Annotated in this window: 90 protein-coding genes and 1 riboswitch (1 of these 91 running past the window's edge); of the genes, 32 read left to right on the top strand and 58 right to left on the bottom strand. The window is 69.5% G+C overall.

Translation table 11 applies throughout. The features are described 5' to 3' along the window. A partial coding sequence (locus A8G18_RS10955) for an FGGY family carbohydrate kinase (protein ID WP_245207841.1) occupies positions 1-828 on the top strand: 828 nt, incomplete at its 5' end. Between the two features lie 39 nt (positions 829-867). Here A8G18_RS10955 and A8G18_RS10950 read toward each other — a convergent pair. Next, a complete protein-coding gene (locus tag A8G18_RS10950; RefSeq protein WP_064063873.1) occupies positions 868-2,265 on the bottom strand; it encodes an NAD(P)H-quinone dehydrogenase in 1,398 nt (465 codons plus the stop codon). 190 nt (positions 2,266-2,455) lie between these two features. On the opposite strand from A8G18_RS10950, the gene A8G18_RS10945 reads away from it, so the two are divergent. Continuing rightward, complete coding sequence (locus tag A8G18_RS10945; RefSeq protein ID WP_016933249.1) at positions 2,456-2,926, top strand: gamma-glutamylcyclotransferase family protein; 471 nt, start codon at positions 2,456-2,458, stop codon at positions 2,924-2,926. 51 nt (positions 2,927-2,977) lie between these two features. Here the strand turns inward: A8G18_RS10945 and A8G18_RS10940 are convergent, their stop codons facing one another. From A8G18_RS10940 to A8G18_RS10930, 3 genes are all read right to left on the bottom strand, one after another. Beyond that, positions 2,978-4,135, bottom strand: coding sequence for a M20 family metallopeptidase (locus A8G18_RS10940; protein ID WP_016933250.1), 1,158 nt, complete (start codon positions 4,133-4,135; stop codon positions 2,978-2,980). Further along, positions 4,132-5,292, bottom strand: coding sequence for a M20 family metallopeptidase (locus A8G18_RS10935; RefSeq protein ID WP_064063872.1), 1,161 nt, complete (start codon positions 5,290-5,292; stop codon positions 4,132-4,134). The genes A8G18_RS10940 and A8G18_RS10935 overlap by 4 nt, the downstream gene beginning before the upstream one ends. Before the next feature lie 102 nt (positions 5,293-5,394). Beyond that, positions 5,395-6,093, bottom strand: coding sequence for an enoyl-CoA hydratase/isomerase family protein (locus A8G18_RS10930; RefSeq protein WP_064063890.1), 699 nt, complete (start codon positions 6,091-6,093; stop codon positions 5,395-5,397). A gap of 66 nt (positions 6,094-6,159) precedes the next feature. Here A8G18_RS10930 and A8G18_RS10925 point away from each other — a divergent pair, with 66 nt between their 5' ends. Next, positions 6,160-6,972, top strand: a complete 813-nt coding sequence (locus A8G18_RS10925; RefSeq protein ID WP_064063871.1) for a purine-nucleoside phosphorylase — start codon at positions 6,160-6,162, stop codon at positions 6,970-6,972. Then, on the top strand, positions 6,969-8,468 hold the full coding sequence (locus A8G18_RS10920) for a phospho-sugar mutase (protein ID WP_064063870.1): 1,500 nt from the start codon (positions 6,969-6,971) through the stop codon (positions 8,466-8,468). The genes A8G18_RS10925 and A8G18_RS10920 overlap by 4 nt, the downstream gene beginning before the upstream one ends. 21 nt (positions 8,469-8,489) lie before the next feature. Here A8G18_RS10920 and A8G18_RS10915 read toward each other — a convergent pair whose 3' ends face one another. Both A8G18_RS10915 and upp read right to left on the bottom strand, forming a co-directional pair. Then, positions 8,490-9,137 carry an MspA family porin gene (locus A8G18_RS10915; RefSeq protein ID WP_016933795.1) on the bottom strand — a complete coding sequence of 216 codons (648 nt, stop codon included), beginning with the start codon at positions 9,135-9,137 and terminating at the stop codon, positions 8,490-8,492. Between the two features lie 218 nt (positions 9,138-9,355). Next, on the bottom strand, positions 9,356-9,979 hold the full coding sequence (upp, locus tag A8G18_RS10910) for a uracil phosphoribosyltransferase (RefSeq protein ID WP_016933796.1): 624 nt from the start codon (positions 9,977-9,979) through the stop codon (positions 9,356-9,358). 113 nt (positions 9,980-10,092) lie between these two features. On the opposite strand from upp, the gene A8G18_RS10905 reads away from it, so the two are divergent. The 5 genes from A8G18_RS10905 (at position 10,093) to A8G18_RS10885 (ending at position 13,442) form a co-directional block, all read left to right on the top strand. Continuing rightward, positions 10,093-10,428, top strand: a complete 336-nt coding sequence (locus tag A8G18_RS10905; protein ID WP_084421706.1) for a type VII secretion target — start codon at positions 10,093-10,095, stop codon at positions 10,426-10,428. Beyond that, the gene (locus A8G18_RS10900) at positions 10,425-11,423 is read left to right on the top strand and encodes a C40 family peptidase (RefSeq protein WP_064063868.1); all 999 of its coding nucleotides are present in this window, start codon (positions 10,425-10,427) and stop codon (positions 11,421-11,423) included. Before A8G18_RS10905 ends, A8G18_RS10900 begins: the two co-directional genes overlap by 4 nt. A 61-nt stretch (positions 11,424-11,484) precedes the next feature. After that, positions 11,485-11,799 carry a hypothetical protein gene (locus tag A8G18_RS10895; RefSeq protein ID WP_064063867.1) on the top strand — a complete coding sequence of 105 codons (315 nt, stop codon included), beginning with the start codon at positions 11,485-11,487 and terminating at the stop codon, positions 11,797-11,799. Further along, positions 11,796-12,143, top strand: a complete 348-nt coding sequence (locus tag A8G18_RS10890; protein ID WP_064063866.1) for a YbaB/EbfC family nucleoid-associated protein — start codon at positions 11,796-11,798, stop codon at positions 12,141-12,143. The genes A8G18_RS10895 and A8G18_RS10890 overlap by 4 nt, the downstream gene beginning before the upstream one ends. 60 nt (positions 12,144-12,203) lie before the next feature. Continuing rightward, a complete protein-coding gene (locus tag A8G18_RS10885; RefSeq protein WP_064063865.1) occupies positions 12,204-13,442 on the top strand; it encodes a hypothetical protein in 1,239 nt (412 codons plus the stop codon). A 19-nt stretch (positions 13,443-13,461) separates the two neighbouring features. Here the strand turns inward: A8G18_RS10885 and A8G18_RS10880 are convergent, their stop codons facing one another. The 3 genes from A8G18_RS10880 to A8G18_RS10870 are packed head-to-tail and all read right to left on the bottom strand — an operon-like array spanning position 13,462 to position 16,299. Then, on the bottom strand, positions 13,462-14,547 hold the full coding sequence (locus A8G18_RS10880) for an adenosine deaminase (protein WP_064063864.1): 1,086 nt from the start codon (positions 14,545-14,547) through the stop codon (positions 13,462-13,464). Between the two features lie 56 nt (positions 14,548-14,603). Beyond that, a complete protein-coding gene (locus A8G18_RS10875) occupies positions 14,604-15,887 on the bottom strand; it encodes a thymidine phosphorylase (protein WP_064063863.1) in 1,284 nt (427 codons plus the stop codon). Next, positions 15,880-16,299 (bottom strand): cytidine deaminase, encoded by a 420-nt coding sequence (locus A8G18_RS10870; RefSeq protein ID WP_026003522.1) that lies wholly within the window; start codon positions 16,297-16,299, stop codon positions 15,880-15,882. Before A8G18_RS10870 ends, A8G18_RS10875 begins: the two co-directional genes overlap by 8 nt. A 253-nt stretch (positions 16,300-16,552) precedes the next feature. On the opposite strand from A8G18_RS10870, the gene sdhC reads away from it, so the two are divergent. Genes sdhC through A8G18_RS10850 form a run of 4 tightly spaced genes read left to right on the top strand, consistent with a single transcriptional unit; the run spans position 16,553 to position 19,945 of the window. Beyond that, a complete protein-coding gene (gene sdhC, locus A8G18_RS10865) occupies positions 16,553-16,960 on the top strand; it encodes a succinate dehydrogenase, cytochrome b556 subunit (protein ID WP_084421704.1) in 408 nt (135 codons plus the stop codon). 1 nt (position 16,961) lies between these two features. Continuing rightward, entirely contained in the window at positions 16,962-17,402 is a 441-nt protein-coding gene (locus tag A8G18_RS10860; RefSeq protein WP_016935299.1) for a succinate dehydrogenase hydrophobic membrane anchor subunit, read from the top strand. 15 nt (positions 17,403-17,417) lie between these two features. Then, the gene (sdhA, locus tag A8G18_RS10855) at positions 17,418-19,169 is read left to right on the top strand and encodes a succinate dehydrogenase flavoprotein subunit (protein WP_016935300.1); all 1,752 of its coding nucleotides are present in this window, start codon (positions 17,418-17,420) and stop codon (positions 19,167-19,169) included. Further along, entirely contained in the window at positions 19,169-19,945 is a 777-nt protein-coding gene (locus tag A8G18_RS10850; RefSeq protein WP_064063861.1) for a succinate dehydrogenase iron-sulfur subunit, read from the top strand. Before sdhA ends, A8G18_RS10850 begins: the two co-directional genes overlap by 1 nt. 102 nt (positions 19,946-20,047) lie before the next feature. Here the strand turns inward: A8G18_RS10850 and A8G18_RS22805 are convergent, their stop codons facing one another. The 6 genes from A8G18_RS22805 to A8G18_RS10820 form a co-directional block, all read right to left on the bottom strand. After that, positions 20,048-20,233 (bottom strand): LapA family protein, encoded by a 186-nt coding sequence (locus A8G18_RS22805; protein ID WP_242496675.1) that lies wholly within the window; start codon positions 20,231-20,233, stop codon positions 20,048-20,050. 114 nt (positions 20,234-20,347) lie between these two features. Then, entirely contained in the window at positions 20,348-21,376 is a 1,029-nt protein-coding gene (gene yhjD, locus A8G18_RS10840; RefSeq protein WP_064063859.1) for an inner membrane protein YhjD, read from the bottom strand. Positions 21,377-21,392: 16 nt separating this feature from the next. Beyond that, positions 21,393-22,433, bottom strand: a complete 1,041-nt coding sequence (gene trpS, locus A8G18_RS10835; RefSeq protein WP_064063888.1) for a tryptophan--tRNA ligase — start codon at positions 22,431-22,433, stop codon at positions 21,393-21,395. Between the two features lie 75 nt (positions 22,434-22,508). Next, positions 22,509-23,312, bottom strand: coding sequence for an exodeoxyribonuclease III (locus tag A8G18_RS10830; RefSeq protein ID WP_026003076.1), 804 nt, complete (start codon positions 23,310-23,312; stop codon positions 22,509-22,511). Between the two features lie 43 nt (positions 23,313-23,355). After that, positions 23,356-24,633, bottom strand: coding sequence for a hypothetical protein (locus A8G18_RS10825; RefSeq protein ID WP_064063858.1), 1,278 nt, complete (start codon positions 24,631-24,633; stop codon positions 23,356-23,358). Between the two features lie 148 nt (positions 24,634-24,781). Further along, positions 24,782-25,999, bottom strand: a complete 1,218-nt coding sequence (locus A8G18_RS10820) for an NADP-dependent isocitrate dehydrogenase (RefSeq protein WP_016933203.1) — start codon at positions 25,997-25,999, stop codon at positions 24,782-24,784. Between the two features lie 268 nt (positions 26,000-26,267). After that, a riboswitch (SAM riboswitch) is annotated at positions 26,268-26,379 on the top strand. A 134-nt stretch (positions 26,380-26,513) separates the two neighbouring features. On the opposite strand from A8G18_RS10820, the gene metX reads away from it, so the two are divergent. Beyond that, positions 26,514-27,641, top strand: coding sequence for a homoserine O-acetyltransferase MetX (metX, locus tag A8G18_RS10815; RefSeq protein WP_064063857.1), 1,128 nt, complete (start codon positions 26,514-26,516; stop codon positions 27,639-27,641). Here the strand turns inward: metX and A8G18_RS10810 are convergent. Genes A8G18_RS10810 through A8G18_RS10800 form a run of 3 tightly spaced genes read right to left on the bottom strand, consistent with a single transcriptional unit; the run spans position 27,638 to position 30,283 of the window. Further along, positions 27,638-27,922 (bottom strand): DUF3017 domain-containing protein, encoded by a 285-nt coding sequence (locus tag A8G18_RS10810; protein WP_064063856.1) that lies wholly within the window; start codon positions 27,920-27,922, stop codon positions 27,638-27,640. The two genes, metX and A8G18_RS10810, sit on opposite strands and share 4 nt — an antisense overlap. 25 nt (positions 27,923-27,947) lie before the next feature. Then, the gene (locus A8G18_RS10805; RefSeq protein WP_209447020.1) at positions 27,948-28,802 is read right to left on the bottom strand and encodes a bifunctional methylenetetrahydrofolate dehydrogenase/methenyltetrahydrofolate cyclohydrolase; all 855 of its coding nucleotides are present in this window, start codon (positions 28,800-28,802) and stop codon (positions 27,948-27,950) included. 5 nt (positions 28,803-28,807) lie between these two features. After that, positions 28,808-30,283, bottom strand: coding sequence for a wax ester/triacylglycerol synthase domain-containing protein (locus tag A8G18_RS10800; protein ID WP_064063854.1), 1,476 nt, complete (start codon positions 30,281-30,283; stop codon positions 28,808-28,810). 120 nt (positions 30,284-30,403) lie between these two features. On the opposite strand from A8G18_RS10800, the gene A8G18_RS10795 reads away from it, so the two are divergent. Then, complete coding sequence (locus tag A8G18_RS10795; protein ID WP_064063853.1) at positions 30,404-31,618, top strand: glycosyltransferase; 1,215 nt, start codon at positions 30,404-30,406, stop codon at positions 31,616-31,618. Positions 31,619-31,628: 10 nt separating this feature from the next. Here the strand turns inward: A8G18_RS10795 and A8G18_RS10790 are convergent, their stop codons facing one another. Continuing rightward, a complete protein-coding gene (locus tag A8G18_RS10790; RefSeq protein WP_064063852.1) occupies positions 31,629-32,243 on the bottom strand; it encodes a maleylpyruvate isomerase N-terminal domain-containing protein in 615 nt (204 codons plus the stop codon). A gap of 124 nt (positions 32,244-32,367) precedes the next feature. On the opposite strand from A8G18_RS10790, the gene A8G18_RS10785 reads away from it, so the two are divergent. Then, positions 32,368-32,832, top strand: coding sequence for a tRNA (cytidine(34)-2'-O)-methyltransferase (locus A8G18_RS10785; RefSeq protein ID WP_081494076.1), 465 nt, complete (start codon positions 32,368-32,370; stop codon positions 32,830-32,832). Here A8G18_RS10785 and A8G18_RS10780 read toward each other — a convergent pair. From A8G18_RS10780 to A8G18_RS10770, 3 genes are read right to left on the bottom strand one after another with little or no spacing between them, the layout of a single operon-like run. Beyond that, positions 32,829-33,137 carry a rhodanese-like domain-containing protein gene (locus A8G18_RS10780; RefSeq protein ID WP_064063851.1) on the bottom strand — a complete coding sequence of 103 codons (309 nt, stop codon included), beginning with the start codon at positions 33,135-33,137 and terminating at the stop codon, positions 32,829-32,831. The genes A8G18_RS10785 and A8G18_RS10780 overlap by 4 nt on opposite strands. Further along, positions 33,130-33,987: a DUF4349 domain-containing protein gene (locus A8G18_RS10775; RefSeq protein WP_064063850.1), complete on the bottom strand. Its 858-nt coding sequence runs from the start codon at positions 33,985-33,987 to the stop codon at positions 33,130-33,132. Before A8G18_RS10775 ends, A8G18_RS10780 begins: the two co-directional genes overlap by 8 nt. An 11-nt stretch (positions 33,988-33,998) precedes the next feature. Next, complete coding sequence (locus A8G18_RS10770; RefSeq protein WP_064063849.1) at positions 33,999-37,250, bottom strand: error-prone DNA polymerase; 3,252 nt, start codon at positions 37,248-37,250, stop codon at positions 33,999-34,001. A 187-nt stretch (positions 37,251-37,437) separates the two neighbouring features. On the opposite strand from A8G18_RS10770, the gene A8G18_RS10765 reads away from it, so the two are divergent. Together A8G18_RS10765 and A8G18_RS10760 are read left to right on the top strand one after the other, a co-directional pair. After that, positions 37,438-37,896, top strand: a complete 459-nt coding sequence (locus tag A8G18_RS10765; RefSeq protein ID WP_064063848.1) for an SRPBCC domain-containing protein — start codon at positions 37,438-37,440, stop codon at positions 37,894-37,896. Next, positions 37,883-38,215 (top strand): ArsR/SmtB family transcription factor, encoded by a 333-nt coding sequence (locus A8G18_RS10760; RefSeq protein ID WP_006550100.1) that lies wholly within the window; start codon positions 37,883-37,885, stop codon positions 38,213-38,215. Before A8G18_RS10765 ends, A8G18_RS10760 begins: the two co-directional genes overlap by 14 nt. On the opposite strand, the gene A8G18_RS10755 is transcribed toward A8G18_RS10760, so the two are convergent. After that, positions 38,209-39,114 (bottom strand): D-isomer specific 2-hydroxyacid dehydrogenase family protein, encoded by a 906-nt coding sequence (locus A8G18_RS10755; RefSeq protein WP_064063847.1) that lies wholly within the window; start codon positions 39,112-39,114, stop codon positions 38,209-38,211. The genes A8G18_RS10760 and A8G18_RS10755 overlap by 7 nt on opposite strands. Positions 39,115-39,226: 112 nt before the next feature. On the opposite strand from A8G18_RS10755, the gene A8G18_RS10750 reads away from it, so the two are divergent. From A8G18_RS10750 to A8G18_RS10735, 4 genes are all read left to right on the top strand, one after another. After that, on the top strand, positions 39,227-39,634 hold the full coding sequence (locus A8G18_RS10750) for a YciI family protein (RefSeq protein WP_064063887.1): 408 nt from the start codon (positions 39,227-39,229) through the stop codon (positions 39,632-39,634). A gap of 3 nt (positions 39,635-39,637) precedes the next feature. Next, the gene (locus A8G18_RS10745) at positions 39,638-40,777 is read left to right on the top strand and encodes an RNA polymerase sigma factor (protein WP_064063846.1); all 1,140 of its coding nucleotides are present in this window, start codon (positions 39,638-39,640) and stop codon (positions 40,775-40,777) included. Positions 40,778-40,851: 74 nt separating this feature from the next. Beyond that, on the top strand, positions 40,852-42,381 hold the full coding sequence (locus A8G18_RS10740; RefSeq protein ID WP_064063845.1) for a multicopper oxidase family protein: 1,530 nt from the start codon (positions 40,852-40,854) through the stop codon (positions 42,379-42,381). A 286-nt stretch (positions 42,382-42,667) separates the two neighbouring features. Next, complete coding sequence (locus A8G18_RS10735; RefSeq protein ID WP_064063886.1) at positions 42,668-44,791, top strand: MMPL family transporter; 2,124 nt, start codon at positions 42,668-42,670, stop codon at positions 44,789-44,791. A 30-nt stretch (positions 44,792-44,821) separates the two neighbouring features. Here the strand turns inward: A8G18_RS10735 and A8G18_RS10730 are convergent, their stop codons facing one another. Together A8G18_RS10730 and A8G18_RS10725 are read right to left on the bottom strand one after the other, a co-directional pair. Continuing rightward, positions 44,822-45,694, bottom strand: a complete 873-nt coding sequence (locus tag A8G18_RS10730) for a ferredoxin family protein (RefSeq protein ID WP_064063885.1) — start codon at positions 45,692-45,694, stop codon at positions 44,822-44,824. Positions 45,695-45,754: 60 nt separating this feature from the next. Then, positions 45,755-46,279 (bottom strand): hypothetical protein, encoded by a 525-nt coding sequence (locus A8G18_RS10725; RefSeq protein ID WP_064063844.1) that lies wholly within the window; start codon positions 46,277-46,279, stop codon positions 45,755-45,757. Positions 46,280-46,329: 50 nt separating this feature from the next. On the opposite strand from A8G18_RS10725, the gene A8G18_RS10720 reads away from it, so the two are divergent. Next, positions 46,330-47,436 (top strand): alcohol dehydrogenase catalytic domain-containing protein, encoded by a 1,107-nt coding sequence (locus A8G18_RS10720; RefSeq protein ID WP_064063843.1) that lies wholly within the window; start codon positions 46,330-46,332, stop codon positions 47,434-47,436. Positions 47,437-47,457: 21 nt separating this feature from the next. Here the strand turns inward: A8G18_RS10720 and A8G18_RS10715 are convergent, their stop codons facing one another. The 4 genes from A8G18_RS10715 to A8G18_RS10700 are packed head-to-tail and all read right to left on the bottom strand — an operon-like array spanning position 47,458 to position 51,529. Further along, positions 47,458-48,372 (bottom strand): exodeoxyribonuclease III, encoded by a 915-nt coding sequence (locus A8G18_RS10715; protein WP_064063842.1) that lies wholly within the window; start codon positions 48,370-48,372, stop codon positions 47,458-47,460. Between the two features lie 11 nt (positions 48,373-48,383). Further along, on the bottom strand, positions 48,384-49,175 hold the full coding sequence (locus A8G18_RS10710) for an alpha/beta fold hydrolase (RefSeq protein WP_064063841.1): 792 nt from the start codon (positions 49,173-49,175) through the stop codon (positions 48,384-48,386). A 15-nt stretch (positions 49,176-49,190) separates the two neighbouring features. Further along, positions 49,191-50,771 (bottom strand): DNA polymerase Y family protein, encoded by a 1,581-nt coding sequence (locus tag A8G18_RS10705; RefSeq protein ID WP_064063840.1) that lies wholly within the window; start codon positions 50,769-50,771, stop codon positions 49,191-49,193. Next, positions 50,768-51,529, bottom strand: coding sequence for a hypothetical protein (locus A8G18_RS10700; RefSeq protein ID WP_064063839.1), 762 nt, complete (start codon positions 51,527-51,529; stop codon positions 50,768-50,770). Before A8G18_RS10700 ends, A8G18_RS10705 begins: the two co-directional genes overlap by 4 nt. 321 nt (positions 51,530-51,850) lie before the next feature. On the opposite strand from A8G18_RS10700, the gene A8G18_RS10695 reads away from it, so the two are divergent. Beyond that, positions 51,851-52,954 carry a serine/threonine-protein kinase gene (locus A8G18_RS10695; protein ID WP_242496676.1) on the top strand — a complete coding sequence of 368 codons (1,104 nt, stop codon included), beginning with the start codon at positions 51,851-51,853 and terminating at the stop codon, positions 52,952-52,954. A 13-nt stretch (positions 52,955-52,967) separates the two neighbouring features. Here the strand turns inward: A8G18_RS10695 and A8G18_RS10690 are convergent, their stop codons facing one another. Further along, a complete protein-coding gene (locus A8G18_RS10690) occupies positions 52,968-53,654 on the bottom strand; it encodes a response regulator (protein ID WP_016933459.1) in 687 nt (228 codons plus the stop codon). Then, positions 53,651-54,973, bottom strand: coding sequence for an ATP-binding protein (locus A8G18_RS10685; RefSeq protein WP_242496677.1), 1,323 nt, complete (start codon positions 54,971-54,973; stop codon positions 53,651-53,653). Before A8G18_RS10685 ends, A8G18_RS10690 begins: the two co-directional genes overlap by 4 nt. Before the next feature lie 124 nt (positions 54,974-55,097). Between A8G18_RS10685 and A8G18_RS10680 the strand changes: the two genes are divergently transcribed. Together A8G18_RS10680 and A8G18_RS10675 are read left to right on the top strand one after the other, a co-directional pair. Further along, on the top strand, positions 55,098-56,519 hold the full coding sequence (locus tag A8G18_RS10680; RefSeq protein ID WP_084421698.1) for a PspC domain-containing protein: 1,422 nt from the start codon (positions 55,098-55,100) through the stop codon (positions 56,517-56,519). After that, the gene (locus tag A8G18_RS10675) at positions 56,512-56,745 is read left to right on the top strand and encodes a hypothetical protein (protein ID WP_064063836.1); all 234 of its coding nucleotides are present in this window, start codon (positions 56,512-56,514) and stop codon (positions 56,743-56,745) included. Before A8G18_RS10680 ends, A8G18_RS10675 begins: the two co-directional genes overlap by 8 nt. Before the next feature lie 195 nt (positions 56,746-56,940). Here A8G18_RS10675 and guaA read toward each other — a convergent pair whose 3' ends face one another. The 4 genes from guaA to guaB form a co-directional block, all read right to left on the bottom strand. Then, positions 56,941-58,515, bottom strand: coding sequence for a glutamine-hydrolyzing GMP synthase (gene guaA / locus A8G18_RS10670; RefSeq protein WP_064063835.1), 1,575 nt, complete (start codon positions 58,513-58,515; stop codon positions 56,941-56,943). A 68-nt stretch (positions 58,516-58,583) separates the two neighbouring features. Continuing rightward, positions 58,584-60,308 carry an FAD-dependent oxidoreductase gene (locus A8G18_RS10665; protein WP_064063834.1) on the bottom strand — a complete coding sequence of 575 codons (1,725 nt, stop codon included), beginning with the start codon at positions 60,306-60,308 and terminating at the stop codon, positions 58,584-58,586. Positions 60,309-60,494: 186 nt separating this feature from the next. Continuing rightward, on the bottom strand, positions 60,495-61,628 hold the full coding sequence (locus A8G18_RS10660; protein ID WP_064063833.1) for a GuaB3 family IMP dehydrogenase-related protein: 1,134 nt from the start codon (positions 61,626-61,628) through the stop codon (positions 60,495-60,497). Between the two features lie 71 nt (positions 61,629-61,699). Then, positions 61,700-63,223, bottom strand: a complete 1,524-nt coding sequence (gene guaB, locus A8G18_RS10655) for an IMP dehydrogenase (protein WP_064063832.1) — start codon at positions 63,221-63,223, stop codon at positions 61,700-61,702. 260 nt (positions 63,224-63,483) lie between these two features. Here guaB and A8G18_RS10650 point away from each other — a divergent pair, with 260 nt between their 5' ends. Next, positions 63,484-63,894 carry a DUF5319 domain-containing protein gene (locus tag A8G18_RS10650; RefSeq protein ID WP_016934277.1) on the top strand — a complete coding sequence of 137 codons (411 nt, stop codon included), beginning with the start codon at positions 63,484-63,486 and terminating at the stop codon, positions 63,892-63,894. Between the two features lie 96 nt (positions 63,895-63,990). Here the strand turns inward: A8G18_RS10650 and A8G18_RS10645 are convergent, their stop codons facing one another. The 3 genes from A8G18_RS10645 to A8G18_RS10635 all read right to left on the bottom strand — a co-directional run bounded on the left by A8G18_RS10645 (position 63,991) and on the right by A8G18_RS10635 (position 66,684). Further along, on the bottom strand, positions 63,991-65,049 hold the full coding sequence (locus A8G18_RS10645) for an anti-sigma-D factor RsdA (RefSeq protein ID WP_064063831.1): 1,059 nt from the start codon (positions 65,047-65,049) through the stop codon (positions 63,991-63,993). Continuing rightward, positions 65,042-65,620: a sigma-70 family RNA polymerase sigma factor gene (locus A8G18_RS10640; protein ID WP_026003555.1), complete on the bottom strand. Its 579-nt coding sequence runs from the start codon at positions 65,618-65,620 to the stop codon at positions 65,042-65,044. Before A8G18_RS10640 ends, A8G18_RS10645 begins: the two co-directional genes overlap by 8 nt. 128 nt (positions 65,621-65,748) lie before the next feature. Continuing rightward, positions 65,749-66,684, bottom strand: a complete 936-nt coding sequence (locus tag A8G18_RS10635; RefSeq protein WP_064063830.1) for a hypothetical protein — start codon at positions 66,682-66,684, stop codon at positions 65,749-65,751. 521 nt (positions 66,685-67,205) lie between these two features. Between A8G18_RS10635 and A8G18_RS10630 the strand changes: the two genes are divergently transcribed. Next, a complete protein-coding gene (locus A8G18_RS10630; RefSeq protein WP_006550073.1) occupies positions 67,206-67,499 on the top strand; it encodes a WhiB family transcriptional regulator in 294 nt (97 codons plus the stop codon). A 233-nt stretch (positions 67,500-67,732) separates the two neighbouring features. On the opposite strand, the gene groL is transcribed toward A8G18_RS10630, so the two are convergent. Together groL and groES are read right to left on the bottom strand one after the other, a co-directional pair. Continuing rightward, positions 67,733-69,343: a chaperonin GroEL gene (gene groL, locus A8G18_RS10625; RefSeq protein WP_016934255.1), complete on the bottom strand. Its 1,611-nt coding sequence runs from the start codon at positions 69,341-69,343 to the stop codon at positions 67,733-67,735. Between the two features lie 87 nt (positions 69,344-69,430). After that, entirely contained in the window at positions 69,431-69,733 is a 303-nt protein-coding gene (gene groES, locus A8G18_RS10620; protein WP_006550071.1) for a co-chaperone GroES, read from the bottom strand. Positions 69,734-70,045: 312 nt separating this feature from the next. On the opposite strand from groES, the gene A8G18_RS10615 reads away from it, so the two are divergent. Continuing rightward, complete coding sequence (locus tag A8G18_RS10615) at positions 70,046-71,710, top strand: Hsp70 family protein (protein ID WP_064063829.1); 1,665 nt, start codon at positions 70,046-70,048, stop codon at positions 71,708-71,710. A 24-nt stretch (positions 71,711-71,734) separates the two neighbouring features. Here the strand turns inward: A8G18_RS10615 and tsaD are convergent, their stop codons facing one another. The 8 genes from tsaD to glmS all read right to left on the bottom strand — a co-directional run bounded on the left by tsaD (position 71,735) and on the right by glmS (position 80,217). Beyond that, positions 71,735-72,763, bottom strand: a complete 1,029-nt coding sequence (tsaD, locus tag A8G18_RS10610) for a tRNA (adenosine(37)-N6)-threonylcarbamoyltransferase complex transferase subunit TsaD (protein ID WP_064063883.1) — start codon at positions 72,761-72,763, stop codon at positions 71,735-71,737. A 44-nt stretch (positions 72,764-72,807) separates the two neighbouring features. Further along, positions 72,808-73,323 carry a ribosomal protein S18-alanine N-acetyltransferase gene (gene rimI / locus A8G18_RS10605; RefSeq protein ID WP_064063828.1) on the bottom strand — a complete coding sequence of 172 codons (516 nt, stop codon included), beginning with the start codon at positions 73,321-73,323 and terminating at the stop codon, positions 72,808-72,810. Further along, positions 73,320-73,988 carry a tRNA (adenosine(37)-N6)-threonylcarbamoyltransferase complex dimerization subunit type 1 TsaB gene (tsaB, locus tag A8G18_RS10600; RefSeq protein WP_064063827.1) on the bottom strand — a complete coding sequence of 223 codons (669 nt, stop codon included), beginning with the start codon at positions 73,986-73,988 and terminating at the stop codon, positions 73,320-73,322. The genes rimI and tsaB overlap by 4 nt, the downstream gene beginning before the upstream one ends. A gap of 91 nt (positions 73,989-74,079) precedes the next feature. Beyond that, positions 74,080-74,538 (bottom strand): tRNA (adenosine(37)-N6)-threonylcarbamoyltransferase complex ATPase subunit type 1 TsaE, encoded by a 459-nt coding sequence (tsaE, locus tag A8G18_RS10595; RefSeq protein WP_084421696.1) that lies wholly within the window; start codon positions 74,536-74,538, stop codon positions 74,080-74,082. 22 nt (positions 74,539-74,560) lie between these two features. Beyond that, positions 74,561-75,619 (bottom strand): alpha/beta fold hydrolase, encoded by a 1,059-nt coding sequence (locus A8G18_RS10590; RefSeq protein ID WP_064063825.1) that lies wholly within the window; start codon positions 75,617-75,619, stop codon positions 74,561-74,563. Next, positions 75,607-76,797, bottom strand: a complete 1,191-nt coding sequence (gene alr / locus A8G18_RS10585; RefSeq protein WP_064063824.1) for an alanine racemase — start codon at positions 76,795-76,797, stop codon at positions 75,607-75,609. Before alr ends, A8G18_RS10590 begins: the two co-directional genes overlap by 13 nt. A 58-nt stretch (positions 76,798-76,855) precedes the next feature. Then, positions 76,856-78,307, bottom strand: a complete 1,452-nt coding sequence (locus A8G18_RS10580) for an NAD(P)H-hydrate dehydratase (protein ID WP_064063882.1) — start codon at positions 78,305-78,307, stop codon at positions 76,856-76,858. 44 nt (positions 78,308-78,351) lie between these two features. Continuing rightward, on the bottom strand, positions 78,352-80,217 hold the full coding sequence (gene glmS, locus A8G18_RS10575; protein WP_064063823.1) for a glutamine--fructose-6-phosphate transaminase (isomerizing): 1,866 nt from the start codon (positions 80,215-80,217) through the stop codon (positions 78,352-78,354). Between the two features lie 128 nt (positions 80,218-80,345). On the opposite strand from glmS, the gene A8G18_RS10570 reads away from it, so the two are divergent. Beyond that, positions 80,346-81,194, top strand: coding sequence for a dienelactone hydrolase family protein (locus tag A8G18_RS10570; protein ID WP_064063822.1), 849 nt, complete (start codon positions 80,346-80,348; stop codon positions 81,192-81,194). 24 nt (positions 81,195-81,218) lie between these two features. Here A8G18_RS10570 and A8G18_RS10565 read toward each other — a convergent pair whose 3' ends face one another. From A8G18_RS10565 to eccCa, 9 genes are all read right to left on the bottom strand, one after another. Next, positions 81,219-82,202, bottom strand: coding sequence for a WXG100 family type VII secretion target (locus A8G18_RS10565; RefSeq protein ID WP_064063821.1), 984 nt, complete (start codon positions 82,200-82,202; stop codon positions 81,219-81,221). 11 nt (positions 82,203-82,213) lie between these two features. Beyond that, positions 82,214-82,570, bottom strand: a complete 357-nt coding sequence (locus tag A8G18_RS10560) for a hypothetical protein (protein WP_064063820.1) — start codon at positions 82,568-82,570, stop codon at positions 82,214-82,216. Between the two features lie 73 nt (positions 82,571-82,643). Next, positions 82,644-83,984, bottom strand: a complete 1,341-nt coding sequence (glmM, locus tag A8G18_RS10555) for a phosphoglucosamine mutase (RefSeq protein WP_064063881.1) — start codon at positions 83,982-83,984, stop codon at positions 82,644-82,646. Positions 83,985-84,136: 152 nt separating this feature from the next. Next, on the bottom strand, positions 84,137-84,640 hold the full coding sequence (rpsI, locus tag A8G18_RS10550; protein WP_016932689.1) for a 30S ribosomal protein S9: 504 nt from the start codon (positions 84,638-84,640) through the stop codon (positions 84,137-84,139). Continuing rightward, the gene (gene rplM, locus A8G18_RS10545; RefSeq protein WP_006550055.1) at positions 84,637-85,080 is read right to left on the bottom strand and encodes a 50S ribosomal protein L13; all 444 of its coding nucleotides are present in this window, start codon (positions 85,078-85,080) and stop codon (positions 84,637-84,639) included. The genes rpsI and rplM overlap by 4 nt, the downstream gene beginning before the upstream one ends. Positions 85,081-85,372: 292 nt before the next feature. After that, positions 85,373-85,663 (bottom strand): WXG100 family type VII secretion target, encoded by a 291-nt coding sequence (locus A8G18_RS10540; RefSeq protein ID WP_016932690.1) that lies wholly within the window; start codon positions 85,661-85,663, stop codon positions 85,373-85,375. Between the two features lie 45 nt (positions 85,664-85,708). Next, the gene (locus tag A8G18_RS10535; protein WP_245207840.1) at positions 85,709-86,062 is read right to left on the bottom strand and encodes a WXG100 family type VII secretion target; all 354 of its coding nucleotides are present in this window, start codon (positions 86,060-86,062) and stop codon (positions 85,709-85,711) included. Positions 86,063-86,193: 131 nt separating this feature from the next. Further along, complete coding sequence (locus tag A8G18_RS10530; protein ID WP_245207839.1) at positions 86,194-87,696, bottom strand: type VII secretion-associated protein; 1,503 nt, start codon at positions 87,694-87,696, stop codon at positions 86,194-86,196. Continuing rightward, positions 87,696-91,679 (bottom strand): type VII secretion protein EccCa, encoded by a 3,984-nt coding sequence (gene eccCa, locus A8G18_RS10525; RefSeq protein WP_064063879.1) that lies wholly within the window; start codon positions 91,677-91,679, stop codon positions 87,696-87,698. Before eccCa ends, A8G18_RS10530 begins: the two co-directional genes overlap by 1 nt. A 196-nt stretch (positions 91,680-91,875) precedes the next feature. Between eccCa and eccD the strand changes: the two genes are divergently transcribed. Continuing rightward, entirely contained in the window at positions 91,876-93,330 is a 1,455-nt protein-coding gene (gene eccD, locus A8G18_RS10520; protein ID WP_064063818.1) for a type VII secretion integral membrane protein EccD, read from the top strand. A gap of 35 nt (positions 93,331-93,365) precedes the next feature. Next, the gene (mycP, locus tag A8G18_RS10515) at positions 93,366-94,694 is read left to right on the top strand and encodes a type VII secretion-associated serine protease mycosin (protein WP_167352087.1); all 1,329 of its coding nucleotides are present in this window, start codon (positions 93,366-93,368) and stop codon (positions 94,692-94,694) included. On the opposite strand, the gene eccB is transcribed toward mycP, so the two are convergent. Further along, positions 94,683-95,791: the 3' portion of a type VII secretion protein EccB gene (eccB, locus tag A8G18_RS10510; protein ID WP_026003505.1), read on the bottom strand. 361 nt of this gene lie beyond the right edge of the window; the window shows 1,109 of its 1,470 coding nt (coding positions 362-1,470); its start codon lies off the right edge, out of view — the gene reads right to left on this strand; it ends in the stop codon at positions 94,683-94,685. The genes mycP and eccB overlap by 12 nt on opposite strands.

Below are 95,791 nucleotides of genomic sequence, written 5' to 3'. Positions count from 1 at the left end.
GTGTACGGGCGCGCCCGCGAACGCGGACCGCTCGCGGGGGTCCCGATCGCAGGCATCCTCGGCGACCAGCAGGCCGCGACCTTCGGCCAGGGCTGCCTGTCCCCCGGCGAAGCGAAGAACACTTACGGCACCGGCAACTTCCTGCTGCTCAACACCGGCACGACCCCGGTCCGCAGCGAACACGGCCTGCTCACCACCGTGTGCTATCGCATCGGTGACGCCCCCGCGGTCTACGCCCTCGAAGGTTCGGTGGCCGTGACCGGTTCGCTGGTGCAGTGGCTGCGCGACAATCTCGGGCTCATCCGCTCCGCCGGCGAGATCGAAACCCTCGCCGCGAGCGTCCCCGACAACGGCGGAGCGTATTTCGTGCCGGCCTTCTCGGGATTGTTCGCGCCACGTTGGCGTCCCGACGCGCGGGGTGTCATCGCGGGCCTGACACGCTTCGTCGAGAAGGGCCACCTCGCACGCGCGGCCCTCGAGGCGACGGCCTACCAGACCCGGGAGGTCATCGAGGCCATGAACGCCGACTCCGGTGTCGATCTGCGCACCCTCAAGGTCGACGGCGGCATGGTGGCCAACGACCTGCTCATGCAGTTCCAGTCCGACATCCTCGGCGTCCCGGTCGTGCGGCCCACGGTCGCGGAGACCACCGCGCTCGGAGCCGCCTACGCGGCCGGGCTCGCCGTGGGTTTCTGGGAGAACGAGGAGGAGATCCGCCGCAACTGGGCCGCGGACCGCACGTGGGAACCCGCGATGCCCGTCGACGAACGCGAACGCCTGTTCGGCGAATGGAACAAGGCGGTCGAACGCACCTACGACTGGGCCTGACCGGGGCGGGATCCGCACGGATCCCGCCCCGTCCGGCATCTAGTCCAGGTCGTCGTGGCGCATCAACTGACGGGCGGCCTCGGTCACCGATCCACTCAGCGAGGGGTAGACCGAGAAGGTCTGCGCGAGGTCGTTGACCGACAGGTTGTTCTGCACCGCCAGCGCGATGGGCAGGATCAGCTCCGAGGCGGTCGGTGCGACCACCACGCCGCCGATGACCACGCCGGTCGCGGGGCGGCAGAAGATCTTCACGAAACCGCGCCGCAGACCGGACATCTTGGCGCGCGGGTTGGTGTTGAGCGGGAGCATCACGGTGCGTGCGGGTACCTCGCCCTTGTCGATCGTCGCCTGACCGACACCGACAGCGGCGATCTCGGGACGCGTGAACACTGCTGCTGCAACAGTTTTCAGTTTGATCGGGCTCACACCCTCACCGAGCGCGTGATAGATCGCAATGCGGCCCTGCATGGCCGCGACCGACGCGAGCGGCAACAGTCCGGTGCAGTCGCCCGCGGCGTAGATGCCGGGGACGGCGGTGCGGGAGACCCGGTCGACGGGAAGGTAGCCGCCCCGGTCGAGTTCGAGCCCGACCTTGTCGAGACCGAGATCCCGGGTGTTCGGCACCGAGCCGACGGTCATCAGCACGTGACTGCCCTCGACGATCCGGCCGTCGGCGAGAAGCACGCGGACGCCGTCCTCCGTGCGTTCGACCCGGTCGGCGCGGGCGTGCTTGACGAGGGTCACACCGCGCTCGGTGAGGACGTCCTCGAGCACGAGGGCCGCGTCCTCGTCCTCGTGCGGCAGGATCCGGTCGCGGCTCGAGACGACGGTGACCCGCACTCCGACCTCGGTGTAGGCGGAGACGAACTCGGCGCCGGTGACACCCGACCCGACCACGACGAGGTGCTCGGGCAGCTTCTCGAGGTCGTAGAGCTGACGCCAGGTGAGAATCCGCTCACCGTCCGGTTCCGCGCCCGGCAGGATGCGCGGGCGCGCACCGGTCGCGATCAGGACGACGTCGGCGTCGAGCACCTTCTCCTCTCCGGTGAGCAGCTTGGCGCGCACCTGGTGAGCGGCCATGCCGGGCTGCGCGTCGACGAGCTCGCCGTAACCGGAGAACAGGGTGACCCCGGCGGCCTCGAGCTTGGTGCGGATGTCGGCGGACTGCGCGCGGGCCAGGCTCTTCACACGGCCGTGGACCTGCGGCAGCGACACTTCGGCGCGTTCGAGTTCGATGCCCAGGTCGGCGGCGCGGCGCATGTCGGTGCGCACGCCGGTCGAGGCGATGAAGGTCTTGGAGGGAACACAGTCGAAGAGCACGCAGGCGCCGCCGATCCCGTCCGAATCGATCAGTGACACCGTCGCGCCGTACTGGGATGCCACCAGCGCCGCCTCGTATCCTGCGGGGCCGCCGCCGATGATCACGATCCGGGTCATTGTTCTCCTCTGTATCGATTCCGAAGGGTGCCGGGTCGGGCTGCACGTGAGCGCCTGGTGGGCACACACGTCGGCCTCAACGCTATGCCAATGCCCCCGCCTCGCGCACAGGGACCGGTCGACCCGGCACACAACGGCGCTCCACTGCCCCTCCGACGACTCCGGCGGACGACGGGTTAGCCTTATCCTCGTGCCGATCTACGCCGCCTACGGGTCCAACATGCATCCCGAGCAGATGCTGACGCGCTGCCCGCATTCGCCGATGGCGGGAACCGGCTGGTTGCACGGTTGGCGGCTGACCTTCGCCGGCGCCGACATCGGCTGGGAGGGCGCCCTCGCGACCGTCGTCGAGGATTCGGACTCGAAGGTGTTCGTCGTGCTCTACGACGTGCCGGAGGACGACGAGCGCAGTCTCGATCGGTGGGAGGGAGCCGAACTCGGGTTCCACCGCAAGATCCGCGTGCGCGTCGACACCGCCGACGGCCCGGTCCTCGCCTGGCTGTACGTCGTGGACGGATACGAGGGCGGGCTGCCGTCGGCACGCTATCTGGGCGTGATGGCCGATGCGGCCGAGATCGCCGGAGCTCCCTCCGACTACGTACGGGATCTGCGGACCCGCAACAGCCGCAACGTCGGACCGGGACGACCCGACAGCTTCTAGAGGGGACGGGAGATCCCGGCGGTACGCGCCGGGATCATCCGCGACGCGCTCTCACCCTGCGCCCAGCACCAGATTCGTCATCACCCGCACGCCCACGGCGAGTGCCCGCTCGTCGAGATCGAAGGTGGGCTGGTGGATGTCGAGTTCGGGCCCGACCCCCGGCCACACCCCGAGCCGGCCCATCGCGCCGGGGACGTGTTCGAGATACCACGAGAAGTCTTCTCCCCCACCGGATTGCGGGGTATCCGCCAGAGCGTCGGGACCGGTCGCGCGGATCGCGTCCTCGAACATGCGCGCCGACCCCTCGTCGTTGACCACTGGCGGGACACCACGGCGGTAGTTCAGTTCGTAGCTGACACCGGTCGGCGCGAGCAGGCCGTGCACGATTTCGCGGACCATCGGTTCGAGCAGCTGCCAGGTGTCGTGGTCGCCGGTGCGGACGGTGCCCGCCAGCATGCCGGTGCGCGGGATCGCATTGGGGGCCTTTCCGGCGCTGACCGTGCCCCACACCATGACGGTGCCGGTGCGCGGATCGATGCGGCGGCTGAGCATGCCGGGAAGACCGGTGATGACGGCGCCGAGACCGTAGACGAGATCGCCGGTCAGGTGCGGCCGCGAGGTGTGCCCCCCGGGCGAGTCGAGGACGAGTTCGACGGTGTCGGCCGCGGAGGTGATCGCCCCGACCCGCATCCCCACCTTGCCCGCCTCGAGGCGCGGGTCGCAGTGCAGCGCGAAGATGCGTGAGACCCCGTCGAGACCGCCGGCCGCGACGACGTCGATCGCCCCGCCGGGCATGACCTCCTCCGCGGGCTGGAAGATCAGCCGGACACCGACCGGCAGTTCGGGCATCGAGGCGAGAGCCAGCCCCGCACCGAGCACCACCGTCGTGTGGGCGTCGTGCCCGCACGCGTGCGAGACGCCGGGGACGGTCGACTCGAACGGCAGCCCGGTGGTCTCCTGCAGCGGCAGCGCGTCCAGATCGGCGCGCAGAGCGATCCGCGGTCCGTCCGACGGGCCCAGATCACAGATCAGGCCGGTGCCGCGAGGGAGAACCTTCGGTTCCAGTCCTGCCGCGCGCAGGTGCTTCGCGACGAACTCGGTGGTGGCGTACTCCTGCCGGGCGAGCTCGGGATTCGCATGGATGTGACGGCGCCAGAGCGAGAGATCCTCGGTATGACGGGCCAACCACTTCTCCACGTACGGGTTCATCGGCGCCCGACCCGTTCGAGGAGGCGTGCCCGGTGGACCTGATCGGTCGCCGCGCGCACGGCGGTCGCTGCGAGCGCGCGCGCTCCGTCGAGTACTGCCCGATCGGCGGACTCGGTGACACAGGCGGCCGCGAACGCCGCCTGATGTGTCACCGCGCCACCGGAGTCGAGTCCGATGACCGGATGGATTCCCGGCACCACGTTCGTCACGTTTCCCATGTCGGTACTGCCCAGGGGGCGCGCTCCTTCCTCCTCGACGGGCAGCGGCCGGCGCCCGAGACCGATGATCTCCTCACGATATGCCTGCACCAGCCACGGGTCGGGAGTGAGTTCGGCATAGGTCGGCGACACGGTCCGGATCCGGTGGTTGCATCCGGTGGCCAGCGCACCGGCGGCGAAGCAGTTTCGCGAGCGTTCGACGAGGTCGTCGAGGAGTTCGCTCGTGCCCGCTCGCAGGTAATACAGCAGTTCGGTGTGGCTCGGCACGATGTTCGGCGCGGTTCCGCCCTGCGCGACGATCCCGTGGATCTGCTGCCCGGGATGCAGGTGCTGTCGGAGCAGACCGACCGCGACCTGAGCGACGGTCGCCGCGTCGGCGGCGTTGAGCCCGTACTCGGGCGCGGCGGAGGCGTGCGCCTCCCGGCCGTCGTATTCGACGGCGATGTCGGCGAGGGCGAGCGACGTCGCGCCCGTGATGTCGAACGGGCCGGGGTGCACCATCATCGCCGCACCGACGCCGTCGAAGACGCCGCGCTCGAGCATGAGGACCTTGCCGCCACCGGTCTCCTCCGCGGGTGTTCCGATGACGCGCACGGTCACGCCGAGTTCGTCGGCGAGCGCGGCGAGCCCGATCCCGGCACCCACGGCCGACGCCGCGATGATGTTGTGGCCGCACGCGTGCCCGATTCCCGGCAGCGCGTCGTACTCGGCGCAGAATGCGAGGACGAGTTCGCCGCTCCCGAACCGCGCGTCGAAGGCGGTGGGCAGGTCGGCGATGCCGGTCGTCACATCGAAATCGTGGGCGCGCAGCACCTCGACGATCTTCGCGGCGCTCCGGTGTTCCTCGAAGGCGAGTTCCGGTTCGGCGTGGATCGAATGCGACAGGCCGACGAGGGTGTCGGAGGCAGCCTCGATGGCTGTGGCGTATTCGGTCGTCACGGGGACCAGTCTGTCATGCTCACCGCGCCCCGATCGATCGGCGCGTGCGACCGGTTCGGCAGCTTCCCGGCCGTGTCGGTTCGGCAGCGTGCCCGGCCGCGATCAGCCCAGCCGGAAGTTCGACGGGTCGGTCCGGATCTCCAGTGCCGAGATCAGCGGTGCGTGCAGTCCGCGCTTGATACCCGCCAGATTCGGCCCGCGGGTGGCGGTGAGCGCTGCGGCCCGCTCGACTGCGGCGGCGAGCACGCCGTCGCCGCCCACGGCCTGCTCGGCGATGCCCGCGGTCACGGCGTCGTCCCCGCCGTAGCGGCGACCGGTGGTGATGGCCTCCACGGCCGTCTGGATCGGCAGGCGCGAGCGGATCAGGGCGGACATCCCGACGGTGAACGGCATGTTCAGTTGCACTTCCGGCAGGCACCAGTACCCGCGGTCGGCGCGCATCACCCGGAAGTCGTGCACGAGCGCGAGCATCGCACCGGCACCGAAGGCGTGCCCCTGGACGGCCGCGACCGTCGCTGCGGGGAAGGTGAGGAGCCGCACGTAGAGATCGTGGACCGAGTCCAGATAGGTCGGCAGGTCCGGCAGGTTCGCGCCGACCCAGTCGACGTCGAGTCCGTTGCTCCAGAACTTGCCGGTCGCCGCGGTCACGAGGGCCGTGGGACCGTCGTGCGCCTCCACCTCGTCGAGGAGGGGATGGATCGCGGCGAGGCGATCCGGGTGGAACCGGTTCTCGGAGCCGTCCACGTCACGGTCACCGAGATGCAGGACGAAGACGTCGCCGTCACGTTCGAGGTAAGGCATGCACGTCAGCATACCGCGCCTCCTTACCCGCGAGTAACATGCTGTGAGCGATTAGGGTCCGATGCCATGGGAGCACCCGATCACGTCTTCGACCCCGCCGCGGCCGCCGATGCCGCAGCCGCCGCACTCGCCGAACGGACGGGAGTGGCCGAACACCCCGTCGCCGTCGTCCTCGGCTCCGGCTGGCGGGCCGCGGTCGAGAGTTTCGGCATCCCCGTCGCCACGATCCCGATGAGCGAGCTGCCCGGATTCGCGCCGCCGACGGCGGAAGGACATGCCGGGAACATCCACTCGGTGCGCGCCGGCGACAACGCGGTCCTCGTCCTCGCGGGCCGGATCCACGCCTACGAGGGACACGACCTCGCCCGTGTCGTCCATCCCGTGCGCACGGCGGTCGCGGCGGGTGCCCGCACCGTCGTCCTCACCAATGCGGCGGGCGGGATCGACCCCGAGTTCTCCGTCGGTCAGCCCGTTCTCATCTCCGACCATCTCAACCTCACCGGCCGCTCCCCTCTGGTCGGCGCCCAGTTCGTCGATCTCGTCGACGCCTACTCGACGGAGCTGCGCGCCCTCGCCCGGGAGATCGATCCGTCGCTGGCCGAAGGGATCTACGCCGGTCTTCCCGGCCCCCACTACGAGACACCGGCGGAGATCCGGATGTTGCGCACGCTCGGCGCCGACCTCGTCGGCATGTCCACGGTCCACGAGACCATCGCGGCCCGCGCGGCCGGAGCACGGGTGCTCGCGGTCTCGCTGGTGACCAACGCCGCGGCCGGCATCACCGGCGCTCCCCTCGACCACCTCGAGGTGCTCGCCGCGGGCCGTGCGGCCGCGACCCGGATGGGCGATCTCCTGCGCGATCTGGCGGCCCGGCTGTGACGTTGCGCTTCGGCACCGCCGGTCTGCGCGGCCCGGTGGGTGACGGGCCGGACTGTATGAACGTGCCCGTCGTCGTCCGCACCACCGCCGGGCTCGCGGCGTGGCTCGAGGCGAACGGACAGGGCGGCGGCACCGTCGTCGTCGGTCGCGACGCCCGCACGGGCTCCGCGGAATTCCACACCGCCGCCGCAGAAGTCCTCACCGCAGCCGGTTTCGACGTCGTCGCACTCGGGCGGCCGCTCCCCACCCCGGTGACCGCCTTCGCAGTGCGGGCACTGGGCGCCGTTGCAGGAGTGCAGATCACGGCGTCGCACAATCCCGCCGCCGACAACGGCTACAAGGTCTACCTCGCGGACGGGGCGCAGCTGGCCGCACCGGCCGACCGCGAGATCGAAGCGGCGATCGACGCCATCGGTGATGCCGCGACCGTGCCCCGGGTGCCGGTCGCGCCGTCGGGCGACGAACTCGTCGATCGTTATCTCGCCCGGGTCGCGTCGCTCCCCCGCTCTCCGCACCGAGCGGTGCGTATCGCCCTGACGGCCCTGCACGGTGTCGGCGGTGAGACGGCGGTCGCGGCGCTGCGCGCCGCGGGATTCGACGACATCCACGTGGTGCCGTCCCAGTTCGCGCCGGATCCGGCGTTTCCCACCGTCGCCTTTCCCAACCCCGAGGAAGCCGGTGCGACCGACGCTCTCCTCGCGCTGGCAGCGGAGGTCGACGCCGACCTCGCCCTCGCCCTCGATCCCGACGCCGACCGGTGCGCCGTCGGGGTCCCGACCCCGCAGGGGTGGACGATGTTTCGCGGCGACGAGACCGGAGTTCTGCTCGGCGACCGCATCCTCGCGTCGTCACCGCCCGGATCGCTGGTCGCGACCACCGTAGTCTCGTCGACCATGCTGGGCCGGCTCGCGGCCGCGCGCGGCGCGCGGTACGCGCAGACACTCACGGGATTCAAATGGCTGGCCCGCGCCGGCGACGGTCTCGTCTACGCCTACGAGGAAGCGATCGGGCACTGCGTGGACCCGGAGGCGGTGCGCGACAAGGACGGCATCGCGACGGCCGTGGTGACCGCCGACTACGCCGCGGAGCTGAAGCAGGCCGGCCGGACCCTCACCGACGCACTCGACGACCTGCATCGCGAACTCGGAGTCCACGTCGGCGGTCAGGTGTCGATCCGCGTGGACGACCTACGGCACATCGGCACCGTGATGACGCGGTTGAGATCAGCGCCGCCGGCGACTCTTGCGGGTCTACCGGTGACCGCGATCGACCTCGCCGAGAGCCCCGGACCGATGCACACCGACGCTCTCGTCTTCGAGAGTCGCGAGGACGTCGCGGACGGGCCGAGGGTGCGCGTGGTGGTGCGCCCCTCGGGCACCGAACCGAAGCTCAAGGTCTACCTGGAGGTGGTCGCGGAGCGGGACCGCCCGGCCGCGGAGACGATACTCGACGCCCTGCGCGGATGGGCGGCCTCGCTCGGTGACGAGATCCTCTGATCCCCGTCCGGTCCGGCCCGGTCAGACCTGCTGTGGCACACCGTAGGTCACGACGGTGTTCCGGTCTGCGGTGACGGCCTTCAGGTACGGCCGGATCATCACCGGACCGATGGCTCCCGAGACCGAACCGTGCACGCCGGCGATCCGGATGGTCGTCGAGCTGCCGTCGAACCGGAAGTCCTCCACGATCGGGACGGAGGTGATGCCGCCGGGCTCGAGCGGGATCTCGATCTCCTGGGACGGGATGATGTCGCCGCTGAGCGAACCCCCCGACTCCAAGCCGAGATCGAGCGAGGCCCCACCTTCACTGTCGAGCGTGAGGCCGATGGCCGCACCGTTCTCCACGCCCCACGACAGGCTCGGGGTGACGACGGTGACGGTCGCCCCCGGCAGCGCGACCGGGTAGCCGACCTGGAAACCGACCTCCACCGCCGTCCCGGCGAAGTTCGCCGCGTTCGGACCGGTGATCCGAACGGTCGCAACCTCGTCGTGGAAGAACTCGACACTCAGCGGTGAGCTGTCGAGCGGCGGCACCGACTGTGTCGAGGTGTCGGCCTGGATCACTTCGATCGCGTGCCCTCCGTCCAGCGGGAGGATGCGCGAGTTGTCGACGGCGGCCGCAGCCGTACCGTGACTCGTCACCGCGGCGAGGACGGCCACCGCGCCCACCGAAGCGACCCTGGCACTTTCACGAATCAGTGTGCGAGAGAAAAACTTTGCCATTCCGCCGACCCCATCTCTGGCTCTACCTACACAGTGGACTTCACACGGAGCCCACCGAGCGTATGGAACAACCGAGACCGTCGGGTTCTTTTTCGATAACGAGATGACAGCGGTCCGATGTCACATCCGTACCACCAGTCACACCGGCAACGGACGATCCGGCGTCATCGCGGTCCGAACTGCCTGTCCCCCGCATCACCGAGACCCGGCACGATGTATCTGTCCTCGTCGAGACCTTCGTCGACCGACGCCGTGACCAACCGGACCGGATGACCCGACGAGGCGAGAGCCTCCACCCCCTGCGGCGCCGCGACCACACAGATCGCGGTGATATCGGTGGCTCCGCGCTGGGCGAGGATGTCGAGGGTGTGCACCATCGACCCGCCGGTCGCGAGCATCGGATCGAGAACGAAGACCGGAAGACCCGACAGGTCCTCCGGCAGCGACTCCAGATAGGGCACCGGCTCGAAGGTCTTCTCGTCGCGAGCGAGTCCGACGAAACCGACCTGGGCCTGAGGAATGAGGGCGTGGGCCTGCTCGACCATGCCGAGGCCGGCGCGCAGGACCGGGACGAGCAACGGCGGCTGCTGCAGCCGCACTCCGGTCGTCACGGCGACCGGCGTCCTGACCTCGAACGTCGCGATGGGCGCATCGCGCACCGCCTCGTAGACGAGCATCTGGGTGAGTCGGCTCAACGCGTGCCGGAAGGCAGCGTTGTCGCTGCGTTCGTCGCGGAGAACGGTCAGGAGCGAAGCAGCGAGCGGGTGGTCGACGACGAGCGAATCCATGTCCGAAGAATAGAACGACGGAACCGACCGGCCTGCGGGTGCGTCGAACCCGACAGGGACGGAACCCTCCCGGAGGTGCCGAATCCCACAGGAGCGACGCGAGAGGCGACGATATGACCGAGTACTGCGACAGGGACGCGATACGGATCGACACGACCGCTGTCAGGAGGTTCGGTGACGAGGCTGCGGCTCTGGCCGCGCGCCTCCACGACGCCGCCGACAGGACGCGTCACGGCGATCCCTCGACGCTGAGCGCCGTACTGGGACCGATCGGCGCGCCGGTCCTCGCCGCGCTCACCGCGACCCACACGGCCCACGCACGCGATCTCGACCGGCTCGGCGGCCTGCTCGGCGGTATGGGGGACGCCGCGACGGCCTCCGCGGACGCCTACGAACGGACCACCACCGAGACCGCCACCCGGCTGGGCGCCCTCTCGGAGGAGCTGTGATCGCAGGCGACCTGCTCCTCGCGCCGCTGACCGACCTGCTCGGGGCGTTCGGCACCGCGGTGCCGCCCGGGATCGACCCGGGCGAGATGATCCGTATCGGCGCGCAGTGGGCCGAGGAGGTGCACGCGGTCGGTCGCAACGCCGTCGCGGAGCTCGCCTGGAGCTGGTGCGGTCCGGCCGCCTCGCAGGCGATCGCGAGTGCCGAGCAGGTGCTCACCGACGTGCTCGCGGCGGCCGATCGTGGTGTGGCGCTCGCCGGGATCGCGCTCGAGGCCACGGTCACGGCGCTCACCGGTGCGGCCGAACTGGCTCGTCTCGTCGACTCGTTCGTCACCTATGCCGAGCAGGCAGCACCCGCGACCGCTCTCCCGCAGGGACAGCTCGCGCTCCTCGCCGTGGCGATCGATCATCTCGTCGCCGGGCTGGACGTGCTGACGCGGGTGACCGGCACGCTCGCGGAGCTGACCGATCGGGCGACCGCGCTCCTCCCGCCGGCCCCCTCGTCCCCCGGCACCGCACCCGGCGACCCTCGCAGTGCCGATCCATCGGCCGCCGGCGATCCACGGGCGTTGCATACCTTCGGTGGAGGATCCTCCGGCGGCGTCGAGGTCCGGCTTCCGGACGGCAGCATCAGCCGGGCGCCGAACGAGACCGCCGCGGCAGCCGTGCGCCATGCCCTCGCAGAACAGGGCACGCCGTACGTCTGGGGTGGCACGACCCCCGGATCCGGACTCGACTGCAGCGGCCTGACGCAGTACGCCTACGCACAGGCGGGCCTGGAGTTGCCCCGGTTGGCCCAGGAACAGGACGTCGGCACGCGGGTGGATCCTGCAACCGCCCTGCCCGGAGACCTCGTCGTATGGGACGGGCACGTGGCGATGGTGGTGGGCAACGGCATGATGGTCGAGGCCGGCGACCCCGTCGCGGTGACGCCGATACGCACCACGAACGGCGCGATGGCGTTCCAGGGTGTCTACCGGCCCACCTCCGGCTGATGCCGGCAGAGAATCCGCACAACACGGGAACCGGCCGTGCCCGTGCTGCGTCCAACCCGATATGGACAACACGACGACGGAACCGATCACGGCCACCGCCCACAACCGGGCCGGGACGATCTCGGTGCGGACGACGGACAGCGGCCTGCCCGTGGATCTCCGCATCGACCCCCACGAGTTGCGTTACGGAGCACAGCAACTGGCCGATCGGATTCTCGACCTGAACAGGCAGGCCGCCCTCGAGGCAGCGGTGATCCGCGGCGAACGCCTCGCCGCCGAGGGTGTCCCCCGCGAGATCCTCGACCGGATGCGGCTCCCCTCCCGCGCCGACCTGGCAGCCGGGCCGGCCGAGCTGCCGCGAGGGCTCGTCCGATGAGCGAACCGATGGTGGAGGCGATCGTCGACCGGGCCCACCTCCGGCTCGATGCGCTCGAACGCACGGTCGAGCGGCTCGACGCCGTCCGGGGCATCGCCCGCAGTCCCGACGGGCGCGTGACCGCCCGCGTGGACGGGTCGGGAGCGCTCGAAGGGCTCCGGCTGTCCGAACCGATCGGCGGTGCCGATGCCCGGGAACTGGCGGCTGCGATCCTCGCGACCGTGCACGAGGCCGCCAGGGACGCCGCGGCCGCGCGCGTCACCGCGATGGAGGAGCTGCGCGCGTCCCTCACTGTGGGCGACGACACTCCGCTCGCCGCCGGCGACCACCCGCTACAGCGGTGAACCACCGGCGGAGCTGCCCCCGGCTATATTCTCGGCGCCGACATGGCTAGGCTTCGCGCCATGGCTGGAGACATCGTCCCGATCGAGCTCGGTCTCACCGACGGCAACCTCGTGACGCTCTGGGCGCCGCGCTGGCGCGAAGGCGACGACGAGTGGGAGGCATTCCTCGGCCACGGTGATGATCTGTACGCTTTCCCGTCGGTCCCGGAGCTCGTCGCATTCGTGCGGTCGGGAGCCGACAACGATCTCGTCGAGCACGAGGCGTGGCCGATCGTCTCGAAGCTCGCGGCCTCCGAGTTCGAACCCGCCGAGCCGCACACCTACGACCTCGTCGGCGTGCCCGAACTCGTGGCCGACGACCCCGATCCGGTCTCCGTGTCCGAACTGCAGGACACCTTCGACATCGTGAGCATCCTCGGCGACGTCTGCGATATCGACGTCGTGACCAAATTCTTCGAACGCGAAGAGATCGACACCCTGCTGCAGCACGGCGTCTCGGCCTTCCGCACCCGTGAGGGTCTCGACCTGTGGAACCGCATCGGGACGGCGGTCGCGCAGGACTGGGACGCCGTGATCGACGCCCTCGACGCGGTGATGACCACGCCCGACGTCGACGCCGCGGTGGTCGCCGAGATCGAATCCGAATTCGTCGCGGTCGACGAGAACGAGGTCGAGGCCGACGACACAGTCGAAGATGTCGACGCCGACGACGAATACGAGTTCATCGACGGAGACGACGAGGACGACGGGTACGAGTTCTGGGGCAGGGTCGGCATCGACCCCATCCGGATCATCACCACCGACGGCACCTGGTACTCGCTGCGGTGCTACGTGAACGACGACGCCGTCTTCCTGGGTCACGACGGCACGATCGACGTCTTCCCGTCCGAACGCGCGCTGGCCCGCCATCTCGCCGACAACCACGACCACGACCTCGCGACACTCGAGCCGTACACGGAGATCCAGCTCGCGGCCGTCGACGGCTCACTCGACGTGACGGTCACCGACGACAACGTCTACGTGCTCACCGGAATCGCCGACGACATCTCCGAGGGTGTCGAGGCCGTCGACCCCGACCAGCTCGAACTGGCGGTCGAACTGTTCGTCGACGCAGCGAACTTCGCGGACGACGAGTCGACCGACGCCGCTCTCGCCGCGTCCACGGACCTCGGATCGTTCGTCAACCACGCGATCGAGCCCGATTCGGGGCACCCGGTACCGAAGCCGCCGTTCGACGCCGAGGCGCTCGCCTGGCGCGAACTCGAGCGCGAGTTCGAAGCGCGACTGCGCCGGCACTGACGCGGGTTCTGGGCGGGTTCTAGCCGACGAGGACGGCGTATCCCGGCTTGATGACGTCGTCGATCAGCTCGAGCCGCTGATCGAACGGGAGGAATGCCGACTTCATGGCATTGATCGTGAACCGTTCGAGGTCGACCCACCCGTAGCCGAAGGTGTCGACGAGCCGCACCATCTCCTGCGTCATCGTGGTGTCGCTCATCAGCCGGTTGTCGGTGTTGACGGTGACGCGGAAGCGCAGGCGGGCCAGCAGGTCGAAGGGATGCTCCGACAGGGCACGCACCGCGCCGGTCTGCACGTTCGAGGACGGGCACAGTTCGAGCGGGATGCGCTTGTCGCGGATGTAGTTCGCGAGCCGTCCGAGAGTGGCGGTTCCGTCGGCGTGCACTTCGATGTCGTCGACGATCCGCACGCCGTGGCCGAGCCGGTCGGTACCGCAGAAGGCGACGGCCTCGTGAATGGACGGGAGCCCGAACGCCTCCCCGGCATGGATCGTGAAGTGGGCGTTGGCCGCGCGTGTGTACTCGAAGGCATCGAGATGACGGCTGGGCGGGTTGCCCGCCTCGGCGCCGGCGATGTCGAAGCCCGCCACTCCGCGGTCGCGGAAGCGCACGGCGAGCTCGGCGATCTCCAACGACCGCGCCGCGTGCCGCATCGCGGTGAGCAGGCAGCGCACGCGGATGCGCCGGCCGCTCGCCGCCACCTCCGATTCTCCCGCCCGGAACCCTTCGAGGACGTGCTCGACGACCTCGTCGAGCGACAGCCCCTTCTCGAGGTGCTGTTCGGGCGCGAACCGCACCTCGGCGTACACCACGCCGTCGTCGGCGAGGTCGAGGACGCATTCCCGGGCGACACGTTCGAGCCCCGGCGCCGTCTGCATCACGGCGACGGTGTGCTCGAACGTCTCGAGATAGCGCTCGAGCGACCCGCTGTCGGCGGACTCGCGGAACCAGCGCGCGAGGTCCGCCTCGGTGTGCGCCGGCAGCGACCAGCCGCACGCGTCCGCGAGTTCGAGGACCGTCCGCGGACGGAGACCGCCGTCGAGGTGATCGTGGAGGACCACTTTGGGTGCGGTGCGGACGAGTTCGGGAGTCAGCCGGCCGTTCATGATCGGGACGGTAGTCGGCGGCGGGCCGTTCCGCTCGGTCTCCGGCCACCGTGCTTCTACGCCCGGATGCGTTCGATCACGAGCGGCTGCCGGGCGGGTGCCGTATCGGAGATGCGGACACCCTCGCGGAGGGCGGCGAGCGCGTCGGGGATGCGTCCCGGAGTGTCGGTGTGCAGCGTCGCGACGGGTTGTCCCGCACGGATGCGGTCTCCCAGGACCGCGTGCAGTTCGACACCCGCCCCGGGCTGCACGTCCTGCCCCTGCCGTTCGCGGCCGGCCCCGAGGCGCCAGGCCGCGATACCGACCGCGTACGCGTCGAGTTCGGAGAGCACCCCGTCCGCGTCCGCGTGGACGGTCTCGGTGTGCGTCGCGACCGGCAAGGGCGCCGAGGGGTCGCCTCCCTGAGCGGCGATCATCGCGTTCCACCGGTCCATCGCGGTGCCGTCACGGAGCCGGTCGGCGGGATCGACGTCGTCGACACCGGCGGCCTCGAGCATCTCGCGCGCGAGGGCCACGGTCAGCTCGACGACGTCGTCGGGCCCGCCTCCGGCGAGTACCTCGACGGCCTCCCGCACTTCGAGTGCGTTACCCGCGGTCCGCCCGAGCGGGCTGTCCATGCGGGTGAGCAGGGCGGTGGTGTGCAACCCCTCGTCGGCACCGAGCTCGACCATGGTGCGTGCCAGCTCGCGGGCCTCGCCGAGTTCCTTCATGAAGGCACCGCTGCCGACCTTCACGTCGAGGACCAGCGCTCCGGTGCCCTCGGCGATCTTCTTGCTCATGATCGAACTGGCGATGAGCGGGATCGATTCGACGGTTCCGGTGACGTCGCGAAGCGCGTACAACTTGCGGTCGGCGGGAGCGAGGTCGGCACTCGCCGCGCACACGACCGCTCCGACGGCCGGATCGGTGAGGATCTCGGCCATCTCCGCGGTGCTCAGGTCGGCATTCCACCCGGGGATCGCCTCGAGCTTGTCGAGGGTTCCGCCGGTGTGGCCGAGGCCGCGGCCGGACAGTTGCGGGACAGCGACGCCGCATGCCGCGACGAGCGGCGCGAGCGGCAAGGTGATCTTGTCCCCCACTCCCCCGGTCGAATGCTTGTCGACGGTGCGCAGACCGAGTGCGGAGAAATCGAGACGGCGACCGGAGTCGATCATCGCGGTGGTCCACCGCGCCGTCTCCGCCCGGCTCATACCGCGGAACCAGACGGCCATCGCCAGGGCGGACATCTGGGCGTCGGAGACCACGCCGTGGGTGAACGCTTCGATGACCCAATCGATCTCGGTGCCGGAGAGCTCGTGCCCGTCGCGCTTGCGGCGGATGACGGTGACGATGTCAGGCACGGCGGTCCTCGTTCTCCCGCACGGCCGCGAGATCGTCGGGGCCGAACGCGTCGGGGAGCAGATCGGACAGGCGACGGGGGCCGCCGTGGGCGTCCACCTGGAGGTCGGGGCCGCCGTGTTCGAGGAGCACCTGCCGGCATCGCCCGCACGGGGTCAGGACGTGGCCCCGGGAGTCGCAGACGGCGACGGCCCGGAGACGGCCTCCACCCTGCGCGAACAAGTTACCGACAAGTACGCATTCGGCACAGAGACCCAGTCCGTGTGAGACATTTTCCACATTGCACCCGAGGACCGTCCGACCGTCGACGGTGAGGGCGGCAGCCCCCACCGGGAATCCGGAGTAGGGCGCGTAGGCTCGCTCCATCACCTCATGTGCTTTGGCGCGCAACATTTTCCAGTCGATGTCCGGCATGGTTGATCATCCTGTCACGGTGGCGTGGACGACGGTGGACGGCCCCTGCCGCGCCAGATCACAATTGGAAAGGCAAACCTAACTTCGCTTTTGGGGGCTGTACGAATGGGGCGGGAGATTAGTTCCCGAGTTTGGGATGGGTCTAGAGTCGATCCAAGTCGGTTCAGGTTCACGTCGGGCCCGTACTGCGGAATCCCCCACAGGTAGGAGCAGCTCGACGCGTCCACCATTGACGTTGGAGGCACAGCACTCGATGAGCAGCACGACTGAAGCCGCCCCCGCAAAGGCGGGGCGCACACGGTCGCTTTACCGGGGAGACCCCGGCATGTGGTCCTGGGTATTGCACCGGATCACCGGCGTGGCGACATTCTTCTTCCTTTTCGTCCACGTCCTCGACACCGCACTCGTCCGGGTCAACCCCGAGACCTACGACGCGGTGATCGACACCTACAAGAATCCGATCGTCGGCCTCATGGAGCTCGGCCTGGTCGCGATGGTCCTGTACCACGCGCTCAACGGCCTGCGGGTCATGCTCGTCGACTTCTGGTCGAAGGGCCCGAAGTACCAGCGCGTGATGCTCTGGACGATCCTTGCGATCTGGTTCGTGGTGATGATTCCCGCGACCGTTCGCATCCTCTTCAACACTTTTGCGGGGCACTGACATGACCGAAGCGAAGACCCTCGGTAAGGAATACGACCGGCCCGCCGGTCTGGACAACCCACGTTCGCCGCGACGTGCCGCGAAGAACAACTTCGAGCTCTACGCCTGGTTGTTCATGCGCCTGTCCGGCCTCGCCCTGATCATCCTGGTCCTCGGTCACCTGTTCATCATGCTGATGCTCGACGAGGGCGTGCACCGCATCAACTTCGCGTTCGTCGCGGGCCGCTGGTCCAGCCCCTTCTGGCAGATCTGGGACCTGTCGATGCTGTGGCTCGCACAGCTCCACGGCGGTAACGGTCTGCGCACCGTCATCGCCGACTACGCACGTAAGGACTCCACCCGGTTCTGGCTCAACACGATCCTCGTCGTGTCGATGATCCTGATCATGGGCCTGGGCACCTACGTGATCTTCACCTTCGACCCGAACATCACGGCGAGCTAGGGGAGCCGAACCTTCATGCAGGAACATCGTTACGACGTAGTCATCGTCGGCGCCGGCGGCGCCGGCATGCGTGCGGCCATCGAAGCCGGCCCGCGTGCGCGCACCGCAGTGCTCACGAAGCTCTACCCCACCCGCAGCCACACCGGCGCCGCTCAGGGTGGCATGTGCGCCGCCCTCGCGAACGTCGAAGAGGACAACTGGGAGTGGCACACCTTCGACACCGTCAAGGGTGGCGACTACCTGGTCGACCAGGACGCCGCGGAGATCATGGCCAAGGAGGCCATCGACGCCGTTCTCGATCTCGAGAAGATGGGCCTTCCGTTCAACCGGACGCCCGAGGGCAAGATCGACCAGCGCCGCTTCGGTGGTCACACCCGCGACCACGGTAAGGCTCCGGTCCGTCGCGCGTGCTACGCCGCCGACCGCACCGGCCACATGATTCTGCAGACGCTGTACCAGAACTGCGTCAAGCACGACGTGGAGTTCTTCAACGAGTTCTACGCGCTCGACATCACCTTGACCGAGACCGAGAACGGTCCCGTCGCGACGGGTGTCATCGCGTACGAGCTCGCGACCGGCGAGATCCACGTCTTCCACGCCAAGGCGATCGTCTTCGCGACGGGCGGCTCGGGCCGTATGTACAAGACGACGTCGAACGCCCACACCCTCACCGGTGACGGCCTCGGCATCATCTTCCGCAAGGGCCTGCCGCTCGAGGACATGGAGTTCCACCAGTTCCATCCCACGGGTCTGGCCGGTCTCGGCATCCTCATCTCGGAGGCCGTGCGTGGTGAGGGCGGTATCCTCCGCAACGCCGACGGCGAACGGTTCATGGAACGCTACGCCCCCACCATCAAGGACCTCGCACCGCGCGACATCGTCGCCCGGTCGATGGTGCTCGAGGTGCTCGAGGGCCGCGGCGCCGGACCGAACAAGGACTACGTCTACATCGACGTGACCCACCTCGGCGAGGACGTCCTCGAGGAGAAGCTGCCCGACATCACCGAGTTCTCCCGCACCTACCTCGGCGTCGATCCCGTCACCGAGCTCGTGCCCGTGTACCCGACCTGCCACTACGTCATGGGCGGTATCCCGACCAACGTCGACGGCGAGGTCCTGCGCGACAACGAGAACGTCGTGCCCGGCCTGTACGCGGCCGGCGAGTGCGCGTGTGTGTCCGTCCACGGCGCCAACCGTCTCGGCACCAACTCGCTGCTCGACATCAACGTCTTCGGTCGCCGCGCGGGTATCGCCGCTGCGGAGTACGCCAACAGCACGAAGCACGTCGAGATGCCGGAGCAGCCGACGAAGTACGTCGACGACTGGCTCGACCTGATCCTGCATCAGGGTGGTAAGGAGCGGGTCGCCGACATCCGCACCGAGCTGCAGCAGACGATGGACAACAACGCGTCGGTGTTCCGCACCGAGGAGACGTTGACGCAGGCGCTCAACGACATCCACGAGCTGAAGAAGCGCTACAAGGAGATCACCGTCCACGACAAGGGCAAGCGCTACAACAGCGACCTGCTCGAGGCCGTGGAGCTCGGCTTCCTCCTCGAGATGGCCGAGGTGACGGTCGTCGGCGCTCTGAACCGCAAGGAATCGCGTGGCGGCCATGCCCGCGAGGACTACCCGAAGCGCGACGACGAGAACTTCCTCCAGCACACCATGGCGTACAAGGTGGGCGAGGACCTGATCTCCGACATTCGCCTGGACTACAAGCCGGTGGTCCAGACCCGGTACGAGCCCATGGAGCGTAAGTACTGATGACTACCATCGAGAAGACCGACGCGGGCGCTTCGACCCTGCCACCCGTGCCCGAGGGCGCGACGATGGTCACCCTCAAGATCGCTCGGTTCAACCCGGAGGACGACAAGGGTCAGCACTGGGATTCGTTCCAGGTGCCGGCGCTGCCGTCCGACCGTCTGCTCAACCTGCTGGGCTACGTCAAGGGCTACCTCGACGGCACGCTCACCTTCCGCCGCAGCTGCGCCCACGGCGTCTGCGGTTCGGACGCGATGCGTGTCAACGGCGTCAACCGTCTGGCCTGCAAGATCCTCATGAAGGATCTGCTCGACAAGAACGGCAAGGACGTCACGATCACGATCGAGCCGATCCGTGGCCTGCCGGTCGAGAAGGACCTCGTCGTCGACATGGAACCCTTCTTCGACGCCTACCGCGCCGTGAAGCCGTTCCTCATGACCACCGGCAACGAGCCGACCCGTGAGCGTATCCAGTCGCAGGCCGACCGTGCCCGGTTCGACGACACCACCAAGTGCATCCTGTGTGCGTGCTGCACCACGTCGTGCCCGGTGTACTGGAGCGACGGCAGCTACTTCGGTCCCGCCGCGATCGTCAACGCGCACCGGTTCATCTTCGATTCGCGTGACGAGGGTGCTTCGGAGCGTCTGGACATCCTCAACGACAAGGAAGGTGTGTGGCGCTGCCGCACCACCTTCAACTGCACCGACGCGTGCCCCCGTGGCATCCAGGTGACGAAGGCGATCCAGGAGGTCAAGCGCGCGCTCATGTTCGCTCGCTGATCACCTCGCACGTGAGCAGGCCCGTCCCTTCGGGGATGGGCCTGCTCTCGTCTGTGCTCACCGCTCGGATCCGGCGGAGCTGCGCCGTTCGACGGAACGGGTTCAGCGGCCGCGCTCGAACAGGAAGCCGGCCAGCCACCCGACCGCAAAGATGACGACGAGCACCAGCCACAGTGGCGCCTGGAGCGAGATCCAGAAGAGATCGATGCTCGTACTGTTCCGGTTCTGGAGGACGAACAGCGCGGCGAGCAAGACCAGGACGGCCGCGAGCACTCTGCGCGGAGTCACACGGAACGAGCGTCGGGGCGCGGCGGATCGCGTCTGTTTTCCCACGCTTCCATCGTCGTCCGTCCGCAGCAGGATCGGCACCCCGAATCAGGGGTTTTCACCCCGGAAGTTCGCTCATTTCCTCCGGAGTCGCCGTCCGGCCAGGAGACCACCGAGCAAACCGGCACCCAGGAGAGCGGCGCCGCGTCGCGCGTCGAGGCCCTCGTGCACTTCGAGGCGGGGCGTGATGACCGCTCCTGTGGGGGCGGGATGGTGAGCGAGTGCCAGGCTCGCCCGTGACGTCGCAGCGAACGCGGTACAGATGAGCACCAGACGCGCTGTCAGGTTCCCGAACACGAGGATGCCGAGGATAGGGCCGAAGGCGACGCCCGCCGGACCGTTGAGCACGCGTTCGAGGTAGAGCGAACCGGTCTGCTTGAGCAGTTCGAAACCGATCGCGGCGATCACCCCCGCGACGAGCGCACTGCGGAACGGGACCGGCTCGCGCGGCAGGCGCGCGATCACCCAGGTGAACACCAGGCTCGAGGCGGTGATCGCCATGACCAACGCCAGCACCCGTAGCCCCACGCCGATGCCGACGAGGTTCTCCATGTTGAACAGCTCCACGAGCCGGTGCGCCACCGAACCGCTGCTGAGCGCCGACAGGGCCAACGACACCGCCATAGCGAGCCCGAGACTCACCAGAGCCCCGCCGTCCCTCAGCTTGACCACGAAGAAGTTGCCCTTGTCGCGCGGATGTTCCCACATGGCCGTGAGGGCCTCGCGCAGATTCGTGATCCAGCCCAGGCCCGCATACGACGCGGTGAGCAGACCGATGAGACCGACCGCGCCGCGGGATTCGATCGCCGAGTCGATCAGGCTCTGCACGGTGCCGCCGAGCTGGCCCGGGATGTTCTCGGCGATGATCTGCTGGATCTGATCGAGCAGTTCGGGCCGCCCGGCGAGCACGAAGCCCGCCACCGAGAACACCAGCATGATGATCGGGACGACGGCCAGCACCGTGAAGTAGGTCAGACCGGCGGCGTAGTAGTCGCCCTTGTTGTCCTGGTACCGCACACCGGCCCGGAAGATGCGGTCGAGCACCGGATGTGCCGCCCGCTGACGATCGAGAAATCCCGGCTTCTCGTCGGGTTCGCCGGCCATCCGGGTGCTCCTTCGTCTATGTCCGCGGCAGGAAACCCACCTTGTCATAGACCTGCGCCAATGTGCGGGACGCGACCTCACGGGCACGGTCCGCGCCGCCCGCGAGGATGCGGTTCAGCTCGGCGGGATCGGTGAGGTACTCGTCGACCTTCGCGCGGATCGGGGTGACGAATTCGGTGAGCACCTCGGCGGTGTCGGCCTTGAGATCGCCGTAGCCCTTCCCCTCGTAGCCGGCGACGAGTTCGTCGACGCTGCGACCGGACAGCGCCGACTGGATGGTGAGCAGGTTCGACACGCCGGGCTTGTTCTCACGGTCGAAGCGGATCTCGCGCTCGTTGTCGGTGACGGCCGAACGGATCTTCTTCGCCGAGACCTTCGGATCGTCGAGCAGGTTGATCAGACCCGCGTCGGTCGCCGCGGACTTGCTCATCTTCGACGTCGGATCCTGCAGGTCGTAGATCTTCGCGGTCTCCTTCACGATCATCGGTTCGGGGACGACGAAGGTCTTGCCGAAGCGGGAGTTGAAGCGCTGCGCGAGATCTCGCGTGAGTTCGAGGTGCTGACGCTGGTCCTCCCCCACCGGCACGTGGCTGGCACGGTAGAGCAGGATGTCGGCCGCCATGAGGATCGGATAGGTGAACAGGCCGACACCGGCGTGCTCGGTGCCCTGCTTGGCCGCCTTGTCCTTGAACTGCGTCATCCGGCTGGCCTCACCGAAGCCGGTGATGCAGCTCAGGACCCAGGACAGTTCGGCGTGCTCGGGCACCTGGCTCTGCACGAACAGGACGGACCTCTCGGGATCGATACCGATGGCGAGCAACTGCGCCACGGAGACGAGCACGCGCTTGCGCAGCAGTTTCGGCTCGTGTGGAACGGTGATCGCGTGCAGATCGGGGATGAAGTAGAAGGCGTCGTTCTCGTCCTGCGCCGGAACCCACTGCGCCAGCGCCCCGAGGAAGTTCCCGAGATGGAACGAATCCGAGGTGGGCTGGATGCCGGACAGCACACGGGGGCGGGCCTTCGGCTTCGTGGCGTTCTGTTCTGCAGTGCTCGACATGCCGTCGATGATTCCACGCAGCCCGCACCGCCCTGCGAGCGAGGTGGGCACTTCTGCGGCATGCCGCAGAAGTGATCAGCGATCGAAGGTCACCGTCACCGGCGCGTGGTCGGACCAACGCCGGTCGTAGCTCGGCGCGCGTTCGACACCGGCCTCGGTCGCGTGGGCCGCCAGAGCCGGGGTCGCGAGGTGGTAGTCGATACGCCAGCCCGCGTCGGTGTCGAATGCCTTGCCGCGGTAGGACCACCACGAATAGGGGCCTGCGACGTCGCCGTGGAGATCGCGGACCACGTCGCGCCAGCCCGCCTCGAGCAGGTCGCCGACCCAGGCACGTTCCTCCGGCAGAAAGCCGGACTTCTTGACGTTGCCCTTCCAATTCTTGATGTCCCGCTCGGTGGGGGCGATGTTCCAGTCGCCGCACACCACCATGTCGCGACCGGCGGCCGTCACCGCGGCGTACCGCTCGGCGAGGTAGGCCGCAAAGCTCTTCATGAAGTGTTCCTTCTCGTCCTGCTTCGGGGTCCGGGCTTCCCCGGTCGGCAGGTAGAGGCTTCCCACCGTCACGTCGCCGAAGTCGGCCTCCATGTAGCGACCGGCCGACGCGAACTCGTCGACGTCGAACCCGACCCGCACGGCATCCGCGGGTGCGCGCGAGAGGATCGCCACCCCGGCGCGGCCCTTGGCCGAGGACTCCGCGCCGACGCAGTGCCAGCCGGTCTCGATCGCCGGAGCGATGGCGGCGTGGAACTGCTTCTCGGTGGCGCGCACCTCCTGCAGGCACACGATGTCGGCGGCCGACGAGGCGAGCCAGTCGACGAGACCCTTGGCTGCGGCGGCGCGCACGCCGTTGACGTTCACGGTGGTGATGACGAGAGGCACCGGGTCACCGTAACCGACATCGGCGACGTGGCCGGGTTCGCCGTCACCGGATGCGGCGAGGGCGACGTCCGGAACGAACAGTCCCGAATCGGGTGTCCGGCTCGCGCCGGGACGGCTGTCGCGCAGCCGCACGGGCGACGGTGCGCGCCCGCCCGATCAGATGACGAAGCGTCGGGGCGGAACCGCCCGCGCGACCGTTCCTCCGGCCACCGTCGCCGTCGGCGCGCCGTAGCCGGTACCGCTCGCGCAGCAGCGCGGCACGCAGCGTGGCGGTGACACCCGGGAACCGACCCCGCCTGCCGATCCCGATCGTGCCGACGAGGAGAACGGCCGCCGGCAGGAGGATCCAGGCGTACAGGACGGCGGCGGACGCGACCGCTTCGGCGACGGCGTCCTCGTCGAGCGCCGCCCAGACGATTCCCGCTCCGACCACGACGTAGAGGATGCCGCCCAGGGCCGCGGCCAGGACCGCGCCGACGTACCGGCGGAGCAGCCAGCAGCGGACCGTCCACAGCACGAGCAGGACCGCCGTGAACATCGTGAGCGCCGAGGTCACGACCACGAAGACGACGTCGGAGGAGTCCAGCGCCGGCCCAGCGCCCCGTTCCTCGTCGAACACCATGATCATGAGCAGTCCTGTCGCCACCGTGACGACGGCCAGCAGGACGAGTTCGACGGCGAGTGCCGCGAAGGGGTGGACGGATGCCCGTGGGTCGCGCGGTCGGAGTCTCGCCGCCGTGGCGAGCAGCTCGCGTCGGCGCAGCAGCGAGGCCTCTCTCCGCAGCAGACGACGGGCACCGACACCGCGCTGGGTCGCGAGGAACAGGTCCTGGCTGAGCACCACGATCACGAACACGGCGGGGAACAGCAGCAGCGCCGCCAGATCCACGGAGTATGGGAGGCCGTCGAGCAGCGCTGCGACGAAGGTCATCGTCGCTCCCACTCCGAAGACCGACCCGCACAGTTCCAGGTGTTCGAGACGCAGGGCCTCGGTCGCGCGGGGCGCACCGTCGGAGGTGACGGCCGGCCCGAGCGACCAGGCGATGAGATTGAGCGCGATGACGAGGGCGGCGAGGACCCCGAGAACGGCGGCGGCCTCGCCCATCGTGAGGGTGGTGAGCACGCCGCTGCGCACCGGCGTGGACCGGTCGTAGGCCAGTTCGTCGGTTCGGCGGGCGATCGCGTGGATCATGTTCGGGGCGAGGGCGACCGGCAGGTAGGCCAGCGCCGAGCCGAACATCAGCGTCCACACCCGGGTCCAGAAGCGCCGGCGGGCATGCGCCCCGCCGCGACCTTCGGAGTCGGCACCAGTGGTGGTCACGGCCGTCCTCCTCCCGGGCACTACGGCGGTGATGCGACTGACAGTGGTACACGGAACGGTAGCCCGTGCCCGGAGTGCTCGGGAAACACGACACGGGACGCCCGGTGCGGGCGTCCCGTGTTCGTGCTGCCGAGAAACGAGCCGAAGGTCAGGCGCGAGCCTTCTGCAGGTTCTCGTCGAGTGCGCCGAGGAACTCCTCGGTGGTCAGCCAGCCCTGCTCCGGGCCGACGAGCAGTGCGAGGTCCTTGGTCATCTGACCGGCTTCGACGGTCTTGATGACGACGTCCTCGAGCTGCTGCGCGAACTCGATGACCTCGGGGGTGTTGTCCAGCTTGCCGCGGTGCTCGAGGCCGCGGGTCCAGGCGAAGATCGACGCGATCGGGTTGGTCGACGTCGGCTTGCCCTGCTGATGCTGGCGGTAGTGCCGCGTGACGGTGCCGTGTGCGGCCTCCGCCTCGACGGTCTTGCCGTCCGGGGTCATCAGGACGGAGGTCATCAGGCCCAGCGAGCCGTAGCCCTGGGCAACGGTGTCGGACTGGACGTCGCCGTCGTAGTTCTTGCAGGCCCAGACGTAGCCGCCCTCCCACTTGAGGGACGACGCGACCATGTCGTCGATGAGGCGGTGCTCGTAGGTGAGGCCCGCGGCGTCGAACTCCGCCTTGAACTCTTCCTCGTAGATCCGCTGGAACTCGTCCTTGAACATGCCGTCGTAGGCCTTCAGGATCGTGTTCTTGGTCGACAGGTAGACCGGGTAGTTGCGCTGCAGGCCGTACGAGAGCGAGGCGCGCGCGAAGTCCTGGATGGACTTCTTGTAGTTGTACATACCCATGACGACGCCGCCGTCCTCGGGGATCCGGCAGACCTCGTGCTGGATCGGCTCGCTGCCGTCCTCCGGCGTGAAGGTGATGGTGACGGTGCCCGGGCGGTCGACCTTGAAGTCGGTGGCGCGGTACTGGTCGCCGAACGCGTGGCGGCCGACGATGACGGGCTTGGTCCAGCCCGGAACCAGACGCGGCACGTTCGAGATGATGATGGGCGCACGGAAGATGGTGCCGCCGAGGATGTTACGGATGGTGCCGTTGGGCGACCGCCACATCTTCTTCAGACCGAACTCTTCGACACGCGCTTCGTCGGGAGTGATGGTGGCGCACTTGACACCGACGTTGTGCTTCTTGATGGCGTTCGCCGCGTCGATCGTCACCTGATCGTCGGTGGCGTCGCGGTGTTCCACGCCGAGGTCGTAGTACTCGAGATCCACGTCCAGATACGGGTGGATCAGCTTGTCTTTGATGAACTGCCAGATGATGCGGGTCATCTCGTCGCCGTCGAGCTCGACGACCTTACCCTCAACCTTGATCTTGGACATATGCGCTTCGTGTCCTCCTAGGACGTTTCTGTGGTCCCCAATCGACCGCACTTTGTGGGTGCGATCGCCGTCGGCTCGCTGTACGCGAGCATGGCCGTGTCCACGTCCTGAACCCCGGCCAAACATGACAAGCGTACTGCTATTCGTGGCGTCCGCAAAGCGCCCCGCCCCACCCCTGCGCCTTACCGGTCGGTAACTTTCATGCTGGTCAGGCCTGTTCAGAGGGTGCATAAGACCCTGCGGCGGAGAGTCGCTAGACTGCCCGGATAGTCATGAGCGCCAGCGTCAAGCCCCGGCTTGCTGGCCGGCAACCCTCCGACCGGGGTGGGGTGCTCCGGGTGAGGACACGGTCGGCGGGCCCCCGCCGACAAGCCTGCTGTCGGGAGGATGGACATGATGATGTGCTGTCGCACGCAAACCACGATCGACCCTCCCACCACCGCCGGAAGGACACGATGACCGACATCCGCAGCCGGCGCTGCCACCACTGCCCGAGCGTCGAGGCGGTCACCTCTTGACGGCGGGCACCGAGCGTCGTCGTGTCGAACTGCCCCCGGCGGACGGACGCCTCGAGAACATCGACATCGGAGATCTCGTCCTCGAGAGCGGTGAGACACTGCCGAACGTCACGGTCGCCGTGCAGAGATGGGGTGAGCTGTCCCCCGCTCGCGACAACGTCGTGCTCGTCGAACACGCCCTCACCGGCGACTCGCACGTCACCGGCCCCGCCGGGCCGAATCATCCGTCCCCCGGCTGGTGGTCGGGCATGGTCGGCCCCGGTGCGCCCATCGACACCGATCGCTGGTGCGTCGTCTCCACCAACATCCTCGGCGGTTGCCGCGGAACCACCGGCCCCGGCAGCACCGCACCCGACGGCAAGGCGTGGGGTTCCCGCTTTCCCCTGATCACCGTGCGCGATCAGGTAGCCGCCGAAGCGTCCCTGCTCGACAAGCTCGGCATCGACGTTCTCGCGGCCGTGACCGGGGGTTCGATGGGCGGCATGCGCACCCTCGAGTGGATCATCACCCATCCCGAGCGCGTACGGGCGTCGCTCGTCCTCGCCACCGGCGCCCGCGCCACCGCCGACCAGATCGGCACCCAGAGTGCGCAGATCACGGCCATCACGGCCGACCCCGACTGGCAGGGTGGCGACTACTACGACACGGGACGGCGCCCCGAAGCCGGGCTCGCCATTGCCCGGACCATCGCGCACCTCACCTACCGAACCGAGTTCGAACTCGACACCCGCTTCGGGAATCTCCCCCAGGACGGTGAGGATCCGTGGCGAGGCGGCCGGTACGCCGTGCAGAGCTATCTCGAACACCAGGCGCGCAAACTCGTCGCGCGCTTCGATCCCGGTACCTACGTGCTGTTGTCCGACGTGATGAACCGGCACGACGTCGGGCGCGGACGCGGCGGTGTCGAAGCCGCCCTCGGGTCCACCCCGGTTCCGACGATCGTCGCCGGCGTCGATTCCGACCGGCTGTACCCGCTGCGCCTGCAGCAGGAGATCGCCGATCTCCTTCCGGGATCGGGTGAACTGCGAGTACTCGTCTCGCGCGACGGACACGACGGCTTCCTCACCGAGGCCGACGAGGTCGCCAAGCTCCTCGCCGAACTCATGAAGCTCGCCGAAGGTTAGTCGGTTCCCAGCGGGTCGATCGACGCGGCGAGCGCCACCACGATGCCGCCGACGATCATCATCGACGCAACATCGAATCCCTTGCTGCGTACCGCGAGGACACCGACCTTGTCCTCGTCGAGAACCCAGCGGAACAGACCGGCGAGGATCGTCGCGCCGCCGAAGACGAACGCTCCGCGTCGCCATCGGTCGGCGAGCACCAGGATCACCGCTGCCGCGATCACCAGGGTGACCGCGAGCAGCGGCAGGTTCAGACGCGTGAATCGCAGAGCCTGAGCCATCTCGTCTCCCGGGGTTGTCGACCCGTTACCGGGCGGCGAGCTGCTCGGCCCGCTCCACGACGTTGCTCAGCAGGAACGCGCGGGTGAGCGGGCCGACACCGCCGGGGTTCGGGGACAGGAAGCCCGCGACGTCACGCACATCCGCGGCGACGTCGCCGCGCAGTCCGTCCTCGGTGCGGGAGACGCCCACGTCCAGCACCGCAGCGCCGGGCTTGACCATGTCGGCCGTCACGAGGCCGGGAACACCCGCGGCCGCGACGACGATGTCGGCGCGACGCACCTCGGCGGCGAGGTCGCGGGTGCCGGTGTGGCAGAGGGTGACCGTCGCATTCTCCGAACGACGGGTCAGGAGCAGCCCGATCGGGCGACCGACGGTGACGCCACGGCCGACCACCACCACGTGCGCACCGGCGATCTCCACGTCGTAGCGGCGCAGCAGGTGGAGGATGCCGCGCGGCGTGCACGGCAGCGGGGCCTCCTTGCCGAGGACGAGACGGCCGAGGTTGACCGGGTGCAGACCGTCGGCGTCCTTGCCCGGATCCATGCGCTCGAGCGCCGCGTTCTCGTCGAGATGCTTCGGCAGCGGGAGCTGGACGATGTAGCCGGTGCAGGCGGGATCGGCGTTGAGCTCGTCGATCGCCTCGAACAGCTGCTCCTGGGTGATGTCGGCAGGCAGATCCTTGCGGATCGACGTGATGCCGACCTTCGCGCAGTCGTTGTGCTTGCCGCGCACGTAGGCCGCGGATCCCGGATCGTCTCCGACGAGGATCGTCCCGAGGCCGGGCGTGACGCCCTTGTCCTTCAGTGCTTCCACGCGGACCTTCAGGTCCTCGAAGATTTCGTCGCGGGTTTCTTTGCCGTCCAGGATCGTCGCAGTCACATCGCTCATTCTTCCAGGCGCCCGTCCGACGTCGAAGCGCGGCCGGTAGCGGCGGCTGCCCGCCCGTGTGGAGGCAGGCAGTCCCGGGACAGTTCCGCGAAGGCGGCGACGAGATACCGCTCGTACTCCTCCGGGTCGGGCATGCAGGATTCCGATGCCAGAAAGGACAAGGTGAGGACCTCGCCGAGCGACGTCGCGGAATGGACGAGGCCGTAGTTCCGGTTGAGCATCGGAGTACCGATCGCCTCGACGGCCGGACTGTCACCGAATCGGAGTCCCTCGACCGGGCCGCGGGGGACATTCGTCACCGTGGTGTTGGCCAGTGGTACCGCTTCTCCCCTCGGCTTTACCGGTCCGCGGTGTGCACGTCGGATCGACATCACCAGATCGAACGCGGGCGCTGCATCCACTGCAGCAACGGATGCGGCCGACTCCGGACGCCGGATCCGGTGCTTCTCGAGCGCTGCCGACTCGTGGATACGGCGGAGTCGTTCGCGCGGGTCGGTCCGATCGATATGCAGGTCGACATACAGGAGTGTCACCTTGTTCTCCGACTCCGTCCCCACACGGTCGCGGAGCGATCCCGGAACGACCGCCGCCGGCGAGACCGCCGGAATCTCGTCGCAGCAACCGAGGTAGGAGCGCAATCCGCCCGAGACGACGGTCAGGATCACATCGTTCACCGAGGTCTGCGTGGCGCGCGCGACGGCACGCACCTCCGGCAGGGGCATACGGACGACGCCGAGCTGCCGGGGTCCGTTCGTGTCGGTGTCGAAACGCGTGCGGGGGCGGTGTGGTCGGGGCGCGGTGATCGCCCCCGAGGCGGCGAGGTCACCCAGCGTTCGTCGTGCGCGGCGCGCTGCGACCAGAGCCGGGAGCATCCTCGCGTACCGGAAGGGCAGCGAGACCGCCGCGCGGACCGGTCCGGGCACGGCGACGACGCGTCCTCCGGGCGAAGGGGCGGCCGCAGGATCGTCGAACAACGCACGAGCGATATCGACGGCTCCGAGTCCGTCGGTCACCGAATGGTGGAGGAGCAGCGCGACGACGGTGGCGCCGTCGGGGAGGTCGTCGACACCACGGATGTCGGCCAGGACGTGCACTTCCCACGGGGGTGCGGACAGATCGAGACGGCGTTCCTTCATCGAGGCGAGCAGCCGATGCACCTCGCTGCGTGAGGTCGGACCGATCGTCTCGTACCGGACGTGACGGTCCGGATCGACGTCCGTCTCCACCCAGAAGGGAAAGTCGAGGTTCGCCGGCACCCGGTGCAGACGGCGGGTGAGCGCCGGTATGCGGTGCAGGCGCTGTCCGATCCAGGTGACGGCGTCCTCACGGGTGCGGATGGGAGCGTCGCCCGCTCGGGCGTCGAACACGTAGACACTCACCATGGTCGACGGCGGAGCCTCGGGGTCCGTGTCCTCCACGAAGACGTGGAGTGCGTCCCGCGCGGCCAGTCGGATTCCGCGTCGGCGTGTCATCGTGATGGTTCTCTCCCGGGTCGCCCGCTGCTGATGCCCTGTCGATTGAACCAGGTACCGCTCGGGGCCACACCCGATCGGCGATTCGCGAACACGAGCCTCGCGCGGTGTAATTCGGCCATGGCACACCGAGTCGGATCGACGACCGGCAGCACACGAGGCCGGGCCGCGCGTCGCGTCCTGTTCGCGTTCGCAGGCGGCCTCGGCCATCTCGCACCGATGCTCCCGATCGCCGACGTCCTGCGCGGAGCCGGCCATCGTATCGGCGTGTGTGGGGACGCGGACGTCCTCGCAGGCACTCGAGGCTTCGACGCGTACTTCCCCGAGGGAGACACGACATCCGCTTCCGGCCGGTCCATAGGCACGCTCGCTCCTCCGGATCTCGACCACGAGTACTCGGTGATAGGCACCCACTTCGCCGATGTGCTCGCATCGCGACGATTCGACCTGGTCCGCGAGGTCGTCGACCGCTGGCATCCGGATCTGCTGATCTGCGACGAGATGGACTTCGGTGCGATGACGGCGGCCGAGCACGCCGCCGTTCCCCGCGTGGTGGTCGACGTGATCGCCTCCGGAGCGCTCGTCCGGATCGACCGCATCCGTGAGCCACTGCGACGACTACGGGCCGCCCACGACCTCCCTTCCGATCACGAGTGCTCTTTCCTGACACAGAATTTGGTCATCTCACCGTTCCCACCGTCGTTCCGCGATCCTGACGTCCCGTTGCCTGCCACAGCCGTCTCGACAGGGCCGGGCCCATCGCCCGCGTCCCACGGACATCTCGCAGTCGACTGGCTTCGTGGCGGCAAGGAGCCTCACCGCGTGTACGTCACGCTGGGCACCGTCTTCAACACCGAGTCCGGCGATCTCTTCGTCCGTCTCCTCCGGGGGCTGCACCGACTACCTGCGCGCGTGCTCGTCACCGTCGGCCGCGATGTCGACCCGGCCACCCTGCCGTCACCGGGCGGCAACGTCCGCATCGAGCGGTTCGTGCCCCAGTCGGCCGTGCTCCCGCACGTCGATGTCGTCGTCAACCACGGCGGATCGGGCAGCGTCGTCGGTGCGCTCGCCCACGGCGTTCCGGTCGTCGCGCTTCCGATGGGCGCGGACCAGGAACTCAACGCCCGACGGCTGGTCGCGCTGGGCGCAGGGACCACGGTCGATCCCGTCACCGTAACCTCGGCGGAGCTCGGAAGGATCACTCTCGACGCGCTGTCCTCGGGCTCTCTCCGCCGCGGTGCCGAGCGATTGCGCGACGAGATCGCGCGATTGCCTCCCCCGGCATCCGTGCTTGCGCTGCTGGAGGACCGAATGTTCCGGTCCCGGCTGCGCTGAACGTCGCCGCTCACACGACGGAATAGCCGCTCGGCAACTCCATCCGACCGGTCAATGCCCGCAGCACGGTCGTGCCGTCGCCGAGTGCCAGCGCGATTCTCGCCGCCAGCAGGGTGGCCTGCTCGAGAACCTCGGCGGGAGGTTCGTAGGGAACATCCGCGGCGGCGGCGATGTCGAGACCGTGGACGGCGAGTTCGAAGGTGCGTGTCGGGAGGTAGGAATGCAGCCGGATCCCCGATCCTCCGATCACCCGGATCAGACGATCCTCCCCGGTACCGAGCCGCTCGATCACCGCAGCCGACAGGGCACCGACGGTCGCCACCGGATCGTCACCGAGGTCGGCACCGGCACGCCGTCCGCGTTCGACGATGTCGTCCGCGCCGAGGACCGAGGTCGGTTCCTTGACGTGGACGTAGTACTGCTCCGCGCTCGCGAGGTCCTCGGTGTCGGCAGGACTGTCGAGATACGTCGCGACGGTCGTCAACGAGCGTGAGGTGTGTCCGATCAACGATCGGAGGTCCCACTCGCCCAGGCCCGGACCGTCCCACCGGTCCTCCGGCACGGCACGGACAAGCTCCGAGAAGCTGCGTACCGCCGAGACGTACGTCGCTACCGGTGACTCCATGCATCCCCCAGCGGTCGATATGTCGAACCACGACACGAGAATGAAAACACGCGTGCCCTCACTACGCCGAGATCGGCGCTACGCGCGTGCGGGACGCCGACGCGCCTCTGGCAAGCTGGATCGAGTGTTCAGAGTGATGTTCCACGAGCCGCGCATTCCCCCCAACACCGGCAATGCCATACGCATGGTCGCCGCGACCGGCGCGGAACTGCACCTGGTGGAACCCCTCGGTTTCGACCTGTCCGAGCCGAAACTGCGCCGCGCGGGCCTGGACTACCACGACCTCGCGTCGGTCACCGTGCACAGCAGTCTCGCGGCCGCGTGGGCGGCGCTTGCCCCCGAGCGGGTGTTCGCGTTCACCGCGCACGGCACGTCGAGCTACGCGGAGATCGAGTACCGGGCGGGCGACGTGCTGCTGTTCGGACCCGAACCGACCGGGCTGTCGCCCGAGGTGCTCGCCGACCCGCACGTCACCGAGCAGGTCCGCATCCCCATGCTGCCCGGGCGGCGTTCACTGAATCTGTCGAACGCCGCCGCTGTCGCCTGCTACGAGGCGTGGCGGCAGCACGGTTTCCCCGGCGCGGTCTAGGCGTCGCTCTCCACCGGACGACCCGAGCCGGCCCATGCGTCGGTGCCGCCCGCGACGGACACGGCGTCGACACCGCGAGCGGCGAGATACTGCGCGGCCTGCAGGCTGCGGCCACCCACGGCGCAGACGACGTAGACGGTGCCGTCGGTGGGGATCTCGTCGACCCGCGCGACGAACTCGCTGAGCGGGATGTTCGTGACGCCGGGTACACGTACCTGGGCGTATTCGTCGCGTTCCCGCACGTCGATGACGGTGGCTCCGTCGGTGAGTGCGGATTCGAGTGCGGCCAGGTCGACCTCACGCATCGCTGTCGGTCCTCTCGGTGTCGGGCGTCCCGGTGGTTCCGGACGAACGTCCCCGTCGGGTGATGAGCCGGATGACCAGGTAGAGGACACCGGCGCACACGCACAGGAACGCCACCCACGGTAGCGCGGCGCCGATACCGACCACCGCGGCCCCCAATGCGGCCCACAGGCTGTTCCATCCCGCGACCAGCCCGTCCCAGAAGCTGTCCTGCTCCGAGGGAAGGCGATCGGTGGTGATGTCGACGGTGAGCGTGGACAGTTCGATGCTGTCGCCCAGCTGCCGTCGCTGCGCTTCGAGGCTGTCGAGTTCGGCCTGGCGTTCGGCCAGGGCGGTCTCGGCGGCGATCAGCGCTTCGACGTCCGCCGACGATTCGAGCAATGCCCGCAGGCGGTCGACCGAGGCCCGCAGCGCACCCACCCGCGCTTCGAGGTCGGTGTACTGCATCGTCACGTCGTCGCGGGTGGTACTCAGGCTCGTGATGCGACCGAGCGTGCGGATCTCGTCGACGACCTCGTCGAGCCGGCCGGCGGGCACCCGCACGGTCAGCACGCTGCTCGCCTCGGGTTGCTCGGTGAGGGAGTCGACGCGTCCACCGGCCTCCTCGACCACCGCCGCGACCCGGCGGCCCGTCGCCACGGGATCGCCGGCATCCATGTGGAGGTAGCCGGTGACGACCTCCTTGCGGTCGGGCTCCTCGACGGGTTGCGACTCCCGGAGGCCGCCGTCGGTGATCGCGGGTGCCGAGATCGCGGGCGCGGAGGCCGACGAGCCCTCACCTCCCCCGCCCTCGTCGCATCCTGTGACGACCAACGCGAACAGAGCCAACGACATCACCGACAGGCGTTTCACACTCGGGGATGCTAACGAAAATCGCGTGATCTGCTCGGCATCCGCAGATCCATGGGCTCGAGGTGGTCGGCGAGGAGCGTGACCACTCCTTCGGCGTTCTGGAGCCGACCACGGACGAGCAGGGCAGGTGCGGTGTGGGCCACGGTGCGGTAGCGCGCCCACAACCCCACCGAGCACACCACGTTCACCATCCCGGTCTCGTCCTCGAGGTTGAGGAAGGTGACACCGGCGGCGGTTGCAGGTCGCTGCCGGTGGGTCACGGCCCCGCCGACGAGTATGCGCGTCCCGTCGGGGACCTGCGGCAGTTCCGCGGCCGGGATCACCCCGAGTTCGTCGAGCCTCTTCCGCAGGAACTGCGTCGGATAGCTGTCGGGCGAGATTCCCGTGGCCCAGACGTCGGCGGCGGCGAGTTCGAGAGCGCTCATCCCCGGCAGGGCCGGAGCAGGCACCGTCCCGACCCCGGGAAGCCGCCCGGGGCGTTGCGCCGCCGCCGGAGCCGCACCCCAGAGGGCTTCGCGGCGGGTGATGCCGAACGAGGAGAACGCTCCCGCGGTGGCCAGCGCCTCGATCTGCGCCGTGGTGGGACCGACGCGGGCGGCGAGATCGGCGGGTGAGGTGTACGGGCCGTGGTCGCGACGTTCGGCCACGATGCGTTCGGCGAGGTCGTCGCCGATGTTCCGCACCGTGGCCAGGCCGATCCGGACCTCCCGGCCTTCGTTCTCGAGGGTGGCGTGCGCGAGGCTCGCCGCGATGTCGGGGCCGTGGACGACCACACCGTGACGTCGGGCATCGGCGACCAGCGATTGCGGCGAGTAGAAACCCATCGGCTGAGCACGCAGCAGACCCGCGCAGAACGCTGCGGGATGGTACAGCTTGAACCACGCCGAATAGAACACAAGCGAGGCGAAGCTCTGCGAATGACTCTCGGGGAAACCGAAATTCGCGAAGGCGTAGAGTTTCTCGTAGATGCGGTCGGCAACGTCGCCCGTGATGCCGTGCAGGTCCCGCATGCCCTGATAGAGGCGTCCCCGCAGACGCTCCATCTTCTCCGTCGACCGTTTCGATCCCATGGCGCGACGCAACCGGTCGGCCTCCGCCGCGGTGAATCCCGCGGCGTCGACGGCCATCTGCATGAGCTGTTCCTGGAAGAGCGGAACGCCGAGGGTGCGTTCGAGGGCCTTCTCGAGGCACGGATGGTCGTAGGTGACGGGTTCGAGACCGTTGCGCCGCCGGATGTAGGGGTGCACCGAACCGCCCTGGATCGGGCCGGGCCGGATGATGGCCACCTCGATGACCAGATCGTAGAAGCAGCGCGGCTTCAACCGCGGCAGAGTGGCCATCTGCGCCCGCGACTCCACCTGGAAGACACCCACCGAGTCGGCGCGGCACAACATCTCGTAGACCCCCGGCTCGGAGAGGTCGAGGTGCGCGAGATCGACTCGGATGCCTTCGTGTTCGTCGACGAGGTCGATCATGTAGTGCAGCGCGGAGAGCATGCCGAGGCCGAGCAGATCGAACTTCACGAGACCCGCTGCAGCACAGTCGTCCTTGTCCCACTGCAGAACGGTGCGTCCTTCCATTCGCGCCCATTCGACGGGGCACACGTCGGCGACGGGCCGGTCGCAGATCACCATGCCGCCCGAGTGGATGCCGAGATGCCGTGGGAGACCTTCGATCTGTTCGGCGAGATCGAGAACCGTCTCCGGGATCCGTTCGTCGGTCTCTACCCGCACCCCACCCCACCGGCCGATCAGCTTGCTCCACGCGTCCTGCTGTCCCTGCGAGTATCCGAGAGCACGGGCCATGTCGCGGACGGCGGAACGACCGCGGTAGGTGATGACGTTCGCGACCTGCGCCGCATTGATGCGGCCGTACTTGCGGTAGACGTACTGGATCGCCTCCTCGCGCCGGTCGGATTCGATGTCGAGGTCGATGTCGGGTGGGCCGTCGCGTTCGGGCGACAGGAAGCGTTCGAACAGCAGCTTGTTGCCGACGGGGTCGACGTTGGTGATGCCGATCGCGTAGCAGACCGCCGAGTTGGCGGCCGATCCTCGTCCCTGGCAGAGGATGTCGCTCCGCTTGCAGAAGTCGACGATGTCGTGGACGACGAGGAAGTATCCCGGGAATCCCAGCCGGCCGACGACGTCGAGTTCGTGTTCGATCTGCCGATAGGCGTCGGGGCGGCGCTCGACCGGACCGTAGCGGCGACGCGCCCCGTCGTAGGTGAGTTCGCGCAGCCAGGTGAACTCGGTGTGCCCGTCGGGAACATCGAAGGGCGGCAGTTTCGGGGCGACGAGACGCAGATCGAAGGCGCATTCACGACCGAGTTCGGCGGCATGGTGCACGACACCCGGAAAGGCCTCGAACAGCCGCGTCATCTCCTCCCCCGACCGCAGGTGCCCGCCTCCGGTCGGGGGGATCCGGCCGACGGCGTCGTCGAGGCTCTGCCGGTCGGAGATCGCCGCCACGGCCATCGCCAGACGTCGCCGATGGGGATGCGCGAAGTGCGCCGCCGTGCTCGCGATGCACGGAATGCCATGTCGCGCGGCAAGTTCGAAGAGGGCTGCGTTGCGTTCGTGGTCGTCGGGATATCCGTGACGGGTGAGTTCGACGGTCACGCGGTCGGCACCGAACCGGTCGACGAGATCGAGCAATGCTGCTTCGGCGGCGGGGATCCCGCCCGTGGTGAGCGCCTGTCGCAGGTGCCCCCGACGACAACCGGTGAGGATCTGCCAGTGCCCACCGGCGGCGTCGGTGAGCGCGTCGTAGTCGTACCTCGGGTTGTTCTTCTCCCCTCCTGCGAGGTGGGCGTCGGCGATCTGCCGCGACAGGCGTCGATAGCCCTCCTGACCGCGGGCGAGGACGAGCAGGTGCGCATCGTCGAGGCCCAGCTCGGCTCCGAAGACGGTGCGGATGCCGAGTTCGCGTGCGGCTTCGGCGAATCGCACCGCTCCGTACAGTCCGTCGTGGTCGGTCACCGCGAGGGCCTCGAGTCCGAGTCGTGCCGCCTCCTCGGCGAGTTCCTCCGGCGTGGAGGCACCGTCGAGGAAGCTGAACGCGGAGTGGGCGTGCAGTTCGGCGTAGGGCACGACCGGTCCTTCCGGACGTCGGACCCGCGCCTCGTACTCGGTGCGGGTGCGCGACCACGCCGGGCTGTCGCCCCCGTCGCCGGGATGTTCGGCATCGCGGCGGGAAGTGCCGGGTCGTCCCGAGAGCACACGCTCCATCTCCGACCAGGTCGGCGGCCCGTTTCCCCATCCCACTCCGACACCTCCTCGACCGGTTCAGTATCGCACATGCGTTCGAACACGATGCTCGAACACATGCAGTTCTCGTCGCGTCACACCGGGAGTCGGCGACGAGAACTGCACGATCGACTGCAACCAGGGGGTTGCATCATGGGCCAGCAAGTGCAACCCTGGAGTTGCATTCCCATCGAAGGAGGCAATCATGACCGACGAACTCGACCGCATCGAACGCGACATCACCATCGACGCCCCCGTGGACCGGGTGTGGACACTCGTGGCCGAACCCGGCTGGTACATCAACGACAACGAGTGGACCGAGCACCGCCTCGAACACGACGGAGATCTCACCACCGTGCACGATCCGGTCCACGGCGCCTTCGTCTTCCGCACCGTGACCCTCGACGAACCGCACTACGCGGCCTTCCGCTGGCTCGCCGACCACACCGATCCCGACAGCCCGTCGACCCTCGTCGAGTTCCGGCTCACCGCCCTCGACACCGACACGACCGAATTACGCGTCACGGAAACCGGATTCGACTCCCTGCCCGGCGACGCGAACGAACGCCGCACCCGCTTCGAGGAGAACTCCCGGGGCTGGACCACCGAACTGGAGATCGCCAAGCACCATCTCGAGAAGGACGGAAGCGTTGCCCGACGCTGAGTTCTCCGCCGACCTGCATCCCGTCTTCGCGGCCCTGGCCGACGACACCCGGTGGCGCATCCTGCAGCGACTGGGCCGATCCCCGGCGTCGGCGTCCGGGCTCGCGGCCGAGTTCACGGTCTCCCGTCAGGCCATCGCCAAGCATCTGGCGGTGCTCGAACGGTGCGGTCTCGTGACCTCCGAGCGCGCCGGACGGGAGATCCGCTTCTCCGCCGTCGGATCGCGGCTGAGCGCGGTCGGGCGTGCGATCGACGCCGTGGGGGCAGGCTGGGACCGCCGCCTGTCCGCGATCAAGAAGGCGGCCGAACGGCCTCAGTAACCCGCGTTCGGATCGACCCGGGCGATCAACTCCTCACCCGCGGCGAACCGGCGCACGTTCTCCTCGAGGGTCGGCGCGAACGTCTGCGTCAGCCGGCTGCGCGTATTGGCGATGTGCGGTGTGATCACGGCGTTGTCGAGATCCCACAGCGGATGACCGTCGGGCAACGGTTCGGGATCGGTCACGTCGAGGACCGCCCCGGCGATCGCACCGTCCCCGAGCGCCTTCACCAGCGCGTCGGTGTCGACGAGGTTGCCCCGCGCGACGTTCACGAGCCACGCCGACCCGGGCATCGCCGCGAGCGCGGCGGCGTCGACGAGATGATCGGTCTCGGCGGTCGCGGGTGCGGCGACGACGAAGTGATCGGCCATCGACCACACCTCCGACGTGCGGTCGGCCGGCAGCGTGACCTTCGCGCCGTCGACGGGACGGCCCGAACGATTGACCGCGACGACGGACGCGCCGAGGGCATGCAGGCGCGGGATCATCGCCCGGCCGATACCGCCGCATCCGACGATGGCCACGGTCGAGCCGTGGAGGGTCCGCACCCGCGGGTCGAGAACGTCCTTGGTCCACCGCTTCGCGGCAACCGAGGCGTGGAACTGCCGCAACCCCACGAGCAGCGCTCCCACCGCGTACTCGGCCACGTTGTCGGCGTACACACCGGACGCATTCGCCCACAGCCGCCGGTCGTCGATCACGCCCGCCCGGAAGAACGGTTCGATACCCGCGTAGGTGAGCTGCACCCAGCGCACCCGGTCGGGCAGATCCGGGAACTCCTCGGCGCTGCCGTCCCACACCAGGGCATCGGCCTCGTCCAGTTCGGAGAGGGTTCCACCGCCGGAGACGATCGCGGCGGCGAGGTGTTCGTCGTGGCCCGGTCCGAGATGAATACGCATGCCGCGACCCTAACCTCGAATCGTTCGCGGAGGGATGTCGAGAATCCGGAAGCGGCTCCGTCTCCTCCATGAACGCGGCCACAATGGGCCGTACCGCACGGAGGAGAACATCATGGCCAAGTACCTGCTGCTCAAGCATTACCGCGGCGCCCCGGCAGCGGTGAACGACGTCCCCATGGATCAGTGGGAGCCGGACGAGGTGTCGGCCCACATCCGGTACATGCAGGATTTCGCCGCCCGTCTCGAGAGCACCGGCGAGTTCGTCGACGCGCAGGCGCTCTCCCCGGAGGGCACCTTCGTCCGCTACGACGGCGAGGGGCGTCCCCCGGCCACCGACGGGCCGTTCCCGGAGACGAAGGATCTCATCGCCGGGTGGATGGTGATCGACGTCGACAGCTACGACCGGGCACTGGAACTGGCCGGCGAACTGTCGGCCGCGCCGGGAGCCGGCGGGAAGCCGATCCACGAATGGCTCGAGGTGCGACCGTTCATGTCCGAACCGCCGACCGTCACGGAGTGAGATATGGACGAGGCGTTGCTGCGCACGCTCGTCCCCACGGTGATCGGCATCCTCGTCCGCCGCGGAGCGGATTTCGCGTCGGCCGAGGATGCCGTGCAGGACGCGCTCGTCGAAGCCCTGCGGGTGTGGCCGGAGGATCCGCCGCGCGACCCGAAGGGCTGGCTGGTCGCGGTGGCGTGGCGCAGATTCCTCGACACCGTGCGCGCCGACGCGTCCCGTCGACGCCGCGAGATCCTCGTCGACGCCGAGCCCAGGCCCGGTCCGGGCACACCGGTGGACGACACGCTCGCGTTGTACTTCCTGTGTGCCCACCCGTCGCTCACGCCCGGGTCGGCGGTCGCGCTGACCCTGCGTGCCGTCGGCGGGTTGACGACCCGGCAGATCGCACAGGCCTATCTCGTTCCGGAAGCGACGATGGCCCAACGCATCAGCCGGGCCAAGCGCACGATCGCGGACGTCCGGCTGGATCGGCCGGGCGATGTCGCGACGGTGCTGCGGGTGCTCTATCTCGTGTTCAACGAGGGCTATTCGGGTGACGTCGACCTGGCCACCGAGGCCGTCCGGCTCACGCGCCGGCTGGCAGCGGTGATCGACCACCCCGAGGTGTCGGGTCTGCTCGCGCTGATGCTGCTCCATCACGCCCGGCGAGCAGCGCGCATCCGGCCGGAGGGCAGTCTCGTTCCCCTCGCCGAACAGGACCGCAGCCTGTGGGACACGCGCATGATCTCGGAGGGCGTGGACATCCTGCAGGCCGCGCTCGCCCGCGACCGGCTCGGCGAGTTCCAGGCGCAGGCCGCCGTCGCCGCCCTGCATGCCGACGCGCGTACCGCGGAGGAGACCGACTGGGTGCAGATCGTCGAGTGGTACGACGAGCTCCTGCGGTTCACCGACAACCCGGTGGCCCGCCTCAACCGTGCCGTCGCGGTCGGTGAGGCCGACGGACCCCACGCCGGTCTCGCAGCAATGGCCGAGCTCGACCCCACCCTGCCCCGGTACACGGCGGCCGCGGCGTATCTCCACGAACGCGCCGGCGACACCGCGACGGCGGCCCGGCTCTACGCGGAGGCCGCACACCTGGCGACCAGCGTGCCCGAACGCGACCATCTCGTGCGGCAGGCGGCACGTCTGCACAGCGTTTCCTGAGGTTTCGTCAGGGTTCTCCCCCACCACGAAATCCGGTGCCACGCCGGATGTGCCGGCAGTGTGGGAGAACGAGCATGGGTGGCGTGAAAATCCTGGTGCGTCTGCTCGCCATACCCTTCGTGCTCTTCATCGCGTTCGTGGCGATCATCGGCGGCCTGGCCGTCCACGCGTGGACCACGCGTGCGCTCGACACCACCGGAGGCGTCGAGTTCGACACCGCCCTGCGCATCCCTCCCGTCGAGTCGGGCACCGTCGACGCCGACGGCACGCGCGTGTTCGACCTGACCATGCAGCGCGGCACGACCGACCTCGGGCACGGTCCCGACACCCGGACGTGGGGAGTGAACGGCAGCTATCTCGGGCCCACCCTCCGCGCCGTGCGCGGTGAGAACGTGCGCGTGAACGTCACGAACGAACTCGGCGAGACGAGCACGATGCACTGGCACGGCATGCACCTGCCCGCGGCGATGGACGGCGGACCGCACCAGCCGATCGAGCCGGGAACGACATGGTCGCCGTACTGGACCGTCGATCAACCGGCCGCGACACTCTGGTACCACCCGCACCTGCACGGTTCCACCGCCGCGCACGTGTACCGGGGTGTCGCGGGCATGTTCCTGATCGACGAGCCCGGCACGTCGCCGCTCCCCCACGACTACGGGGTCGACGACATCCCCCTCGTCGTCCAGGACCGGAAGTTCGAGGGCGACCAGCTCGACGACAGCAACGCGATCTTCGCCGACGTCGGGACGCTCGGCGACGAGATCCTCGTCAACGGCACACCGCGCCCCTTCCTGGACGTCGGCACCGAGACGGTCCGGCTCCGGGTACTCAACGCGTCGAACGCACGTGTCTACAACTTCTCGTTCGACACCGGGATGCCGTTCCTCGTCGTCGGCAGCGACGGTGGTCTGCTCGAGGAGCCGCAGGCCGTCCGCAGCCTTCAGCTGTCGCCGGGTGAGCGCGCCGAGATCGTCGTCCGGCCGGAGCCAGGTTCGAGGCACGTGCTGCGCAGCACCCCGCCCGAGCTGAAGGCCGGCTTCTTCCAGGACCGCTTCTCCGGTGGTGACGACCGCATGGATGTCCTCGAACTGCGGGCAGCACCCGTCCTCGGGTCGTCGGCCGCGATTCCGGAGAGGTTGACGACCCTCCCGGAGCTCGGGGAGCCGAGCAACACCCGCCGCATCGATCTGACGTCGTCGACGACCATCAACGATCGCGAGATGGACATGGGCCGGATCGACGAGGTGGTCGTCGCCGGCACCACCGAACTGTGGGAGGTGACCAACGCCAGCGGCACGATCCACAACTTCCACATCCACGACGTGCAGTTCGAGATCCTCGGTATGACCGGGGTGAGTCCCGACCATCCGTCCCTGGCGGGGCGCAAGGACACCGTCTTCATCCCGCCTGCGGCGACGGTGCGACTGCTCGTTCCGTTCGGTAGCCACACCGATCCGGCGATGCCGTACATGTACCACTGTCACCTGCTCGAACACGAGGACAGCGGCATGATGGGACAGTTCGTGGTGGTCGGCGCCGACGAGGTGCACGAAGTGACGCAGGCGGGCGGCGCGGCCCACCATGCCCACGACGGCGGGTGAACCCGGTCACGTCCGGCAGGGCGGGGAATGGATCCCCGTCCACCCCTGTTGAGGAGTGTGGATCGGCGCGTCGCGTACGCCCCGGAGCCGATGAGAAACCGCCTTCGTGGAATACCGTCCGGCTGGAGCCACGTTGCGCACCGTGCCGTGAGGCATCCGGCGCGTCGGTCCACCTACTTCTTTCCCTGCACTCCGGCCCCGGTCCGGCCGAGCAGGGTGAAGCCCGCCCGTTCCACGCCAGTACAGTTGCCGATCGTCACAATCGTCAGCGGAACCGGGAGTGGGCATGAGTCGCTGGGCCGAGATCGTCGTCACCAGGAGCCGATGGGTACTGGCGATCGTGCTGCTCGTCGTGCTCTTCGCCGGCGCGTGGGGCGTCGGGATCTTCGGCAAGCTGACCGGCACGGGCTACTACGACCCGAACAGCGAGGCCGTCGAGGTCGAGCAGATCATCTACGAGAACTTCGGGTCGCAGGCCGCGGACATCATCGCGCTGTACACCGCGCCCGAGGGACGCACGATCGACGACATCCGTCCCGACATCGAGAGAACCCTCGCCGGGTTCCAGGACGCGGTCCCCGCCGAGTCGATCCGGACCTACTGGACCGCTCCCCCTCCGATGAACCAGCTGCTGCTGTCGACCGACCAGCGCAGCGTGGGCGCCTCGATCACGCTCGGCGCGAACTCCGGACTGACCGCCGCGACCTTCCCCGACGCACTCGACCTGCTCGAGGTCCCCGGTGTGGAGTCGCAGTTCGCCGGCAACACGGTGGTCGCGATCGAGTTCACCGACACCCTCGAGAGCGACCTCGTCCGATCCGAACTCATCGCGGTACCCATCACGCTGGTGCTGCTGGTGTTCATCTTCGGCGGTGTCATCGCCGCTGCGGTCCCGGTCTTCGTGGGCGTGCTCGCGATCTTCTCGTCCCTCGCCACTCTGCGCCTGCTGTCGAACTTCACCGAGGTGTCGTCGTACGCGCTGAACATCACGTCGCTGATCGGCCTGGGTCTGGCCATCGACTACGGCCTGTTCATCGTCAGCCGCTACCGCGAGGAACTCGCGGCCGGTTCGGACGTCGCGTCGGCGGTCAAACGCACGATGGCCACCGCCGGTCACACCGTGATGTTCTCCGCCGCCCTGCTGGTCTGCGCGTTCGCGGGCATGCTCGTCTTCCCCCAGACGGTGCTGCGGTCGCTCGGTCTCGGCGCCATGGCCGCCGTCCTCGGTGCCGCCGTCCTGTCGCTGACCGCCGTCCCCGCACTGCTGACGATGCTCGGCCACCGCATCAACGCGTGGACCTGGGACCGTGAGACCTCCACACGCGCCGAAGCGCGGGCGCGCCGGTTCTGGGGTGGGGTCGTCCGCAAGGTCGTGCGCCGTCCCGCCCTGATCGCCGTGGTGATCACCGGTGGTCTGCTCGTGCTCGCGTCGCCCGTGGTGGAGGCCCGGTTCGGGGAGATCGAGTACACCGCACTGCCCGAGGACAGCCCGGCCCGGGCGGCCACCCAGACCCTGCTCGACGAGTTCCCGAGCACCGGCAACGGCGCGACACTCGTCCTGCGCGGCGAGAACGGGCAGGCCCCGGACAGCACCGCTGTCCGCACGGTGTCCACCGAGATCGCCAAGATGGACGGCATCTCGCAGACCGTCATCGTCGGACAGGAATCCGACGTGGTGGTTCTCCAGGCGCTCTACGCGCAGGGCGTGGACGGCACCGCGCGGGCGAGCGAGATCACCGGCGAACTGCGTGCCCTGGACGTGCCGGACGGCACCGATCTGCTCGTCGGCGGCGGCCGGGCCCTCGTCGACGACGCCAACCAGGCGGTCTCGGATTCGCTTCCCTGGATGATCACGATCATGGTGCTCTCGACCCTGGTGTTGCTGTTCCTGGCCTTCGGGTCGGTGGCGCTGCCGATCAAGGCGGTGCTCATGGCGGCATTGAGCCTCGCCGCGACCTTCGGTGTCCTGACCTGGGTGTTCCAGCTGGGACACGGCGCCTCGTGGCTGCACGTCGTTCCCTCGGCGATGGAGCCGACCTTCGTCGTCCTCATCCTCGCGGTGGTGTTCGGCCTGTCGACCGACTACGAGGTGTTCCTCATGTCGCGCATGATGGAGGCCCGCGCGGCCGGGGCGACGACGGTCGAGGCCGTCGAGTACGGCATTTCCCGCACCGGACGTGTCGTCACCGCGGCCGCACTGCTGCTGATCGTGGTCACCGGGGCCTTCACCATCTCGGGTCTGTCGATCATGCGCTTCCTCGGCGTCGGCATGATCGTCGCGCTGATCATCGATGCGACGATCGTGCGCATGCTGCTCGTGCCGTCGTTGGTCAAGCTCATGGGCGAGGCCAACTGGTGGGCACCGGCGTGGATGAAGCGCGTGCACGCGAAGGTCGGCCTGGGACACTAGACCGAGGTCGGGTTGTCGTCCGGAGCGTCGCTACAGCGGCGTGATCGTCGTCGCGACGACGGGGCGCGCCGGCTTGGCGGCGGCACCGCAGCTCGCCGGCCGAGCCGGTAGTTCCGAGGTCTCCACCCCGACCCGCCACGCCCGGCCGTCGCGATGACGCACGACCTGCTCGTCCCCGTCCTCGACCGTCACGGCGTCGATCGCGAAGTCGGCGATCGCCTCGCGAACTGCGATCTCGGCGGCCTGCCCGGCCGCACTCCAGGTGCTGCGACCCCGCAGCCCGCCCGCGTACACGTGTCCCTTCCGTGCCTCGCGGACCGCGGCGAGGCTGCCGTCCGCGTCGAGCCGTCCGTAGGTGTAGCCGGTGGGAAGCATGATCATCGACGGCGCGAACCGGTGCCCGCCGGTGTGCGAACACTCCCACACGTCCGGCCCGAACTCGGAGGTGAGAGCGGCCGCGATCGGACGCCCCAGCACAGCGCAGCACCGGTCCCGTTTGCCGTGAGCGCACACCAGGGCGATCGGATCCTGCACCGCGGCGCCGATACCGGGAGCCGGACCCGCGACCACGCGAGGAACGATGTCGAGCAACTCCGCCGGATCGGTGATCTCGAGCCGCTCGCACCAGGTGTTGTCCGGCTCGGAGCGGGCCAGCAGGACCGTCCGGGTCTCGCGCACCACATCGCGGCCCGGCCTCCGGATGAACAGGATCCGCACGTCCGCAGCCTTCGCCCGGGCGGACAGCTCGTCCGACAACTCGGTGCCGAGCGCGGTGCCGTCGAGCACGTCGCGGCCCCAGCCCGACGGCACCTCGAGGCACACGTAGCCCGGCGCGGTGGCGGCCGTGCCGGGCAGCGGCTCGTCGAGGGCGGACAGTGCGGAGCAGGTGGGAGCGGCAATCATGGTCACGCGGACATTGTGGCCCGGATACTCCCCCGACGGCTCGGCAGCCCGCGTCGTACGTCAGCCGCGGCGCAGGCGCCGCCTCGCCGCGCCACCCCACATCCGCAGGAATCCCTGCGACAGATACGCGAAGCTGCCCAGCGCCAGCACCCACTTGGTGACGCTGACGGTGGAGGTGACCCGGACCGTCCGATCGTCGATGCGGGTGCGGTGATCCAGCAGGTACAGGCCGACGACGTTCTCCACGTAGTCCCCCGCCGCGGCGACGACCGGTGCCGTCATCAGGATCCGGCGCGTGCGCGGCGACAGCGGACGATGCTTGTCGAGTGAGCGCGCACCGGCCCGCAGCGCGATCGCGAAGGTCGCCGGGTGCACCATGTCCCAGTAGTAGTGCCGCCGGTAGCGCTCGATCTCGTCGGGACCGAGGTCGTCGAGGATCTTCCGGTACTTCGAGGCCGAGAAGGTGGTCTGCACGGCGCCCACCGTCGGGGCCGTGGAGCCGAGAACCCGACCGATGTTCGCCTGGGACACGAGGAAGACTGCGGCGGCACCGATGAGGAAGCGGTCCGCCCGGGTGAGTGTCATGCTCGTGATGCTAGGGGTAGAGAATCCGCGACCCGACGGAAGGGAGACCCGTGCAGATCACCGGAGCAGTCCTGGAGGAGATCGGACGTCGACGGCGGTACGCGGAGTCCACTCCGCTCAGCGTCGACCTGCTCGAACTCGACCCACCGGGACCGGGTGAGGCGCTGGTAGAGATCGAATGCGCCGGTGTGTGTCACTCCGATCTGTCCGTGGTGGACGGCAACCGGCCTCGTCCGGTGCCGATGCTCCTCGGGCACGAAGCGGCCGGGCGCATCGTCGAACTCGGTGACGACACCACCGGATTCTCCGTCGGGGAGCGGGTGGTCATGACCTTCATGCCCCGCTGCGGCGACTGCGAGGGCTGCGCGAGCAACGGCATCCGTCCCTGTGTTCCCGGATCGGCCGCGAATGCAGCGGGAACCCTGTTGTCCGGTGCGCGGCGACTGCACCGCGACGGGACCGACGTCCACCACCACCTGGGTGCGTCGGCCTTCGCGACCCACGCCGTCGTCGACACACGGTCTCTCGTCGGTGTCGGCGACGACGTCCCCGCCGAGGTCGCCGCGCTCATGGGCTGCGCCGTGCTGACCGGTGGCGGCGCGGTCGTCAATGCCGCCCGGCCCCAGGCCGGGGACACGCTGGTCGTCGTCGGCCTCGGCGGCGTGGGCATGGCCGCGCTGCTCGTGGCGCTGGCCCACGACGACGTCACCGTCATCGCCGTCGATACCTCCCCCGACAAGCGCGACACGGCCCGCTCGCTGGGCGCCGAACACGTCCTCTCGCCGGACGAGGCCGTCGAGCAGGGTGTGAAGGCACGGCTGGTCGTCGAGGCCGCGGGAAGCGTGCCCGCGCTCGCCACGTCGGTCGCGCTCACCGGACCGGGAGGCACCACGATCACCGTCGGACTGCCCGCACCCGACGCCCGGCTCGAGGTGTCGCCCGCCGCCCTCGTGGGCGAGGGCCGCTCACTGGTCGGCAGTTATCTCGGCTCCGCGGTCCCGGCCCGCGACATCCCGCGGTTCGTGGGGATGTGGCGTGAGGGACGGCTGCCGGTCGAGCGCCTCGTCACCGACCGTCTGCCGCTGGGCCGGATCAACGAGGCGATGGACGCCCTGGCCGACGGAGCCGCCCTCCGTCAGATCCTCACCATGGATTGATCACGCATCCGATCACGCGTCTCAGATGTCGTAGTCCACGACCACCGGTGCGTGATCGCTGATCCTCCGGTCGGGCGCCGGATCGCGGTCGGTTCCGGCGGAGATCGCGGTCCGGGCCAGTCGCGGCGTAGCGAGGTGGTAGTCGATCCGCCACCCCGAGTCGGACGCGAACGAGTCGCCCAGCCACGACCACCACGAGTAGGGTCCGTCGACCTCGGGATGCTGCCGGCGGACGACGTCGACGAGCGTGCGCGGCGACAGCAGCGAATCGAGCCAGGCGCGTTCCTCCGGCAGGAAGCCCTCCGCCTGCCCGCGACGACGCCAGTTGCGCACGTCGTAGCGGGTGTGGGCGACGTTGAAATCACCCATGACGAGGAACTCCCGGCCCTGGGCGCGTGCCGCGAGGCGGGTGCGGGTCAGCTGCCGGGCGAAGGCGGACAGGAAGCGCATCTTGCGCTGGTAGCGCACCCCGCCGTCCGGTTCGTCGCGCATGCGCCCGGGCTTCTGGAGGTGTGCCGGGAGCCCACCCTTCGGCAGGTACAGCGATGCCACCGTGACGGGTGCGTCGGCGAGGTCCACCTCGACGTACCGTCCCTCGTGGGCGAATTCGGCCAGTCCGCGTGCCAGCGGTCCCCGATCGAAGTCGATCCGGTCGACGTGTTCCTCACCGGGAAGCCGCAGCAGAGCGGTGCCGCTCCAGGTGCGCACAGCGGCCGGCTCGTGGAGGGTCAGGATCCCGACGCCGTTGCGGCCGGGAAGGGTGCCCTCGTCGTAGGCGAGGTGGTACTTGCCGAAGACACCCTGTGGGATCGCGGCCGCCGGAGCGCGGACCTCCTGCAGGGCCACCACGTCGGGGTTGCGCTCACGCAGCCAGTCCTCGAACCCGCGTCGCTGTGCGGCACGGATTCCGTTGATGTTGAAGGTCGCGATGCGCACGATCGTCCAGTCTAGGCAACCGATCGATCCGTGAGGAACGGGACGACCGCCGCTGCGAAATCGCGGGCACGGTCGCGGTGGATGCTGTGCCCGCACCCGATCTCCCGCACGGATGCCGCGGGCAGCGCGTCGACCGCCGCTGTCAGGAGGCGCGGGTCGACCATGCTGCCGCGCCGCACACCACGCAACAGCAGAGTGGGGGTGGTGAGCGACGGAAGATGCTGCCACCATGTCGGATTCGGCGTGTGGAACTGGGCGACGACCGAAGGAGTCATGGAACGGTCGAAGGCGGTGACCGCCCGGGGATTGAGCGCCATGCTGGTCGCGGCGTGCCACAACTCCACGGGGGTCGGACGGTGCGCGGGCACCTCCGGCACCGGATCCCCCTCCCGCAACGGCAAGGGCGTCTCCTCCAGGACCAGCCGCCGGACGAGACCGGGATGCTGTTGCGCGACCAGCGATCCCACGTGACCGCCGAGCGAGTGCCCGACGAGGTCGACCGCATCGACGCCGAGGTGGGCGCACAGTCCGGCGACGTCGGCGGCGAACTCCCCGAAGCGGTACGAGGCGGCCCGGCCACTGCGTCCGTGTCCGCGCAGGTCGACGGTGATCACCCGTCGGCCCGTCTTCACCAGGGACGCGGCGAAGCGGGTCCACGTGCGCCCGTCACCACCCAACCCGTGTACCAGCAGCACGGGTACAGGACGGGCGGCGACGGGCGTCACGAATTCGCGATCTGCCGTGAATTCGCGATATGCGATGGCGACCCCGTTCGGCGCGGCGGTGAGGACCGGAGATCTCATGATGTTCGAGCCTACTCAGTCGTAGACGCCCTCCACCCGCCAACCGTCGGCACCGAAGAACACCAGCAATGCCCGTGATTCCTCGAGCAGCACCTGCAGGCGGGCGGCGCACCGAGCGGCGGCCGGATCCCACCAGTACTCGTCCACCGGCCACGGACCGGCCCATCCGATCACCGTCCAGCTGCGACTTCCCCATCGCAGCCGAGCAGGTGACCCGCTGAGCAGACCGCGCTCGGTCACCGAGACCGGATTCCCCACGTCGTCGTCCAGACGGATCACGGGAGGTGTAGGCAACACCAGCGCGGGAGCCGGAGGCGGCAGCCGGCCCGGCCAGGGTGCGTCCGGGTCGGAGTGCGGTATCGCCTCATCGCCGACGGGCACGAGGACGATCCGTTCGGTGGGTCCTCGGCCGCCGCCGAGCACTCCGATCCGGACGGCGTCCGCACCGAGCAGGCCCTGCGCCCGGACGAGCGCCCGACGTGCCCGTTCGTCCTCGTCGCCGACACCACCCCACAACCCGAGTTGCAGCGCACCGGCAGCCACGACCTCGACCGGTTCGAGCCGCAGCAACACGATTCCCGCCGTGGGCCGGTTCGTGTTGCGGCCGGTGAGCCACCCGTCGAGCTGCCACCGCACACGGTCGGCCGTGCCCTCGGGAGTGAGCGGCTCGGCACAACGCCAGGTGCGCGAGAGTTCCTCCCCGGCCCCGGTGCGCGCCGTCACGAGCAACCGCGTGCACGCGACTCCCGCTGCCGCGAGCCGGGTGTGGAGCAGTTCGGCGAGTGCGCGACCGGCGAAGGCCGCTGCGTCGACCCGCTCCACCGGCGGGTCGCAGGGATGTTCCACCGTCAGATCCGGAGGGATCGGCCGACCCGAAGGGGGACGTTCCGGCAGCCCCCGCGCGCTCCGGTGCGCAGCGACGACGTCGGCGTCGAATCGTGACGCCACGTCGACCGGGGACAACGCAGCGAACGCTCCGATGGTGCGAATACCGAGACGGCGCAACAGGTCCACCGTGTCGGTCCGTCGAGGAGCCGCCAGCGCCGGTTCCACCGCGAGATACGAGACGGGCAACGGTGCGAGGAACTCGGCGCACTGTCCCGTCGGGACCAGCGCGTTGCGTCTCGCAGCGAGCACGGCGGTGGACAACTCGTCGGCGACACCGACCTGGCATTCCATCCCGGTCGCCGCGACCGCGTCGATCAGGGCCTCCGCGGCGGCCTCCTCCGAGCCGAACCACCGGACCACACCGCGCGCGGCGAGCACCACCAGGCCCGGGCGCAGCACCTCCACGCCCGGGGCCACCGCATCGATCGCGGCCACCACCGTCTCGAACGTCCTCGCCTCCAGATCCGGATCCGAGCGGGCCACGTGCAGTTCCGGGCAGCGGGCCTGGGCCTCACGCCGCCTCAGGCCGCGCCGGACCCCCGCGGCCCGCGCCGAGGCCGAACAGGCGACGACGCGATTCGCCGAGACCACCGCGATCGGGACGGTCGCGGGCAATTCCGATGCGGTGGCGACGGCCACCGCGGGCCAGTCGGGACACCAGAGCGCCACGACCCGCGCGGGCGCCCACCGAGGGGACGAATCGTTCACCGGATCGTTTTACGGAAACGCCCGTCCTCCAGCCGATTCCGCTCCTCGCTGGTCCACTCGACGGCACTGCGGTCGGCGCACACCTCGACCCGGGTGGCGCGCGGGGGGAACGCTCGCCCGTGGGCCCGGACCGACAGCCGGGTCGCGCACAGCCGGTCCCTGCCGGGACCGTCCACCCCCCGATATCCGTCGACCCGCGCCTCCAGGCGCACATGGGCCCCCTCCCAGCGACCGTCCGTGACCACGAGGACGGACTGCTTGCTCCGCGCCCGGGCGGCGACCGCGCGGGCACGGGACGGGGACACCGACGCCCCACCGAGCCCCAGCACCACCAGGTCGATCCCGTCGAGCAGCACCGCGGCGATCTCCACGGGATCCGGTCCCGGATCGGGGATCACCGCCAACCGGTGCAATCGGGCGCCCATCTCCGCGGCGGCGAGCAGGCCCAACCGGCGCTGACCGATCACGGCGGCGTATCCGCCGGAGGCCGTCACGGACGCGAGCATCCCGAGGAGAATCGAGGTGGCACCGGAGACGGAGACGACGCTCCCCCGCGCCAGGCCGCCCTGCGGTAACAGTTCCGCGAGAGGATCCGGGACGGGCAGGATGCGGTCGGACGTGGTTCCGACCCCGCCTCGCGCGACGGACTGCCCCTCGCCACGTGCCGGCACCGCCGCGATACGACGCCGCAACGCCTCGATTCGTTCCGCGCGACCCGCTTCCTCGTCGCCCACCGGAAATTCGGCCACCTCGCCCACTGTCACCCCTGTCATCCGCCTGCCGCCTGACACACACGACCGGCCGACCACGGGGAAGTCGTGGCCCGGCTCGAACTCTATTCGAACATACTTTCGATCTTCATCAAGTAGACCCGACCTCCCTCCCTTCCGTCAAGTCGACACGCCACCCTTCCGAGCGAGGACTACAGTGCAGCTCACACGCCTTTCGGCCGGGCCGATCACCTCCGATCGACTACTCTCGATCGAGTGGCGGAGCAGGCGTGGGCAGGACGGGCCGTAGGGCCGGATCACTTGGTGGCCGGTCGATATCGGCTCGATTCCAAGCTCGGAGGTGGCGGCATGGGTGCCGTCTGGCTTGCGCGCGACAACCGCCTGGGCCGGGACGTCGCCGTCAAACAGGTGATCTCCACCGCCGACCTCGATCCCGACGAGGCCGAGGATCTCCGTCGCCGCGCACTCCGGGAAGGCCGGGCGGCCGCCCAGCTCGCCCACGAGCACGCCATCTCGATGTACGACATGGCACTGCACTACGGCGAACCGTGGCTCGTCATGGAACACCTGCCGTCCCGCAGCCTGGCCCAGGTGATGAACGTCGTCGACACCCTCCCGCCGTACGTGGTGGCGCAGATCGGCGCGAACGTCGCCGACGCCCTCACCGCCGCGCACGCCGCCGGAATCGTCCACCGCGACGTCAAACCCGGCAACATCCTCATCGCCGAGCGTGGCCGCGACGCCGGCATCGTGAAGATCAGCGACTTCGGTATCGCCCGCGCGAAGGGCGACAACGACCCCGAGGGCGTGATCATCGGAACCCCGGCCTATTTCGCTCCCGAGGTCGCGCGCGGCAACGACCCCACCGAGGCCAGCGACGTGTTCTCGCTCGGCGCAACCCTCTACACCGCGGTCGAGGGGCAGCCGCCCTTCGGTTTCGAGGCCGACTCGATCGCGTTGCTGCACCGGGTCGCCCGGGCGGAGATCATCATGCCCACGCACACGGGTCCGCTCACCGAACCCCTGCTCGAGATGCTCCGGCCCGACCCGTCGCGGCGCCCGACGATGGCGCAGGCCCGCGATCTGCTCGCCCGTGTGGCCCTCGGACCGAACGGGTCCGCGGCAGCCCTGCGCGGCCGTCCCATCCAGAACGAGGACGGCACGATCCCGTCGTGGGCGCAACGTTCCACCCCCTTCGTCGAGCCCTCGCGCCCCCGCAGTTCCTTCGTCGACCGGTCCCTCGGCGCCGCGACGCAGGCCTCCGGCGGCGCGAAGAGACCGGCGAAGGGTTTCGCCCCGGCGGACCTGCTCGATCGTCTGCTCCCGAAGGGGCCGGTGCCCGACAACCCGCAGGACCGCATCGTCGCCTATGCACCCCTGGCGATGGCGGCGATGGTCGCGGTGATCCTGGTGGCGCTGCTCGTCGCCGTCGTCATCGCACTGCTCGTCTGATCCGACGCCACGCTCAGTCGATGCGCCGCCGGTGCGCCCAGCGTGTCAGCGCATTGCGGTTGGACTGTTGCGTCTTGCGCAGGACGTTCGACGCGTGCGTTTCGACGGTCTTCACCGAGATCACGAGTTCCTCGGCGATCTCGCGGTAGGTGTACCCGCGAGCCAGCAGACGTAGCACCTCGAGTTCTCGCGGGGTCAGCGAGTCGAGTTCGGGATCGAGGGGCGGTTCCGGGGCGGAGGACCGGCCGGTGAACGAGTCGAGCACGAAACCGGCCAGGCGCGGGCTGAACACGGCGTCTCCCCCGGCGACCCGTCGCACGGCGTCGGCCAGATCCGGACCGGAGATCGTCTTCGTCACGTACCCGCGCGCCCCGGCCCGGATGACGGCGATGACGTCCTCGGCCGCGTCGGACACGCTGAGCGCCAGGCACACCGGGCCGTCGGGGATCCGCTGGAGGACGGCGACACCGCCGCCGTCCGGCATGTGGACGTCGAGGAGCACGACATCCGGCTTGGTCGCCTCGATCCCGGCGACGGCCTCGGCAACTCCCCCGGCCTCGCCGACGATCTCCATGTCGGTCTCGCGTCCCAGTTCGGTGCGCACCCCGGAGCGGAAGACGGCGTGGTCGTCCACCAGGAAGACACGATAGGGACGGTTGTTCTCGGTGGCATCGGACGATGTCGCCGGAATCGAAGTCACTGTGTCTGCTCCTCGGGGTGGGGGTCGGTCACCCCCCACTCTAAGGTCGACTCGGTGTCCTGTTCGCGTTCGGCATCCGTCCGGCCCGCGCGCGGCACGTGGATGCGCACCTCGGTTCCCTTTCCGGGACTCGACTTCACGACGGTGCGGCCACCGCGACGTTCGATCCGCGCCCGGATCGACCTGGCCAGCCCCTGCCGGTCGGCGGGAACCTCGTCGGGATCGAATCCGACGCCGCGATCGCGCACGAACACGCTCACCTGATGCGGTTCCACCTCCGCGAACAGGTCCACACTCTCCACCCCGGCGTGTTTGGCCGCGTTCACGAGCGCCTCGCGGGTCGCGCCGAGGACGGCGGTCGCGACCTCGGGGGTCAGATCACTGTCGTCCGGCGCGATGTCGCCGACGATGACGGGTTCGACCGACAGGCCGTACTGGTCCTCCACCTCACCTGCGATGGTGCGCAGCGTCTCGGCGAGCGAGGTGCTCGGCGTCTCGTCCCCACCGAACAGCCAGCGGCGCAGTTCGCGTTCCTGGCTGCGTGCCAGACGCACGACCTCCTGCTGGTCGCCTGCCTGTTTCTGGATGAGTGCGAGTGTCTGGAGCACCGAGTCGTGCAGGTGCGACGCGATCTCCTCGCGCTCCTCGTTGCGCACCCGGGCGGCGCGCTCGGTCTCGAGCGCACGCCACATCCGGATCCACAACGGCACCGACAGCAGTGCGGCACCGACCAGCGTGACCACCACCGCCACCAGCGACGAGCGCAGCGCCGCGACGTCGACCTGTGCGATGACCATCACCCCGAGTCCGGTGACGACGAGGGTCAGTCCACCGAGCACGCGAGCCCAGGTGAGGACCGTCGGGTGGGCGGGCAGACCGAGTACCGATCTGGGCCCTTCGATGTCGAACTCGCGCCATACGAGCGCCGCACCCACGACGACCACGACGATCGGGAACACCACGCCGGCGGCACCACCGCTGAACAGCCACGAAAGACCCACTGCCAGACCGACACCCATGAAGGCGAGGCCGATGGCGCGACGGCGTTCGGGGCCGGTGGGACGGTCGGTGTCGGAGCCCGGGGGCACGAACATCCACAGCAGGCCGTAGGACGCGATCCCGAATCCGCCGAGAGCGGCGAGCACCGTGAAGGCGACCCGCACCTTGGTGGCGTCGATGCCGAGGTGGTCGGCGACACCGCCGGCCACGCCACCCACGATGCGACCGCCCACCCGCCGTTCGAGGCGGGGAACGGTCACGGGTAATCCAGGTACCGGTTGCACACCTCGATACTGGCACGGAGATCGCCGGCCCGGCATCGGGGACGGACCCTGATGTCCGGGTTCCGATCGGGTCCCCGGAAATCAGGGTTGGTCCCTGATGTGCCGCGCGCGGAAGCCCAGCAGGATGGGTGCCATGGACACGAGGAGCTTTCAGGACCAGGTGGCGGACATGTGGCGGACCCGTCCCGTGCGCCTGCCGAAGGAAGGGCACATCGCGGGTGTGTGCTCGGGTATCGGAGTGCGATACGGCATCGATCCCGTGCTGATCCGTGTCGTGTTCGTCGCCTCGGCGCTGTTCGGCGGTGGCGGTCTCGTCCTCTACCTGGCGGCCTGGTTGCTGTTCCCCCGTCACGGCGACCAGGTCTCCTCGCTCGAATCACTCGTCGGGCGAGGCGCGAGCTCGGACTCGACCACCAAGGTCGTCGTGATCCTCGTGGCCCTGGCCATCGCGGCAGGGGCCATCGGACCGGTGGGCGCGGGCTCGGGTGGTTCCGGGTTCATCGGAACACTGCTCATGCTCGGCGGATGGTGGCTGCTCTACCAGCGGCGTCCCGAGCCGCCCCTGTTGCCTGCAACGGACGGATCGTCCTTCTCGAACCAACCGGCCTTTCCTCAGCCTCCGGTGACGAACCCGTACCACTCCCCGTGGAGCGCACACACCGGTGTATGGAACATGCACGCGGGCCCGGCGGCCACGGAGACACCGGCCGGTGAAACAACCCGCTCGGAGACGAGCGGCACAGAGACGGCCACGCCTTCGCAGACCACCGACGCGACGGAGGCCGTGAACACCACCGGCGCAACCGACACCGCGGACACCACGGAGAGGAAGACGTCCCCGATGCCCGACCTACGCAAGGACACCGACGCTCCGCTTCCGGGTGCCGACGCGCTCTCGCCCCGACGGCCGTCACCGCCGGCATGGGATCCCCTCGGGGTCGCCCCGTTCGCGTGGGACCTGCCCGAACCCACACCGACACACCAACCTGCGGTCGTCACGAACCGCCGTTCGCGCCTGACCACCACGGTCCTCGGTCTGGCCGTCATCGCCGCTGCCGTGACCGGCGCCCTCGGTGCCGCCGCCGACCTGGCCTGGGTGACCCCGGCCCGCGTAGGTGCCGTGGCCCTCGCAGTCATCGGTCTGGGCCTGCTGATCGGCGCGTTCCTGCACCGCGGTCACGGACTTCTCGTGGTGACCGGGCCCCTGCTCGGATTCGTCGTCCTCGCCTCGATCGCCGGACCGGTCGATACCTCGAACTGGGGCAGCCGGACCTGGGCGCCGGCGAACGGGGACCAGCTGCAGGCCGAGTACAGCTCCCAGTTCGGCGCGATGACCCTCGACCTCCGGCGACTCGAACTCACCGAGGACCGCACGGTGCAGGTCGACGGCCGGTTCGGCAGCGTCGAGGTGCTGCTGCCGGAGAACCTCGACGTCCGCGCCGATTGCACGATCGGCCCGGGTGAGATCAAAGGATGCCCCGGCCCCGGCATCGACGGCGGTGCGGACGGAGTGGACGACGGGCCGGTCCTGAACCTGAAGGCGAACATGGAATTCGGATCTCTGGAGGTGCGTCGTGGCTGATCACGAAACCGGAACACACACCGAGGGTCGGGCCGAACGCATGCGCACGGGACCGTCACTCCTGCTCCTGCTGGCCGCACTGGCAGCGCTGGTCGTGAGCGGATGGGCCATGATCGGACCGTTCTCGGTCGAATTCCTCGCGGCCGTCGACCTCGGGTGGGTCCTGGTGGGCGCGGCACTGCTGATCGGAGCCGTGCTGGTCTTCCTCCCCAACCGCCGGAGATAGCGACCCCATCCACGCGACGTCCCCCGGACCGAATCGGTCCGGGGGACGTCGCCGTCTCACCGCTTCCGGCGAGCGCAGATCACTTCCACTCGGTCACACGAGCGAGGATCACTCCCACTCGGTCACACGAGCGAGGATCACTCCCACTCGGTCACACGAGCGAGGATCACTCCCACTCGGTCACACGAGCGGGGATCACTCCCACTCGATGGTTCCCGGGGGCTTGCTCGTCACGTCGAGCACCACGCGGTTGACCTCCGCCACCTCGTTGGTGATGCGAGTGGAGATCCGCTCGAGGGTCTCGTAGGGCAGGCGCGTCCAGTCAGCGGTCATCGCGTCCTCACTCGACACCGGACGCAGCACGATCGGGTGACCGTAGGTGCGGCCGTCGCCCTGCACGCCCACGCTGCGGACGTCGGCGAGCAGCACGACCGGGCACTGCCAGATCTGCCCGTCGAGACCGGCGGAGGTGAGCTCCTCCCGGGCGATCGAGTCGGCGCGGCGCAGGATCTCGAGACGCTCGCGGGTGACCTCGCCGATGATGCGGATGCCGAGACCGGGGCCGGGGAACGGCTGGCGTCCGACGATCTCCTCGGGCAGACCGAGCTGACGTCCGACCGCACGCACCTCGTCCTTGAACAGCAGGCGCAGCGGCTCGACGAGCTCGAACTCGAGGTCTTCGGGAAGCCCACCGACGTTGTGGTGGCTCTTGATGTTCGCGGTGCCGGAACCGCCGCCGGACTCCACGACGTCCGGATACAGGGTGCCCTGCACGAGGAACTTCACGGTCTCGCCCTTGTCGGCACCCTCACCGAGCACCTCGGCGACAGCGCCCTCGAAGGAGCGGATGAACTCGCGGCCGATGATCTTGCGCTTGGTCTCGGGGTCGGTGACGCCGGCGAGCTCGCGCAGGAACGTCTCGGACGCGTCGACGGTGATCAGACGGGCACCGGTCGCGGCGACGAAGTCCTTCTCGACCTGCTGCCGTTCGCCTTCACGCATCAGGCCGTGGTCGACGAACACACAGGTCAGGCGATCACCGATGGCACGCTGCACCAGCGCGGCGGCCACGGCGGAGTCGACACCACCGGACAGACCGCAGATGGCACGACCGTCGCCGATCTGCTCGCGGACCTGCTCGACGAGCGCGTCGGCGATGTTCGCGGCGGTCCAGTCGCCCGGGATGCCGGCGATGTCGTGCAGGAACCGGCTGAGCACCTGCTGGCCGTGGGGCGAATGCAGCACCTCGGGGTGGTACTGGACGCCGGCGAGGCGGCGGGCCCGGTCCTCGAATGCCGCGACCGGAGCACCGGCGCTGGTCGCCGTGACCTCGAAGCCCTCGGGCGCCTCGGTGACACCGTCGCCGTGGCTCATCCAGACGGGCTGCGTCTCGGGGAGGCCGTCGTGCAGCACGCCACCGGCCACCGACAGTTCGGTGCGGCCGTACTCGCGCGAACCGGTGTGCGCGACCGTGCCGCCGAGCGCCTGCGCCATGGCCTGAAAGCCGTAGCAGATGCCGAAGACGGGGACGCCGAGGTCGAACAGTGTGGGATCGAGGCGCGGTGCGCCCTCCTCGTACACGCTCGCAGGGCCGCCGGACAGCACCACTGCGCGCGGGTTCTTCGCTGCGATCTCCTCGACACCCGCCGTGTGCGGCACGACCTCCGAGTAGACATTGGCCTCACGTACGCGGCGAGCGATCAGCTGCGCGTACTGGGCTCCGAAATCGACGACGACGACCGGTCTGGACTGCTGGCTTTGCGACGACACTCGAACAGTCTAAGCGGCCGCGCCGGGTGATCCCGACGCGGCCGCTCATCCGGTCTCTCTGCTGGTCGCTACGCGACGCCGCTGTGCGTGATCCCGACGACCGGCAGACGCAACGCACCGGGCGCGTCGACGGGCACCACGGGGTTCTTCGGTTCGACCGGCGCGACGCGACGGTACGGCTGCCCCTGCGCGGGACGCTGGTCGTCCTCACCCTTGTTGGGCCACAACGCCGCAACGCGTTCGGCTTGCGCCGCGATGGTGAGCGACGGGTTCACACCGAGGTTCGCGGAGACCGCCGCGCCGTCGACGACGCTCAGCGTCGGATAGCCGTACACGCGCTGGTAGGGATCGATGACCCCGTGTTCGGGATCGGACCCGATCACCGCGCCGCCGAGGAAGTGCGCGGTGAGCGGGATGTTGAAGATCTCACCCCACGTTCCGCCTGCGACACCGTCGATCTTCTCGGCCATGCGGCGCGTCGCCTCGTTGCCGGCCGGGATCCACGTGGGGTTCGGCTGTCCGTGCCCCTGCTTGCTGGTCACCTTGCGCCGACCGAACAGACCCCTGGTCGTGTAGGTCGTGATGGAGTTGTCGAGGTTCTGCATCACCAGAGCGATGATGGTGCGCTCGCTCCACCGGTGCACCGAGAGCATCCGGAGCATCTTCACCGGGTTCCTCACGACCTCCCCGAGGAACTTCACCCAGCGCGGGGTGCGCCCGTCGCCGTCGGTCATGAGCGTCTGCAGCAACCCCATCGCGTTGGAGCCCTTGCCGTAACGCACCGGTTCGATGTGGGTGTCGGGCGTCGGGTGGAACGAGGAGGTGATGGCCACCCCGTCGGTGAGGTTCATATCGGGATCGACACTCATCTTGCCTGCGCCGACGATGGATTCGGAGTTGGTGCGGGTCAGTTCGCCGACCTTGTCGGAGAGCTCGGGCAACGCCCCGGTGTCCTTGAGATGGTGCAGCAGATGCTGCGTTCCCCACGTTCCGGCCGCGAGGACGACGTGCGCGGCCGTGTAGGTGCGCCGCCCCTTGCGGACCCAGGCGCCGGTACGTTCGGTGATCACGTCCCACGTGCCGTCGGCTGCCTGGCGGAGGTCGGTGACGGTGGTCGACGGGAGGATCTCGGCTCCCGCCCGCTCGGCAAGACCCAGGTAGTTCTTCACGAGGGTGTTCTTCGCCCCGTGACGGCATCCCGTCATGCACTCGCCGCACTCGATGCAGCCGGTGCGGTCGGGGCCCGCGCCACCGAAGTAGGGGTCGGCCACCGTGCGGCCGGGTTCGCCGAAGAACACGCCCACGGGCGTCTGAATGAAGGTGTCGCCGACACCCATGTCGTCGGCCACCGACTTGATCACCTTGTCGGCGTCGGTCATCCGGCCGTACTGCACCACACCGAGCATCCGCTTCGCCTGGTCGTAGTAGGGGCTCAGCTCGTCGTGCCAGTCGGTGATGTGGGCCCACTGACGGTCCTCGAAGAACTGCATCGGGGGCTTGTAGAGGGTGTTGGCATAGTTCAGCGACCCACCGCCCACGCCTGCGCCGGCGAGGATCAGGCAGTCGCGCAGCAGGTGGACGCGCTGGATGCCGAAGCAACCCAGCTTCGGAGCCCACAAGAAGCGTCGCAGGTCCCAGCTCGTCTTCGCGAAGTCGGCGTCGGCGTAGCGGCGACCGGCCTCGAGAACGCCGACCTTGTAGCCCTTTTCGACGAGGCGCAACGCCGTGACGCTCCCACCGAAACCCGAACCGACGATCAGGACGTCGTAGTCCGTGACCCGTTGCCTACCCATGGAACCTCCAGCGACGAGAGTTGTTACCGGCCAGTATGCACCTCGGCGGTGTGACTACAGGCACAGACCCGACTCTACCCGTTACGGGAAGTTGCACGAAAAGAACTGCACGAACGCCGGTGGCCGGTCACCGCGTCGTCCGACGCTGTGACCGGCCACCAGGAAGTGCCGAGAAGAGAGTCCGCTCTATCCGCGGACCGACAGACCGACCTTCTGGAATTCCTTCAGGTCCGAGTATCCGGCCTTCGCCATCGAGCGACGCAGACCACCGACGAGATTGAGCGAGCCCGACGGATCGTCGGACGGACCGAACAGCACCCGGCCGAGGCCCGGGCGTCCGTCCTGGGCGATCCGGACGGCAGCACCGCGCGGCATCGACGGATGTCCGGCCACGGACGGCCAGTACCAGCCCCGGCCGGCCGCCTCCTCGGCGAGGGCCAGCGGTGCCCCGAGCACGACGGCGTCGGCGCCGCACGCGATCGCCTTCGCGAGGTCGCCCGCGGTTTCGATGTCGCCGTCGGCGAGCACGTGGACGTAGCGCCCCCCGGTCTCGTCGAGGTAGTCGCGCCGGGCCGCAGCGGCGTCGGCGATGGCGGTGGCCATCGGGATGCCGATGCCGAGCGAGGAGGACGTGGTGGTCGCCTGCTTCGTGGAGCCGAAGCCGACGATGACACCGGCCGCACCCGTGCGCATCAGGTGCAGCGCGGTGCGGTGGTCGCTGACACCACCGGCGATGACCGGCACGTCGAGTTCCGAGATGAACGTCTTGAGGTTCAGCGGCTCGTCCTCACCGTGGGCCACGTGCTCGGCCGAGATGATGGTGCCCTGGACGACGAGGAGATCGATACCCGCCTTCACGAGTTCGGGCGTGAGCGAACGCGCGTTCTGCGGGCTTACGCGGACCGCGGTGGTGACACCCGCATCCCGCACCTGTGCGACGGCGGCGGCCAGCAGATCGCCCTGCAGCGGAGCCGCGTGCAGTTCCTGCAGGTAGCGGACGGCCGCGCGCGGATCCGTGCTCGCGACCTCCGCGAGACGGGAGACGACGGCGTCGACATCGGCATGACGACCCCACAGGCCCTCACCGTTGATGACGCCGAGACCGCCGGCCTTGCCCAGCTCGATCGCGAAGGTGGGCGACACCAGCGCATCGGTGGGGTGAGCCAGCACCGGGATGTCGAAACGGTAGGCGTCGATCTGCCAGGCCGTCGACACCTCCTTCGACGAACGCGTCCGGCGCGACGGGACGATGTCCACGTCACCCAGTTCGTACGTACGTCGGGCCGTGCGACCCATGCCGATTTCAACGAGGTCGCGCACGCGCGCCCCTTTCTCCTCTTGGACGATGCTCCCGTCCTACTCGGAACGGGACCCTGCTGCGGACGCGAAAACTACCGGACCACGTAGTTCGGTGCCTCGGCGGTGATCGTGATGTCGTGCGGGTGGCTCTCCTTGAGGCCGGCGGCGGTGATCTGCACGAACTGCGCTTCCTGCAGCCGCTCGATCGTCGTCGCGCCGGTGTAGCCCATCGCTGCGCGCAGACCGCCGATGAGCTGGTGCGTGACCTGCTGCAGCGGACCGCGGAACGGCACGCGTCCCTCGATGCCCTCGGGCACGAGCTTGTCCTCGGAGAGCACGTCGTCCTGGAAGTAGCGGTCCTTCGAGTAGGACTTGGCCTCGCCGCGGCTCTGCATCGCGCCGAGCGAACCCATGCCGCGATAGCTCTTGAACTGCTTGCCGTTCACCAGGATCAGCTCACCCGGGGACTCGGTGGTGCCGGCGAGCAGCGAACCGAGCATCGCGGTGGACGCACCGGCCGCCAGGGCCTTGGCGACGTCGCCGGAGAACTGCATACCGCCGTCGGCGATGACCGGCACACCGTGGGCGCGCGCCACCGTGGACGCTTCGAGGATCGCCGTGATCTGCGGCGCGCCGACACCCGCGACGACACGCGTGGTGCAGATCGAGCCGGGGCCGATACCGACCTTGACCGCGTCGACACCGGCGCCGATGAGCGCCTCGGTGCCCGCGCGGGTCGCGACGTTGCCGCCGATGATCTGCACGCGGTCGCCGACCTCGCTCTTGAGCTTGGAGATCATCGACAGCACGTTTGCCGAGTGGCCGTGGGCGCTGTCGACGACGAGGACGTCGGCTCCGGCATCGACCAGCGTCATGGCGCGGGTCCAGGAGTCGTCGCCGACACCCACGGCGGCGCCGACGAGCAGGCGGCCGTCGCGGTCCTTCGTGGCGTTGGGGTGCTGCTCGGTCTTGACGAAATCCTTGACGGTGATCAGACCGGTGAGCTTGCCCTGACCGTCCACGATCGGCAGCTTCTCGATCTTGTGGCGACGCAGGAGACCGAGCGCGGCCTCCGCGGTGACACCCTCGCGGGCGGTGACGAGCGGGGCCTTCGTCATGACCTCGGCGACCGGGCGGTTCTGGTCGACCTCGAACCGCATGTCGCGGTTGGTGATGATGCCGACGAGCTGGCCCGCGTCGTCGGTCACCGGCAGACCCGAGATGCGGAATCGCGCGCACTTCGCGTCGACCTCGGCCAGCGTGTCGCTCGGCTTGCAGGTGACCGGGTCGGTGACCATGCCGGCCTCCGACCTCTTGACGGTCTCGACCTGCGCGGCCTGCACCTCGGCCGGCATGTTGCGGTGCAGCACGCCCATGCCGCCGGCCCGCGCCATCGCGATGGCCATGCGGGACTCGGTGACGGTGTCCATTGCCGAGCTGACCAGCGGGATCCGCAGACGGATCTCACGGGTGAGCTGACTCGACGTGTCGACCTGACTCGGGACGACGTCGGAAGCCGCGGGAAGCAGCAGCACGTCGTCGAAGGTCAGACCCAGCATCGCGACCTTGTTCGGGTCGTCACCGCCGGTGTGCACGCGCCCTCCGGTACTACTCATGCGGTTCGGACCCTCCGTGACAGTCGATGGGAGCGGACGGGAGAACCGTCCGGCAGCAGGAATGAATGAAGGCTGTGCGCGCTCGTCGCACCGACGGGCGGATGGAGAGCGGCACGCACCTGTCCATGTTATCTGTTCCTGGGAACAAGCTCGGCTCCCACCCTGTTCCCCGATGTTCGTCACATCACGTCCTGTGATTTCACGGCGTGTCCCCTGGCGACCGCTGGCGCAGACCCCCTCGGTCTGCGTACCGTGGAGTCGTGCGTGATCAGTTGCCTCCCGGACTCCCACCGGACCCGTTCGCAGGAGACCCCGACGATCCGTCCGCAGCACTGGACGCGATCGAGCCGGGCCAGCCCCTGGATCCTGCGGAGCGACTCGCGGTGGAAGAGGACCTCGCAGACCTGGCCGTCTACGAGGCGCTGCTGGCTCCCCGCGGCGTCCGTGGACTCGTGGTGTGCTGCGAGGACTGCCACCAGGACCACTACCACGACTGGGACATGCTGCGAGCCAACCTGCTCCAGTTGCTCGTCGACGGCACCGTCAGACCGCACGAGCCGGCCTTCGATCCCTCTCCCGACGCCTACGTCACCTGGGACTACTGCCGCGGGTACGCGGACGCGTCCATGAACGAGGCCCTGCCCGTCGATCCCTACGGTATGGACTCCTGACCTACCCCGTCCCACGCGGACCACGCATCACGGCACTTCCACGAACGAACCCGGGCTCGGCAGCACATGCTGCCGGGCCCGGGTTCGTTCGTACTTCTAGCCGCCTTCCGAGAAGGTCACGGACGCCGGAGCGAGATCTGTTCCCGGTCCGTTCTGCGTCGGACGCGGCGACGATGCCGTCGTCGTCGGAACGGAAGTCGGAGAAGCGGAGGTGGGCGGAGGAGGCTCGCTGGGCACCGACGGAGCCGGCGTGCTCGACGGTGGCGGCGGCGCGGTCGGCGACGGCGTCGTGGTGTTCGACACCGGCGGCGGCGCTTGCAGGATGGTCGGAGGCACCGTCGTGGTAGTGGGCGGCACGGTCGTGCCGCTTTCCGCACCGGTCGACGGGGCAGGCAGCTGCCCTTCCGTGCCGGGAGCCGTGGCCGGCGGAGGAACGACAACACCGGGCGCGGGCACCGCGGGCACCGCGGGGACCGGCGGTGGAGGCAGCTGCGGCATCATCTTGCCGAGTTCATCGGCGAGACGGTGCAGCCAGTCTCCGAGCGCGTCGCGCTCCTGGGCGTCCCGGACGTCGCCCGAGCGGGACTCCGCTGAGGTCAGCAACTCGCGAGCTTCTTCCGCATTGCCCTCGGCGATCAGCTGTTCGGCACGCTCCAGGGTCGAGGTGGTGTCGATCCGGGCCTCGGTGGATTGCGCCTGCTCGCTGAAGACGACCTGCTTGACGCCCCACAAGGGGTCGCCGGGTTCGGCTCCGTAGGACACCGCGGTCGCGGCGCCGACGGCGACGGCGACGAGCGCTGCTGCACCTGCGAGGGGACGGAGCAACCGCAGTTGCCCCCTCGATCTCGGGCGCAGCGGAGGTACCTCCGGCGCTGCGGTGAGCGTTTCCCGCGTCCCCAGTTCGCGATGGACGGCGGCCACCACTTCGTCGAGGTCGGGGCCGGCAGGCATCGGATCGGCCAGGATCTCCGCACGCCAGTCGGCGAGCAGAGTGGCGAGTTCGTACTCCTCGGTGTCCTTCGTCTCGACCAGCCCGTTGCCCGCGATCGCATCGATCAGCGTGTCGTCACGACGCACGGCGGCGAGGTCCACGGAGGTTTCGTCGTCGGGAAACTCGTCGTCGAAGCCGTCGCCCGAAAAACGCCCCCTACCCATTCCGCTCACCTGCTCTCGTGACTTCCTTCTTGAGTCTCGCGATGGCCCGGTGCTGGGCCACCCTGATCGCTCCTGCAGTACTGCCCACCGCTGCGGCCGTCTCCTCGGCCGACAACCCCATGACGAGACGGAGGATGAGAATCTCGCGTTGCTTCTCGGGCAGGATGGCCAGCAACTGCTTCATCTGCCGGCCCGCCTCGGAGTTGATCGCGTATTCCTCCGGGCTGTCGTCGAGCGACATCACCTCCGGCACATCCGCCACCGGTTCCGCACGGTTGCGGGCTGCACTACGGTGCGCATCGGCGACCTTGTGAGCAGCAATTCCGTATACGAAGGCCATGAAAGGGCGGCCTTGGTCCTGATATCTCGGCAGAGCGGTCATCACAGCCAGGCACACCTCCTGTGCAACGTCGTCTGCAGAGAGCTGGCCGCGCTCTGCAGATCCGACCCGAGCGCGGCAATACCGCACGACGAGGGGCCGGACACTTGCAAGAACCTGAGCGAGAGCCGCCCGGTCGCCCTGTGCAGCCGCAGCAACCGCGGAGTCCAGCTCCTCACCCATAACAGTCATCGATTGCGCAAGTCCTGGCGTTACAGTCGGCACCACCCCCCCGGGCGGGATTCCACCTGACCGTGGAACACCCCCAGAGTAACTACAGTGACCGACCGATCGGGTCACCCCCCGCGCGCGAACGGAACTCAGCGAGCGGACGGGGTCACGAACCGGCCACCACGCCGCCCGATGACGGTCGCGCAGACGTCACGGACGCGACCCGCATCGACGTCACGGACGCGACCCGCATCGACGTCACGGACGCGACCCGCATCGACGTCACGGACGCGACCCGCATCGTCTCCGGCGCCCAGTCCGACGAGGAGCATCGCCGCCGCCCATTGCAACGGGATCAGCCCGTGTTCCTCCGCGCGCGCGAGAACATCGGCGGCCAGCGTCGTCGCCGGGCCACGGTCGGGCAGTCCGGTCAGCGAGGCCGCCCTGACGAGATCGGATTTCACCCCGTGCCGGATCGACCCGAATCCGTCCGCCAGTTCCACGGCGCGGTCCGCGTGACTGCGGGCACGGGTGAAGTCCCCTGCGGCGAGAGCGGATTCGGCCCCGACCCATGCGAGCCGGATCCGTTGCCGCACGAAGGCCCGCTCACCGGCCTCCGCTTCGGCGGCGTCCAGGGCGGATGCGCATCGGTCGAGGAGGTATCCGCACACGGGGAGGCGACCTCGCCCGAGTGCATCGGCGGCAAGCCCGGTCGCGGCATCGCACCACACGCCGAGGACCCGCTCGGACCCGCGCCGCAGCGCACTCGCCTCGGCGAGTGCGCGCCCGTCCGATGCGGAGGCGAGGCGATGGCCGCCCAGCTGCCGGAGCAGGGAGGCCTCGGTGCTTGCTGCCGACGACGACCACACTCCACCGCTTCCCCGTACCCGGGCGAGCTCGGCGCGTGCAGCGGCATAGCGTCCCTGCCCACCCAGTGCGACAGCGCGCAACCAGCCCTGTTCCGGCCCGTGGGCCGCCGGCAACGGATGCAGTCCCGGCGTGGGGCCGAAGGCCGCAGAAACCAGGACCGCGTGGCGGTCGGACGTGCTCGCGGTCGTATACGACCGGCGGTCGGAAGATGGCATCGCGGAATCATCGCACTTCCGGATCCCGGTGGAAGGCAGAGGCTGCCGAGGCAGAGCCGGGCATTTGCCGGAGAAATTCTCACCGGGAGCGCAAATAGTCTCGACTATTGGAACGCAGCGCTCCCCCGAAGCGATTTCCGAACATTTTGTTAAACATCGGGTTAAACATACGTGCTGCATGTAGCGTGCCGTCGCGGCGCTCCGAGCGCAAGAAAGGGCCTCACCCACCCTCGGCAGCCCTGTTACCAGCGAGTAAGAGCCGTTGGACCCGCATCCGGCACGGAGGGCGCCTCCGATTGCTCCCGTTTCACGGGGCACACGCATGACTTCTGGCGAAAGTAAATATTCTCGCAGTTAAATCTTGGCCTTCCGGTTATGGACTATCCCACTCATCGAAAATATTGACGACGAATCGATACAGATCCTACGGTGAGTTTGTTTGATTCGGATCACAGCGGGAATACCGATGTGTCCACGGTCCGCTCGCCCACACACGCGAGCTTGCTGCAAAGGAGTGCTCCATGCCTGCACCACACACACTGCCCGGCCCCAACGCGGACCTCTGGGATTGGCAGATGCACGGCAAGTGTCGTGGTGTCGACTCCTCCGTGTTCTTCCACCCCGACGGTGAGCGCGGTCGTGCACGTGCCCAGCGGGAGAACCGCGCGAAGGAGCTGTGCCGCACCTGCCCCGTGCTGGCCCGCTGCCGCGACCACGCCTTGGCCGTCGCCGAACCGTACGGGATCTGGGGTGGCATGTCGGAGACCGAGCGCGAGATGTACACGAGGCAACGGCGGCGGAAGGTTGCGGTGTGAGACCGTCACCGGTCCCGTGACAACGCCCGCACGGTCGTGACCGTGCGGTGACAGGACCGTGACGATGCGACCGCGACGATGCGACTGCGAGCATGCGCCGACACGACGGAGGCCCCGCAGGGAATGCGAACATTCCCTGCGGGGCCTCGCTGTGTTCGTACCACCCGGAACGGCTTCCACGTCCGGTGCGGCCTACGGGCCCGGACGACGGGCCCGTAGGCGTGCCCGGTCGCTCAGTGGGCGTGTCCGTGGCCGTGTCCGGCCTCGGCTGCTTCTTCCGGCTTGTCGACGACGGCGCTCTCGGTGGTGAGCACCATGCGCGCCACCGACGCGGCGTTCACGACGGCCGAGCGCGTCACCTTCACCGGGTCGACGACGCCCTCGGCTACGAGGTCGCCGTACGAGAGGGTCGCGGCGTTGAAGCCCTGTCCGCTCTCCCCCACCTTGCTCACGACCACCGCACCGTCGACGCCCGCGTTGGCGGCGATCCAGTACAGCGGTGCGGTGAGCGCGGTACGCAGGGCGGCGACGCCCGTCGCGGCGTCACCGGAGAGAGAGGCCTGGAGCTCTTCGAGCGAACGCGCGGCCTGCACGAGAGCCGAACCGCCACCGGGGACGATGCCCTCCTCGATGGCCGCCTTCGCAGCGTTGACGGCGTCCTCGACGCGGAACTTGCGTTCCTTCAGATCCGTCTCGGTCGCCGCACCCACGCGGATGACGGCGACGCCACCGGCGAGCTTCGCCAGGCGCTCTTCGAGCTTCTCGCGGTCCCAGTCGGAATCGGTGGCCTCGATCTCGCGACGCAGCTGGGCCGCACGCGCCTCGATGTCCTCGGCCGTGCCGGCACCGTCGACGATCGTGGTGCTGTCCTTGGTCACGACGACGCGGCGGGCCGAACCGAGCAGATCGAGTCCGGCCTCCTTGAGGGACAGACCCAGATCGGAATTGATGACCGTGCCCGCGGTGACGACGGCGAGGTCCTCGAGGAACGCCTTCCGGCGATCACCGAAGTACGGAGCCTTGACGGCAACGGCCTTGAGGGTCTTGCGGATCGCGTTGACCACGAGAGTCGACAGCGGCTCACCCTCGATGTCCTCGGCGATGATCACAACCGGCTTACCGGACTCTGCGATCTTCTCGAGGAGCGGAAGGAAATCGGGAAGCGAGGTGATCTTCTCGCGGTAGAGCAGGACGAGTGCGTCCTCGAGGACGGCCTCCTGCGCCTCGATGTCCGTGATGAAGTAGGGCGAGAGGAAGCCCTTGTCGAACTGCACGCCCTCCGTGACGACCAGTTCGGTGTGCAGCGTGGAGGATTCCTCGACGGTGACGACACCGTTCTTCCCGACTCGGGTCAGCGCCTCGCCGACCATCTCGCCGATCTCCTCGTCGCGCGAGGACACGGTGGCGACCTGCGCGATGGCGGTCTTGCCCTCGACGGGGGTGGCGGCCGCGAGCAGGGCCTCGCTCACCTTGTCCGCCCCCTGGGCGATACCGGCTCCGAGCGAGATCGGATTGGCGCCTGCGGCAACGTTCTTCAGGCCGGCCTTGACCAGTGCCTGCGCCAGAACGGTGGCGGTGGTGGTGCCGTCACCCGCAACGTCGTTGGTCTTGGTCGCGACACTCTTGACGAGCTGGGCGCCGAGGTTCTCGAAAGGATCCTCCAGCTCGATCTCCCGGGCGATGCTCACACCGTCGTTCGTGACGGTCGGACCACCGAAGGCCTTGGCGAGCACGACGTGCCGGCCACGCGGGCCGAGCGTCACCTTGACGGCGTCGGCCAGCTGGTCGACGCCGCGCTCGAGAGCCCGCCGCGCGGTCTCGTTGAACTCGATTTGCTTGGACATGTTCTGCGACTACTCCTGGACTCGGATGTTCCCCAACGTATTCCGCCCCGGGTCCGAAACGGGACACCGGGGCGGAATGCAAGCGGCCTACTTGGCGACGACAGCCAGGACGTCGCGCGCAGACAGGATCAGGTACTCCTCGCCGGCGTACTTGATCTCGGTTCCGCCGTACTTGCTGTAGATGACGACGTCGCCTTCCTTGACGTCCAGCGGGATGCGCTTGTCGCCATCTTCGTCCCAGCGGCCGGGGCCGACGGCGACGACGGTGCCCTCCTGGGGCTTCTCCTTCGCCGTGTCCGGGATGACCAGGCCGGAGGCAGTCGTCGTCTCGGCCTCGTTGGCCTGGACGAGGATCTTGTCCTCGAGCGGCTTGATGTTCACGCTCGCCACGATGAGCCCTCCACTTTCAGGGGTATTGGGGTCCGAGAATCGTTGTTCTCGAACACGGGTGTGTTCAGTCATCACGGTGACTCCGCACGCGTCCCGTCGTCGCGGGTGCCGGGCCGGCGCTCGGTGTCACTAGCACTCTATACACGCGAGTGCCAGCGCTCAAGGGCAACGGGTGCAAACACGCCGACCTGCACAAAACCCGGCGCTATGTTACGGTTGAATAACGGAAACCGATGAGCGTGATCGTTCGGTGACCTCAGCTGAGGTAGGGCGCCGACCGCCTGGTCGTCGATCACGCACGGAAGGTGAACAATGCCCACGTCGCTCGGCATCTCTGTCGGCGCCTCCGGCGTCGGCTCGGCCCTGCGCGTCGACGCTGCAACCGCGCCCACAACGGAATTCCGCAGACTCGCCGCCGAATCCCAGCCCGGCCGCGATCTCGGCGATCTCGTCTTCGACGCCGTCTCGCTCACGTCCTCCCGGGGGTCGGGTACCCCCGACACCGTCACCGTCGCATACCGCACCGAGGAACAGGCGACCGAGATCCGCATGGCTGCGGAGCGGACGGGCCACATGGTCCGCCTCGTTCCGGAGACCACTGCCGCACTCGAATACCTCTACACCGTGGGGGTCCGTCGCGAACCCGGCGCGATCGCGCTCGTCGACATGGGAGCCACCGGCACGACCGTCTCCGTTCTCGATCGGGAGACCGGCACCCTGCTGCGGTCCGCACGCACCGAGACCGTCGGCGGCAACGCCCTGGCCGCCCGTGTTCTCGATCACGTCCGCACCGCCACCGAACGGATGCGCACCCGTCGGCAGATCGACCCCGAACTGCTCGCCGCCCGGTGCCAGGGCGCCCAGGAGGCTCTCGCCACCGCGTCGTCGACCCGCATCGACATCGCCGAGGCCGGCCCCGACGCGTCCGTCACCCTCACCCGCGCGGAACTGGACGAACTGACCGCCCAACTCGCGGCCGAGGCCGCAGTCTTCACTCGGCGCATCTGCTCGAGCACCGATCCGGTGCCCGACACGATGGCACTCGTCGGCGGCGCAGCCGCCTCCCCCGCGCTCGCCACAGCCGTCTCGGCGGATTTCGACGGCGAGATCATCACCGTCCCCGAGCCGGCAGCGGCCGCCGCGATCGGCGCGGCGCTGTCGGGCGACTCCCCCTCCTCCACCGGATACGCCGTGGTCGGCGCACTGCCGAACACCGGGAACAGATCCTCGGGCCGCGTCTCCGGCGCGGTCGCCGGGCTGCTGGTACTCAGCGCGATCATGGCCGGTTTCGCCACCCAGCACTTCACCGGCCGCGAGAGCACCGACGCCCGGGTGTCGCCGCGCTTCACCAGCGGAGCCGTCCCTACACAGGAGGCCGGCCCGAGTGAGACGGGCATCCCGTCCCACGACCCGCCGCCCGAACCCGTGACGTCCCGCGACTCCGAGGACATCCTCGCGCCGACAACGGTCCCGTGGCCGCTGCCGACCGTCGAGCACACCGCTCCGGCCACCCGCGAGACGTGGCCCACCGTGCCCGAGTCGCCGAGCACCACCGTGACGCCCACGCCGATCGATCAGGTGCCGACACCCGGATTGTCCGCGGGGGAGGAATTCGACACCACGCGGCCGTCGACGACGCCGGGTTCCGAGACCACGCCGAGCCCGGACACGACGGCACCCGACACCTCGGCCCCCGACACGACAGCTCCGGTCACCCCGGCCCCGGTCACTACCGAACCGAGCACTCCGCCGGCAACCCCCAGCCCGGCTCCCACCGATCCGGAGACCACCGAACCGGGGACCGGGGTGAGCCCGACGCCACCGTCGAGCACGTCACCGGTCGAGTCACCGGTCGAGTCGCCGGCCGCGTCCCTCACCGGTGCGTCGCCGTCCTCGACGATCGCGCCGGTCACGGAGGAGAGCACGTCAGCGGAGACCACGACAGGAGCAGGCACCTCGGCGATCGCCCCCACCTGAGCCCGGACGACCCGATCGGAAGGCTCAGGCCACCACCTGCGAGACCGACACCGACAGACCCGGATCCGTCGCGGCTCCCAGCGAGGAGGGCTGCGCGCCCGCAGCGATGAGGTGCGCACCCAGCGACGCGATCATGACGCCGTTGTCGGTGCACAGCTTCGGTCGGGGCACCCTCAGGGTGATCCCGGCGGCGGCACAACGCTCCTCGGCGAGCTCGCGCAGCCGACTGTTGGCTGTCGCTCCACCACCGAGGACGAGCGTGTCGACACCGAGATCCTGCGCGGCCCGTACCGCCTTCATGGTGAGCACGTCCGCCACCGCCTCCTGGAAACCCGCGGCGACATCGGCGACCGGCACCGGCTCGCCCGCGCGTTCCCTGGCTTCGACGAACCGGGCGACCGCGGTCTTGAGACCGGAGAACGAGAAGTCGTGGCGTGCGTCGCGCGGACCGGTCATACCCCGGGGGAAGACGACCGCGGTGGGATCGCCCTCGCGGGCCAGCCGGTCGACCTCGGGACCCCCCGGGTAGCCGAGCCCCAGCAGACGGGCGACCTTGTCGAAGGCCTCACCGGCGGCGTCGTCGACGGTCGTGCCGAGTTCGACGATGGGCTTGCCGAGATGTTCGACGTGCAGCAGATGGGTGTGGCCACCGGAGACGAGCAGCGCCACGCAGGGCGGCATCGGCCCGTGTTCGAGGGTGTCGACCGCGACATGACCCGCGAGGTGGTTGATCGCGAAGAACGGCACGTTCCATGCCGCTGCGTAGGCCTTGGCCGCCGCGACACCGACGAGCAGTGCCCCGGCGAGACCGGGGCCGATCGTCACGCACACCGCGTCCGGCTTCTCGAGCCCCGCTTCGTCCAGCGCACGCCGCATGGTCGGCACCATCGCCTCGAGGTGGGCGCGCGACGCGATCTCCGGCACCACACCACCGAATCGGGCATGCTCGTCGACACTCGACGCCACCGCGTCGGCCATCAGCTCGAGGGTGCCGTCGCCCACCCAGCGGACGATGCCGACACCGGTCTCGTCGCACGAACTCTCGATGCCCATCACGACGGGACACTCGGGCAGCTCGAATCGGGAACTGGTGGTGCTCACGCCGGTGACTCCTCTCGCGGATCCGGACGACGCATCGTGTACGCGTCCGCGCCGCTCGGCTGGTAGTAACGCTTCCTGGTTCCGACGATCTCGAAGCCCTCGCGCCGGTACAGGGCGATCGCCGGGTCGTTGTCGGTGCGCACCTCGAGGAAGACCGGCCCTCCCCAGCGGTCGGCCACGGCCAGCAACTCGTCCAGCAGGGCCCCGCCGATCCCCCGGCGGCGCGCCGCGGGATCCACGCCGATGGTGTGCACCTCGGACTCGGGTCCGATCGCTGTACCGAGGCGCGCGAGCCCCGCGTAACCGATCAGGCGCCCCTGCGGGTCGCGCGCGGCGAAGTAGCGGTTGTGGGGCGACGCCAGCTCCGAACGGAAGGCATCCGCACTCCACGGGTCGTCGCCGGGGAACAGGATCTGCTCGAGTTCGGCGCAGCGCGGCGCATCCTCCGGACGCAGCGCATCGATGACGACCGCGTCGCCGGCGGCCGTGTTCTCCTCGGGGGTCGCGTTCATGCTCGACGGTTCGCGGTCTCCACCGCGTCGGGCCGGCGCAGGTACAGGGGAACGAGCGGAGCCGGTTCGGTACCCGCGCGCAGGGCGTCGGCGGCGACGGCCACCAGTCCTGCCGGGGACGGGCTCTGCACGTCCACCTCCGGAAGGTCGAACAGCGCGACATGCGACGGCGATCCGGCGACACGCACCGACGGCTCCGCGGGCACGTCGGCGGGCTTGCGCACCTCGGGTCCATCGATCCGGCGACCGCCGGAATAGCGCGACCAGTAGATCTCGCGACGACGGGCATCGGTGACCACGAGCAGATCGTCGTCCGCACCGTGTTCGCGGTGGACGTCGGCGGCGATCGCATCGAGGCTGCACACACCGTGCACGGGGATTCCGAGAGCATCGCCGAAGGCGGCGGCGGTGGCCATGCCGACGCGGAGACCGGTGAACGGGCCGGGACCGATGCCGACGACGATCGCGTCGAGATCCGAGGGTGCGGCACCGGCTTCGGCGAGGCACTCGAGGATCTGCGGCGTGAGGACTTCGGCGTGCGCTCGCGGATTGTCGGTGACCCGTGCGGCGACCACCTCGGGCCGGGCGTCGCTTCGACCGCGGTCGAGACGGACGACTCCCGAGGTCACGGCGGGGGTGGCGGTATCGACGGCGAGCACGAGCACGATGTATCAGCCTACCCCGCGCGAACTGCCCGGTCGGTGCGCAGTGACCGAAGCCACCGGCAGGCAGTGCGCTCCGGAGGCTTCCGGAGGGTCAGCCCACCCACTCCCAGGCGGCACGCCGGACGTCGGTGCCCGGATCGCGCCGGAGCCGGACCCGCAGATGCCGTTCGGCGAGCTGTTCGACCAGGCCACCACCCCATTCGACCACCACGACCGTGTCGGTCAGATCGGTGTCGAGGTCGAGCGCGTCGAGTTCGTCGAGGGCGTCCGGCCCGTCGCCGAGACGGTAGGCGTCGACGTGGACGAGCCCCACCGGTTCGCGGCCCTCCGGACTGCCCGGCCGGTGTTCGCGTGCAATGACGAAGGTCGGCGACGTCACGCGTCCCTCGACTCCGAGACCGGCGGCGATTCCCCGGGTCAGTGCCGTCTTGCCCGCGCCGAGAGGGCCGTCGAGCACCACGAGGTCGCCGGCACGCAACTCCGCTGCGAGCCGGCGGCCGAAGGCCTCGGTGTCCTCCACGGTCGGCAGTTCGATGCTCTGCTCACCCACCCACGACCCATTCGATTGCGACTCACCCACTTGCGATCTGCCTTCCGGTCGCTCCCCGCGTGAAACTGCGCTGGATCAGACGGTCGAGTGCACGGTCGACCACCTCGGGGAACTCGAGCTGGACCAGGTGCCCGGCACCGCGCACCCGCTCGAGTTCGACGTCGGGCAGCTCGTCCGCCAGCGCCTCGGAACTCGCGTACGGGATGACCATGTCGGCGTCCCCCGAGAGCACCAGGACGGGAACGGTGCCCAGGACGGGCAGTGCCGCGGACTCGTCGTGAAGTTCGAGGGTGCGGAGGAAGTTGACGATGGTCGGCACCGACGTCTCGTCGAGCATCCGGTCGGACAACTGCGCCAGGCGCGGGCTCACCACCGTGCCGTAGGACGCCGCCCGCAGGATCGGCGTCACGACGGCACGCGCGGCGCCGCGCGCGAACTGCACGAAACCGGGGGCGGTGCGCGCCGCATAACGGAACGCGTCGATCACCGGATTCTCGAGATTGCGTCCGATACCGGTCTTGCTGAGGCCTGCCGCGGTGGTCGCCAGGAGTCCGACCCCCACGATGCGGTCGCCGAACAGTTCGGGTCGCTGGGACGCGAGGGCGATCGCGGTCATGCCCCCCATCGAGTGGCCCACGACGACCACCGGACCGGTAGGCGCGACCTCGTCGATCACCCGGCCCAGGTCGCGGCCCAGCTGCGCGATGGTGCACTTCGACGAACCGGAGAAGCCGGATTCACCGTGGCCACGCTGGTCGTAGAAGACGGCGCGCACGTCGCGTCCCCATTGTTCGCGCATATGCCGGTACTGCAGGTGCCAGGACTGCATCCGCAGGCAGTAGCCGTGGACGAACACGACGGTGAGCGGAGCCAGGGCCGAGCCGCTCTCGCGGACCACGAGCCTGACACCGTCCTCGGTGGTGACGATCCGGCGCGGGAGCCGGAGGATCTCGTCGAAGTCCTCGTTCCGGTAGATCTCGTGGGCAGGCGCTCCCGCAGTCCTGACCGCGTACAGACCCGCCGACGATGCGAGCGTCACGAGGCTCGCACCGAGGAGTCCCATCCTGCTCACGAGGGACATGCCGTCACGCTCCCTTCGCTCCCGACGTAGGTCCGGACCGTCCGTCCGCCGATCCCGGTCACGATCTCGTAGTTGATCGTGTCCAGTTTGTCGGCCCAGTCCTGGGCGTTCGGCTCTCCGTGACGCCCGTCACCGAAGAACAACGCTTCGTCGCCCTCGCTTACTCCGGCGCCGTCGGGACCGAGGTCGACGACGACCTGGTCCATGCACACGCGCCCGATCTGCGGGCACCGGCGTCCGCCGAGCTGCACCTCGATGCGCCCGCTGAGACTGCGGCGGACGCCGTCCGCGTATCCCAGAGGCAACAGCGCCACCGTCGTATCCGCGGGAGCGGTCCAGGTGTGCCCGTAGGACACGCCGTCCCCCGCCTTCACCTTCTTCACCAGCACCACCCTCGCCCGTACGGTCATCACCGGCCGGAAGCCCATGTCGCCGAGTTCCGGGATCGGTGTCAATCCGTACATCGCAATTCCGGGCCGAACCATGTCGAATCGCAGGTCGGAGCGGGTGACGGTGGCCGCGGAATTCGACAGATGCACCACCTCCGGTGCCAGGGAATGCCGCCGCAGATCCGCGACGGCCTCGCTCAGCCGGTCGCGCTGCTCGGCGTTACCCGGATGCTCGGGCTCGTCGCCGTGAGCGAGGTGGGAGAAGGCACCGCGCAGGCGCACCACACCCTCGGCCTGTGCCCGGCCGAGATCGCGGAGCATGTCGCCCCACTCGTCGACCGCCACACCGTTGCGGTTCAGGCCGGTGTCGACCTTGACGGTGACGGTCGCAGTGATGCCGACCCGCCGGGCCGCCTCGACGACGGCCGCGAGGTGCCGTGGTGAGGACAGACCCAGTTCGATCCCGGCCTCCACCGCGGGAGCGAAGTCGGAGTCCGCGGTATGCAGCCACGACAGGATCGGTGCCTCGATGCCCGCGGCGCGAAGTTCGAGGGCCTCGCCGAGCGTCGTCACACCCAGCTCGCGGGCGCCCGCGGTGAGCGCGGCCCGCGCCACCGGAACGGCTCCGTGGTTGTAGGCGTCGGCCTTGACAACGGCCATGACCGCGGCCGGACCCGCGTACTCCCGCAGCGCTCGCACATTCTCCGCCACGGCATCGAGATCGATGACCGCTTCCGCTTGGGGAAGGACGGTACGTGCAGGTCGCGGGGTGCGTTGGGTCGTGGTCACGTCTGTCGATCCTGCCACTGCGCCGCCGGACGCCGACGTCGCGTCCCCGTGTGCCACGTCACGATTCGGCAATATGGGTGCGCAGCAGGCGAATCGAGTCGCCGATGCGCGAGAGGATCGCGCTCGCCGAGATCGGTGCCGCTCCGGAGCCGCTCGGGTCCTGCGCGGCGAGGTTCGCGGCGAGTGCGTGGGCCCGTGCACCGGCGGCCGCGGCCAGGTCGACCGGCATGCCCGACGAGAGCAGAGACCCGATGATGCCGGCCAGCACGTCGCCGGCGCCCGCGGTCGACGCCCACGAGCCGCCCGCGTCGTTGACGAAGACATGCCCGTCGGGTCGTGCCACGAGCGTCGCGCGGCCCTTGAGCAGCACGTGCACACCCCAGTCGGCGGCGAGGGAACGGACCGCCCCGACTCGGTCCGGTTCGGGACGATTCCCGGTCAGACGTGCGAATTCGCCGGCGTGCGGGGTGAGCAGGGTGGGCGCGGACCGTCCCTGCACCAGATCGGGGACGCGGGCGAGCAGAGTCAGCCCGTCGGCGTCGACGAGCACCGGCAGGTCGGTGGCGAGGATGTCGCGCAGGGTCGCGCAGGCCTCGTCGTCTGTACCGGCACCGGGGCCGACCACCCAGGCCTGCACTCGTCCGGTCTCGGCCACCGAGGGTGACACGACGACTTCGGGGAACCGCGCGAGCACCTCGGAGGCACCCGACCCGGCGTAGCGCACCATGCCGGAGGTCGCGGCGACGGCCGCGCCCGTGCACAGCACGCCGGCGCCGGGATATCTCGCGCTGCCCGCGCGGATACCCACCACGCCCTGGCTGTACTTGTCGTCGTCGGCGCCGGGAACCGGCCAGATCGCGCCGACCTCCGACGGTTCGGCCGCGACCAGCCGCGCTTCGGGAAGGGTGAGTCCGATATCGACGAGGTCGACCCGTCCGCACTGTGTCGGAGCGAGGGCATGCACCGGTTTGCAGGCGCCGAAGGTGACGGTGACCGCGGCCGTCACCGCAGGTCCGTCCGTCGCACCCGTGTCGGGGTCGACGCCGCTGGGTGTGTCGACCGCGACGATCGGCGCGGAGATCGCGTCGACGAGGGCGGCAGCGACCGGTCGCAGCGACCCGCGGCCCGAGATGCCGACGATCCCGTCGAGCACGATGTCGGGATCGCCGAGGTGGTCGCTCGTCGCCGGCACGACCCGGCCGCCGGCCCGCCGCAGCGCCCGCAGGCCCGCGGGATGGGCGCGGGCGGGGTCGAGCAGCAGCGCCGTGACGGACACGCCGCGGCGGCGCAGGAAGGTGCCCGCCCACAGCGCGTCGCCGCCGTTGTCGCCCGATCCGACGAGCAGACTCACCCGCCGACCGGCGATCCCACCGGTACGTTCGCGCAGTTCGGAGGCCACGACCCGTGCGAGCCCGTGGGCCGCCCGCCGCATGAGCGTCCCTTCCGGAAGGGACGCCAGCAGCGGGGCCTCCGCCCCACGGACCACCTCGGACGGGTGATAACTGCGCATCGTTCCTCCTGCACCGCCCTCCTGCACCGGCAGCAGGTGGGCCGCTATTCGACGGTGACCGATTTGGCGAGGTTGCGGGGCTTGTCGACGTCGTATCCGCGGGCCTGTGCGACTTCCGCAGCGAAAACCTGCAGCGGCACCGTCGACAGCAGCGGCTGCAGCAGCGACGGCGCCGACGGGATCTCGACGAGATGGTCGGCGAACGGCCGGACCGTCTCGTCGCCCTCCTCGGCGATGACGACGGTGACCGCCCCGCGGGCCTGGATCTCCCGGATGTTGCTGAGCAACTTGCTGTGCAGTACGGCGCGGCCCTTCGGCGACGGCATCACCACGATGACCGGCAAGCCGTCCTCGATCAGCGCGATCGGGCCGTGCTTGAGTTCACCGGCGGCGAAACCCTCGGCGTGCATGTACGCCAGTTCCTTGAGCTTGAGGGCGCCCTCGAGCGCCACCGGATAACCCACATGCCGGCCGAGGAACAGCACGGCCGGCGAGGCCGACAGCTCCCGCGCCAGCGCCCGCACGGGCTCCATCCCGGTCAGCAGCTCGGCGATCTTCTCCGGCATCGCCGCCAGGTCCTGGTACTCGCGAGCCACCTCGTCGGGATACTTCGTGCCGCGCGCCTGCGCCAGTGCCAGACCCACCAGGTAGTTCGCGGCCATCTGCGCCAGGAACGCCTTCGTCGACGCCACACCGATCTCCGGGCCGGTGCGGGTGTAGAGCACCGCGTCGGCCTCGCGGGGAATCTGCGCGCCGTTGGTGTTGCACACCGCCAGCACACGCGCCTTCTGGTCCTTGGCGTGGCGGACCGCCTCGAGCGTGTCGGCGGTCTCCCCGGACTGCGAGATCGCCACGACCAGCGTGGACCGGTCGAGCACCGGGTCGCGGTAGCGGAACTCCGAGGCCAGCTCGACCTCGACGGGCAGCCGGGTCCAGTGCTCGATCGCGTACTTGGCGACCAGGCCCGAGTGGTACGAGCTGCCGCACGCGACGACGAACACCTTGTCGATGTCGCGCAGTTCCTGATCGGACAGGCGCTGCTCGTCGAGCACGATGCAGCCGTCGACGAAGTGACCGCGCAGGGTGTCGGCGACCGCCGCCGGCTGCTCCTCGATCTCCTTGAGCATGAAGTAGTCGTGGCCGCCCTTCTCGGCGGCGGCGAGATCCCAGTCGATGGTGAACGGACGTGTCGCCACGTCGGTGTCGCCCTCGAAGTCGGTGACCTCGTAGGAGTCGTTGGTGATCACCACCACCTGGTCCTGACCGAGCTCGACGGCCTCACGGGTGAACTCGATGAACGCCGCGACGTCCGAAGCGATGAACATCTCGCCGTCGCCGACCCCGACGACCAGCGGCGTCGACCGGCGGGCCGCCACGATCGTGCCCGGATGATCTGAGTGGGCGAAGACCAGCGTGAACGCACCCTGCAGACGGCGCAGCACACTGCGGGCGCTGTCGACGAAGTTGCCCGCCGTCGGGCCCTCCGCGTAGGCGCGGGCCACCAGGTGCACCGCGACCTCGGTGTCGGTGTCGCTGGCCAGTTCCACACCCGACTTCTCGAGCTCCTCGCGCAGCGGCGCGAAGTTCTCGATGATGCCGTTGTGCACCACCGCGACCTTGCCGGTCGCGTCGCGATGCGGGTGCGCGTTGCGGTCGGTGGGACGCCCGTGGGTGGCCCACCGGGTGTGCCCCATCCCCGCGGTCCCGGCGAAATGCTCTTCGCCGATCTCGGCGAGCTCGGCCTCCAGGTTGACCAGCCGCCCCGCCTTCCGCTCGACGGCCAGACCACCCTTGCCGTCCAGGATGGCGACGCCCGCCGAGTCGTAACCCCGGTACTCCATCCGCCGCAGCGCCTCCACCACGACGTCGAGAGCACGACGGTGCCCGACATAGCCCACGATTCCGCACATGCCTAGCAGGGTACTGGTCGACCCCCGCCCGGGAACAACACACCGGTGGGGCCGCGCACCTGCATCGAGGCACGCCGTCCGGTACGCACCGACCCCGGCGGGCGGCACCATCCGCTAACGTTCAGGCCGTGGCGGCGAACCCCAAGAAACTGGCTCAGGAACTCTCCCGGCGCGGCCCGCACACGGTGCTGCGCGGCGACCTGGCGCTCGCCGGTCAGCCGGGTGTCGTGTACACCCCCGCGGAAGGTTTCGACCTGCCCGCGATCGCATTCGGTCACGGCTGGCTCACCGGGGTGACCAAGTACACGAAACTCTTCGAGCACCTCGCGTCCTGGGGAATCGTGGTGGGGGCTCCCAACACCGAGCGCGGACCGGTGCCGTCGGCGATCGGGTTGTCGACCGACCTGCTCACCACCCTCGACATCTGTGCCGGCGTGCGTCTCGGCACCGGGCGGATCAGTGTCCACCCGTCGAAGCTCGCGCTGGTGGGCCACGGCTCCGGCGCGGGTGCGGCGGTGCTCGCCGCCGCGAGACGCGAGGTCGCGACCGTCGCTGCGCTCTACCCCTCGCCCGTCTCCCCCGCCGCGTCCGAGGCGGCCGCCCGAGTCCGGGCACCGGGCCTCGTCCTCGTCGGAGAGAAGAGCATCGGGTCGATGACCAGCGACGCCGTCGCGGTCGCCCGGGGCTGGGGCAGCGACGACGTGCAGCTGCGCGTGGTCGACAAGGCCGACGACGAAGGGCTCGTCGAGGGCCGCCGCCTGCTCGGCGCCCTCGGTGTGGGCGGTGCGGAGCGGCGCACGCAGGAACGCACCCGTGCCGTGCTCACCGGCTTCCTGCTCCATCGCCTGACCGGCGACAAGACGTACGCGATCTTCTCCGATCCCACCACCGAACTGCCCGGGTCCACGGTGATCGCCGATCCCGACGCCGTCGACCGCGATCTCGGCACGCAGGTCAATCTGCTCCTCGGACGCTGACAGCGCGGCGCCTCGTCGTTCGCGTCACAACGGTCCGGCTTCGGCGAGCACGACGACGTCGTCGCTCTCGTCGCTCTCGTCCTGTGGGCGGACCTCCTGGACGGATCCGGGTGGGTGCTCGCGTTTGCGTTCGCCCGGCCGGACACCCGGGACGGGCACGGCCGCACCGTGATCGGCGCGGTCCTGCGCCATCGGTACGTCCTGCACGGACCCGCCCTCGGCGCCTGCGGCCGTCTCGGCACCGGACGCATCTGCGGCCGTCTCGGCACCGGACGCATCTGCGGCCGCCTCGGCACCGTCCGCGGCGCGTTCCGTGGCGGTCGACAGCTCGGTGAGACTGTCCGCGATCCGGCGGCCGGCGTCGTCGCACGCCTGCACCAGTGCGTCGACGGCGTCGCGGACGGCCGGCACCAGTCGTTCCTCGACCCATCTCCGGCACTCGACGGCAGGGTCTGCCGCTGCTCCCCCACCGGGCGGGTCGCCGAACCAGCGTGATCGCTCCTCCGGGGTCGGTCCGTGCGGGCCGCCGCTCGCCCCGGCGACGATCGTGTCGATCTCGTCCCTCGTCCGGCCGCCCACGGGCCGCTCCGCGAGACCCCCGACGACGCGGGCCTTCTCACGCAGCGCGTCGGCGATCGCGGAAGCAGCCGTCTCGAGTGCTCCCGCGAGATCGGTCAGCGACGCACACAATCCGACTCCCCCGGCGATGGTGGACGTCAGGGCCGTGCGGGCGTGCTCCGCGGTGGAGCCGTCCCATGCCTCGTCGAGTCGCAGCAGGAGGCGCCGCTGTTCGTCGGTCCGACGGCCGAGGGATGCCGCGAGCGAGCGCACCCCGGCCGCGTCGTCGGTGAGTGCCGGCAGGGAGAGGGCACGGTGCTCGTCGTAGCGGGCGCGGACATCCGCGACGGTACTGCCGGTCGCGCAGCCGAGAGCGTGTAGGCATCGCAGGTCGTCGGACAGACGGGCCAGGCCGGGCGCTCCGGCGTCCAGGAGGTCGCCTACGTCCACAGGAGGATTCCTCACGACCGGCGGTCTCCCGAGTGGTCGAGTGCGGCACGGGCCGCCACATCGGCGAGTGCGACCTCGATGGTGAGGTCCTGGTCCAGGTAGCCGTCTGCCACGGCGCGCAGCGCATCGGCATGCGCCTGTACGGTGGCCACCCAGGTCTCGCACGAGGCGCGCACCCTGCGATATCCGGTCTCGGCGCAGACGCCGGCCGAGCGGTGCGCCGATCCGGTGCCGGACCCGTCGAATCGGAGACCGCCGAATCCGCGACGGATCTCGCGGTCGGCGTCCTCGGCCACCTCCGCCAGACGTGCCGCGACCGCGCGCACCGCGTCGCCGTCGAACCCGATCGTGCCCTGCCGTATGTCCATGTCCGCTCTCCGTCCCGACGAACCCTCTCGAAGGGGTTGGACGCAGCGCGCGGCGATCCGGTTCCGCTCGCGATCAGACGGCGGCGACGACTTCCGCGAGACGGTCGGCGACGGCGCGAGCGTGATCGTCGTCGGCGGCTTCGACCATGACCCTCACGAGCTGTTCGGTGCCCGAGGGACGCAACAGCACCCGGCCGGTCTCACCGAGTTCGCTCTCGGCGGCCGCGACCGCAGCCGCCACCGTCGGATCGTTCGCCACGGCGACCTTGTCGTGGACCCGCACGTTCACGAGAACCTGCGGGAGCGAGGTCATCACCGAGGCGAGCTTCGCGAGGGGCAGGCCCGTCGTCGCGACCCGTTCCATCAGGCGGAGACCGGTGAGCACGCCGTCGCCGGTCGTGCCGTGCGCGGGAATGACGATGTGACCCGACTGTTCACCACCGAGGCCGTAGCCACCGCGCCGGAGCTCTTCGAGCACGTAGCGGTCGCCCACACCGACGGTGCGCACCTCGATCCCCGCCGCGCGCATCGCGAGGTGCAGACCGAGATTGCTCATCACTGTGGCGACGAGGGTGTCGTCGGGAAGTTCACCGGCTTCGTGCATGCCGAGGGCGAGGATCGCCATGATGGCGTCGCCGTCGATCACCGTGCCGGTCGCGTCGACCGCGAGGCAGCGATCGGCGTCGCCGTCGTGCGCGAGGCCCAGGTCGGCGCCGTGCTCGAGCACAGCTTGCTGCAGCACGGACAGGTGCGTGGAGCCGCACCCGTCGTTGATGTTCAGTCCGTCGGGTTCGGCATTGATCGCGATCACCGTCGCGCCTGCGGCAGCGTAGGCGGCCGGGCCGGCCGTCGAGGCGGCACCGTGCGCACAGTCGACCACGACGGTCGTACCGGTGAGGGGCCGGTGCACGGCGGCCGCGAGATGCGCGAGGTAACGGTCGAGTGCGTCGGACACGGCGCGTACGCGGCCTATGCCGGCGCCGGTCGGGCGTGCGGCCGTCGCGGCGTCGCCGTGCAGCACCGCTTCGATCCGGTCCTCGACCTCGTCGTCGAGCTTGCGCCCGCCGGCCGCGAAGATCTTGATGCCGTTGTCGGGCATGGGATTGTGCGACGCGGAGATCATCACACCGAGGTCGGCTTCGTAGTCACCGGTGAGGAATGCGACAGCCGGGGTGGGCAGCACGCCCACCGACAGCACGTCGACTCCGGCGGCGGTGAGTCCGGCCGTGACGGCCGCCTCGAGCATCTCGCCGCTCGCGCGGGGATCGCGACCCACGACCGCAACCGGCCGCCGGTCGGCACCCTGCGGGGCCAGAACCGCTGCGGCAGCGCCTGCGAGCCGCACTGCCAGCTCCACTGTGAGCTCGGCATTGGCCAAGCCCCGGACTCCGTCGGTGCCGAACAACCGACCCATGTACACAGCCTCCCAGTCGTGTGCGGCCCCCGCCGCGGGTGCCGATAGAGGACAGAATGCACGAAAGCAGGCGCCGGTAGGAAATGTCTACCGACGCCTGCTCTCGTGGTGGAACAGGTGCCGACTCTGACGAAATCAGCGTCGGCGGCACATCAGCGCTTGGAGTACTGCGATGCCTTACGGGCCTTCTTCAGGCCGTACTTCTTGCGCTCGACGGCACGCGGGTCACGCGTGAGGAAGCCGGCACGCTTGAGTGCGGGCCGATCCTCGGGGGTGACCTCGGTGAGTGCACGCGCGATGGCGAGACGCAGCGCGCCGGCCTGGCCGGACGGGCCGCCGCCGTGCAGACGTGCGTGGATGTCGAACGACTCGGTGCGCTCGACCGTCACCAGGGGCGACTTCACGAGCTGCTGGTGCACCTTGTTCGGGAAGTAGTCCTCGATGGTGCGGCCGTTGAGCACGAAGTTGCCGGTGCCGGGCACGAGGCGGACGCGGACGACGGCCTCCTTACGGCGACCGACGGTCTGGACCGGACGGTCGAAGACGATCGGGGCAGCAGGTGCCTCGACGACGTCCTCGACGTACTCCTCGGCAGCGACCTCGACGTTCTCGACGTACTCTTCGGGGTTCACGTTCTGTTCCTCGGGCGTCGTCACTGTGCCACCTGCTTGATCTCGAACGGCACCGGCTGCTGCGCGGCGTGGGGGTGGTTCGGGCCCGCGTAGACCTTCAGCTTCTTCGCGATGGCGCGACCGAGCTTGTTCTTCGGGAGCATGCCGGTGACGGCCTTCTCCACGAGGCGGTCGGGGTTCTTCTCGAGAACCTCGCCGACGGAACGAGCCCGCAGACCGCCCGGGTGACCGGAGTGGCTGTAGAGGAACTTGTCGGTCCGCTTGTTGCCGGAGACGGCAACCTTGTCGGCGTTGATGATGACGACGAAGTCACCACCGTCGACGTGCGGCGCGAATGTGGGCTTGTGCTTGCCGCGGAGCAGGTTTGCCGCCTGCACCGCGAGGCGGCCGAGCACCACGTCGGTGGCGTCGATGACGTGCCACTGATGGGTCACGTCGCCGGCCTTCGGTGTGTACGTAGACACAGATCTTCCTCGTCTATCGTTTCGCTGCTGGCCTGCATGTCGACGATGGTCACGCCCGGCGGCCAGTTGAGACCCGGGAGAGATGTTCCTCGCGCCACAGGGCACGACGACGTGCGACACGCCGAGGGGACACTCTACCGGGCCCAGACCGGACGGGTCAAAGCGCCTCGGCAGGCTCCTGTGCTCGGCCTCCGTGCAGGGAGCCCGCGCCGCCGAGACAAGTCACGTCCCGGTGGCCTCTCCACCACCGGGACGTGACAGCGCCGGACCGGTCGGATCCGACGAACCCGGATCAGCCCGGGAAACGCTGCTGGTTCAGTCGCTCGACCTCCTGCATGTTGTCGTTACCGGTCGAGACCACCCGGCCGATGTCGTGCAGCACCTGGATGAGACCGGCCTCGGCCTCGTTCCAGCGGGCCTGCGTGGCGGCGTAACGCTCCTTCGCGTCGCTGTCCCAGCTGGCGACGAGAGGCGCGACCTGCCCCTCGATGCGGTCGAGCGTCGCCTCGATCGCCTTCTGACCGGACACGAGCTGGGCGTGCAGGTCGGCGACGCCGGCGAAGTTCTGATAGATCTCGGACACGGATCGTTCTCCTTGTTCTCGAATGTGTGCCGGAAGGACCGGGGATCAGGTGAACGAGCCGTTGAGAACCGAACCGCCGTCGGGGTCGATCGCCGACAGGGACCGGGCCTGGTGATCCTCGGCGGCGGCGTACGACCGTCCGCTGGTGCGGACGGCCTCGGCCAGTTCGTCCAGCGCGTTCGACAGCTTGGTGTGGTTGACGTTCCAGCGCTCCATGATTCCGGCGAACTGTTCCGCCGAGCGGCTCCGCCAGACGGCCGGCGCGGACTGCACCACGCCCGTCAGCCGTCCGAGGATCGTGTCGAGTTCGGCGCGGGAGTCCTGGAGTTGTCCCGCGACGACCTCCATGGTCGCCACATCGGTGGTGAGTTGATTCGAATTGCCGGTCGGTTGACTCAACGGCGTACTCCTTCGCTGGTGCGTGGATCACCCGGCTCGGCGTCGAGCCGGTCTTCGCTCTTACATGTGGTTGGACGCGCCCGGTGCGGTATCGGTTCCGCCGTGTCCGGAAAATTCGCGAATCCTCGTCGTCAGCCGAGCCGGAGGGTGTGGACGGCCTGCTCGCATTCACTGCGGATACGAGTCCAATCCTCCTCGAGGTACTGGCATCCCACCGAGACCTGGAGTCCGGGGAATACGAGCACCGACCACCGCACCACCGAGTAGTCGTCGGGAACCTCCGTGTACGCCACGACCTTGCGGTCGGCGAAGGTCGTGTCGGCGTCGAGATCACGGATGACGGGTGCACGTTCGGCGGCCCGCGCAACCAACGCGGATGCGACGGAACCCGCGTCCGTCCCGTCGGGAAGATCCCGGTACACGACCAGGATCCGACGATCGGCCCCGCCGAGTGGTATCAGTTCCGCACGACCCGCAGATACGGTCTCGGGGTCCCGGATGCGCCAGCCGTCGGGCAGTTCGAGATTCAGCGGACCGACGTCGACCCGAGTCGACGCCCGAGGTCCGGGGTCGCCGGTGGGCACCACCGAGGGCGATTCGACGGTGTTCGGCGTCTCCTCCGCGGCAACGACTTCGGGCAGATTCCGAACGTCCGCGTCGTCTCCTCCTGCGAGGAGCGGCCACAGAAATATCGCGGCGGCGAGCAGGGCCGGGACCATCGCGCCGGCCACGAACATTGTGCGCACCCTGCCGTCCCGCCCGGGACGGCCGGAATCCGGGCGTGCGCGTACCTCGTTCAGCCACGGCAACGTCCGGTCGGGTCCGTCCATCGTCGACCTGGTAGGTGCGCCCCGCGCACCCGATCCCGGGGTGGTCGGCGCCGAGGGGGAACCGGTCACCGCGACGAGCATCTCCGAGGCCGCGACGGGCACGACCCGTCGGCCCGGACCCACGAGATCGACCGCGAGGGCCAGCGGCTCGACACCGGACGGTTCGCCCGGCCCGCCGGTCACCACCACCACCTCCGGTCCGGACCCGCCGCACACCGAGATCAGCAGGCTCTCGAGACGCGCCGCGGCGTCCGGGGAATACAGCGACAGATCCGGATCCCGCGCGACGCGCTCGACGGTCGGCCCGTCGGGGGCGAACCCGGCGACACTCACCGCGGTGACTCCGCCGGCGGCGAATTCGAGCACCGCGCACCTCTCGTGCGGAGCGGTGTCGGCGGCGCGTGCGGCGGCCACCGCGACCGGGAGCAGGATCGTGTCGCCCGCGACCTGCCGCACGGCGGTCCGGAGAAGGTCGCGTCGCCGCTCGTTCCACCAGGTGGGGTGTATCGCACATGCCGGCCCGGCCGTGTCGGGCGCACCGGCGGTGGCCGCGCCGTACGCGACGAGTCCGGTCAGCAACTCCCCGAGTTCGCGTTCGGTTCCGACCGCGGCGATATCCGCGAACTCTGTGACGTCGAGCGGATCCGCCACCTCACCGGCGGGAGCTCCGAATACCCGGCGCTCGCCCACATCTGCCGCAAGAGCCGGCACACTGCGCGTCGTTCCGGACCATCCGATGTGCATCGACCCGGATGTCATCGTGAACGCGACCGCAGCAACCACCGCCTCGTCCCGGCTCGTCATCACGCCTCCGGCGCCCATGCCGTCTGGACGAGCGACGTGCCGTCGCGTCGCACGAGCGTGCCGCGGCCCGGTGGCATCGGTGACGGACGGACCGCGCCGACGAGCGCTCCCTCGTCGCGGCTTCCGCTCATGATCAGACCCGGACTCGACAGCTCCCGCAGACGCCCCAGGATCGGTTCGTACATCGCACGTCCCGCTCCGCCCGAACGGCGCGCGACCACCAGGTGCAACCCGATGTCCCGCCCTTGTGGGAGGTAGTCGAGCAGTGGCAGCACCGGGTTCTGACCCGACGTCGCGACCATGTCGTAATCGTCGATCACCACGAACACCTTGGGCCCGGTCCACCACGACCGGTCGCGCAGCTGCTGTTGCGTCGTGTCGGGGCCCGGCAGCCGACGCTCGCAGATGACGGCGAGTTCCCGGACCATGGCCGCGAGGACCGTGGCCGACGGCGCATATCCGCCGAGATGGCCGCCGCCGACGACGCCGAGCATGGTCCGGCGGTAGTCGCCGATGACGATCCTGATCTCGGCGCCGCTGCCGGACTCGGTCAACCCGCGGCACAGTCCCCGGAGCAGGGTCGTCTTGCCGCATTCCGAGTCGCCGAAGATCAACAGGTGGGGACTGTCGGCGAAATCCACCGACACGGGCGCGAGTTCGGATTCGTCGATGCCGATCGGGATACGGAGCCGGGCGGACCGGGAGGCATCGACCGGCGGCGGCCATCCGGCGGGCATTGCCGCGAGCAGGTCGGACCTGTCGATGCGCTCGGGCAGCATGCGGACCGGCGGCGCCGACCGTCCGGACGCGGTAGCGCGGACGGCCTCGACCGCCGCGGCGACACCGGCTGCGAGATCGGCCGGATCGGAGCTTCCGTCCACCCGGGGCAACGCGCCCAGGATGTGCAGTCCGTCGCGGTCGATGCCGCGTCCGGGTCGCCCTTCGGGCACCGTGGCCGCTCTCTTGCGGCCGTACTCGGAGTCGGACGGATCGCCGAGTCGGAGTTCGAGCCGCGTACCCAGCAGGTCGCGCATGGCAGGCCGGACGTCGCCCCAGCGCGGTGCGCTGAGCACCACGTGGATGCCGTAGGACAGGCCTTGGGCCGCCAGGATCCCGATCGTCTGTTCCAGCGACTCGAAATCCTGCCGGATGCTGGGCCATCCGTCGACGACGAGGAAGACGTCGCCGAACGGATCGTCGCTGGCGAGCGCGTTTCCGTCGGCGCGCATCCGTCGCACCTGGGCCATGGACTCGATGCCGTTCTCGGCGAAGGATCGTTCGCGGCGGCGCAGCAACGACATCATCTCCGCAACGGTCCGGCGCACCCGATCGGTGTCGTGCCGTCCGGCGACGGAACCGACATGCGGCAGGCCGGCCAGACCCGACAACGTGCCGCCACCGAAATCGAGAGCGTAGAACTGCACCTGTTCGGCGGTGTGCGTCAGCGCCATCGACAGGACGAGGCTGCGCACCAGGGTGGACTTGCCGGACTGCGGGCCACCGACGACCACGACGTTGCCGGCGGACCCCGACAGGTCGACCACCAGCGGGTCGCGGCGTTGCTCGAACGGCCGGTCCACGACACCGACGACGGTGCGCAGCGCAGCATGACGTGGAACGTCGCCGGTGAGCACCGACCGGGGCAGGAGTATGTCCAGCGACGGGGATTCGTCGAGCGGGGGCAGCCATACCTCGTGGGCCGGTGTGCCGTGCCCCCGGATCCGGTCGACGACCACCTCGAGAACGCTCCGTCCGTCGCCTGCGGCGGGGACCGGGAGCGGCTCGGCGACCGGAGCGGGCGGACCGGACTCCACCGGCACCGTCCGGGCCGTGAAGATGCGGGGCCGGGACGCGCCGGTCGGCGCCGCCGACCGGATGCGCCGGGTGGGAGGGCCGGGTTCGTACGGTCCCGAGACGTACGCCGCGGAGAACCGCTGGATGTCTGCGGAATCGGTCCGGAGGTATCCCGCGCCGGGCGTCGACGGCAGGTGGTAGGCGTCGGGAACGCCGAGGACGCTCCGCGACTCGTTGGCGGAGAACGTCTTCAGGCCGACGCGGTACGACAGGTGACTGTCGAGGCCGCGGAGCCGGCCCTCGTCGAGTCGCTGGCTCGCCAGCAACAGGTGCATGTGCAGCGACCGTCCCAGCCGCCCGATCGCCGCGAAGAGATCGGCGAATTCCGGTTGCTGCGAGAGCAGTTCGGAGAACTCGTCGACCACGATGAACAGCGCGGGCAACGGGTCGAGCGGGGCGCCCGCTGCCCTGGCCTTCTCGTAGTCGCCGACATTGGCGAAGTTCCCTGCGGTCCGGAGCAACTCCTGCCGGCGGTTCATCTCACCCTCGAGTGCGTCCTTCATGCGGTCGACCATCGCGAGCTCGTCCGCGAGATTGGTGATCACCGCCGCGACGTGTGCGATCCGCTCGAGTCCGAGGAAGGTCGCGCCGCCCTTGAAGTCCACCAGGACCAGGTTGAGCGCCTCGGGTGGGTGCGTCGCCACGAGGCCCAGGACCAGTGTCCGCAGAAACTCACTCTTTCCCGATCCAGTTGCGCCGATGCACAATCCGTGCGGGCCCATCCCGTTCTCGGCGGCCTCCTTGAGGTCGAGCTCGACGGGCGCACCGTCGATGCCCACGCCGATGGGAACCCGCAGACGGTCGCGTCCACGGCGCGGGACCCACGCCTGGCCGGGGTCGAATCGAGCCACGTCCCCGAGCCCGAGCAACTCCTGCCAGCTCGACGGCCGGTCGTCGCCGGCGCTGTCGTCCACCGCGCCGCTCGTCACCCGATACGGGGCGAGCCGCCTCGCCAGGGTCTGTGCCTGTGCAGCGTCGATGGAGTCGGTATCGGCGAAGACGTCGACGTCGGTGCCGGTCGCGACCCCGACCCGCCCCTCCTCGACCATCAGACGCAGACCGCGTGTCGCGCTCAGCCGTTCGGCGTATCCGGAGAGGTCGAGCACGGTCACCGCGTCGAGACCGTCGTCGAGCACACCCGAACCCGATCCCGTGACCCCGCCGTCGACGACCACGACGAGGTGCACGGCGCCCTCGGCAGCCGGGGCGTTCCGGACGAACCTGCTGCGACCGGCCAGCACCGTCGCGAGATCCGTCTCGAGTTCGAGCACCGAGCCGAACACCGTGCGTGCGCTACCCGCACCGTCGCGCAGGACCGGGTTCTGCGCGTGCGGCAGCCACTTGATCCACTCCCACTCCGCAGCGGTGTCGGGCCCGCACACGACGGCGACCTGCAGCATGTCGGGTCCGTGGAAGGTACACGCCTGCACGAGCATCGCCCGCGCGAGCGAACGTGCCGTCTCACGGTCTCCGTCGATGCCGATGGCGGCGAAACCTCGCAGCGACACGGCCGTGGGCAGTGCCGGCACCACCGAATGCGCGCGCACGAACCGGCGCAGAGAAACGGCGGCGACCGGTTCGAGATCCTCGACCGGTCCCGTGTCGGGTGGCACGAGCCGGGTCGCGAGTCGCTGACCTCCGCGCCCCACCCTGAGATGACCGAAGTCCGGATCGGTGCTGCGCCGCTCCCACATCCGGACGGTGCCGGCGAGGGTCCACAGCAGAGCGGGATCGGGATGCGTCCATTCGAGCGCCCGACGTTGTTCGTGCGCCGTCTCGGTGACCTCGCGCCGGAGTCGGTCGAGATATCTCAGATAGTCCTTGCGGTCCTCGTTCGCCTCGGCGGTCTTCGTCCCACCGCTGCGACCACCGTTGGCGAGCATGCCCACCAGGGACACGACCATCATGAGCGGGAATATCATCGCCATGGGGCTGCGCGCCGCTCCCGTGCCGAACATCAGCGCGACCATCCCGATCATCGCCGCGACCATCACGAGCGGGAGCAGTTTGGTCACCAGGTTGCCGGGTGTGGCGCGGGGAATGTCGGGCGGCGGTTGGACACTCACCTCGCCACTGGGCACGCGCGGCGCCTCCCGCCGCGCTCTCCGCACGAAACGTACGGTACTCACGTTCGCCACCCCCCGGAACGCCGTCGGCCGCCCCCTACGGCCCCACGGTCGTGGAAGACTAACCTACCGCTGCGACCTTCCGTACCCCTCCTCGTCCGCCGGTACCGCGACGGGGAACTCGAACGGGACATCGCCCGGGACGATGTCGTATGGTCTGCGTCGTTCGGACTGCAGTGACGGGGGGGAACCGAGGCCGATGACATCTGTGCATGCGCGATCCGAGACCCCGGGGCAGGTGGGAGCCCCGGATCTGTGCCGGATCACCGTACTCGCCCGCCACACCGAGGTCGATCTCGCTCTGCCCCTCGACGTTCCGGTGGCGCTGCTGCTGCCGGGGATCGTGGATCTCGTCGCCGGGCACCGGCCGGACAACGACTTCGACGCGACGCCCGAGCGCACGGAACCCGACGGGTGGGCGCTCGCACGCATCGGCCGGGCTCCTCTGCCCGGTGCGCTGAGCCTCGACGAGCACGGCGTCCGCGACGGCGAGATCCTCGTCCTGGAGGACGCCGGATCACCCGCTCCTCCACCGTTGTTCGACGACGTCATGTACAGCGTCGCATCCTCGGACCGGACGGCGACGCCGTGGGGTGCGGGTCCGTCGGGTCTCATAGCAGCGGTCCTGGGCCCGGTCGCCCTCGCTGCGGGATGCCTGCCGTTGCTGTCCCTGCCCGACGGCGTGAGCCGTCTCGTCCTGGGTGGGCTGTGCGCGGTGCTGCCGCTTCTGTTGCTGCTCGCCGCGGGCATCCTCGCGCGACTGCACGACGCTCGACGCACCGCCACCGCGCTGTTGTGGTGCGCCTTCCCACTCGCGTCGACCGCCGGCGCGCTGCTCGTCCCGGGGAGTTCGCCGGCACCGCGCCTCGTTCTCGCGGCGGCACTCACCGGCACGATCGCGGTGATCGCCGTGCGCGTCGCCCGCATCGGCCTCGCGTCGTGCACGGCGGTCGCCGCGATCGCTGCGGGTGCCGGCGTGAACGCCGTCCTCGCCTCGACCACCGATCTCGAGGCGCGTGCCCTCGGAGCCGGAACGGTGGTCGCCGCACTGCTGCTCGCCGGGATGGCGCCTCGTCTCGCGGGGATGCTCGCGAAACTTCCCATCCCCCCGGTCCCCGCACCCGGCGCACCGTCCGAATCGGAGACGTCCGAGGACGGGAACCTATCGGGACTGCCGTCACCGGCGGAGCTCGAACACCGCGCCGACCGCGCGCGGAGCGCACTCACCGGGATGGTCCACGCCGTGGTCGTACTCACGGCGGCCGGGGCGTGGTGGGCCGCATTTCCTTGGGGCGGAGAGGTCTTCGTTCCCGCGGTGGCACTGGCCGTTGCGGCAGCCGTCGTACTGGTCTTCCGGGGGCGTACGTACACCGCGACCGCACAGGCCGCTCCGCTCGTAGCGGGTGGCGCGGTGCTTCTGCTCGGGTTGCTCGCGAGTGCATCGGCGACCGGGGTGATGCCGCCGTGGGCGGCGTTCACGGCGGCAGCCGGACTCGCGTCTGCCGGCTTCCTCTTCGGTGCGGTCGCACCGCGACGGACGTTCACTCCGGTACAACGCCGGATCGCCGAGCTCGCCGAGTACGCGACCATCGCAACCGTCGTGCCACTGGCGTGCTGGGTCGCCGGCGTGTACGCGGCGATCCGCGGACTGTGACGGTGCAGCCGCTACGGGCGTTCACGGTCCTTCTCGTGGCCCTCCTGCTGGCATCCGCGCCGTCGGGTGTCGCGGCCGCCGCGCCGCCGGTACCCGACCCCGCGCAACTGCCTCCCGGGGCGACGCCCGCACCTCCCGAGGCCACCGAACTGCGGGTGCTGTGCGCGGAGCTTCCCCGCGCCCCCGACGGGCCGCAGATCCCTCGGGCACAACGGATCCTCGACTTCGCGTCGGTCTGGCCGATCACACGCGGGGCCGGACAGGTCGTCGCCGTCATCGACACCGGAGTCCATCCGCACCCGCGCCTGCCGGCTCCGATGCCGGGCGGCGACTACGTGTCCACGGGCGACGGCACCGAGGATTGCGACGCGCACGGCACCCTCGTCGCCGGACTGATCGCGGCACGCCCGGCACCCGGCTCGGGCTTCGCCGGCGGCGCGCCCGAGGTGGAGGTGATCGCCATCCGTCAGTCCAGCGGTCATTTCGCCGATCGCTCCCGGCCGGACGACGATGCCGCGCGCAACGCATCCGGGTACGGCGACGTGCGGACCCTCGCCGCGGCCGTCCGTCGCGCCGTGGATCTCGGCGCCACCGTCGTCAACATCTCGGAGGTCGCGTGCCGGACCGTCGCCGAGGGTCTCGCCGACGGTCCGCTGGGAGCGGCGGTGCAGTACGCGACCGATGTGCACGACGCGGTCGTCGTCGCGGCGGCCGGCAACACCGACACCTGCCGCGAGGGCAATCCGTCTTCGGTGGATCCGGCCGATCCCGGTGCCGATCCGTGGGATTCGGTCGTCACCCTGGCGTCTCCCGCCTGGTACGACGAGTACGTCCTCACCGTCGGCGCGGTCGAGGACGACGGTACCCCCGCCGAATACAGTCTTCCCGGACCGTGGGTCGATGTCGCTGCTCCCGGGAGCGGGCTCGTGTCGCTCGATCCCGGCACCGACGGACTGGCCGATCTGATTCCCGGGCCGCAGGGCGGCAGGCCGGTGTCCGGAACGAGTTTCGCGGCACCGCTCGTCGCGGCGACGGTCGCGCTCGTGCGGTCCCGGCACCCCCAGTTGTCGGCGCGGGAGGTGATGGCGCGCATCGAGAGGACCGCCCACTCCCCCGCGGAAGGGTGGAATCCACGGGTGGGGCACGGTGTCGTCGATCCGCTCGCGGCCGTCACCGCCCCATTGCCGGCCGATCGCGCGGCGCCGGTGCCGGCGGTGTCCGTGGACGAACCGAGCTCTCCCCCGGTACCGGATCACCGGCCGCGCAGCATCGCGCTGGGCTCGGCTGCGGCCGTGCTCACCGTGACCGTCCTCGTTCTCGTCCTCACCGCACCGGCACGACGCCTCACCCGGTCACGGACCTGACGGCCGGTTGTCCGCCCGCACGGGGACCGCTCCCGGATCGGCAGCGACACCGTCGTGTGCGAGCAGCGCCTGCTCCCGGCCGAGCGTGGGTCCCGGAGCAAGTAACTGCAGGACGGGCCACGGGACCCGCACGGGTGGATCCGTGAAGCCGAGCGCCGCAGCGGCGGCCGCATCGGTGATGCCGTATCGCACACCGGTGTCGGCAACGTAGAACAACGACCCGAGTCGGTCGGTGTCGGAGGTCAGCGAGGTGGCCTGCACGTATCGGCCACGGCCCGGCGGAATGTGGATCGCGTCGACCTGGGGTCCCGCACCGTCGGCCTGAGCCGGGGTCACGGGCACGGCGTCCTTCCCCACGGGCAGCGCGGTCCCCGCCGATAGTCGCAGCGACGACCGGTGCCGGTCGTCCTCACCCGCGTCGGGTTGCCAGGTCGAGCAGGCCACCGGGCTCTCCCCCGGGTCGACGATCCGCGGGACGGACTCGGGAAAGGTGTCGACCGGGAGTTCGTGCACCGTCGGCGCGGCCGCGAGGACGTCGGGCGGTACCACCGGAATCTCCGGTGCCCCCTGCGAATCCGAGAAGTGGATGAGGTGCGCGGTAGCCCGCGACACCTCCTGCACACCGTTCCCGAGCACCACGTGGAAACTCTGGCCGTCGGGTTCGGACACCGCGACGACCGACCCGATGCGCGCACCCGGGATCGGCGCGACCGGCGGACCCCCGGCTCCGGCGATGGGAGGTGCGGTCAGCCTCGGCACCTCCGGGACGGCGGCGAGCAGTCCGGCGCTCGCGGGTCGTGCGCGGGAGATGTCGACGCCCAGCAGTCGCACGAGCGACCGGTCGTTCGGATCGATCTCGGCGCGTCTGCCCTCGTAGAGCAGGTGGTACCTGCCGTCCGCCGTCACGAGGAGCGCCTCGTCGTCGGCGAGCACCGATCCCGTCCGATGATCGGGGGTGCCCGCGAGCACGGCGGTGGTCGAGGACTGCAGGCCGTCGGGATCGGCGACGTCGCAGACCGTCCAGGGCGTGTCCTCCGCGTCGTGGACCAGGGAGGACGGCGCACCCGGTATCCCTACGAGCGGGCCGCGCGGACGCT

It is taken from the genome of Rhodococcus gordoniae (genome assembly GCF_001646655.1).
GTDB classification, from domain to species: Bacteria; Actinomycetota; Actinomycetes; order Mycobacteriales; family Mycobacteriaceae; genus Rhodococcus; species Rhodococcus gordoniae.
This window is presented reverse-complemented; position numbering and strand designations above follow the sequence as displayed.

What these genes read in the sequence shown, in the direction of transcription:
- A8G18_RS10950 (WP_064063873.1), bottom strand. Translation starts at nt 2,265, where the DNA reads ATGACCCGGATCGTGATCATCGGCGGCGGCCCCGCAGGATACGAGGCG.
- A8G18_RS10940 (WP_016933250.1), bottom strand. Translation starts at nt 4,135, where the DNA reads ATGAACCCGTACGTGGAGAAGTGGTTGGCCCGTCATACCGAGGATCTC.
- A8G18_RS10930 (WP_064063890.1), bottom strand. Translation starts at nt 6,093, where the DNA reads ATGCCTTACCTCGAACGTGACGGCGACGTCTTCGTCCTGCATCTCGGT.
- A8G18_RS10925 (WP_064063871.1), top strand. Translation starts at nt 6,160, where the DNA reads ATGGGAGCACCCGATCACGTCTTCGACCCCGCCGCGGCCGCCGATGCC.
- upp (WP_016933796.1), bottom strand. Translation starts at nt 9,979, where the DNA reads ATGGATTCGCTCGTCGTCGACCACCCGCTCGCTGCTTCGCTCCTGACC.
- A8G18_RS10905 (WP_084421706.1), top strand. Translation starts at nt 10,093, where the DNA reads ATGACCGAGTACTGCGACAGGGACGCGATACGGATCGACACGACCGCT.
- A8G18_RS10895 (WP_064063867.1), top strand. Translation starts at nt 11,485, where the DNA reads ATGGACAACACGACGACGGAACCGATCACGGCCACCGCCCACAACCGG.
- A8G18_RS10890 (WP_064063866.1), top strand. Translation starts at nt 11,796, where the DNA reads ATGAGCGAACCGATGGTGGAGGCGATCGTCGACCGGGCCCACCTCCGG.
- A8G18_RS10885 (WP_064063865.1), top strand. Translation starts at nt 12,204, where the DNA reads ATGGCTGGAGACATCGTCCCGATCGAGCTCGGTCTCACCGACGGCAAC.
- A8G18_RS10880 (WP_064063864.1), bottom strand. Translation starts at nt 14,547, where the DNA reads ATGAACGGCCGGCTGACTCCCGAACTCGTCCGCACCGCACCCAAAGTG.
- A8G18_RS10870 (WP_026003522.1), bottom strand. Translation starts at nt 16,299, where the DNA reads ATGCCGGACATCGACTGGAAAATGTTGCGCGCCAAAGCACATGAGGTG.
- sdhC (WP_084421704.1), top strand. Translation starts at nt 16,553, where the DNA reads ATGAGCAGCACGACTGAAGCCGCCCCCGCAAAGGCGGGGCGCACACGG.
- A8G18_RS10860 (WP_016935299.1), top strand. Translation starts at nt 16,962, where the DNA reads ATGACCGAAGCGAAGACCCTCGGTAAGGAATACGACCGGCCCGCCGGT.
- sdhA (WP_016935300.1), top strand. Translation starts at nt 17,418, where the DNA reads ATGCAGGAACATCGTTACGACGTAGTCATCGTCGGCGCCGGCGGCGCC.
- A8G18_RS10850 (WP_064063861.1), top strand. Translation starts at nt 19,169, where the DNA reads ATGACTACCATCGAGAAGACCGACGCGGGCGCTTCGACCCTGCCACCC.
- yhjD (WP_064063859.1), bottom strand. Translation starts at nt 21,376, where the DNA reads ATGGCCGGCGAACCCGACGAGAAGCCGGGATTTCTCGATCGTCAGCGG.
- trpS (WP_064063888.1), bottom strand. Translation starts at nt 22,433, where the DNA reads ATGTCGAGCACTGCAGAACAGAACGCCACGAAGCCGAAGGCCCGCCCC.
- A8G18_RS10820 (WP_016933203.1), bottom strand. Translation starts at nt 25,999, where the DNA reads ATGTCCAAGATCAAGGTTGAGGGTAAGGTCGTCGAGCTCGACGGCGAC.
- A8G18_RS10810 (WP_064063856.1), bottom strand. Translation starts at nt 27,922, where the DNA reads ATGGCTCAGGCTCTGCGATTCACGCGTCTGAACCTGCCGCTGCTCGCG.
- A8G18_RS10800 (WP_064063854.1), bottom strand. Translation starts at nt 30,283, where the DNA reads ATGACACGCCGACGCGGAATCCGACTGGCCGCGCGGGACGCACTCCAC.
- A8G18_RS10795 (WP_064063853.1), top strand. Translation starts at nt 30,404, where the DNA reads ATGGCACACCGAGTCGGATCGACGACCGGCAGCACACGAGGCCGGGCC.
- A8G18_RS10790 (WP_064063852.1), bottom strand. Translation starts at nt 32,243, where the DNA reads ATGGAGTCACCGGTAGCGACGTACGTCTCGGCGGTACGCAGCTTCTCG.
- A8G18_RS10780 (WP_064063851.1), bottom strand. Translation starts at nt 33,137, where the DNA reads ATGCGTGAGGTCGACCTGGCCGCACTCGAATCCGCACTCACCGACGGA.
- A8G18_RS10765 (WP_064063848.1), top strand. Translation starts at nt 37,438, where the DNA reads ATGACCGACGAACTCGACCGCATCGAACGCGACATCACCATCGACGCC.
- A8G18_RS10755 (WP_064063847.1), bottom strand. Translation starts at nt 39,114, where the DNA reads ATGCGTATTCATCTCGGACCGGGCCACGACGAACACCTCGCCGCCGCG.
- A8G18_RS10750 (WP_064063887.1), top strand. Translation starts at nt 39,227, where the DNA reads ATGGCCAAGTACCTGCTGCTCAAGCATTACCGCGGCGCCCCGGCAGCG.
- A8G18_RS10745 (WP_064063846.1), top strand. Translation starts at nt 39,638, where the DNA reads ATGGACGAGGCGTTGCTGCGCACGCTCGTCCCCACGGTGATCGGCATC.
- A8G18_RS10740 (WP_064063845.1), top strand. Translation starts at nt 40,852, where the DNA reads ATGGGTGGCGTGAAAATCCTGGTGCGTCTGCTCGCCATACCCTTCGTG.
- A8G18_RS10735 (WP_064063886.1), top strand. Translation starts at nt 42,668, where the DNA reads ATGAGTCGCTGGGCCGAGATCGTCGTCACCAGGAGCCGATGGGTACTG.
- A8G18_RS10730 (WP_064063885.1), bottom strand. Translation starts at nt 45,694, where the DNA reads ATGATTGCCGCTCCCACCTGCTCCGCACTGTCCGCCCTCGACGAGCCG.
- A8G18_RS10725 (WP_064063844.1), bottom strand. Translation starts at nt 46,279, where the DNA reads ATGACACTCACCCGGGCGGACCGCTTCCTCATCGGTGCCGCCGCAGTC.
- A8G18_RS10710 (WP_064063841.1), bottom strand. Translation starts at nt 49,175, where the DNA reads ATGAGATCTCCGGTCCTCACCGCCGCGCCGAACGGGGTCGCCATCGCA.
- A8G18_RS10695 (WP_242496676.1), top strand. Translation starts at nt 51,851, where the DNA reads ATGGGTGCCGTCTGGCTTGCGCGCGACAACCGCCTGGGCCGGGACGTC.
- A8G18_RS10685 (WP_242496677.1), bottom strand. Translation starts at nt 54,973, where the DNA reads ATGCCGGGCCGGCGATCTCCGTGCCAGTATCGAGGTGTGCAACCGGTA.
- A8G18_RS10665 (WP_064063834.1), bottom strand. Translation starts at nt 60,308, where the DNA reads ATGGGTAGGCAACGGGTCACGGACTACGACGTCCTGATCGTCGGTTCG.
- guaB (WP_064063832.1), bottom strand. Translation starts at nt 63,223, where the DNA reads ATGAGTAGTACCGGAGGGCGCGTGCACACCGGCGGTGACGACCCGAAC.
- A8G18_RS10645 (WP_064063831.1), bottom strand. Translation starts at nt 65,049, where the DNA reads ATGGGTAGGGGGCGTTTTTCGGGCGACGGCTTCGACGACGAGTTTCCC.
- A8G18_RS10640 (WP_026003555.1), bottom strand. Translation starts at nt 65,620, where the DNA reads ATGACTGTTATGGGTGAGGAGCTGGACTCCGCGGTTGCTGCGGCTGCA.
- A8G18_RS10635 (WP_064063830.1), bottom strand. Translation starts at nt 66,684, where the DNA reads ATGCCATCTTCCGACCGCCGGTCGTATACGACCGCGAGCACGTCCGAC.
- A8G18_RS10630 (WP_006550073.1), top strand. Translation starts at nt 67,206, where the DNA reads ATGCCTGCACCACACACACTGCCCGGCCCCAACGCGGACCTCTGGGAT.
- groL (WP_016934255.1), bottom strand. Translation starts at nt 69,343, where the DNA reads ATGTCCAAGCAAATCGAGTTCAACGAGACCGCGCGGCGGGCTCTCGAG.
- A8G18_RS10615 (WP_064063829.1), top strand. Translation starts at nt 70,046, where the DNA reads ATGCCCACGTCGCTCGGCATCTCTGTCGGCGCCTCCGGCGTCGGCTCG.
- tsaD (WP_064063883.1), bottom strand. Translation starts at nt 72,763, where the DNA reads ATGGGCATCGAGAGTTCGTGCGACGAGACCGGTGTCGGCATCGTCCGC.
- rimI (WP_064063828.1), bottom strand. Translation starts at nt 73,323, where the DNA reads ATGAACGCGACCCCCGAGGAGAACACGGCCGCCGGCGACGCGGTCGTC.
- A8G18_RS10590 (WP_064063825.1), bottom strand. Translation starts at nt 75,619, where the DNA reads ATGTCCCTCGTGAGCAGGATGGGACTCCTCGGTGCGAGCCTCGTGACG.
- A8G18_RS10580 (WP_064063882.1), bottom strand. Translation starts at nt 78,307, where the DNA reads ATGCGCAGTTATCACCCGTCCGAGGTGGTCCGTGGGGCGGAGGCCCCG.
- glmS (WP_064063823.1), bottom strand. Translation starts at nt 80,217, where the DNA reads ATGTGCGGAATCGTGGGCTATGTCGGGCACCGTCGTGCTCTCGACGTC.
- A8G18_RS10560 (WP_064063820.1), bottom strand. Translation starts at nt 82,570, where the DNA reads ATGGACATACGGCAGGGCACGATCGGGTTCGACGGCGACGCGGTGCGC.
- glmM (WP_064063881.1), bottom strand. Translation starts at nt 83,984, where the DNA reads ATGGGTCGGTTGTTCGGCACCGACGGAGTCCGGGGCTTGGCCAATGCC.
- A8G18_RS10530 (WP_245207839.1), bottom strand. Translation starts at nt 87,696, where the DNA reads ATGACGAGCCGGGACGAGGCGGTGGTTGCTGCGGTCGCGTTCACGATG.
- eccD (WP_064063818.1), top strand. Translation starts at nt 91,876, where the DNA reads ATGACATCTGTGCATGCGCGATCCGAGACCCCGGGGCAGGTGGGAGCC.